General features: G+C 72.7%; 106 protein-coding genes, 3 pseudogenes and 1 riboswitch. Of the genes and pseudogenes, 53 read left to right on the forward strand and 56 right to left on the reverse strand.

All coding sequences use genetic code 11. From position 1 onward, the window contains the following. Positions 1–772 (reverse strand): ATP-grasp domain-containing protein (locus O4J56_RS03285; protein ID WP_270683562.1); only part of this gene is annotated, 772 nt, incomplete at its 3' end. 2,169 nt (positions 773–2,941) lie between these two features. On the opposite strand from O4J56_RS03285, the gene O4J56_RS03290 reads away from it, so the two are divergent. The 6 genes from O4J56_RS03290 to O4J56_RS03315 all read left to right on the forward strand — a co-directional run bounded on the left by O4J56_RS03290 (position 2,942) and on the right by O4J56_RS03315 (position 12,907). Beyond that, positions 2,942–4,363 carry an MFS transporter gene (locus O4J56_RS03290; RefSeq protein ID WP_270683563.1) on the forward strand — a complete coding sequence of 474 codons (1,422 nt, stop codon included), beginning with the start codon at positions 2,942–2,944 and terminating at the stop codon, positions 4,361–4,363. A 279-nt stretch (positions 4,364–4,642) separates the two neighbouring features. Next, positions 4,643–6,331, forward strand: coding sequence for a thiamine pyrophosphate-binding protein (locus O4J56_RS03295; protein WP_270683564.1), 1,689 nt, complete (start codon positions 4,643–4,645; stop codon positions 6,329–6,331). Between the two features lie 25 nt (positions 6,332–6,356). After that, on the forward strand, positions 6,357–7,586 hold the full coding sequence (gene frc / locus O4J56_RS03300) for a formyl-CoA transferase (protein WP_270683565.1): 1,230 nt from the start codon (positions 6,357–6,359) through the stop codon (positions 7,584–7,586). Between the two features lie 3 nt (positions 7,587–7,589). Beyond that, entirely contained in the window at positions 7,590–9,737 is a 2,148-nt protein-coding gene (locus O4J56_RS03305) for an acetate--CoA ligase family protein (RefSeq protein WP_270683566.1), read from the forward strand. Positions 9,738–10,232: 495 nt separating this feature from the next. Continuing rightward, a complete protein-coding gene (locus O4J56_RS03310) occupies positions 10,233–11,729 on the forward strand; it encodes an Nramp family divalent metal transporter (protein ID WP_270683567.1) in 1,497 nt (498 codons plus the stop codon). Positions 11,730–12,031: 302 nt separating this feature from the next. Then, positions 12,032–12,907: a hypothetical protein gene (locus tag O4J56_RS03315; RefSeq protein ID WP_270683568.1), complete on the forward strand. Its 876-nt coding sequence runs from the start codon at positions 12,032–12,034 to the stop codon at positions 12,905–12,907. Between the two features lie 50 nt (positions 12,908–12,957). Here the strand turns inward: O4J56_RS03315 and O4J56_RS03320 are convergent, their stop codons facing one another. After that, positions 12,958–13,545 (reverse strand): HhH-GPD-type base excision DNA repair protein, encoded by a 588-nt coding sequence (locus O4J56_RS03320; protein WP_270683569.1) that lies wholly within the window; start codon positions 13,543–13,545, stop codon positions 12,958–12,960. A gap of 305 nt (positions 13,546–13,850) precedes the next feature. Between O4J56_RS03320 and O4J56_RS03325 the strand changes: the two genes are divergently transcribed. After that, positions 13,851–14,063: a hypothetical protein gene (locus O4J56_RS03325; RefSeq protein WP_017625397.1), complete on the forward strand. Its 213-nt coding sequence runs from the start codon at positions 13,851–13,853 to the stop codon at positions 14,061–14,063. Positions 14,064–14,239: 176 nt separating this feature from the next. Further along, positions 14,240–14,485, forward strand: coding sequence for a hypothetical protein (locus O4J56_RS03330; RefSeq protein WP_270683570.1), 246 nt, complete (start codon positions 14,240–14,242; stop codon positions 14,483–14,485). A gap of 78 nt (positions 14,486–14,563) precedes the next feature. Here O4J56_RS03330 and O4J56_RS03335 read toward each other — a convergent pair whose 3' ends face one another. Continuing rightward, positions 14,564–15,664: a peptidoglycan recognition protein family protein gene (locus O4J56_RS03335; protein ID WP_270683571.1), complete on the reverse strand. Its 1,101-nt coding sequence runs from the start codon at positions 15,662–15,664 to the stop codon at positions 14,564–14,566. 180 nt (positions 15,665–15,844) lie between these two features. On the opposite strand from O4J56_RS03335, the gene O4J56_RS03340 reads away from it, so the two are divergent. After that, complete coding sequence (locus O4J56_RS03340) at positions 15,845–16,618, forward strand: alpha/beta fold hydrolase (RefSeq protein WP_270683572.1); 774 nt, start codon at positions 15,845–15,847, stop codon at positions 16,616–16,618. Next, a complete protein-coding gene (locus O4J56_RS03345) occupies positions 16,615–17,868 on the forward strand; it encodes a cytochrome P450 (protein WP_270683573.1) in 1,254 nt (417 codons plus the stop codon). The genes O4J56_RS03340 and O4J56_RS03345 overlap by 4 nt, the downstream gene beginning before the upstream one ends. Before the next feature lie 984 nt (positions 17,869–18,852). Here O4J56_RS03345 and O4J56_RS03350 read toward each other — a convergent pair. Beyond that, a complete protein-coding gene (locus tag O4J56_RS03350) occupies positions 18,853–19,971 on the reverse strand; it encodes a hypothetical protein (RefSeq protein WP_270683574.1) in 1,119 nt (372 codons plus the stop codon). Positions 19,972–20,083: 112 nt separating this feature from the next. Here O4J56_RS03350 and O4J56_RS03355 point away from each other — a divergent pair, with 112 nt between their 5' ends. Continuing rightward, on the forward strand, positions 20,084–20,815 hold the full coding sequence (locus O4J56_RS03355; RefSeq protein ID WP_270683575.1) for a 3-keto-5-aminohexanoate cleavage protein: 732 nt from the start codon (positions 20,084–20,086) through the stop codon (positions 20,813–20,815). An 83-nt stretch (positions 20,816–20,898) separates the two neighbouring features. On the opposite strand, the gene thpR is transcribed toward O4J56_RS03355, so the two are convergent. The 4 genes from thpR to O4J56_RS03375 all read right to left on the reverse strand — a co-directional run bounded on the left by thpR (position 20,899) and on the right by O4J56_RS03375 (position 25,051). Next, positions 20,899–21,462, reverse strand: a complete 564-nt coding sequence (gene thpR, locus O4J56_RS03360; protein ID WP_270683576.1) for an RNA 2',3'-cyclic phosphodiesterase — start codon at positions 21,460–21,462, stop codon at positions 20,899–20,901. Positions 21,463–21,578: 116 nt separating this feature from the next. Beyond that, on the reverse strand, positions 21,579–22,832 hold the full coding sequence (locus tag O4J56_RS03365; protein ID WP_270683577.1) for an MFS transporter: 1,254 nt from the start codon (positions 22,830–22,832) through the stop codon (positions 21,579–21,581). A 107-nt stretch (positions 22,833–22,939) separates the two neighbouring features. Beyond that, the gene (locus tag O4J56_RS03370) at positions 22,940–23,455 is read right to left on the reverse strand and encodes a MarR family winged helix-turn-helix transcriptional regulator (protein ID WP_270683578.1); all 516 of its coding nucleotides are present in this window, start codon (positions 23,453–23,455) and stop codon (positions 22,940–22,942) included. Between the two features lie 132 nt (positions 23,456–23,587). After that, positions 23,588–25,051 carry an NCS2 family permease gene (locus O4J56_RS03375; protein WP_270683579.1) on the reverse strand — a complete coding sequence of 488 codons (1,464 nt, stop codon included), beginning with the start codon at positions 25,049–25,051 and terminating at the stop codon, positions 23,588–23,590. 283 nt (positions 25,052–25,334) lie between these two features. Here O4J56_RS03375 and O4J56_RS03380 point away from each other — a divergent pair, with 283 nt between their 5' ends. After that, positions 25,335–25,595 (forward strand): DUF2530 domain-containing protein, encoded by a 261-nt coding sequence (locus tag O4J56_RS03380; protein ID WP_333563781.1) that lies wholly within the window; start codon positions 25,335–25,337, stop codon positions 25,593–25,595. Further along, a complete protein-coding gene (locus tag O4J56_RS03385; RefSeq protein ID WP_270683581.1) occupies positions 25,579–27,075 on the forward strand; it encodes a DUF7059 domain-containing protein in 1,497 nt (498 codons plus the stop codon). The genes O4J56_RS03380 and O4J56_RS03385 overlap by 17 nt, the downstream gene beginning before the upstream one ends. Positions 27,076–27,385: 310 nt before the next feature. Here O4J56_RS03385 and O4J56_RS03390 read toward each other — a convergent pair whose 3' ends face one another. From O4J56_RS03390 to O4J56_RS03405, 4 genes are all read right to left on the reverse strand, one after another. Next, positions 27,386–30,571, reverse strand: a complete 3,186-nt coding sequence (locus O4J56_RS03390; RefSeq protein ID WP_270683582.1) for a sacsin N-terminal ATP-binding-like domain-containing protein — start codon at positions 30,569–30,571, stop codon at positions 27,386–27,388. Between the two features lie 445 nt (positions 30,572–31,016). Next, on the reverse strand, positions 31,017–31,835 hold the full coding sequence (locus O4J56_RS03395; RefSeq protein WP_270683583.1) for a DUF3027 domain-containing protein: 819 nt from the start codon (positions 31,833–31,835) through the stop codon (positions 31,017–31,019). A gap of 142 nt (positions 31,836–31,977) precedes the next feature. Further along, complete coding sequence (locus O4J56_RS03400; protein WP_270678520.1) at positions 31,978–32,361, reverse strand: cold-shock protein; 384 nt, start codon at positions 32,359–32,361, stop codon at positions 31,978–31,980. Positions 32,362–32,788: 427 nt separating this feature from the next. Beyond that, a complete protein-coding gene (locus O4J56_RS03405) occupies positions 32,789–33,652 on the reverse strand; it encodes a hypothetical protein (protein ID WP_270683584.1) in 864 nt (287 codons plus the stop codon). A 222-nt stretch (positions 33,653–33,874) separates the two neighbouring features. On the opposite strand from O4J56_RS03405, the gene O4J56_RS03410 reads away from it, so the two are divergent. The 4 genes from O4J56_RS03410 (at position 33,875) to O4J56_RS03425 (ending at position 35,880) form a co-directional block, all read left to right on the forward strand. Beyond that, complete coding sequence (locus O4J56_RS03410) at positions 33,875–34,198, forward strand: hypothetical protein (protein ID WP_270683585.1); 324 nt, start codon at positions 33,875–33,877, stop codon at positions 34,196–34,198. 117 nt (positions 34,199–34,315) lie between these two features. After that, positions 34,316–34,705 (forward strand): CD225/dispanin family protein, encoded by a 390-nt coding sequence (locus O4J56_RS03415; RefSeq protein WP_270683586.1) that lies wholly within the window; start codon positions 34,316–34,318, stop codon positions 34,703–34,705. A gap of 112 nt (positions 34,706–34,817) precedes the next feature. Continuing rightward, positions 34,818–35,306, forward strand: a complete 489-nt coding sequence (locus O4J56_RS03420; protein WP_270683587.1) for a hypothetical protein — start codon at positions 34,818–34,820, stop codon at positions 35,304–35,306. 145 nt (positions 35,307–35,451) lie between these two features. Beyond that, positions 35,452–35,880, forward strand: coding sequence for a DUF4190 domain-containing protein (locus tag O4J56_RS03425; RefSeq protein ID WP_270683588.1), 429 nt, complete (start codon positions 35,452–35,454; stop codon positions 35,878–35,880). A gap of 19 nt (positions 35,881–35,899) precedes the next feature. Here O4J56_RS03425 and O4J56_RS03430 read toward each other — a convergent pair whose 3' ends face one another. Beyond that, positions 35,900–36,136 (reverse strand): hypothetical protein, encoded by a 237-nt coding sequence (locus tag O4J56_RS03430; RefSeq protein WP_270683589.1) that lies wholly within the window; start codon positions 36,134–36,136, stop codon positions 35,900–35,902. Positions 36,137–36,273: 137 nt separating this feature from the next. Here O4J56_RS03430 and O4J56_RS03435 point away from each other — a divergent pair, with 137 nt between their 5' ends. Then, on the forward strand, positions 36,274–37,233 hold the full coding sequence (locus O4J56_RS03435) for a R2-like ligand-binding oxidase (RefSeq protein ID WP_270683590.1): 960 nt from the start codon (positions 36,274–36,276) through the stop codon (positions 37,231–37,233). A 43-nt stretch (positions 37,234–37,276) separates the two neighbouring features. On the opposite strand, the gene O4J56_RS03440 is transcribed toward O4J56_RS03435, so the two are convergent. Together O4J56_RS03440 and O4J56_RS03445 are read right to left on the reverse strand one after the other, a co-directional pair. Further along, entirely contained in the window at positions 37,277–37,867 is a 591-nt protein-coding gene (locus tag O4J56_RS03440) for a phospholipid scramblase-related protein (RefSeq protein WP_270683661.1), read from the reverse strand. A gap of 65 nt (positions 37,868–37,932) precedes the next feature. Beyond that, positions 37,933–38,520 (reverse strand): TetR/AcrR family transcriptional regulator, encoded by a 588-nt coding sequence (locus O4J56_RS03445; RefSeq protein ID WP_270683591.1) that lies wholly within the window; start codon positions 38,518–38,520, stop codon positions 37,933–37,935. Positions 38,521–38,610: 90 nt separating this feature from the next. On the opposite strand from O4J56_RS03445, the gene O4J56_RS03450 reads away from it, so the two are divergent. Continuing rightward, on the forward strand, positions 38,611–39,189 hold the full coding sequence (locus tag O4J56_RS03450; protein WP_270683592.1) for a dihydrofolate reductase family protein: 579 nt from the start codon (positions 38,611–38,613) through the stop codon (positions 39,187–39,189). Positions 39,190–39,281: 92 nt separating this feature from the next. Here O4J56_RS03450 and O4J56_RS03455 read toward each other — a convergent pair whose 3' ends face one another. From O4J56_RS03455 to thrC, 5 genes are all read right to left on the reverse strand, one after another. Then, positions 39,282–39,983, reverse strand: a complete 702-nt coding sequence (locus O4J56_RS03455) for a maleylpyruvate isomerase family mycothiol-dependent enzyme (RefSeq protein ID WP_270683593.1) — start codon at positions 39,981–39,983, stop codon at positions 39,282–39,284. Positions 39,984–39,996: 13 nt separating this feature from the next. Further along, positions 39,997–40,575: a septum formation family protein gene (locus tag O4J56_RS03460; protein ID WP_270683594.1), complete on the reverse strand. Its 579-nt coding sequence runs from the start codon at positions 40,573–40,575 to the stop codon at positions 39,997–39,999. 376 nt (positions 40,576–40,951) lie between these two features. Then, a complete protein-coding gene (gene groL, locus O4J56_RS03465; protein WP_270683595.1) occupies positions 40,952–42,583 on the reverse strand; it encodes a chaperonin GroEL in 1,632 nt (543 codons plus the stop codon). Between the two features lie 295 nt (positions 42,584–42,878). After that, positions 42,879–43,154, reverse strand: coding sequence for a MoaD/ThiS family protein (locus tag O4J56_RS03470; protein WP_270683596.1), 276 nt, complete (start codon positions 43,152–43,154; stop codon positions 42,879–42,881). 82 nt (positions 43,155–43,236) lie between these two features. Further along, entirely contained in the window at positions 43,237–44,514 is a 1,278-nt protein-coding gene (gene thrC / locus O4J56_RS03475; protein WP_270683597.1) for a threonine synthase, read from the reverse strand. Between the two features lie 13 nt (positions 44,515–44,527). Next, positions 44,528–44,670, reverse strand: a riboswitch (SAM riboswitch). A gap of 234 nt (positions 44,671–44,904) precedes the next feature. Between thrC and O4J56_RS03480 the strand changes: the two genes are divergently transcribed. Beyond that, positions 44,905–46,341 carry an alpha,alpha-trehalose-phosphate synthase (UDP-forming) gene (locus O4J56_RS03480; protein WP_270683598.1) on the forward strand — a complete coding sequence of 479 codons (1,437 nt, stop codon included), beginning with the start codon at positions 44,905–44,907 and terminating at the stop codon, positions 46,339–46,341. Here O4J56_RS03480 and O4J56_RS03485 read toward each other — a convergent pair. Beyond that, positions 46,313–46,903 (reverse strand): GrpB family protein, encoded by a 591-nt coding sequence (locus O4J56_RS03485; protein ID WP_270683599.1) that lies wholly within the window; start codon positions 46,901–46,903, stop codon positions 46,313–46,315. The genes O4J56_RS03480 and O4J56_RS03485 overlap by 29 nt on opposite strands. 141 nt (positions 46,904–47,044) lie before the next feature. Next, positions 47,045–48,274: a S8 family serine peptidase gene (locus O4J56_RS03490; protein WP_270683600.1), complete on the reverse strand. Its 1,230-nt coding sequence runs from the start codon at positions 48,272–48,274 to the stop codon at positions 47,045–47,047. A gap of 234 nt (positions 48,275–48,508) precedes the next feature. Here O4J56_RS03490 and O4J56_RS03495 point away from each other — a divergent pair, with 234 nt between their 5' ends. Then, positions 48,509–48,808, forward strand: coding sequence for a DUF3263 domain-containing protein (locus O4J56_RS03495; protein WP_270683601.1), 300 nt, complete (start codon positions 48,509–48,511; stop codon positions 48,806–48,808). Continuing rightward, positions 48,808–49,614, forward strand: a complete 807-nt coding sequence (gene otsB / locus O4J56_RS03500) for a trehalose-phosphatase (protein ID WP_270683602.1) — start codon at positions 48,808–48,810, stop codon at positions 49,612–49,614. The genes O4J56_RS03495 and otsB overlap by 1 nt, the downstream gene beginning before the upstream one ends. A 32-nt stretch (positions 49,615–49,646) precedes the next feature. Here otsB and O4J56_RS03505 read toward each other — a convergent pair whose 3' ends face one another. Together O4J56_RS03505 and O4J56_RS03510 are read right to left on the reverse strand one after the other, a co-directional pair. Beyond that, positions 49,647–50,669 carry a serine hydrolase domain-containing protein gene (locus O4J56_RS03505; RefSeq protein WP_270683603.1) on the reverse strand — a complete coding sequence of 341 codons (1,023 nt, stop codon included), beginning with the start codon at positions 50,667–50,669 and terminating at the stop codon, positions 49,647–49,649. A 146-nt stretch (positions 50,670–50,815) separates the two neighbouring features. Continuing rightward, entirely contained in the window at positions 50,816–51,775 is a 960-nt protein-coding gene (locus tag O4J56_RS03510; RefSeq protein WP_270683604.1) for a hypothetical protein, read from the reverse strand. Between the two features lie 120 nt (positions 51,776–51,895). On the opposite strand from O4J56_RS03510, the gene eccCa reads away from it, so the two are divergent. The 3 genes from eccCa to O4J56_RS03525 are packed head-to-tail and all read left to right on the forward strand — an operon-like array spanning position 51,896 to position 57,353. Beyond that, entirely contained in the window at positions 51,896–55,849 is a 3,954-nt protein-coding gene (gene eccCa / locus O4J56_RS03515) for a type VII secretion protein EccCa (RefSeq protein ID WP_270683605.1), read from the forward strand. A gap of 26 nt (positions 55,850–55,875) precedes the next feature. Then, entirely contained in the window at positions 55,876–56,265 is a 390-nt protein-coding gene (locus tag O4J56_RS03520) for a hypothetical protein (protein ID WP_270683606.1), read from the forward strand. Further along, the gene (locus O4J56_RS03525) at positions 56,262–57,353 is read left to right on the forward strand and encodes a DUF6177 family protein (protein ID WP_270683607.1); all 1,092 of its coding nucleotides are present in this window, start codon (positions 56,262–56,264) and stop codon (positions 57,351–57,353) included. The genes O4J56_RS03520 and O4J56_RS03525 overlap by 4 nt, the downstream gene beginning before the upstream one ends. Before the next feature lie 16 nt (positions 57,354–57,369). Here the strand turns inward: O4J56_RS03525 and O4J56_RS03530 are convergent, their stop codons facing one another. The 3 genes from O4J56_RS03530 to O4J56_RS03540 form a co-directional block, all read right to left on the reverse strand. After that, on the reverse strand, positions 57,370–57,921 hold the full coding sequence (locus O4J56_RS03530) for a hypothetical protein (RefSeq protein WP_270683608.1): 552 nt from the start codon (positions 57,919–57,921) through the stop codon (positions 57,370–57,372). A gap of 103 nt (positions 57,922–58,024) precedes the next feature. Further along, complete coding sequence (locus O4J56_RS03535; protein ID WP_270683609.1) at positions 58,025–60,727, reverse strand: hypothetical protein; 2,703 nt, start codon at positions 60,725–60,727, stop codon at positions 58,025–58,027. 47 nt (positions 60,728–60,774) lie between these two features. Then, complete coding sequence (locus O4J56_RS03540) at positions 60,775–61,113, reverse strand: DUF6507 family protein (RefSeq protein WP_270683610.1); 339 nt, start codon at positions 61,111–61,113, stop codon at positions 60,775–60,777. A 553-nt stretch (positions 61,114–61,666) separates the two neighbouring features. On the opposite strand from O4J56_RS03540, the gene O4J56_RS03545 reads away from it, so the two are divergent. The 6 genes from O4J56_RS03545 to O4J56_RS03570 all read left to right on the forward strand — a co-directional run bounded on the left by O4J56_RS03545 (position 61,667) and on the right by O4J56_RS03570 (position 67,520). Beyond that, on the forward strand, positions 61,667–61,996 hold the full coding sequence (locus tag O4J56_RS03545; RefSeq protein ID WP_270683611.1) for a WXG100 family type VII secretion target: 330 nt from the start codon (positions 61,667–61,669) through the stop codon (positions 61,994–61,996). A gap of 83 nt (positions 61,997–62,079) precedes the next feature. Continuing rightward, entirely contained in the window at positions 62,080–62,385 is a 306-nt protein-coding gene (locus O4J56_RS03550; RefSeq protein WP_270683612.1) for a pore-forming ESAT-6 family protein, read from the forward strand. A gap of 172 nt (positions 62,386–62,557) precedes the next feature. Next, the gene (locus tag O4J56_RS03555; protein WP_270683613.1) at positions 62,558–63,529 is read left to right on the forward strand and encodes a TNT domain-containing protein; all 972 of its coding nucleotides are present in this window, start codon (positions 62,558–62,560) and stop codon (positions 63,527–63,529) included. Between the two features lie 79 nt (positions 63,530–63,608). Next, positions 63,609–64,934 carry a type VII secretion integral membrane protein EccD gene (eccD, locus tag O4J56_RS03560; RefSeq protein WP_270683614.1) on the forward strand — a complete coding sequence of 442 codons (1,326 nt, stop codon included), beginning with the start codon at positions 63,609–63,611 and terminating at the stop codon, positions 64,932–64,934. A gap of 51 nt (positions 64,935–64,985) precedes the next feature. Next, the gene (locus tag O4J56_RS03565) at positions 64,986–65,897 is read left to right on the forward strand and encodes a MinD/ParA family ATP-binding protein (protein ID WP_270683615.1); all 912 of its coding nucleotides are present in this window, start codon (positions 64,986–64,988) and stop codon (positions 65,895–65,897) included. A gap of 1,230 nt (positions 65,898–67,127) precedes the next feature. After that, positions 67,128–67,520, forward strand: a complete 393-nt coding sequence (locus tag O4J56_RS03570; protein WP_270683616.1) for a hypothetical protein — start codon at positions 67,128–67,130, stop codon at positions 67,518–67,520. A gap of 43 nt (positions 67,521–67,563) precedes the next feature. On the opposite strand, the gene O4J56_RS03575 is transcribed toward O4J56_RS03570, so the two are convergent. Further along, entirely contained in the window at positions 67,564–68,082 is a 519-nt protein-coding gene (locus O4J56_RS03575) for a GNAT family N-acetyltransferase (protein WP_270683662.1), read from the reverse strand. Positions 68,083–68,125: 43 nt separating this feature from the next. Then, a complete protein-coding gene (locus O4J56_RS03580) occupies positions 68,126–68,593 on the reverse strand; it encodes a MarR family winged helix-turn-helix transcriptional regulator (RefSeq protein WP_270683617.1) in 468 nt (155 codons plus the stop codon). A 172-nt stretch (positions 68,594–68,765) separates the two neighbouring features. Between O4J56_RS03580 and O4J56_RS03585 the strand changes: the two genes are divergently transcribed. Continuing rightward, positions 68,766–69,968 (forward strand): MFS transporter, encoded by a 1,203-nt coding sequence (locus O4J56_RS03585; protein ID WP_270683618.1) that lies wholly within the window; start codon positions 68,766–68,768, stop codon positions 69,966–69,968. Here O4J56_RS03585 and O4J56_RS03590 read toward each other — a convergent pair. Further along, a complete protein-coding gene (locus tag O4J56_RS03590) occupies positions 69,931–70,998 on the reverse strand; it encodes a glycerophosphodiester phosphodiesterase family protein (protein ID WP_270683619.1) in 1,068 nt (355 codons plus the stop codon). The two genes, O4J56_RS03585 and O4J56_RS03590, sit on opposite strands and share 38 nt — an antisense overlap. 268 nt (positions 70,999–71,266) lie before the next feature. Between O4J56_RS03590 and O4J56_RS03595 the strand changes: the two genes are divergently transcribed. Then, on the forward strand, positions 71,267–71,890 hold the full coding sequence (locus tag O4J56_RS03595) for a hypothetical protein (RefSeq protein ID WP_270683620.1): 624 nt from the start codon (positions 71,267–71,269) through the stop codon (positions 71,888–71,890). Positions 71,891–71,918: 28 nt separating this feature from the next. On the opposite strand, the gene O4J56_RS03600 is transcribed toward O4J56_RS03595, so the two are convergent. Then, positions 71,919–72,899 (reverse strand): phosphatidylinositol-specific phospholipase C, encoded by a 981-nt coding sequence (locus O4J56_RS03600; RefSeq protein WP_270683621.1) that lies wholly within the window; start codon positions 72,897–72,899, stop codon positions 71,919–71,921. A gap of 140 nt (positions 72,900–73,039) precedes the next feature. Between O4J56_RS03600 and O4J56_RS03605 the strand changes: the two genes are divergently transcribed. Then, entirely contained in the window at positions 73,040–73,690 is a 651-nt protein-coding gene (locus tag O4J56_RS03605) for an RDD family protein (protein WP_270683622.1), read from the forward strand. A gap of 105 nt (positions 73,691–73,795) precedes the next feature. Here the strand turns inward: O4J56_RS03605 and O4J56_RS03610 are convergent, their stop codons facing one another. Next, the gene (locus O4J56_RS03610) at positions 73,796–74,848 is read right to left on the reverse strand and encodes an iron-siderophore ABC transporter substrate-binding protein (RefSeq protein WP_270683623.1); all 1,053 of its coding nucleotides are present in this window, start codon (positions 74,846–74,848) and stop codon (positions 73,796–73,798) included. Positions 74,849–75,017: 169 nt separating this feature from the next. Here O4J56_RS03610 and urtA point away from each other — a divergent pair, with 169 nt between their 5' ends. From urtA to O4J56_RS03640, 6 genes are all read left to right on the forward strand, one after another. Further along, positions 75,018–76,226, forward strand: a complete 1,209-nt coding sequence (urtA, locus tag O4J56_RS03615) for an urea ABC transporter substrate-binding protein (protein ID WP_270683624.1) — start codon at positions 75,018–75,020, stop codon at positions 76,224–76,226. Positions 76,227–76,289: 63 nt separating this feature from the next. Beyond that, positions 76,290–77,174: an urea ABC transporter permease subunit UrtB gene (gene urtB, locus O4J56_RS03620; protein WP_270683625.1), complete on the forward strand. Its 885-nt coding sequence runs from the start codon at positions 76,290–76,292 to the stop codon at positions 77,172–77,174. Next, complete coding sequence (gene urtC, locus O4J56_RS03625; RefSeq protein ID WP_270683626.1) at positions 77,171–78,298, forward strand: urea ABC transporter permease subunit UrtC; 1,128 nt, start codon at positions 77,171–77,173, stop codon at positions 78,296–78,298. Before urtB ends, urtC begins: the two co-directional genes overlap by 4 nt. Further along, a complete protein-coding gene (urtD, locus tag O4J56_RS03630) occupies positions 78,295–79,083 on the forward strand; it encodes an urea ABC transporter ATP-binding protein UrtD (protein ID WP_270683627.1) in 789 nt (262 codons plus the stop codon). The genes urtC and urtD overlap by 4 nt, the downstream gene beginning before the upstream one ends. Next, positions 79,076–79,768, forward strand: a complete 693-nt coding sequence (locus O4J56_RS03635) for an ATP-binding cassette domain-containing protein (protein WP_270683628.1) — start codon at positions 79,076–79,078, stop codon at positions 79,766–79,768. The genes urtD and O4J56_RS03635 overlap by 8 nt, the downstream gene beginning before the upstream one ends. A 106-nt stretch (positions 79,769–79,874) precedes the next feature. After that, complete coding sequence (locus tag O4J56_RS03640) at positions 79,875–80,825, forward strand: AraC family transcriptional regulator (protein ID WP_270683629.1); 951 nt, start codon at positions 79,875–79,877, stop codon at positions 80,823–80,825. On the opposite strand, the pseudogene O4J56_RS32015 reads toward O4J56_RS03640, so the two are convergent. The 6 genes and pseudogenes from O4J56_RS32015 to O4J56_RS03670 form a co-directional block, all read right to left on the reverse strand. Further along, positions 80,809–80,913, reverse strand: a pseudogene (locus O4J56_RS32015) (DUF397 domain-containing protein); the annotation flags it as partial. The gene O4J56_RS03640 and the pseudogene O4J56_RS32015 sit on opposite strands and share 17 nt — an antisense overlap. A gap of 124 nt (positions 80,914–81,037) precedes the next feature. Further along, positions 81,038–81,532, reverse strand: a pseudogene (locus tag O4J56_RS03650) (DUF5753 domain-containing protein); the annotation flags it as partial. A gap of 46 nt (positions 81,533–81,578) precedes the next feature. After that, positions 81,579–81,701, reverse strand: a pseudogene (locus O4J56_RS03655) (IS5/IS1182 family transposase); the annotation flags it as partial. A 109-nt stretch (positions 81,702–81,810) separates the two neighbouring features. After that, positions 81,811–82,302 carry a hypothetical protein gene (locus O4J56_RS03660; protein WP_270683630.1) on the reverse strand — a complete coding sequence of 164 codons (492 nt, stop codon included), beginning with the start codon at positions 82,300–82,302 and terminating at the stop codon, positions 81,811–81,813. 369 nt (positions 82,303–82,671) lie between these two features. Continuing rightward, complete coding sequence (locus O4J56_RS03665; protein ID WP_408639077.1) at positions 82,672–82,965, reverse strand: integrase core domain-containing protein; 294 nt, start codon at positions 82,963–82,965, stop codon at positions 82,672–82,674. Between the two features lie 15 nt (positions 82,966–82,980). After that, on the reverse strand, positions 82,981–83,208 hold the full coding sequence (locus O4J56_RS03670; RefSeq protein WP_270683631.1) for a hypothetical protein: 228 nt from the start codon (positions 83,206–83,208) through the stop codon (positions 82,981–82,983). Positions 83,209–83,373: 165 nt separating this feature from the next. Between O4J56_RS03670 and O4J56_RS03675 the strand changes: the two genes are divergently transcribed. Further along, a complete protein-coding gene (locus tag O4J56_RS03675) occupies positions 83,374–83,631 on the forward strand; it encodes a hypothetical protein (RefSeq protein WP_270683632.1) in 258 nt (85 codons plus the stop codon). A gap of 113 nt (positions 83,632–83,744) precedes the next feature. On the opposite strand, the gene O4J56_RS03680 is transcribed toward O4J56_RS03675, so the two are convergent. Further along, positions 83,745–84,593, reverse strand: coding sequence for an NAD(P)H-binding protein (locus O4J56_RS03680; protein ID WP_270683633.1), 849 nt, complete (start codon positions 84,591–84,593; stop codon positions 83,745–83,747). A 163-nt stretch (positions 84,594–84,756) separates the two neighbouring features. On the opposite strand from O4J56_RS03680, the gene O4J56_RS03685 reads away from it, so the two are divergent. After that, on the forward strand, positions 84,757–85,356 hold the full coding sequence (locus O4J56_RS03685) for a class I SAM-dependent methyltransferase (RefSeq protein ID WP_270683634.1): 600 nt from the start codon (positions 84,757–84,759) through the stop codon (positions 85,354–85,356). 88 nt (positions 85,357–85,444) lie between these two features. On the opposite strand, the gene O4J56_RS03690 is transcribed toward O4J56_RS03685, so the two are convergent. From O4J56_RS03690 to dacB, 12 genes are all read right to left on the reverse strand, one after another. Beyond that, on the reverse strand, positions 85,445–86,296 hold the full coding sequence (locus tag O4J56_RS03690; RefSeq protein ID WP_270683635.1) for an NmrA family NAD(P)-binding protein: 852 nt from the start codon (positions 86,294–86,296) through the stop codon (positions 85,445–85,447). Between the two features lie 177 nt (positions 86,297–86,473). Next, complete coding sequence (locus tag O4J56_RS03695; protein ID WP_270683636.1) at positions 86,474–87,031, reverse strand: DUF3180 domain-containing protein; 558 nt, start codon at positions 87,029–87,031, stop codon at positions 86,474–86,476. Positions 87,032–87,034: 3 nt separating this feature from the next. Next, the gene (folK, locus tag O4J56_RS03700) at positions 87,035–87,559 is read right to left on the reverse strand and encodes a 2-amino-4-hydroxy-6-hydroxymethyldihydropteridine diphosphokinase (RefSeq protein ID WP_270683637.1); all 525 of its coding nucleotides are present in this window, start codon (positions 87,557–87,559) and stop codon (positions 87,035–87,037) included. A 2-nt stretch (positions 87,560–87,561) separates the two neighbouring features. Next, entirely contained in the window at positions 87,562–87,951 is a 390-nt protein-coding gene (gene folB, locus O4J56_RS03705; RefSeq protein ID WP_270683638.1) for a dihydroneopterin aldolase, read from the reverse strand. Next, the gene (locus O4J56_RS03710; protein ID WP_270683639.1) at positions 87,948–88,406 is read right to left on the reverse strand and encodes a nuclear transport factor 2 family protein; all 459 of its coding nucleotides are present in this window, start codon (positions 88,404–88,406) and stop codon (positions 87,948–87,950) included. Before O4J56_RS03710 ends, folB begins: the two co-directional genes overlap by 4 nt. Continuing rightward, positions 88,403–89,317 (reverse strand): dihydropteroate synthase, encoded by a 915-nt coding sequence (gene folP / locus O4J56_RS03715; RefSeq protein WP_270683640.1) that lies wholly within the window; start codon positions 89,315–89,317, stop codon positions 88,403–88,405. The genes O4J56_RS03710 and folP overlap by 4 nt, the downstream gene beginning before the upstream one ends. Before the next feature lie 24 nt (positions 89,318–89,341). Then, positions 89,342–89,944 (reverse strand): GTP cyclohydrolase I FolE, encoded by a 603-nt coding sequence (folE, locus tag O4J56_RS03720; RefSeq protein WP_270683641.1) that lies wholly within the window; start codon positions 89,942–89,944, stop codon positions 89,342–89,344. Next, positions 89,941–92,034, reverse strand: a complete 2,094-nt coding sequence (gene ftsH / locus O4J56_RS03725) for an ATP-dependent zinc metalloprotease FtsH (RefSeq protein WP_270683642.1) — start codon at positions 92,032–92,034, stop codon at positions 89,941–89,943. Before ftsH ends, folE begins: the two co-directional genes overlap by 4 nt. A 222-nt stretch (positions 92,035–92,256) precedes the next feature. Next, complete coding sequence (gene hpt / locus O4J56_RS03730; protein ID WP_270683643.1) at positions 92,257–92,811, reverse strand: hypoxanthine phosphoribosyltransferase; 555 nt, start codon at positions 92,809–92,811, stop codon at positions 92,257–92,259. Positions 92,812–92,875: 64 nt separating this feature from the next. Beyond that, positions 92,876–93,844, reverse strand: a complete 969-nt coding sequence (gene tilS, locus O4J56_RS03735; protein ID WP_270683644.1) for a tRNA lysidine(34) synthetase TilS — start codon at positions 93,842–93,844, stop codon at positions 92,876–92,878. Beyond that, the gene (locus O4J56_RS03740; protein ID WP_270683663.1) at positions 93,841–94,926 is read right to left on the reverse strand and encodes a zinc-dependent metalloprotease; all 1,086 of its coding nucleotides are present in this window, start codon (positions 94,924–94,926) and stop codon (positions 93,841–93,843) included. The genes tilS and O4J56_RS03740 overlap by 4 nt, the downstream gene beginning before the upstream one ends. Before the next feature lie 111 nt (positions 94,927–95,037). Further along, complete coding sequence (dacB, locus tag O4J56_RS03745) at positions 95,038–96,405, reverse strand: D-alanyl-D-alanine carboxypeptidase/D-alanyl-D-alanine endopeptidase (RefSeq protein WP_333563780.1); 1,368 nt, start codon at positions 96,403–96,405, stop codon at positions 95,038–95,040. Positions 96,406–96,485: 80 nt separating this feature from the next. Here dacB and O4J56_RS03750 point away from each other — a divergent pair, with 80 nt between their 5' ends. Next, positions 96,486–97,016 (forward strand): inorganic diphosphatase, encoded by a 531-nt coding sequence (locus O4J56_RS03750; protein ID WP_270683645.1) that lies wholly within the window; start codon positions 96,486–96,488, stop codon positions 97,014–97,016. Between the two features lie 178 nt (positions 97,017–97,194). On the opposite strand, the gene O4J56_RS03755 is transcribed toward O4J56_RS03750, so the two are convergent. Both O4J56_RS03755 and O4J56_RS03760 read right to left on the reverse strand, forming a co-directional pair. After that, a complete protein-coding gene (locus O4J56_RS03755; RefSeq protein ID WP_408639078.1) occupies positions 97,195–97,746 on the reverse strand; it encodes an RNA polymerase sigma factor in 552 nt (183 codons plus the stop codon). Positions 97,747–98,072: 326 nt separating this feature from the next. Then, the gene (locus tag O4J56_RS03760; RefSeq protein ID WP_270683647.1) at positions 98,073–98,708 is read right to left on the reverse strand and encodes a hypothetical protein; all 636 of its coding nucleotides are present in this window, start codon (positions 98,706–98,708) and stop codon (positions 98,073–98,075) included. A gap of 473 nt (positions 98,709–99,181) precedes the next feature. Between O4J56_RS03760 and O4J56_RS03765 the strand changes: the two genes are divergently transcribed. After that, positions 99,182–99,727 carry a hypothetical protein gene (locus O4J56_RS03765; protein WP_270683648.1) on the forward strand — a complete coding sequence of 182 codons (546 nt, stop codon included), beginning with the start codon at positions 99,182–99,184 and terminating at the stop codon, positions 99,725–99,727. Here O4J56_RS03765 and O4J56_RS03770 read toward each other — a convergent pair. Together O4J56_RS03770 and O4J56_RS03775 are read right to left on the reverse strand one after the other, a co-directional pair. Beyond that, positions 99,717–100,148 (reverse strand): hypothetical protein, encoded by a 432-nt coding sequence (locus tag O4J56_RS03770; protein WP_270683649.1) that lies wholly within the window; start codon positions 100,146–100,148, stop codon positions 99,717–99,719. The genes O4J56_RS03765 and O4J56_RS03770 overlap by 11 nt on opposite strands. Positions 100,149–100,414: 266 nt before the next feature. Further along, entirely contained in the window at positions 100,415–100,624 is a 210-nt protein-coding gene (locus O4J56_RS03775; protein WP_270683650.1) for a hypothetical protein, read from the reverse strand. 199 nt (positions 100,625–100,823) lie between these two features. Between O4J56_RS03775 and O4J56_RS03780 the strand changes: the two genes are divergently transcribed. Together O4J56_RS03780 and O4J56_RS03785 are read left to right on the forward strand one after the other, a co-directional pair. Further along, positions 100,824–101,666: an exonuclease domain-containing protein gene (locus tag O4J56_RS03780; RefSeq protein WP_270683651.1), complete on the forward strand. Its 843-nt coding sequence runs from the start codon at positions 100,824–100,826 to the stop codon at positions 101,664–101,666. Positions 101,667–101,897: 231 nt separating this feature from the next. Next, a complete protein-coding gene (locus tag O4J56_RS03785; RefSeq protein WP_270683652.1) occupies positions 101,898–103,631 on the forward strand; it encodes a BCCT family transporter in 1,734 nt (577 codons plus the stop codon). Positions 103,632–103,668: 37 nt separating this feature from the next. On the opposite strand, the gene O4J56_RS03790 is transcribed toward O4J56_RS03785, so the two are convergent. After that, on the reverse strand, positions 103,669–104,778 hold the full coding sequence (locus O4J56_RS03790) for a carbohydrate kinase family protein (protein ID WP_270683653.1): 1,110 nt from the start codon (positions 104,776–104,778) through the stop codon (positions 103,669–103,671). 143 nt (positions 104,779–104,921) lie between these two features. Between O4J56_RS03790 and O4J56_RS03795 the strand changes: the two genes are divergently transcribed. The 7 genes from O4J56_RS03795 (at position 104,922) to O4J56_RS03825 (ending at position 112,636) form a co-directional block, all read left to right on the forward strand. Beyond that, positions 104,922–106,277, forward strand: a complete 1,356-nt coding sequence (locus O4J56_RS03795; RefSeq protein WP_270683654.1) for a 6-phospho-beta-glucosidase — start codon at positions 104,922–104,924, stop codon at positions 106,275–106,277. 26 nt (positions 106,278–106,303) lie between these two features. Next, a complete protein-coding gene (gene mshD, locus O4J56_RS03800; RefSeq protein WP_270683655.1) occupies positions 106,304–107,287 on the forward strand; it encodes a mycothiol synthase in 984 nt (327 codons plus the stop codon). 281 nt (positions 107,288–107,568) lie between these two features. After that, positions 107,569–108,699: a phosphate ABC transporter substrate-binding protein PstS gene (gene pstS / locus O4J56_RS03805; protein WP_270683656.1), complete on the forward strand. Its 1,131-nt coding sequence runs from the start codon at positions 107,569–107,571 to the stop codon at positions 108,697–108,699. A 238-nt stretch (positions 108,700–108,937) separates the two neighbouring features. Then, on the forward strand, positions 108,938–109,903 hold the full coding sequence (gene pstC / locus O4J56_RS03810) for a phosphate ABC transporter permease subunit PstC (protein WP_270683657.1): 966 nt from the start codon (positions 108,938–108,940) through the stop codon (positions 109,901–109,903). Next, positions 109,904–110,995: a phosphate ABC transporter permease PstA gene (pstA, locus tag O4J56_RS03815; protein WP_270683658.1), complete on the forward strand. Its 1,092-nt coding sequence runs from the start codon at positions 109,904–109,906 to the stop codon at positions 110,993–110,995. A gap of 49 nt (positions 110,996–111,044) precedes the next feature. Continuing rightward, a complete protein-coding gene (gene pstB / locus O4J56_RS03820; protein ID WP_270683659.1) occupies positions 111,045–111,824 on the forward strand; it encodes a phosphate ABC transporter ATP-binding protein PstB in 780 nt (259 codons plus the stop codon). 479 nt (positions 111,825–112,303) lie between these two features. Beyond that, positions 112,304–112,636 carry a serine protease inhibitor gene (locus tag O4J56_RS03825; protein WP_270683660.1) on the forward strand — a complete coding sequence of 111 codons (333 nt, stop codon included), beginning with the start codon at positions 112,304–112,306 and terminating at the stop codon, positions 112,634–112,636. Positions 112,637–112,964 lie beyond the last annotated feature (328 nt).

Genomic DNA, 112,964 nt, shown 5'->3' on the forward strand with positions numbered 1-112,964 from the left:
CGCCGTTGCCGATGATGCCGACCTGACCGTCGAGCTTGACGTAGTTCAGGCCCTTGGCGCGGGCCTCCGCCTCCCGGTCGGGTGGGCCGTCCTCCTCGTGGAAGGGGGTGCGCTCGGGGTGGCGGAAGAGCGCGTTGTCGTCCAGGGTGACCTTGCCGTCGAGCGCCACGACGCGGCCGTCGGCGACCAGGGCCAGGGGGTTGACCTCGACCAGGGTGGCGTCCTCGTCCCGGGCCACGCGCCACAGGCGGAGCAGGGCCGAGGCGACCCCCTGGTGGGCCTCGACCGGCAGGCCCGCCTTGGCGCACAGGGCGAGGGCGGTTCCGCTGTCGGGGCCGCCCCCGGCGGGGAACGGCTGGCGCACGACGGCGGAGGGGCGCTCGGCGGCGACCTCCTCGATGTCGACGCCGCCCTCGGCCGAGCAGATGGCGGTGAAGGACCGCTCGGCGCGGTCGAGGAGGATCGCCAGGTAGTACTCCTCCGCGATGTCGCTGGCCTCTTCGATGAGGACGCGGTGCACGGTGTGGCCCTTGATGTCCATACCGAGGATCTGCTCGGCCTTCGCCTGGGCGTCCTCGGGGCCGTCGGCCACCTTCACCCCGCCGGCCTTGCCGCGGCCGCCGGTCTTGACCTGCGCCTTGACGACGACGCGCCCACCGAGCCCGGCGGCACTGGCCGCGGCCTGGTCGGGGGTGCGCGCCAGTTGGCGTTCGGCGAGCGGCACCCGGTGCTCGCCGAAGAGCTGCTTGGCTTGGTGTTCGTAGAGGTCCACCGGCCCCTCCTCGGGTGTCGTGCCCCCTGGAACAGTGATATCGAGATTGTATGCAGTATTCAATAGGTCCACGAGGGCCGACTTCCGGGCCCCGACGGCAACGAGGTCGCTCACCTGGTCGAGGCGCCAACAACGGGACCAGCAGGTCCCCCGCTCACGAGTCCCGGCCGGGCGGCGGGTCGGCGGGGTGTGAGGTGGGGGCGGCGACGAGGAGAGGGCGGCGGCCCTCGCCGCAGCGCCGTCGGGCGCGGCGCGTGTGCGTGGTCGCCGTGGTCGGCGGCGAGGGCAAGAGCCGGGCGGTTCCCCGGCCCTGCTTGCCGGGCGGCGGGCCCCTCGCGGTCCGGGCGGCTGGGCGGCTGGGCTGGTACCCCGCTCGTGGGCCCCACCCGAGCGGAAGACCGCCGGAGTGTGGCGTGGAGGGCAGCAACGACGAAGGTCAGCGGCCCTCGCCGCAGCGCCGTCGGCCACCGGGCGTGCGGGTGGTCACCGCGGTCAGCGGCGACGGAGTGAGCCGGGCGGTTCCCCGGCCCTGCCTGCCGTCCGTCCGGTCACTCACGGTCCGGGCGGGTGGGGCGGCTGGGCAGGTCCCCCGCTCACGGGCGCCGGCCGGGCGGCGGGCCGCCGGGGTGTGGCGGGAAGGGCGGCGACGAGGAGAGGTCGGCGGCCCTTGGCGCAGCGTCGTCGGCCGCCGGGCGTGCGGGTGGTCGCCGTGATGGGCGGCGACGGAGCGAGCTGGGCGGTTCCCCGACCCCGCTTGCCGTCCGTAAGGTCACCGGCGGTCCGGGCGGCGGCGCGACTGGGAGGGCGCGTGCCCGCCCGCGCTCGTGGCGCCCGCACCCCCGGTGCCCCCTCCTCGATGATCTCGACAAAGGTGCTGTCAAAACCGCCGGAATGACAGCTCTCTTGTCGAGATCATCGAGAGGGCGGCGGTGCGGGGGCGCGCTGTTGTTGATCTCGGGGAAGTCGGGCTTATCGTGTCCGGTTTAACCCCGAGTTCCCCGAGATCATCGCCGAGGGGGCTATCCGGGTGGTGCATACCGGGCATAACAGGCAGCGAGCGAGGGGCCGCGCATCCTGCGTCGTGGAATCGACGCTTTTTGGCTGATCAGGCGTCGATCTCACCACCCAAGTTGCCCCCGGGCCGTCCGAGGTGCCCGGAAGGCGGGTTCCGGACGAGCCACTACCGTCCCGGCATCCGGTTTGCCTGGTTTCCAGGGAGCCGGACCCCCTCCGGCGCCCTGTTCGACGCCCGGAGCCGACCGGCGGGCGTCACGGGTGCACGGTCATCGCGATACCAGAACGGGATTCGGCGCCAGCAGGCCCCGAAACGGCACATGAGTGCCGCTTGCCGGGCGCGACGTCACGGCGTGTAGCCGATATCGGCCCATCGCACCCGGTGGGTGCGCGGCCGGAGCGCCCGGGCGGCCGCACGGCCACCCTGGGCGGCGAGCCGGGTAGCGCAAACGGACATGAACCGGACATCGTGTTCCCGAATCCCGTTCTGGTGCGGCCGTGTTCGTCACCCGGGGCCCGCACGGGCGTCGCCGAGCGCGTTTCCTGCCCCCTCCTACCCTTAACGCGGAGTGTTCACCCAGGTCACAGACCCGGAGGGGTTCGCCGAGCGGGCCCGGAGGGCGTGCCGGGATACGAAGAACGCGAACCCCGCTCGCCGCGCCCCCTTCCCGGACCGCGAGAGGCCTGGCGGACGGCAAGCTGGGCCGGGGAACCGCCCGGCTGTCGCCGTCGCCGCCCATCACGGCGACCGCGCACACGCGCCGCACTCGACAGCGCTGCCGGAAGGGCCGCTGGCCTTCGTCATTGCCGCCATCCACGCCACACTCCGGCGGTCTTCCGCCCGGGTGGGGTCCGTGAGTGGAGTACCAGCCCAGCCGCCCGCCCACCCGGACCGCGAGGGGACCGCCGCCCGGAAAGCAGGGCCGGGGAACCGCCGGGCTTCTGCCGTCGCCGCCCTCCACGGCGACCACGCACACGCGCCGCACCCGACGGCGCTGCGGCTCGGGCCGCCGACCTTCGTCGTCGCCGCCATCCCCGCCACACCCCGCCGGCCCGCCGCCCGGCCGGGGCGTGACCGGGCTCGAAACCTTATCCGCGGATCTATGCGCCACCACCAAAGAAATGCCTACTGTATGCACTCCAAGGAGGTGACCCATGGACACCGCACCTTCACCGTCCGCCACCTCGGACGGGTACCTGCCCTCCCCCTACGCGCCTCCGCCGGACGGGGTGTACCGGGACTGGTCCGGGCGGCGGTACCGGGTCGGGCCCGCCGCGGTCGAGCTCGCCGGGTGCGAGCGGTCGCGGCTGCTCGGCCTGGCCGCCGCCGCCCTGGCCGCCGTCGGGGTGCTCCAGTACGGCTACGGCGCCGCCCTCCCCGCCGTGGCCGCCGCTCACGCCTGGCCCGCCGGCGCCGCCCTGCTCCCGTTCGCCGTCTGGGCGCTCGTCCAGGCCGGGTCCGCCGCCCCGGCCGCCCGCCTGCGCGAGGTGGGCCTGCTCCCGCCGCGCGCTGCCGTGCCGCTCGGGGCGCTGCTCAGCGCGCTGGCCCTGATCACCCTCGGTTCCGCCCCCGGCCTCGGGTGGGCCGTGCTCGGCTACGGCGTGCTCGGCGGCGTCGGCGCCGGGCTCGTCTACCACTCCTGCGTGCACCTCGCCGCCGCCTGGTATCCCGAGCGCCCCACCTGGCACACCGCCTTCACCGGCGGCGCCTTCGCCCTGGGAACGGTCCCCGTCGCGATCGCGGCGCCGACCGCGCTCTCCCCCGGTTCCCTGCCCACCGCCTGCGCCGTGCTCGCCGCGGTCGTCGCCCTGGTCGGCGTGGTCTGCGGGCGCCGCCTCCACGCCCCGCCCCCGGACTGGTGGCCGCCGAAGACCGACCCCCGCCGGTGGGCCCTGCGGCCCCGGTCCGGACCGGCCGCCTGCCGCGACCACTCCCCCACCGAGGCCTGGCGCAGCGGCGCCCTGCCCGCTCTGCACACCGTGGTCGCGGGCGCCGGAGCAGCGGCGCTCTTCGACCTGGCCGCGCTGCCGTCGCTACTCGCCGGTTCCGGGTTCACACCGGCCGCCGTCGCCGCCGCGATGGGCGCGCTCGTCGCCGCGAGCGGGCTGGGGCGCATCGCCGCGGGCCACTGGGGCGAGTACGGCGACCGGCGCCGCGTCCTCGCGGCCACGCTCGCCTGCGGGGCCGTGGCCCACCTGGGCATGATCGGCGCGGTGGCGGCCGGCTCATCCGGCGCCCTGGTCCTCTTCGCCGTCCCCGCCGGCCTGGGGGCGGGCGCCTGCTACCCGCTCACGCGCGCCCTGGCCGAGGACTTCTTCGGGGTCCGGGGTTCCGCGCGCATCCACGGCCTGGTCTACAGCGCGAAGGGGGTGGGCGGGCTGCTGGGCGTCGGCGGAGCCGCCGCGCTCGTCGCGTGGGGTCCGGGCGCGGGTGATGCGGCGGCGGTCGGGCTCGCGGGCGCCGCAGTTGCCGCCGCCGTGGCCGCGGTGACGGCCGCCCGGCTCCGCCGCCCCGTGCCGACGAGGACGATCCCGCCGACGGGGGCGGCCGCCCGCCCTCTGGGCCCCCTGCCTTGACGGGTGCGTCCCTGTCCGCGCCTCCGCCCCGGGGCCCTACCTCCGTGGGCGGAGGCGAACGATCCCGGTTTCCGGTGTTCCCGCGCGCCCCGCCGTTCCCGTGCACTTCGGCATACACCCCCAGGGCATCCGCCCCGGACGGCCGTCCGCACCTTGATCGAGATCGGTCGGTTCTGGGTCCTGGACAGCGGGCGCGGGCTGATGTAGCAAAGAAGCACATACTGTATGCAGTATTCGGACGCTCCGTCCGGCACCGATGAGTGAGGAGCGCATCCCTCCATGAGCAACGACACCGGCGAGGGGACCTCGATCTCCGGCGGCCACCTGGTGGCCAAGGCCCTCAAATCCGAGGGCGTGGACGTGGTCTTCACCCTCTGCGGCGGACACATCATCGACATCTACGACGGCTGCGCCGACGAGGGCATCGACGTCATCGACGTCCGCCACGAGCAGGTCGCCGCGCACGCCGCCGACGGGTACGCACGGGTCACCGGCCGCCCCGGATGCGCCGTGGTCACCGCCGGCCCCGGCACCACCGACGCCGTCACCGGCATCGCCAACGCCTACCGCGCCGAGAGCCCCATGCTGGTCATCGGCGGACAGGGCGCCCTCAGCCAGCACAAGATGGGCTCCCTGCAGGACCTCCCGCACGTCGACATGATCGCGCCGATCTCCAAGTTCGCCGCGACCGTGCCGCACACCGAACGCGTCGCCGACATGGTCTCCATGGCCTTCCGCGAGGCGCACAACGGCGCCCCCGGCCCGTCCTTCCTGGAGATCCCGCGCGACATCCTGGACGCGAGCGTCCCGGCGGACAGCGCGCGGATCCCCAAGGCGGGCCACTACCGCGCCTCGGGGCGCCAGGCGGGCGACCCCGAGGCCGTCGAGCGCCTCGCCGAGCTGCTGGTGCGCTCCGAGCGCCCCAGTATCCTCCTCGGCGGGCAGGTATGGACCTCCCGCGCCACCGACACCGCCGTCGACCTGGTCCGCACGCTCAACGTCCCCGCGTTCATGAACGGCGCCGGGCGCGGCACCCTCCCGCCGGGCGACCCGCACCACTTCCAGCTCTCGCGCCGGCACGCCTTCCGCGAGTCCGACCTCATCATCATCGTCGGCACCCCGTTCGACTTCCGGATGGGCTACGGCAAGCGCCTGTCGCCCGACGCGACCGTGGTGCAGATCGACCTGTCCTACACGACGGTCGGCAAGAACCGCGACATCGACCTGGGCATCGTCGGCGACCCCGACACCGTCCTGGCGGCGGTGCTGCAGGCCGCCTCGGGCTTCAGCGACACCGGCGCCCAGGGCCGCAAGCCGTGGCTGGAGGAGCTGCGCTCCGTCGAGGCCAAGACCCGCAACGAGCGCGCGTCGCTGTTCACCTCCGACGCCGCCCCCATCCACCCCTACCGGCTGGTGTCGGAGATCAACGACTTCCTCACCGAGGACTCGATCTACATCGGCGACGGCGGCGACATCGTCACCTTCTCCGGCCAGGTGATCCAGCCCAAGTCCCCCGGGCACTGGCTCGACCCGGGACCGCTGGGCACCCTCGGCGTGGGCGTGCCGTTCGCGATGGCCGCCAAGTACGCCCGCCCCGACAAGGAGATCGTCACCCTCTTCGGCGACGGCGCGTTCAGCCTCACCGGCTGGGACTTCGAGACCATGGTCCGCTTCGACCTGCCCTTCGTCGGCATCGTCGGCAACAACTCCTCGATGAACCAGATCCGGTACGGCCAGATCGCCAAGTACGGCGCCGACCGGGGCGAGATCGGCAACACCCTGGGCGACGTGCGCTACTCGGAGTTCGCCAAGATGCTCGGCGGCTACGGCGAGGAGGTCCACGACCCTGCCGAGATCGGCCCGGCGCTGCGCCGCGCGCGCGAGTCCGGCAAGCCCTCGCTGATCAACGTCTGGATCGATCCGGAGGTCTACGCCCCCGGGACGATGAACCAGACCATGTACAAGTGACCCGGCCCCGAAGGGAGACTCGGCCATGAGCAAGGCACTCGACGGGGTCCGCGTACTGGACATGACGCACGTGCAGTCGGGCCCCTCCGCGACGCAGATCCTGGCGTGGCTCGGGGCGGACGTGCTGAAGCTGGAGGCGCCCTCCGGCGACATCACCCGCCGCCAGCTCCGGGACCTGCCCGACGTGGACAGCCTGTACTTCACGATGCTCAACGGCAACAAGCGCAGCATCACCCTGAACACCAAGTCCGAGGAGGGCAAGCGCCTCTTCCTGGACCTGGTCAAGCGCAGCGACGTGCTGGTGGAGAACTTCGCCCCGGGCGCGCTGGACCGCATGGGCTTCACCTGGGAGGTGCTGCAGGAGGCCAACCCGCGCCTGGTCTACGCCTCGATCAAGGGGTTCGGCCCCGGCGCCTACGCCGACTTCAAGGCCTACGAGGTCATCGCCCAGGCGATGGGCGGGTCGATGAGCACGACCGGGTTCGACTCCGGGCCGCCGCTGGCCACCGGCGCGCAGATCGGCGACTCGGGCACCGGCATGCACACGGTGGCCGGCATCCTGGCCGCCCTGTACCAGCGCACCTCCACCGGCCGCGGCCAGCGGGTCGAGGTGGCCATGCAGGACGCGGTGCTCAACCTGTGCCGGGTCAAGCTGCGCGACCAGCAGCGCCTGGCGCACGGGCCGCTCAAGGAGTACCCCAACTCCGAGTTCGGCGACGAGGTCCCGCGCTCGGGCAACGCCTCGGGCGGCGGCCAGCCGGGCTGGGCGGTGCGCACCGCGCCCGGCGGCCCCAACGACTACGTGTACGTCATCATCCAGCCGCAGGGCTGGGCGCACCTGGCCGAGCTGGCCGGGCGCCCGGAGCTGGCCGAGGACCCCGAGTGGGCGACCCCCGAGGCGCGGCTGGACAAGCTGGACAAGGCCTTCGGGATCATCGAGGAGTGGTCCTCGGGCCTGCCCAAGTGGGAGGTGCTGGACAAGCTCACCGAGCGCGGCATCCCCTGCGGGCCGATCCTGTCCACCAAGGAGATCATCGAGGACCCCACGCTGCGGGCCAACGGCATCGTCGCCGATGTCGAGCACCCGGAGCGCGGCGGCTACACCACGGTGGGCCTGCCCATCCGGCTCTCGGACTCGCCGGCCGACGTGGCCCGGTCCCCGCTGCTGGGCGAGCACAACGCCGACGTCTACGGCGGCGAGCTGGGCCTTTCCGAAGAGGAGATCGCCGACCTCGCATCGAACGGAGTGATCTGACCGATGTCCACCCCCTCTTCCTCCGGGCCGGACCGCGACGCCGTGCGCGCGGTGCTGGACCGGGCGCGCGCCGAGGGCCGCACCGCGCTCACCGCCCCCGAGGGCAAGGCGCTGGCCGACGCCTACGGCATACCGGTGCCGGGCGAGGCGCTCGCGACCTCCGCCGACGAGGCGGTCGCCCGGGCCGTCGAGCTGGGCCTGCCCGTGGTCGCCAAGATCGTCTCGCCCGACATCCTGCACAAGACCGACGCCGGCGGCGTCGCGGTGGGCCTGGACTCCCCGCGGGCGGTGCAGGAGGCCTACGAGCGCATCGTCGCCGCGGCGCGCCGCTACGACCCCGCGGCCCGCATCGACGGCGTGCAGATCCAGCGCATGGTGCCCTCGGGGACCGAGGTGCTGATCGGCGCCGCCACCGACCCCACGTTCGGCAAGATCGCGGTGTTCGGACTGGGCGGGATCCTCGTCGAGGTCCTCAAGGACGCCGCGTTCCGGCTGGCGCCGCTGTCCCGTGCCGACGCGCTGGAGCAGATCGGCTCGCTGCGCGCCGCCGAGGTGCTGGACGGGGTGCGCGGCGGCGAGGCGGTGGACCGCGAGGCCCTGGCCGACCTGCTGGTCTCCCTGTCCGAGCTGGTGACCGACTTCCCGGAGATCGCCGAGGCCGACCTGAACCCGGTGTTCGCCTCGGCGTCCGGCGCGATGGCGGCGGACGTGCGCTTCGTGCTCGACTTCGATCCGCCGGAGCCGCCGAAGCGCTTCGGCCGCGAGGAGATCCAGTCGGCGATGGAGCGGATGTTCCGCCCCCGCTCGATCGCGGTGGTGGGCGCCTCCAACGAGGCCGGCAAGATCGGCAACTCGGTGATGCGCAACATCGTCGACGGCGGGTTCGCGGGCGAGGTGTACCCGGTCAACCCCAAGGCCGACGAGGTCTACGGGCGGCGGGCCTACGCCTCGGTGGGCGACATCCCCGGCGGGATCGACGTCGCGGTGTTCGCCATCCCGGCCCAGTTCGTGGCCGGGGCGCTGGAGGAGGTCGGCGCCAAGGGAGCGGCGGGCGCCGTGCTGATCCCCTCCGGCTTCGCCGAGACCGGCCGCCAGGACCTGCAGGACGAGGTCCTGGCGGTCGCGCGGCGGCACGGGGTGCGGCTGCTGGGGCCCAACATCTACGGGTACTACTACACGCCCGAGAAGCTGTCGGCGACCTTCTGCACCCCCTACGACGTCGCCGGGGGCACGGCGCTGACCTCGCAGTCCGGCGGCATCGGCATGGCCATCCTGGGCTTCAGCCGCAGCACCGGCACCGGGGTGTCGGCGATCGTGGGCGTGGGCAACAAGGCCGACATCGACGAGGACGACCTGCTGACGTTCTTCGGGTCCGACGACAACACCCGCGCCGTGGCGATGCACCTGGAGGACCTCAAGGACGGCCGGGCGTTCGTCGAGGCCGCGCGCGAGGTGGTGCCGCGCAAGCCGGTGGTGGTGCTCAAGGCCGGGCGCACGTCGGCCGGCGCGAAGGCGGCCGGGTCGCACACCGGGGCGCTCGCCGGGGACGACAAGGTCTACGACGACATCCTGCGGCAGGCGGGGGTGGTGCGCGCGCCGGGCCTGCGGGAGCTGATGGAGTACGGCAGGGCGCTGCCGGTGCTCCCGGCGCCCAAGGGCGAGAACGTCGTGATCATCACCGGCGCGGGCGGGTCGGGCGTGCTGCTGTCCGACGCGGTCGTGGACAACGGGATGTCGCTGTACGAGATCCCGCCCGACCTGGACGAGGCGTTCCGGGCGTTCATCCCGCCGTTCGGCGCGGCGGGCAACCCGGTCGACATCACCGGCGGGGAGCCGCCGTCCACCTACGAGAAGACGATCCGCCTGGGCCTGGAGGACCCGCGGGTGCACGCGCTGGTGCTGGGCTACTGGCACACCATCGTCACCCCGCCCATGGTCTTCGCCGAGCTGGTGGCCGACGTGGTGCGGGCCGCGCGGGCCGAGGGCATCGACAAGCCGGTCGTGGCCTCGCTGTCCGGCGACACCGAGGTCGAGGCCGCCAGCACCCACCTGTTCGAGCACGGGGTGGCCGCCTACCCCTACACCACCGAGATGCCGGTACAGGTGCTGGGCGCCAAGTACCGGTGGGCCCGGGCCGCCGGGCTGCTCTGACCCCGACCCCGGCCGGGCGGGCGCCGCCCGGCCGGAGGGGGCGGGCGGGGGCGCGGCTTGACCGGGCCGCGCCCCGGGGCGCAAGATCCCTCGCATCCGCCCCGGCCGGCACGGGCCGACACCGACGGCACGTCCGACGCCCCGGCCCCGCCGGCCCGCCCCTGTCCCACCGACACCGACACCGACACGAACCCCAGCCGCCACCGACCACCGGCGACGACCCGCTCCGCCGACGGCGCACCCCGCCGCCGATCCGCGCAGCGGCCGGTCCCGACACGACCGGCACGCCGTACCAGCCGACACGCACCCAGGGCCGCGGCCCGCCATCCGCGCCCCGGGGCACCGGCCGCGTCCGCCCGCGGCCCCGCCCGTTCCGACCACTCCGCGTACAGGAGACCGCCACGTACCAGACCAGCGACCAGAGGCGTTCCAAGGGGGCTGATGGGGGCTGTGCATCCCGCCCGCATCCGCACTGTCGTCCAAGGAGTCGACCCCATGGATCCTGCCGGTAGAGCACCAGGCGGAGTACCCGAGGACGGCGCCGCGAGCGCCGCCGAACAGCCGCACGCGCCGCAGACCGAGGCGCCCCACGTCCCCCCGCCCCGTCCGGCCGCCGAGTCGGACGGCCATGGGGGCTCCCCCGACGCCTCCTCCGCGGAGGCCCCGCCCATCCGCCTGGAGGCCCCCGGCACCGGCCTCCGCGACACCTGGAAGGCGATGGGGCCCGGTATCGCCGCCGCGATGACCGGCATCGGCGCGAGCCACATCATGCACGGACCCACCGCGGGCGCCCAGTTCGGCTACGCCCTGCTGTGGGTGATCCCGTTCGCCTACATCATGAAGTACTGCGCCTTCGAGTTCGCGCACCGCTACACCCTGGTGCGGGGCGAGAGCATCATGGAGGCCTACGAGCGCGTCGGCAAGGGCCGCGGGATGTGGCCGCTGTGGTACCTGGGCGGCCAGTCGGTGGTCAACACCTTCGGCATCGCGGGGCGGGCCCTGGGCTGCGCGGCGATGCTGTGGGCGGCGTTCCCGATCATGCCGCTGCCGTACTGGGCGGTGCTGGTGCTGCTGTCCTGTGTCGCCGTGCTGTGGCTCGGCCGCTACCAGGCCCTGGAAGCGGTGGTGAAGGTGGCGATCATCGTCTTCGCCGCCGCGGTGATCGTGGCCTTCATCCTGCAGTCGCCGCCGCCCGGGGAGTACCTGGTCCGGCTGGCGCCCGCACTGCCGCCCGCGGGGGCGATGCTGCTGTTCAGCGCCATGTGGGGGTACTTCCCCACCACCGTCGAGGTGGCGCCCATGCAGTCCAACTGGGCCGTGGACAAGAAGAGCGGCATGGTGCGCGTACGCGAGCTGCGCGCGCAGGGCCACAGGGTCGAGGTGGCGCCGAACTACCTGCGCAACCACCTCAAGCTGATGCGCCGCGACATGAACATCTCCTACGTCATCTCGGCGCTGACCGGCATGGCGTTCCTGATCGTCGGCGCGGTGGTGCTGAACCCGCTCGGCGTGGTGCCCGAGTCGCAGGAGATGGGCTCGACCATCGCGAGCATCTACACCGACACCTTCGGCGCGTGGATCTTCCCGGTGATCATCGCCGGCGGCGTGGCGGCGCTGTGGTCCACGGTGTTCACCTACTTCGACGGCCAGGCCCGGGTGTTCGAGGAGTGCGTCGTGCGGATCCGCCGCGCGTGGGACTCCCCGCGCATCCGCAAGCTGCTCTACCGGGGCTTCCAGGTGATGTGGGTGATCACGGGGACCGCGATCATCTTCGGCCTGCCCGAGCCGATCCTGGTGGTGCAGATCGCCTCGGTGCTGGCGCTGTTCTTCGCCCCGGTGCTGTACTGGCTGAACATCAGGGCGCTGAAGGACTTCACCGGTGAGGAGCGCGAGCACCTGCCGTCCCGCTTCCTGCTGGCGTGGGCCTGGATCGGGATGATCGGGCTGGGCGTGGTCAGCCTGTTCTTCCTGTACACCGAGTACCTGGCCTAGTCCGCGCTCCCCGTCCGCACCGTGACGGGGCCGTCGGCGGCCGAGGCGCCCGCCCGGAGACCCGGGCGGGCGCCTCGGCCGTTCGCGGTGCCGGGTCAGTCCCCGGCCAGGCAGTCCTATAACACCGAACGCGACACAGATTCCGAGAGTTCAAAGCAGAGGAGAACCAGGCGGGCCGACCGTGGACCGTGCCGCCCCGGGGCCCAGTGACGCATGGGCGACATCGGGCGGCGCCCTACCGAGGCGAGAAATTCTGGGAAATCCCCCTCCTCATCGCGCCCACCCTCCTATTGTCACGGAACGTGCCATCACAACGACACGACGCAGCCAAGGATCTGGCCGCCGACTCCCCCCAGACCATCGCGCGGCTCGTCCGCATGAAAGCCGACGTCGAGATCCGTCCGGACGCGCCGTTCCGGATGGAGAAGAACGAAGTCAACGACCGGCCGTCAACCGACCTCTTCCCGGACATCGTTTTCTCACAGGGGTTTCCCTCGCACCCCTCGGGCATCTTCGTGGTGGAGGTCCAGCACGGGAAGGACGAGGGAAAGCGAAGGCAGATCCCACGCTATGCCGCGGCGCTCTGGCTGTTCCACCGGTGCACGACGATCATCGCGGTGTTCAGCCCCGACCAGGCAGCCGCCGACTACTACTCCGAACCCATCGCGACCGAGCTGCCCGGATACACCTTCCCCCCAGTGGCGATCGGACCGAAGGACATCCCCCTCGTCGAGGACGTCGACACCGCCGCCGCCGACCCGGCCCTGGCGGCGTTGAGCGTCATGGCGCACGGAACCGCCCCCGGGGTCCTCGAGACCTTCATGGAAGGGCTGACGCGGCTCGAAGCCAGCGACTCCTCAAAGTACTATGAATACGCGTACCGCCTCGCGTCACAGCAGGTCAAGAACAACCTGGAGGCCGCAGTGTCATCATCCGCCTGGCCCGTGTACAGCCCCTTCGCCAAGGAGCACTTCTCCAAGGGGCGTGAGGAAGGGCGAGAGGAAGGTGTGATCCACGAGCGCGCCTCCGCGATCCTCGACATCCTGCATGCGCGGGGCAAGGCGGTCGACGACGGCATCCGCGCCCGTATCACCGCCTGCACCGACGGCGAGAAGCTGAGGACGTGGCTCTTCGCGGCCGCGACCGTCGAAAACGCCGAGGACATCTTCGACGCCTGACGCCCCCGTCGGCGGGCACCCTGGGATCGAGAGGGCGCCCGCCGACGCGTTCAGCTCTTCTTCGCCTTGGCCGCGGCCTTCATGGCCTTCTTGGCTTCGCGGACCTCGTTCAAGGTCTGTTCGTCGACCACGTCCGCTATGGACCGGCGCGCCCCCTCCTCGCCGTAGGGGCCCGCGGCCTGGCGCCACCCCTCCGGGCGGACGCCCATCTGCTTGCCCAGCAGCGCCAGGAAGATCCGCGCCTTCTGGTCGCCGTAACCCGGCAGGGCCTTCAGCCGCTTGAGGACCTCCTTGCCGTCCGGGTCGCCCCGGGTCCACACCGCGTCGGCGCGCCCTCCGTACTCCGAGGCGATCACCTCGCACAGCGACTGCACGCGCTTGGCCATCGACCCGGGGAACCGGTGCACCGCCGGGGTCTGCGAGAACAGCCCGGTGAAGGCGTCGGCGTCGTACCGGGCGATCTCGGCGGCGTCGAGGCGGTCGCGGCCCATCCGGTCGGCGATCTTCTTCGGTCCGGCGAAGGCGACCTCCATGGCGACCTGTTGATCCAGGAGGGCTCCGATGATCAGCGCCAGCGGGTCCGACGACAGCAGCGCGTCGGCGCCGGCGTCGCCGGTCAGGTGAAGCTCGTGTTCCATGGGCCCGATCCTCCCACCGCGCGGACCCCGGCGCCCGCCGTGCCGCGCGGGAGGTCCGGCGGGCGCGCCGCGGGCGACCGTTCCGTCCCGGCGTGTCGCCGATGCCGCTATTCGGTCCGCCGAAACCCCGGCCCCGCCCGGGCGGCCCGAGGTCCACAGTGTCCCGATTCGACCACCGCGCAAGGGGAGCGACGACACACCCCCGACCTCACCCCCTTCACAATGCGTAGCTGATTCGCTACTGTTCGTCGTGACCAAAAGGGGGCCGACCGCCCCTGTCCCTGTCTCTCATCTGAGGAGAACCCGTGAAGAAGTTCCTCGCGGTCGCGGCCGTCGCGGCCGGCGCCCTGATGGCCACCGCGCCCGCGGCCTCCGCCGGCGACAGCTACGCGCTGATCAACGGCGACGTGCTGCCCTGCACCGTGGCGCCGTGGAACTGGGAGGGGCCGCTGAACATCCTGTCGCCCAGCGGCGACTACAACGCCTGCCAGAAGATCGGCGTCACCCACGGCGGCTGACCCTCGCACCGAGGCTTCCTCCGCGCGGTGGACGCTGCGAGGTGGGACGAGCGCGGAGCCGGAAGCGGCGCACCCCCTTCCGGCTCCGCACTCCGCACCCCGGCCGGGGCCGCCGCGCCGATGACCCTTGTGACCATCAACGATCCGCACCACCGGACTCGAACGGAGTGACCACCATGAAGAAGGCCTTCGCGGTCGCCGCCCTGACCGCCGCCGCGTTCGGCGTGGCCGCCCCCGCCTACGCGGGCGGCTACGGCGACGACAACGGGAGCGGCAACGGCGGCGACAGCTACGCGCTGATCAACGGCGACGTGGCGCCCTGCGCCATCGCGCCCTGGAACTGGGAGGGGCCGCTGAACATCCTCTCGGTCACCGGCGACTACAACGCCTGCCAGAAGATCGGCGTCACCCACGGCGGCTGAACCGCCCGCGGTGCCGGCGCACGGAGGGCCGGGGAGCAGCGCTCCCCGGCCCTCCTCATGCCCGCCGCCCCGTGGCGGTCAGGCGTAGCCGCCCTCCAGGCGCGGGCGGACCACCTCGTCGAACGCGGCCGCGAAGGTGTCGCCCGGGCACTCGGTCGACATCCAGTCGCGGTGGCGCGACACGCCCATCTGCACCGCCGTCTCGCCGTTGACCGGGTTGGTGTACTCCACCTCGGTGTTGGGCGGCACGCCGGTCAGGTCGCACAGCAGCCGCAGCACCTTCACCAGCGCGTCCACCGCCGCGTCGGTGGGCATGGCGTCGGTGAAGTCGCCCATCATGCAGATGCCGATGTTGCCGCTGTTCATCAGGTAGACGTGCCCCGCGGTCACCGACTCGGCCGACCCCGGCGAGGGCAACTCTGCGAAGACCGGCAGGCCGTCCTCGCCCGAGTAGCGCCCCTCGTAGACCCGGCCGTCGGGGTCGATCAGCAGGTGGTAGCCGATGTCGCCCCAGTCCTGCGTGACCGCGTGGTAGTAGTAGATGCCGCGCACGTCGGCGGCGTAGTCGCCGCTCAGCTCGGTCGCCGTGTGGTGCACGGTGATCGTCTGCACCGGGTAGTACGCGGTGGGCCACGACTCCTGGCCGGACTCGTCGAAGCGCAGCGACTCGTCCGCGCCCCAGCCCGCCCGGGTCAGGTAGGTCAGGTCCCCGGCCCCGGACGCGCCCATGTCGCTGCGGAGCCCGCCGCTGCGGCGGCCCCCGATGCGCACCTGCGGCCCGTCGGTGACGTTCAGTGCCGTGCTGCGGGCGGCACCGCCCTCGCACCGGACCTCGTACCCGGTGCAGCCCCGCGGCGCCGCCGCCAGCGCGGCGGTCGCGGGCCTGTCGTCTCGCCCGCCGTCGATGTGCACCCGGCGCCAGGGGGTCATGCCCTCGCCGGTCGCGAACCGCACCTCGGCGGTGCCGCCCGACTCCGGCTCCACCGCCACGTAGTCGACGCCGATGCCGGGGCGCACCGTTCCCCGTCCCGCCGGGGCGGCCTCCTCCAGCACCCGGGGCACGCCGTCGGCCCCGGTGTCCGCGGGCGCCTGCCGCTCCTGGGCCTGCGCCGTACCGCCGGCCGCCGCGGCCAGGGCCGCGCCGCCGACGCCCGCCTTGACGAACTCACGCCGTCTCACCTGGTTCTCCGTCCGTGTGGGGAATGCGCGGGGATCCCGCGGCGGGGCCGCGGAACGCGCTTACCCTACAAGCGGGGCCCCTGTGGCGGGAGGGGTCGGCGCACACGGCCCCTTGACGGGGAGGTCGCAGCGGGTAAGGCTCCTGGCGTCGGCGCCGCGCGTTCGAGGAGGCACGCGAAGATGACCGCTGGATGGACCGAGGACTGCCGCCGGATCGGCGAGGGCGACCACCCGGTGATCGCCCTGCACGGGTGGTTCGGCTCCGGGGAGGCCTGGGCGCCGCTCTGGCCGCACCTGGACCGGGACGCCTTCACCTACGCCTTCCCCGACTACCGCGGCTACGGCCGCCGCAAGGGCGAGCCCGGGGAGTTCACCCTCGCCGAGGCCGCCGCCGACGTGCTCGCCCTGGCCGACGCCCGGGGCTGGGACCGGTTCTCGCTCGTGGGCCACTCCATGGGCGGCATCGTGATGCAGCGGGTCCTGGCCGACGCCCCCGACCGGGTGCGGGCGATGGTCGGGGTGGCGCCGGTGCCCGCCTCCGGGGTGCCCTTCGACGCCGAGACGCGCGCGGTGTTCGACGGCGCCGCCGACGACCCGGCGCTGCGCCGCGCGATCGTGGACATGACCACCGGGAAGCGGCTGACCGGGGTGTGGCTGGACGCGGTGGTCGCGCACTCCGTGGACAACTCCGACCGCGACGCCTTCGCCGCCTACCTCAGGGCCTGGGCCGACACCGACCTGCACGAGGAGATCGAGGGCAGCCCGGTGCCGGTGCTGGCGGTCGCCGGGGAGCACGACCCCGCCCTGGGCGCCGACGCCCTGCGGCCCACCTTCGGCGCCTGGTACCCCTCGGCCGAGATCGAGGTGCTGGCCAACGCCGGGCACTACCCGGCCGACGAGGTGCCGGTGGCGCTGGCCACCTCCATCGAGCGGCACCTGGCGGGCCGCTCGTGAGCGCTCCGGCGCCCGCCCCCGACGTGTTCGACCCGCGGGTGTTCGCCCGGGGCGTCCCGCACGCCGCGCTGCGGCGGCTGCGCGAGGACGACCCGGTCTCCTGGCAGGCCGAGCACGAGGTGGACGGGTGGCCGGCCGGGCCCGGCTTCTGGGCGGTGACCCGGCACGCGGACGTGAGGCATGTGCTGCGCACCCCGGAGGTGTTCTCCTCGCACGCGGGCGCCACGCAGATCCGCGACCCCGACCCGGACGACCTGCCGTTCATCCGCCGGACGATCCTGAACATGGACCCGCCCGAGCACATGCGGCTGCGGAGGCTGGTGACCTCGGCGTTCACCCGCAGGCGGCTGGAGCGCTTCACCGGCGCCGTCGCCGCGCGCGCCCGCGCCCTCCTGGAGCCGGTCGCCGAGCGGGGCCGCTGCGACCTCCCGGCGGAGGTGACCGACGACTTCCCGCTGAGCAACTTGGCCGACCTGCTCGGGATGCCGCCGGGCGACCGGCACCTGATGCTGGAGTGGACCAACCGGGTGATCGGCTACCAGGACGACGAGCACGCCGAGCCGGTCCTGGGGGCGGACGGGCGCCCGGTGAACCCGCGCTCCCCCGGGCAGCTGCGGGACATGTTCGACTACGCGGCCGGGCTGGCCGAGGCCAAGCGGCGCCGACCGGGCGAGGACCTGATGACGGCGCTGGTGCACGCCGAGGTGGACGGGCGCGGGCTGGACCCCGAAGAGCTGCGGATGTTCTTCTTCCTGCTGGTCATCGCGGGCAACGACACGGTGCGCAGCGCCCTGCCCGGCGGGGTGCTGGCGCTGGCCGACCACCCGGGCGAGCACGCACGCCTGGCGGCCGACCCGGGCCTGGTGCCGTCGGCGGTGGAGGAGATGCTGCGCTGGCACCCGCCGGTGCTGACGTTCCGGCGCACGGCGGTGCGCGACACCGACCTGGGCGGCCGCCGCATCCGGGAGGGCGACAAGGTGGTGGTGTACCACTGCTCGGCACACTTCGACGAGCGCGTGTTCACCGACCCCGACCGCTTCGACGTGGCCCGTTCGCCCAACGACCATCTGGCGTTCGGCGACGGGCCGCACCTGTGTCTGGGCGCGCACTTCGCGCGGCTGCAGATGCGGATCTTCTTCGAGGAGATGGTGCGCATGCTGCCGTGCCCGCGGCGCGACGGTCCGGTGAAACGACTGACGTCGAACTTCATCAACGGCATCACGCACCTCCCGCTCCGCTGGGAGCGGTAGGAGCGGACACGACCCGGAGGCCCGCCGAGGCAGGGTGGTGCTCATACGCCCCGGCGGCCCTCCCCGCAGCGCCGTCGGCCGCCGGGCGTGTGCGTGGTCGGCGTTGACGGCGGCGACGGCGACAGCGGGGCGGTTCCCCGGCCCCGCCTGCCGAGCGGCGGGCCGCTTGGGCTCCCTGCCCCCCATTGTTGATCTCGGGGAAATCGCCCCTACCGGGCCGGTTTTAGCGTCGCTTTTCCCGAGTTCAACGAGAAAGCGGCGATGCCAGGGGCGCTGTCGTTGATCTCGGGGAACTCGGGCTTATCGTGTCCGGTTTAACCCCGACTTCCCCGAGATCAACGCGGAGGGGGCCGCCCGCACGGCGCATTCCGGGCATAACAGGCGGTAAATGAGGGGTCGGCCATCCTGCGTCGCGGAATCGACGCTTTTAGGCTGATCAGGCGTCGATTTCACCACCCAAGATGCCCCTAGGCCGCCCGAGGCGCCTGGAAGGCGGGTTCCGGCTGAGCCCATACCGGCCCGCCACCCGGCTGGGGCTCTGAAGCGGGGTACCTGCTCAGCCGCCCGCCCACCGGGACCGCGAGAGGCCTGCCGCCCGGCAGGCAGGGCCGGGGAACCACCCCGCTCGCTCCGTCGCCGCCTACCACGGCGACCACCCGCACGCCGCACGGCCGACGACGCTGCCAAAAGGGCCGCGAACCTTCGTCGTCGCCGCCCAACACCGCGACCACCCGCACGCCGCACGGCCGACGACGCTGCCAAAAGGGCCGCGAACCTCCGTCGTCGCCGCCCAACACCGCGACCACGCACACGCCCCACGGCCGACGGCACTGCCAAAAGGGCCGCGAACCTTCGTCGTCGCCGCCTACCACGGCGACCACGCACACGCCCCACGGCCGACAACGCTGCGGGTCCATCGCGGACCTGTGTCCTGGTCGCGCGGCCCCGTGGCGGGCCCGGGCGGTCTTGGTCCGTGGGGTGGACCTACGCCTTCCGTACCAGCAGCACGATGCCGGCGATCACCGCGGCGGCCACGCCCGCTCCCGTGAGGATGAACGTCAGGGCGCCTGGGCCCGTCGTCTCGGCGGCGGCGTCCGGCTCCGGTGACGGCTCTCCCGACGGGGAGTGCTCGTCCCCGCCGCCCTCGCCGTCCCCGCCGTCCTCGCCGCGCATGTGGTCCGGGATCGGCACCTCCCATACCGGGCTCTCCACGCCTTCGGTGCCGACCAGCACCGACGTCCCGTCGGGGGTGTAGGTCAGCGACTCGCCCTGCTCGGACTCGGGCAGGCCCACCCGCCCCACGCTCTTTCCCGGCACGCCGTCCGAGGCGTCGTAGAAGGTGACGCCCCAGTACGTGCGGATCGCGTAGTGGGACCCGTCCGGGGAGAAGGCCGCGTCGGTGGCGTACAGCGGCGCCGAGTCCACGCGCTCCAGGGTGTTGGTGCCGTCCGGGTCGAGGGTCTCGGGTGCGGCGTACAGGCTTCCGGCGACCTCCTTGCTCACCACGTACAGGCGGCCGTCGCGCGGGTCGACCATCATCGCCTCGGCGTCCCGGCCGCCGTCAGCGTAGGTGAAGGTGAACACCTCGGGCGTGACCGCCGCGTCCGTCAGGGCCTCGGGCTCGGTGAACCGGTAGACGCGGATGTTCGGCCAGCCGCCCTGGAAGTTGTCGCCGATGTCCCCCACGTACACCGCGGGCTCGCCGTCGCCGACCCGGGCGACCGCCACGGCCTCCCAGTCGCGCAGCTCCACGCCCTCCCCGCCCAGGGTCAGGGTGGCAACCGTGTCCCCGTTCCCGTCGACGGCGAAGAGCTGGGGCGCGTGGTCGCCGCTGTCGTTGTGCGTCCACACCACGCCCTCGTGGCGGGCCGAGGCGGCCATGCCGCTGGACTCGGAGATGCGGGGGTCGCCGATGCTGAACACCTCCCCGGTCCCCTCGGGCACCGAGGACGAGGCGTCGGGCTCGGGGGTCGACCCGTCCGTCGCCTCGGACGGGGCCATGGGGGCGGGCGCCGCCTCCGCGGGCGGTGCGGCCGGGACGGCGGCGGTCGCCGCCGCCGCGGTGAGCAGCGCGCAGGCCGCCGCGGCGGAGCGGTGGTGCATGCCGCCATCCTGCCATCACCGCGGGCGCCCCATCCCGCGGCCACCCCGGGTGAGGACCGGGCCGGTTCGGGGCATGCTCCGGCTACCACCGTCGGCGGAAAGGAAGGCCCCCATGAGGATCGTCGCCTGCCTCAACGGCGACCGCCGCCCGGGCGCGCACCCGGCGCTGCCGGTCTCGGCCGAGCAGGTCGCCCTGGACGCCGCGGCGGCGGCGGCCGCCGGCGCCGACGAGGTGCACGTCCACCCCCGGGACGGCTCCGGCGCCGAGGCGCTGGAGCCGCAGGTGCTCACCCCGCTGCTGGAGCGGCTGCGCGCCGAGCTGCCGGAGGTCCCGGTGAGCGTGACCACCGCGCTCACCGCCGAGCCCGACCCGTGGCGCCGCTACGACCTGGTGCAGCGGTGGGGCGCACTGCCCGACTCGGCGACGGTGAACCTGCACGAGCCGGGGGCGGTGGAGGTGGCCCGGCTGCTGGCGGACCGCCGGGTCCGGGTGGAGGCGGGGCTGGCCACGGCGGAGGCGGCGCGGCTGCTGGCGGCGCTCGGGGCGGCGGTGGAGTTCGACCGGGTGCTGGTGGAGCCCGAGGCGGCCGACCCCCGCCGGGCGCTGGCCGAGGCCGAGCGGATCGGGGCGGTCCTGGACCGGGCGGGCATCGGGCTGCCGCGGCTGCTGCACGGGTCCGAGGGGGCGGCCTGGCCGGTCCTGGACGCGGCGGCCGAAGCCGGGCACGACGTGCGGATCGGGCTGGAGGACACGCTGCTCGGGCCGGACGGCGCGGAGGCGCGGGACAACGCGGAGCTGGTGGCGGCGGCGGTGGAGCGGGTCAGCCCACGAGCGCGCCGATGATCACGATCAGCATGATCGCCGCGAGGACCGTCGGCAGCAGCCAGCGCTGCTTTCTGTTGTTGGTCAGCATGCTCATGGCGCCTTCAGCCTAGCGCCCACGTCGCGGCGGTCCGGTACCGGTGCTCCCCGTCCTGCGGGCGGCTCTCCACCAGGTGCACCTCTCCGGCCTCCCAGAACGGCGTGGCCAGGGCGGTGGTGAGGGCGGTGCGCAGTCCGGCCAGGTCGGCGGGGCGGCGGCTGCGGGCCAGGGTGAGATGCGGCACGAAGGGGCGGCGCTCGACCCGCACGCCGCGTTTGCGTGCGGCCCGGCGCAGCCCGGCGGCGGGCCGGGCCAGGGCGGTGCCCTTCTCGCCCTGCACCCCCGCCCACAGGACGGTGGCGGCGCCGTCGTCACCGGGGAAGGTTCCGGCTCCGCGCAGGGAGATCCGCTCGGGGCGGTGGCGGGCGAGCTCGGCGGTGAAGGCCTTCTCCAGTTCGGGGATCCGGGCGGGGTCGGTCTCGCCGAGGAAGAGCAGGGTGATGTGCCGGTCGTCGCGCCGGGACCAGCGCAGGCCCGGGTCCTCTTGGACTCCGAGGGCGGCGGCGACGGCCGCCTCCACCTCGTCCAGCACGTCCTCGGGAGGGTTCACCGCGATGAACAGGCGCATACCGCAAGCCTGGCAGCCGCAGGCCCACGGGAAAAGAGCCGATGATCTCGACGAAGGTGCCGTCAGAACCGCCGGAACGGCGGCACTTCCGTCGAGATCATCGCCGGGGCGGCGGGTCAGGGGCCCACCGGCTCCCGGGCGATGGTGACGAACGGGCGCCTCCGGGCCACCCGTATCCGGGCGTTCAGGCGGCGGGCCAGCAGAACGCCCACCACCGCCGTCACCACCACGGTGACGGCGCCGCCCAGCGCCAGGCTCACCCTCGGGCCGAAGGCGTCGGCCAGGACCCCGACGATGGGCGCGCCGATCGGGGCCATGCCCAGGAACACCAGCATGTACATGCTCATGACCCGGCCCCGCAGCTGCGGGTCGACGCTGAGCTGGAAGAAGGCGTTCTGGGTGGCGGTGAAGGTGAGGAAGGCGATGCCCATCGGCAGCAGCGCCAGGGTGAAGGACGTGTAGCCGGGCGCGAGCGCCGCGGCCACCTCGGTGGCACCGAAGGCGAACGCGCCGATGAGCACGGTGCGCAGCCGCGGCCGCTCCCGCCGGGCCGACAGCAGGGCTCCGGCGAGCGCGCCCACTGCCAGCGCCGCCGCCGAGACCCCGAAGGCGGCCGCCCCGGCGGTGAAGACGTTGTTGGTCATCAGCGCGATCTGGTTCTGCACGTTCGACCCGAACATCTGCAGGAACGCGGTCATCACCAGCAGCAGCACCAGGTCGGGGCGCCCCGCCACGTAGCGCAGGCCCTCCCGGGTCTGGCCCTTGGCGCGCGGCGCCGGTTCGGTCGTGTGCAGCTCGGAGGGGCGCATCAGCCACAGCCCGGTGAGCACCGCGGCGAACGAGGCGGCGTTGATGAGGAACACCGGGCCGCTGCCGACGGCGGCGATGAGCAGCCCCGCCACGGCCGGGCCGACCACCCGGCCGAGCTGGAAGCTGGCGCTGTTGAGGGCGATGGCGTTGGGCAGGTCGCGCTTGCCGACCATCTCCACCACGAACGTCTGCCGCGCCGGGTTGTCGAGCACGGTGATCAGGCCCAGGCCGACGGCGAACACGTACACGTGCCACACCTGCGCGGCGCCCGCGGTGGCGAGGACGCCCAGGCCGAGGGCGAGGACGCCCATGGAGGCCTGGGTGGCGATGAGCAGGCGCCGCTTCCCGGCCCGGTCGACGATGGTGCCGCCCCATAGGCCCAGCACCAGCATGGGGAGGAACTGCAGCGCGGTGGTGATGCCCAAGGCGATGCCGCTGCCGCCGCTGAGCTGCAGCACCAGCCAGTCCTGAGCGATGCGCTGCATCCAGGTGCCGGTGTTGGAGACGACCTGCCCGGCGGCGAAGAGGCGGTAGTTGCGGATCGCGAGGGAGCGGAACATGGCCGGACCCCGGCGGCGCGGTCCGGCCTCGGGGCCGTCGGACGGCCCACCGGTATCCGTGGGACCGCCGGGGCCGGGGCAGGAACCGCCCCCGGCCCCGCGACCGGCTAACTCCGGCTCAGCCGGTCCAGGATCTCCGCCGCCTCCCGGAGCGTCTCCCTCTCCTCCGGTTCCAGCTCGGCCAGCCTCCGGGCCAGCCACTCCTCCCGCCGCCTCGTGTCCTGCCGCACCAGGGTCCGCCCCTGCTCCGTCAGGTCCACCAGGTGCTGCCGCCGGTCCTGCGGGTGCGGCTCCCGCCGAACCAGCGCGCGCTCCTCCAGCGCGCTGATGATCCGCGTCATCGACGGCGGCTGCACCTTCTCGTGGTCGGCCAGCGCCCGCGGGGTCATCTGGCCGTGCCGGGCGAGCGTGAACAGGACGGCCCCCTGCCCGAGGGACAGCGAGGTGTCCGGGCGCTGCGCCCGCAGCCGCCGGGCCAGGCGCCCCACGGCCACGCGCAGGTCGGCCTCCAGCCCGGGGCTGTTCGGCGCCGGGTCGGGCGGGGCGGGACGGTCCGCGTGCCCCAGGGGATCCGGGGCGGGTGTCTGCTCGTCCATCTTCTCGAACGGGTCGGGGTTCCTCATTAGCGGGGCTCATTACTCTTGCTAACGAATTCGCGCGCCCGCCTCTTCCCCCCAGGTCGGAACCCCCGGGGACGCGCACTGTCCACACCCCTCGCGGGGACGGCGGGCACGGCAGCCTACCCCGGCCGCGCGCTAGAGGCCGAGCAGGGTCTCGATCGGCTCCAGGCAGAAGAAGACGAGGAAGGCCGCGGAGACGACCCACAGCAGCGGGTGCACGTCCTTGGGCCGCCCCTGCACCGTGCGGATGAAGGTGTAGGTGATGAACCCGATCCCGATCCCGTTGGTGATCGAGTAGGTGAACGGCATCGCGGCGATGGTCAGGAACGCCGGGATGCCCAGGCCCAGGTCGGAGAAGTCGATCTTGGTCACCTGGGTCATCATCATGAACCCGACGATGATGAGCACCGGGGTGGCCGCCTCGAACGGCACCAGCTCCACCAGCGGCGCGAACAGGGTCGCCGCCACGAAGAGCAGGCCGGTGACCACGGGGGCGATGCCGGTCCGGGCCCCCTCGCCCACACCCGCCGAGGACTCGGCGAACACCGTGTTGACCGAGGCCGAGGCGCCGCCGCCGGCCAGCGTGCCCATGGCGTCGACCACCAGCACCTCGCGGGCGCGCGGCAGGTTGCCCTCCTCGTCGAGCATCCCGGCCTGGCCGCCGACGCCGACCATGGTGCCCATCGTGTCGAAGAAGTCGGCCAGCAGCAGGGTGAACACCAGCAGGATCACCATCACCGCGCTGATGTTGGCGAAGCTGCCGAACAGGTTGAACTCCCCGACCAGGCTGAAGTCGGGCACCGACAGCACGTCGCCCAGCGCCGTGGGCACCGCGGGGGCCGTCAACGACCACCCCTCGGGCGCGGCCGTCGCCTCCACGATGATCGCCACCACGGTGGCCACGCCGATCCCGATGAGCATGGCGCCCTTGACCTTGCGCACCATCAGGGCGATGGTCAGCGCCAGCCCGAGCACGAACACGGCGATGGGCCACCCGTTCAGCGCCCCGTCGCCGAGCTGGACCGGCACGGTGCTGTTCGCGGCGTCGGGCACGCGGGTGATGAAGCCGGCGTTCACGAAGCCGACGAAGGCCAGGAACATGCCCACGCCGACGGCGATGGCGGTCTTGAGCCCGGCGGGGATGGCGCGGAAGACGGCGGTGCGGAAGCCGGTGAGCACCAGGACCAGCAGCACCAGGCCTTCGAGCACCACCAGCCCCATGGCGTCGGCCCAGGTCATCTGGGGGGCCAGGGAGTAGGCCACGATGACGTTGAGGCCCATCCCGGCCGCCACCGCGAAGGGGTAGCGGCTGACGATGCCCATGAGGATCGAGATCACGCCGCCGACCAGCGCCGTGGTGGCGGCGACCCGGGCGATGCCCAGCTCGTCCCCGGCGGCGTCGGGGGCGGTCCCGATGATCAGCGGGTTCAGCACGATGATGTAGGCCATCGCGAAGAAGGTGGCCAGGCCGCCGCGGATCTCCCGGGCGAAGGTGGACCCGCGGGCGGTGACCTGGAAGTACCGGTCGATGCGCCCGCGCATGCCGGGGGCGGAGGACTCGTCTGCGGCGGAGGGCGCCGGGGGTGGTGATGCGTTCACTCGCTCGACCTTGGCATCTCGGTGATGGCGGCGGGGTTGCCGGACGGAACCAGATTAGTTGCATATTCACACGAAAGCGGACATCTCCGGCGCATCTGCGTTCGTAGATTCCTCCAAGCCCCCCGCAGCGGCAGGGGTCGGCGCGGCGCACGTGTGACCCGCCTCTCCCCCGCCTCTCCCCCGCCCCGCACCCGGATCCGGGCCCCCGCGCCGGGCGCACCCGCCGGACACCGTGTTCTAGCCTGGGGACGTGCGCACACCACGACGCCCCGACCCCGAGGTCATGGAGAGCGACTACCGCATCCCGACCGCCCTCGGGACGCTGGCGTGGGCGATCGCGCTCGTCGTGCTGCTGGTGCGCGGCGACGGCCTCGCCGTGGGCGAGCGGTGGTGGATCTGGGTATGCGCGGTCGGCATCGCCCTGGGCGTGTTCGGCTACTTCTACGTCCCCCACCTGCTGGGCAAGCGCGCGGCCGCCGAGGAGCGCCGCGAACGGGAACGTGCGGACGCCTCCGAGGCACCCGATAATGGGCCCCGTGCCTGAATCGCTCCGCCCGTTCCCGCGCCGACTCGCCGACCGGCTCCGGCGCATCCTGATCGACGCCGACTACACCGTCTCCGGCGTGCGCGACCGGCTCGGCGGCACCGCCGCCCGGGCCCTGGCGCGCGAGCAGCTCATCCCCGCGCTGCGCGCCACCGGCGGTGAAGAGGGGCTGGGGCTGCTGCTGCGCCTGTGGTGGCTGCAGGAGCCCATCTCCGAGAAGTCCGCACGCGCCCTGCTTCCGGTCGACGAGCTCGCCGAGCACGGCCTGCTGGCGGCCGCCGACGGCGACGTGCGCGCGCTGGTCCACCTCGGACCGTGGGAACTGGAGGAGGGCCGTCCCGGCTACGTCGTCAGCGACCCGACGGTGCGCCCCGGGCAGGGCGTGCCGCGCCCCGACCACGTCGTCGGGGCGGGCGGCGCCTCGGCCACCCTCTCCAAGCTGATCGTGGACGGCCCCTTCGAGCGCGCGCTCGACCTGGGGACCGGCTGCGGCGTCCAGGCGCTCCACCTGGCCTCCCGCGCCGCCGAGGTCGTGGGCACCGACCTCAACCCGCGCGCGCTGCGCATGGCCGAGATCAGCTGCGCCCTCTCCGGTGTGGAGGGCGCGGCCATGCGGGAGGGCTCCCTGTTCGACCCCGTCGAGGGGGAGCGCTTCGGGCTGATCGTGTCCAACCCGCCGTTCGTGATCACGCCCGACCCGGCCCGGTACACCTACCGGGAGTCCGACATGGGCGGCGACGCCCTCTGCGCCGAACTGGTGCGCCGCGCCCCGGACCACCTGACCGACGGCGGCTGGTGCCAGCTGCTGGGCAACTGGCTGCACGTGGACGGGGAGGACTGGCGCGACCGGGTCGGCGGCTGGGTGGCCGGGACCGGCTGCTCGGGCTGGGTGGTCCAGCGCGACGTGCAGGACCCGGCCGAGTACGTGGAGCTGTGGCTGCGCGACTCCTGCGAGCACGGAAGCCCCGAGTACACCCGCCGCTACGACGCCTGGCTGGACTACTTCGAGCGCGAGGGCGTGGAGGGGGTCGGCTTCGGCTGGATCTGCCTGCGCAACGACGGCGCCCAGGACGCGGCGGTGCGGGTGGAGGAGCTGCGCCACGAGATCGAGCAGCCGGTCGGCCCGTACCTGCCCGGCGTGGTCGACGGCGCGATGACCGCCCACCGGCTCACCGACGCCGCGCTGCTGTCCACGCACGTGGCCCTGGCCCCGGGCGTGGTGGAGGAGCGCATCGGGGTGCCGGGGGCGCCCGACCCGCAGCGCATCGTGCTGCGCCAGGAGAACGGCCTGCACCGCGCCGCACAGGTCGGCACCGTGGAGGCGGCCCTGGCCGGGGTGTGCGACGGCACCATGCCGGTGGGACCTCTGCTGGACGCCATCGCCCAGCTGATCGAACAGGACCCCGCCAAGGTCCGCGAGGACGCCCCGGACGTCCTGCGCTCCCTGATCGCCGAGGGCTTCTTCCGCGTCGCGAGATAGAAGGGCGAAGCCCCTCCCGCGTCGATCTCGGGGACAACGCCCCTACCGGGCCGGCTCAAGTCTTGGGTTTTCGGTGTGTGGGGGCACGGGCCGCTCGCCCGGGGCGGGTCGGTGCTCCCCGCCACGGCCCCGGGACTACCAGGGGCACCGGCGGTGACCCGCCTGGCGGGTCACCGCCGGTGCCGCCACCTGTGCGCCCGCGACCACGGAGCTCTGCGGCCAACGCCCTGGCCGTGGTGGACGCCGACACCCCGAAATCCCAGAACTTGAGGGGCCGGTTCCGGCGTCTTTTTCCTCAACAAGGGGTCGACTACTCCAGGTCGGCCTCGGCCAGCAGGAACGGAGCCCTATCCGGCTCGCGCAGGACCGCCGCCACCAGGTGGCGCCGCGCCCATGCCCCCGTCGACCAGCACAGCGCCCGCGCCAGGCCCTCCGGGGTGGAGGCGTGCAGCGCCCCCTCGGCCTCCCGCCACTCCACCTCCGTGCCGTCCACGACCAGCGCGTCGTGGTGCACGTAGGTCAGCGCCCCCTCCGGGACGAACAGGCGCACCTCGTCCGGGACCGGGCGCACCCGGCCCGAGGACTCCACCCGGCCCTCGACCGTCTCCGACAGCAGCGACAGGTCGAGCACGTCGGCCAGCGCCTCGGCGGACGCGGCCGGCGCGGGCAGCAGCGGGCGCCCTTCCGCCAGCGGCAGCAGGTCGGGGGCGTCCACCACGGCCGCGTCCTCGGCGTCGGCCACCACGATGGCCCCTCCGCCGACCGCCCGCACCCGCTCCGGCGGCACCACCCGCTCGGCCGGGACCCGGGCCAGCGCCGCCCAGATGCGCCGCAGCGCCGCGTGCTCCACGTGCCGCTCGGGGTCGGCCAGCCGCTCCAGCAGGTCGTCCGGGCCGTCCGGGTCGGCCAGCAGCTCCTCCAGCGAGGAGCGCACGCCCACCGCCCGCGCGAGCTCCGGGTCGAGCCCCTCCGGCGCGGGCTCGTACAGCCCCTCCAGCACCGGGTCGGCGCCGGGCAGGCGCAGATCCCCCGGGCGGTGCCCGCCGATGCTCGCCCCGGTCCGCAGCCACCAGGCCGTGTAGGAGGGCACGTCGGCGGCGCGCCCGCCCTCCAGCAGCAGCCGCGCGGGCTCGGTGACGGCGCGGCGCGCCGGGGTGCCCGCGAGCAGCTCCAGCGCGCGCTCCCACCGGTCGGGGCGGACGAACTCCAGGTCCGCCACGGCCGTCAGCTCGGGCACGGTCGGCGGCAGGTCCTCCTCGCCCGCGCGGCGGACGGCGTCCTCGGCCCACTCCTCCAGGCCGTCGACGGGAAGCTCGTCGAGGGACTCCTCCAGCGCCTCGCCCAGGGTGACGTCCTCGGCGCTCAGCACCGCGAAGCCGTCCAGGCAGCCCACCGCGGACAGCACCGCGCGGCCGTACCGCTCCACCAGGTCCGGGGCGACGACGCCGAAGGGGGCGTCGTCGGCGAGGATCCCGCGCAGCGGGCTGTCCGGGAGCAGCAGCTCCCCGGCGACCGTGTAGCCGCCCTCGTCGTCGCGGAGGGCCAGCTCCGCGAGCCAGGGGCGCTCGGCGTCCGGGCCGGTCCCCGCCCCGGCGGCCGTGACCAGCTCCAGCACCGGACCGCTCACCGCCTCGGGGTCGTCGGCGTCCAGGGACGCGCCGACCGCGGCGCGCACGGCCGGGTCGTCCAGGACCGCCTGCTCCCCGGCCTCGACGGCGCCGAGCCGCAGCAGCAGCGGGTCGGCCGCCTCGGCGTGCACGATGCGCACGCCGAGCGGGGCGAGCGCGGCGGGGTCCAGGGCCCCCGTGCCGAAGGCCTCACCGGCGGGCAGCAGCAGCCCGCGCGGGCCGCGCACGAGGCGCCCGTCGGCCAGCGGCACCGGCAGCGCGCCCAGCTCGTCCACGTCGGTGCCGCGTGCGGCGGAGGTGCGCAGCGCCCGGTACAGCCCCGCCCACCAGGAGGGCTCGGCGTCCCGGTCGGCCAGCAGGTCGGCGAGTTCGGCCGGGCCCAGACGGCGCACCCGGAGCTGGGCGAGGGCGGGGTGGCCCGCGTCGGCGCCGGGGCCCAGCGCGGTCGGCAGCGCCTCCGCCAGCACCTCGGCGACGGCCGGTCCGGGTTCGACCAGCACCGCGTCCAGGGGCCGCACGGGGCGGCCGTGCACGGTGCGCAGGAAGGGCGCCTCCTGCAGCGGCTTGGCGGCCGCTGCCCGGAAGTGCCCGTCGAAGGGGCCGTGGCCCAGGGAGGGCAGCGGCACCAGGTCGAGGGCGGCGCGCGGCTCCAGCCCGCAGAGCAGTTCGGCGTAGGCCTCGGCGGCCTCGGCCACCAGCGCCTCGGCCGCGGGGCCCTCGGCGATCCGGCGGCGGTCGGGGGTGAGCGGGAAGGTGCCGATGAGCAGGGCGGGGAGGGCCAGTTCGGCGTCGCTGGGGGTGGGGGCGTGCACCACCCGGGGCACGCCGTCGGGCAGCCCGGCCGACCCGTCGTCGGCGACGGCGGTGGCCCAGGTGAGCGTCCACTCCAGGCGCGAGCGCTCCTCGGTGGGGCGGTCGGCCAGCAGGGAGGGTTCGAGGGCGCCGGTGCGGGTGACGGTGCGCCACCGGGTGGTGCGCTCGGTGCCGCCCTCCTGGAGGGTGGTGACGACGTCGGCGGAGCGGGCCGCTCCCTCGCCGTCCCCGGTGTCCGGCGCGGCGTACGCGGCCTCTGCGGAGTCTGCGGCGTCTGCTGAGCCGGCCGCCTCGACGGCCGTCCTGCGCAGCACTCGGACGGGGCCGCCGTCGGCCTCGACGCGGACCTCCGCCAGGGCGGGCAGGGCCAGCAGGAGGGCCTCCCCCGTCCCATCCAGGAGCTCGGCGACGCGCCGACGGGTGTCGTCGTCGCGCAGGCGCAGCGTGACGGCCGTGGTGTAGCCCTCCGGGACGGCGGCCCCGGATTCCTCGACGTCCTCGGGGGCGGCGGCGAAGGGCAGGCGCAGCAGCGGCAGGTCGCCTCCGCGCCGCTCCAGCTCCTCCGCCAGGCCGGGGTCGGCGCGCCCCGGTGCGATGAGCTCGGCGTGGACCGCGTCCCGGGCGAGCGCGCGCGACCAGCGCACAGCGCCGTCCGCAGAGACGGCGGTGACGTCGTCGGACAGGGCGGCGACCGCGGAGAATCCGACGCCGAAGCGTCCCACGGCCCCCTGCCCCTCGGAGTCGCGCTTGGCCGAGGCGCGCAGCGTCGACATCGACTCCACGCCGTCGGCGGTCAACGGCGCCCCGGTGTTGGCGGCGGTCAGTACGTCACCGTCCAGGCGCAGCAGCAGGCGGCCCGCACCGCCGGCGCGCGCGGCGGCATCGGCGGCGTTCTGGGCGAGCTCGACGACGGCCCGGTCCCTGTAGCCGCCGAGCGCGTGGTCCTCCTCGGCGTTGGCGTCCTCCCGGAACCGCGCGGGCGCGGCCGCCCAGCCGTCGAGCACGCGGCTCCGCAGCTCCGCGGTACCGAACGGATCGGTGTGCCTGGCCGGCATGGGGACTCCTCCCGAGTGGGTGCGGCACTACGGTACGCGACCGTGGGAGCGCCGTCGGAAGGGTTTTCCGGGCGTGCCCGATGGACCCGTCGGCCCCCGACCAGGGCACGACTCCCTGATGTCGTTGATCTCGGGGGAAACGACGCTACCGGGCCGCTTTTAGGGGCGCTTTTCCCGAGATCAACGACGCAGGGGCGAATACCGTCCGACCGGGTCGGCACCCATGGCCGCCGCCCCTGCCCGCCCACGAGCCGACCACCACGACCGATAAAGGTCCTGTCCGGCCCCCGTCCCCGCAGACGTCGACACGCGGGAACACCGCCCGGCGCACAATGTTGGCCGGGGCGCCCCGGAGGACCGGGACCCGGCGCGTGGTGTGCGGTGCCGACCCGACCGAGCGGAGAGGCGCCCGCCCTGCCCCGGCGGCCCTCCGTCACACCTCGACTCAGCCCTCCGAGGAGACCAGTTCCAGTTCGGTGGTGTCGTCGAAGACGATGTGGTCGTACCCGAGCTCGTCGATGACGGGCGCGGGGGCGGGGTCGGTGCGGACCGCCTCGCGGACGGCCTCGGAGTGGGCGCCGCAGCCGTGGTCGTAGGAGACGACCCGGCCGTCGTCGGGGGCGAACTCGTTGGCGCACACGCCGAACATCCGGCGCAGGCCCCCCGCCAGCGGCGTCATGAAGCCGCAGGTGGCGCAGGTGGCCGGGGCGGCCGACGCGATCGGGCTGCGCGGCCCGGCGTCGCCGTTGTACCAGCGGTCGGCGGCGGCGTCGCGGCCCTCCCGGGACAGCACCCGGGGGCGGCCCAGCCCCGGCTCCCACGGGGCGGTGCGGTCGTCGGCCTCCTCCTCGAGGGCGTCCGCGGGGGCGTACGCGAAGCCGGGCTCCAGCCGCTCGTCGTCGGCGGAGGTGGGCAGCAGGTCGCCCACCCCCAGGTCGCCCGGGCGCAGCCGCTCCTTCCACGGCACCCACTCCGGCGCCAGCAGCGCCTCGGGCCCCGGGAGCTGCACGGCCTCGTTGACCGTGACGGCCTTGGCGCGCGCCGCGCGGACCACGGTGACGGCGTAGTGCCATCCCGGGTAGGCGGGGTCGCGGCTCTCGAACAGGTGGGTGACCAGGCGGTCGCCCTCCACGTGCGCGGACAGGTGATCGCCGACCCACTCCGGACGGGAGATCTCCACGGCGGCGGCCCGCGCGAGGTCGACCGCCTCGATGCATGCCTTGTCTGGTGCGGGGTTACGACGGCTAGGGCTCACACTCCCCATCTTCGCCGATGAGAACCACCGCCGAGGCCACGACACCGACTCGATAGACGACCGTTACGTCGGATTGGGGAGGTACGGGGGATTTCCTCCCCCCTCCCGCGGCGATCTGTGGCGGGCGCCACAGAACGGCGCGCGGAACGGCTCAGGCCTCCAGGTCGTCGGCGACCACCCGCAGCACCTGCGCGATCTTGGCGGCCTCCTTGCGGTCGGGGTGCTTTCCGCGCCGGTAGGTCGCCGAAACGCCGTCCAAGAGCTTGATCAGGTCCTCGGTGATGACCACCATCTCGTCCGGCTTCTTGCGCATCGCCTTGGCCACCGAGCGCGGCGCGTCCAGCAGCTTGACCTGCAGCGCCTGGGCGCCCTTGCGCCCCTCGACGACGCCGAACTCCACCCGCTGGCCGGCGCGCAGGGACGTGGTCCCCGCGGGCAGCGCCGAAGAGTGCACGAAGACCTCACCGCCGTCGTCGCGGGTGAGAAAGCCGAATCCCTTGTCGCCGTCGTACCACTTGACCTTGCCGGTGGGCACGTGTGACCTCACGCTCTCGCCGTAGGACCCTAAGGGGCGAGGCCGGGGAATCCGCCCGTCACCGGGGCAAGTCCGCTCGGCCTCTCGGGCCCATCCTTCCATAGGGGGCTTTCCAGGCTAGTGCTCGACGAAGCGGTCGAGGCAGGGACGTAAGGCCGCACATTCCTCGAAAAGGCGATAAACCCGGTGGGCCATATCCGGCCAGCCCGGCGCATGCGAGAGGCCCGGACGCGGATCTCCGGGCCTCCCTTTGACGACCGCCCCCGCCACCGCTGGTTGCGGAGTTCAGGACGGGACCCGGCGGGACCGGGGCGGTGTCAATCCCTCAGCGCCCCCGGCCGGTGACCGGCGCCGAACCCGGGCGCGCACCGTCATGATTACCCTCGGCCCGAACCCGCCACGCTCACGAAACCCCTGGTCAAGGAGGTTATTCCGGAGGATTTAACCGCCGATGACCCGAAGGGTGCGCAGCGGGGCCGATCCGCACCACCGCGTACACCGCACAGGCCGCCGCGGCCGCCCGCAGCCCGACCACCCCGGTCGAGGTGAGCGACTCCAGCACGATCTGGTCGATGTAGGGCGCGTCGCCGCGCCAGAAGGCCATGGCGACCAGGGTCGCCGCCGGGGGCACCCCCACCAGCACCCACTTGTCGCGGCGCGGCCAGACCCGGCTCAGCACCACCATCGCCGCGCCGACGGCCCACAGGAACGCGGACTGGTCCGCCAGGGCGCTCCCTCCGTACAGCGCGAGCACCAGGAGCTCGGAGGGGTGTTCGCGGAAGGCCGCGACCGTGTCGGACCAGCGGCGCCCCCGCCCCCGGCCGGCCCCCTCCCAGTCGCGGAGGGCGGTGATCGGGGTGCCGTGCTCGGGCCGGACGGACACCGTGCGGACGGTCCCGGCCCGCGCGCCCAGCCAGCCCGCGTGGGGGCCGCCCCGCCACGGCGGCGGCGTGCGCTCCCGGATGACCGACGAGGCCGCGCCGCCGTCCTCCTCCCCGCCGCCGGGCTCCCGCCCCTCCTCCGCGTCCGCGCCGTCACCGTCGGCGCCGTCACCGTCCGCACCGCCGGAGGCGATCTCGGCGCGCACCAGATCGACGGGGTCGCCGATGCCCTTGAGCACCCGGCGCACGTCGTCGGTGGTGTGGGCCCCCTCCCTCCGGCAGGCCTCGTCCACCCGCCGGCGCACCTCCCCCAGGAACGCGGCACGCCGCCGCGAGGGGACCGCGCCGTAGGCGGCGTCCCCCACCCGTGACAGGTAGTCCAGCACCACGCGCTCGGGCCGCTCGATCATGGACTCATGGTGCACCGCCCGGGCCCCCGGCGCGCCCCGTCTCCGGGGAACGAATTCAGGACAGCGCACTTCGGTGGAGACTCGGTGACCGAAAGTGGCCACATCATCGCCCTCCGGAAGGTATAGATGGGACCGCGCCCCGCCCGCCCCGTCCGGGGGCGCGGGGGGACCCCCGGTGCCGCCCGACCCGCCGGCACCACCAGCGACAGCGAGAGGCAGAGCATGCGCGCACGCCGAACGGCGGTCCTGGCCGCCGCCCTGACCGGGCTGCTGGCGACCGCGGCCCCCGCGGCCGCGGACGCCGGCCCCGGCGTCCTGGAGCTCTACTCGGCCCCGGGACTGGGCCACACCGTGTTCGAGGGCGGGGGCTGCCACACCCTGCCCGACAAGCGGATGGTGTCCTTCGCCGACGCCGAGCCCGCCGGGGACTACGTCTTCTACCCCGGCCCCGACTGCACCGGGGTCCCGCTGGACTCCGGCCGCGACGACAGCCAGTGGATCCCGCCGCTCTACGGGGTGCGCTCGGTCGACGTGCGTTTCGGCTGACCGGCCCGCCGGCGCGGCACCGGGGACGGGGCGCCCGCATGGCCCGCCGGGACCGGCGGCGGCTAGGCTGCAGACGCCCCCGACGCCAGAGAGGCCAGAGAGGATCGCCCGGCCGCCATGAGCGAACCCCAGCTGCCGCCCGGTGCCGCGTCCCCCCGAGACGAGCGGGCCCCGTCCGCCGAGCGGACCGCCGAGAGCCCCGCGGACGCCGCCCCCGCGGCCGGGGGCGGCTCCAGTTCCACCATGGCGCTCATCCTGCACGCGCTGACCTTCCTGTGCTGCGGCAACTGGATCTTCGGGATCGTCGGCATCGTGTTCGCCGTGCGCGCCGCGCACGCGCGCGACCGCGGCCACGGCGAGCAGGCCGAGGTCCTCACCCGGTACTCCTGGTACTGCCTGGGCGCGGCGGCGGTGATGTTCACCGTCATGGCCGTGCTGACGCTGTGGATGTTCACCCAGGCCGGGTCGTGGGTGCAGGACGCCGTCCCGGTGCCGGTCGGGTACTGACGGGCGGGCGCCGCGCCCCGGGGAGGGAACCCCGCGGCGCTCCCCGCCGTCGTGGTTATCGTGGGGGGAACCGCAGCCCGCCACGACGGCGCACCGGGGAGGGGGAGCGACCGTGCACGGTCACCGCTCGGCGATCGAGCGCTTCTGGGAGGACACCGGGCCGAACCCGGTGGCCGGGAGCGCCCCGCCGCCCGCCCCGGGCCCGCCTTCACCGCCCCCCGGCCCGGCGCCCGCGGTGACGGCGCCGCCGCCTCCGCCCATCGCGGCCCCGGCCGCACAGGCCGCCCCGATCGCCCCTCCGGCCCCGGCACCGCCCCTGGGCCCTCCCCCGCGCACCGGGGCCGCCGTGGCCGCCCTCCTGTGCGCCATGCTCACCCTGGTCTTCCCGGGCCTCGGGCTCCTCCTCGGGTTCCCCGTGCTGGCCGTGCTGACCAACGTCCCCGGGCTGGTCTTCGGCCTGCTCGCCCTGGCCAACCGCCGCGACCCCGAGGCCGTCGAACGCAACATCGCCCGGACCTGGGCCTGCAACCTGGGCTATCTCCTGCTGCTCGCGCTCATCGCGCTCGCCGTCGGAGCCCTGTTGGCAGCGCTGACCGCCTGACCGCCTCTTCCCGGGGCCTCCCCGCCGGACGGTGCGAACCGTCCGCCCCCGCCCCGCCGTCCCACCGACGACGGGCCCGCACCGCCGAGCACCGCCGAGCACGACCGAGTACCGCCGAGTACGACCGATCCGAGAGGGGCACCCGATGAGCTCACCCTGGCCGGGCCAGGAGAACGACCCGCAGCAGCACCCCGGCGGGTACGGACCGCCCCCGGGCTACGCGACCGGCGGCCAGCCGGGGTACTCCTACGGGCAGCAGCCCATAGGGCCACCGCCCGCGCCCTACGGTGCCCCGATGGTCGACCCGGAGCTCGAGGCCACCCGGGGCGGGGCCACCGCCGCATTGGTCACGGGCGCGGTGACGCTGATGTTCTGCGTCTCGCCCATCAGCATCGTCGGCATCGTCTTCGGCATCCTGTCCCTGGTGGAGAAGCAGGACGCGGAGAAGGCGCGGCGCTTCACCAAGTACGCCTGGATATCGATCATCGGCGGCATCGTGGCCTGGGTGCTGTTCTGGGTCCTCATGTTCACCCTGCCGTTCATCATCATCGCGATGGGGGCGGCGGCCGGGTAGGCGCCGGGCCGCCGGCGCCTCACAGCGAGGGCAGCGCCCCCATGAGCAGGGTGCCGCCCGCGATGGCCCAGGCCATCACGGCGTAGGTCAGGGTGCGCGTGCGCAGCGCCGGGTCCACGCGCATGGCCGGGGTGGCGAATGCGGCCACCATCAGCACCATCGCGAGCATCGCCGGGATGGTGGAGGCGATGGCGAAGATGGTCATCTGGTGCGCGCACGCCGCGTAGCCCGGCGCCCCGGGGTCGCCACAGAACACGTCGTCGTCTCCTGGTCCGAAGGTCGGGTGCCCCAGAACCGTACCGCTCCCGGCGGGGAATTTCCGCCGCGCACGGTTTACACGGGGCCGCGCCGCGTCCAATCATGAGGGTGACCCCGACCACAGGAGGTACCCCCATGGCCGACCCCTCCGGCCGCACCGGCTTCCGATCCATCGGCGGCGGCGGTCTGAACTGGGACTCCTTCCCACTCCGGCTGTTCGCCAAGGGGAACGCGAAGTTCTGGGACCCCGCCGCGATCGACCTCGGCCGGGACGCCGAGGACTGGAAGTCCCTCAGCGGCGAGGCCCAGGAGCGCATCCTGCGGCTGTGCGCCCAGTTCGCCGCCGGGGAGGAGGCGGTGACCGAGGACATCCAGCCGTTCGTGCGCGCCATGGCCGCCGAGGGGCGGCTGGGCGACGAGATGTACCTGACCCAGTTCGCCTTCGAGGAGGCCAAGCACGTGCAGGCGTTCCGGCTCTGGCTGGACGCCCTGGGCGTCACCCACGACCTGCACGCCCACATCGACCGCAACGACGGCTACCGGGCCCTGTTCTACGAGGAGCTCCCGGCCTCGCTCAACACGCTGCTGGAGGACCCGAGCCCGCGCAACCAGGTGCGCGCCTCGGTCACCTACAACCACGTCATCGAGGGCGCCCTGGCCCTGACCGGCTACTACGCCTGGAACCACATCTGCACGGCCCGCGGCATCTTCCCGGGGATGCGCGAGATCATCCGCCGCATCGGCGACGACGAGCGCCGCCACATGGCCTGGGGGACGTTCACCTGCCGCCGCCACGTCGCCGCCGACGACTCCCTGTGGCCGGTGGTCACCGAGCGCCTCGACGAGCTGATGCCGCACCTCAAGGCCACCGTGGAGCGCGACGACCAGCCCATGGCCGACGACGAGGACCAGCAGTACCAGCTCCCGCAGGGCGAGCTGCTGGAGTACGCCACCGACCGGGCACTGCGGCGGCTCGGGGCGATCGAGACCGCGCGCGGGGTGCCGGTGGCCCGCATCGACCTGGACGCCTCCCCCGAGGAGCTGGAGGAGCGGTTCGGGGAGGAGGACCGCCGGACCATGTCCCGGCTGGAGTAGGCGGCGCGGCCCGTCGGGCGGTGCCGCACCGGGCGGGCGCCGCTCAGCGCTTGCCCTCCAGCAGCACCAGGTCGATCGCGATCCCCGAGGCGACCGCCAGCGTCTTCAGCGGGTCGGGCAGGTTCGGGTACCGCTGCCAGATCTGGTAGCTGTCGGCGGCGGTGAACATCTCGCCGAGGCTGGGGAAGTTGCGGTCCACCCGCCCGACCTCGTGCTCGTTGTTGTCGAGGATCTGGAACTCGCGCGCGGTGAAGTTGCCCCGGACCGTGCCCACCGGCTGCTTCCAGGCGTCGAGCAGCCGGAAGCTGGCCTTGAACAGCTTGAAGTCCTGGTCGATGTAGCCGATCGGACGGCCGTCGGGGTAGGCGATGGTCGTCGTGGCCGTGAACATCGCCCAGGACTTCTCGATGTACAGGCGCGGCTGCCCCCAGGCGTCGTTCACCATGAGCTTGCGGGCGAACCCGGCGGTGTTCTCCGCGACGAACCTGAGCGCCTTCATGCCGCCGCTGAGGCCCACCTCGTAGATGTGGGCGGCGAGGCGCCCGTGCGCGTCGTAGCAGTAGTACTCCGACTCGTCGACGAGGAACCGCTTCGGCTGCTTGACGACGAGCGGGACGGTGTTGAAGAGGTCCACGACCGGCTTGGACGCGCACGGGCGCGGGCGGGTTCCGGCGAATCCGAGGATTCCGCCGTGATCGCTCACCCCTCCCCGTCGGCGGGCAGGATGCGGTGGACCAGGGCGCCGATGAGCGCGTCCGCGTCCCCTTCGCCGTCGAGCACTCCGGGCAGCGTGAGCGACTCGATGACCAGGCCGGTCATCGCCAGGTAGAGCATGACGACCTCGGCCCGGCCGCCGGGCAGGCCCGCCTCCAGGTGCCCGCGCACGTTGTCCTCCAGGTCCTGGCGGATGCGGCGGGTCAGCGTCCCGCGCAGGGCGGGACGGCGCGTGGCCTCCAGCCGCAGCTCCAGCAGGGCCAGGTACACCGTCCGGTTGTCGCGCATGCGCGCCATGACCCACCGCATCAGCCCGGCGACGTCCTCGGCGGTGGAGGCGCCCGCCATGGCGCGTTCCGCCTCCTGCGGATCGGGGGCGAAGCGGATGTAGACGTGCGCCCCGGCCTGGGTGAGCAGGTCGTCCCGGTCGGCGAAGTAGTTGGAGGCGGTGCCCGCCGGGACCCCGGCGGCGGTGTCGACGGCGCGGAACGTCAGGCCGCGCGCGCCCTGCTCGGCGAGGACGGTGAGCGCGCCGTCCAGGAGCGCGGCGCGGCGTTCGGGGTTGCGGACCATGGGGCCCCTTCCAGGAAACGACTTGCAACCACTACACGTGGAGTACTATACATGGAGTGGTTACCCGGTCCGACCCCCCGAGGAGCGCCCATGCGTGAACTGACCTACTTCGTCGCCGTCACCGCCGACGGCTTCGCCTGCGGCCCCGACGGGTCCTACGACTTCTTCCCCACCGCCGAGGACACCGGGGCGTTCCACGCCCGTGAGTACCCCGAGCTGATCCCCACCCACATCCGCGGCGCATTGGGCATCGAAGGGGCGGACAACCGGCACTTCGACACCCTGCTCCAGGGGCGCGGCTCCTACGACCTCGCGCTGAAGGAGGGAGTCACCAGCCCCTTCGCCCACATGCGCCAGTACGTCGCCTCGACCACGATCACCGAGAGCCCCGACCCGGACGTGCACATCATCTCCGCAGACCCGGTGGAGGCCGTGCGCGCCCTCAAGCGGGAGGACGGGGACCTGGGCATCTGTGTGGTCGGGGGTCCGACGCTGGCCGGGGCGCTCTACCCGGAGATCGACGCGGTGTTCCTCAAGCGCTACCCGGTGATGGCGGGTGCGGGCAAGCCGGTCTTCGCCGGCGCGGAGTTCTCGCCCGCCGAATTCGCCCCGGTCGAACACCACCGCTTCGACAGCGGCGCCGACTACACGCTGTTCCGCCGCCGCTGACACCGCGGACACCGCGGACGCCCTGAACACGCGGACGGCGCCCACCGGACTCCGGTGGGCGCCGTCGTGCGCTCCGGTCGGGAGCGGACCGCTCAGGCCAGCGGCGGCGGCTCGGGAAGGGTCTCCGACCCCACGCGCTCACCGTCGCGGGTGACGGTCAGACCGTCCGGGCCGGACCGGCCCACCAGCCAGGCCAGCAGGGCCGCGCGCGGCCCGTCGGCGCGCAGCCCCGCCGGGCCGCGGCCGATGGTGCCCACGTCGGCGATCTCCACCGTCGGCAGCTCGGCCCCGGCCAGGTGCTCGACCATCGACCGCAGCTCGCGGTCGACGAAGGCCTCCTGCCAGTGGCCGGGCGTGTACCCGGCGTCCAGGTCGACGTGGTGGTACTCCAGCTCCAGGATGCGCATCCCGGCCAGTTCGGCGGCGCTGAACACCCGGCCCGTGCGGTGCCGGACCTCGAAGCCCCACCGCTCCTGCGGCATGGCCGCCACCGCGGCGGCGAACCGGTCGGACGAGGTGCGCAGGTCGGCCGCCTGCTCGGGGCCGGGGCGCCCCGCGCCCGCGTCGATGTCGGCCTCCCGGGCCTCCTCGCTGGGGTACATGGACGCCTCGCGCCCCTCGCGTGCCGCCTCGAGCACGCCGGAGACCGCGTCGGCGCTCCGGGACACGTGGGCCAGCACGTGGCCCCGGGTCCACCTGGGCAGCAGCGACGGAGCGGCGATCTCCTCGGGGGTGAGCCGCTCGGCCGTGCGCACCAGGCGCTCGGTGGCCTGTTCGATCTCCTTCATCTCCATACCGGAGGCCTCCTCAGGAAGCGGCGCCGCTCAGGGTGCCGGTGGTCTGCTCGCCGGGGCTGTAGACCACACAGTAGATGTCGCGGTCGAACTGCTCGAATGCCGTCTGGGTGGGCGTGTAGTAGCTGAAGTCGTAGGCCGACTGCTCGTAGGGCACGCCGATGAAGGACTCGAACTCCTCGAGGCAGAACTGGTCGGCCTCGTCCGTCATGGCCTGCTCGCCGGGCCACTCCGACTCCATGGAGATGGTGGAGGCGTACACCTCGGAGTCGTGCGGACCCGAGCAGTCGGTGGTGGGGACCTCGGAGACCTCGCCCTGGATGGACTCGTCGTTCAGGCAGTCGCCCACGGCGATGTCGAAGGCGGCCACGTCCTCCTCCGTCGGCTCGGGCGGGGTGGACTCCTCCACCGGCTCTTCGGCGGGGGTGGTGGGCTCCGACGGGACCGAGTCGCTCCCCTGGTCTTCGGCCCGCTGCGAGGCCTCCTGCAGGTTGGACAGGATCGCGCCGCATCCGGAAGCCATGACGGCCGCACCGGCGATCGCCAGCCCGGCGACGGCCCTCTTGGCGGTCGGAGCGAAACGGATGGACATGGGGGTACTCCAAATCGGGTGATCGATGGGGGATGCCCCCGAAGGGGCGCGGCGGGGGGCAGGGCCTTCGCCTGCGGGGCACCGCCCGCTCCGACGCCGCGATGGGCCCCGGGGTTCCCAGGTTCCTCCAAGAAATTCCCTTCGTGTCCGCAATGGCACCGAGAGCGACGAAACTCGGCCACAGCCCGCGTTGATCTCGACAAAGGTGCTGTCATACCTGCGGTTTTGACAGCACTTCTGTCGAGATCAACGTGGGCTCTGCGCGGTGGTGGAGGGCGACGGGTGGGCATGCGAAAGGGCGGCCCCCCGGTGGCCGGGAGACCGCCCTTCTCGTCGCAGGCTGTTCGCCGCGTACCCGGAAGGCCGGGACGGGGACTTAGAAGTCCATGCCGCCCATGCCGCCCGTCGGGTCGCCGCCGCCGGCGGCCGGCTTCTCCGGCTTGTCGGCGATGACGGCCTCGGTGGTCAGGAACAGGCCGGCGATGGAGGCCGCGTTCTGCAGGGCGGAGCGGGTGACCTTGGTCGGGTCGATGACGCCGTCCTTGAACAGGTCGGTGTACTCCCCGGTGGCGGCGTTCAGGCCGACGCCGGCGTCCAGGTTCTTCACCTTCTCCGCGACGACCCCGCCCTCGAGGCCGGAGTTGACCGCGATCTGCTTGAGCGGGGCCTCGATGGCGCGGCGGACGATGTCGGCGCCGATCGCCTCGTCGCCGGACAGGTCCAGCTTCTCGAAGGCCGGGACGCCCGCCTGCAGCAGGGCGACACCGCCGCCGGGCAGGATGCCCTCCTCGACGGCCGCCTTGGCGTTGCGGACGGCGTCCTCGATACGGTGCTTGCGCTCCTTGAGCTCCACCTCGGTGGCGGCGCCGGCCTTGATGACCGCGACACCGCCGGCCAGGCGGGCCAGGCGCTCCTGCAGCTTCTCGCGGTCGTAGTCGGAGTCCGTGCGCTCGATCTCGCTGCGGATCTCGTTGACCCGGCCCTGGATCGCGGTGGCGTCGCCGGCGCCGTCCACGATGGTGGTCTCGTCCTTGGTGACGACGACCTTGCGGGCGCGGCCGAGCATCTCCAGCTCGGTGTTCTCCAGCTTGAGGCCGACCTCTTCGGTGATGACCTGGCCGCCGGTCAGCACGGCGATGTCGCTGAGCTGGGCCTTGCGGCGGTCGCCGAAGCCGGGGGCCTTGACGGCGACCGACTTGAAGGTGCCGCGGATCTTGTTGACGATGAGCGTCTGCAGCGCGGCGCTCTCGACGTCCTCGGCGATCACCATCAGCGGCTTGCCCGCCTGGAGGACCTTCTCGACGACCGGAAGGAACTCGTTGTTGTTGGAGATCTTGGAGTTGACGATGAGGATGTAGGGGTCCTCCAGGACCGTCTCCATCCGCTCAAGGTCGGTGGCGAAGTAGGGCGAGATGTAGCCCTTGTCGAAGCGCATGCCCTCGGCGAGCTCGAGCTCCAGACCGAAGGTCTGGCCCTCCTCGACCGTGATGACGCCTTCCTTGCCGACCTTGTCCATCGCCTCGGCGATGACCTCGCCGATCTGGGTGTCGCCGGCGGAGATGGAGGCGGTGGAGGCGATCTGCTCCTTGGTCTCCACGTCCTTGGAGAGCTTGGCCAGCTCCTCGCTGATGCGGGAGACGGCGGCCTCGATGCCGCGCTTCAGGCCGATCGGGTTGGCGCCGGCCGCGACGTTGCGCAGGCCCTCGCTGACCATGGCCTGGGCCAGGACGGTGGCGGTGGTGGTGCCGTCACCCGCGACGTCGTCGGTCTTCTTGGCGACCTCCTTGACGAGCTCGGCGCCGATCTTCTCGTACGACTCCTCGAGCTCGATCTCCTTGGCGATGGAGACACCGTCGTTGGTGATGGTGGGGGCGCCCCACTTCTTCTCCAGGACGACGTTGCGGCCCTTGGGGCCGAGCGTCACCTTCACCGCGTCGGCGAGCGTGTTCATGCCGCGCTCGAGGCCGCGACGGGCTTCCTCGTCGAACGCGATCAGTTTGGCTGCCATAGACTTCCTGTCCTCCCGGGACGGGCTGATACGCGAAGGAACGAGCACGACGCCCGCGACGGACGACCGCGGTCCGCCGGCTGTCCGGCCGCCGGCGTCCGCGGCCTCATCGTCTCGATCCTGGTTAGCACTCCGATCATCGGAGTGCTAACGATCCCCTTTTTAGCACTCCCCCATGGCGAGTGCAAACGGCCCCGGGCAGGGATCCTCTCCCGATTACCCGCAGGTCAAACCGCACATGAACGGGCCGCGTCCGGCAGTGCCGGACGCGGCCCGTCCACGGTCGCCGGGCGGGTCAGCCGCCGGCGACCGCAGGGATGATCGAGACCTCGACACCGTCCCTGGTCTCGGTGTCCAGGCCGTCGGCGAAGCGCACGTCCTCGTCCCCGACGTAGACGTTGACGAACCGGCGGATCTTGCCGGAGTCGTCCAGGATGCGGGCGCGGATGCCCGGGTGGTTGGCGTCCAGATCGGCCAGGACGTCCTTCAGGGTCGCGCCCTCGGCGGACACCTGGGCGGCGTCCTTGGTGTAGGTGCGCAGGATGGTGGGGACGCGAACGCTCACGCTCATGGTCGCGGGTACTCCTCGGTGGTGTCGCTCAGTGGTGTCGGTGGGTGGCCGGTCTCGCGGCGCCGTGCGCGGCGCCGCGCGCTCAGCCCAGTCCGGCCTCGCGGAAGGCGTCCAGGGAGGGCCGGATGGTCGCGGTGACGCCGGCGTCCACCGCGTTCAGGGTCTTCAGGCCGTCGCCGGTGTTCAGCACGACCGTCTCCTTGGCCGGGTCGATCGCGCCCTCGGCCAGCAGCTTGCGCAGCACGCCGGTGGTCACGCCCCCGGCGGTCTCGGCGAAGACCCCCTCGGTGCGGGCGAGCAGCGCGATGGAGTCGACCACCTCGTCGTCGCTCACGCGGCCGACCGCGCCGCCGGTGCGGCGGCACACGTCCAGCACGTACGGGCCGTCGGCCGGGTTGCCGATCGCCAGCGACTTGGCGATGGTGTCCGGCTTGACCGGCTGGATGACGTCGTGGCCCTCCTCGTACGCGCGGGCGACCGGGGAGCAGCCCGAGGCCTGGGCGCCGAAGACCTTGTAGGGGCGGTCCTCCACCAGGCCCAGCGCGATGAGCTCGCGGAACCCTTTGTCGATCTTGGTGAGCTGGGAGCCGGAGGCGATCGGGATGACGATCTGCTCGGGCAGCCGCCAGCCGAGCTGCTCGGCGATCTCGTAGGCCAGCGTCTTGGAGCCCTCGGCGTAGTAGGGCCGCAGGTTGACGTTGACGAAGCCCCAGCCCTCGCCCGCCGGGTCGCCGATGAGCTCGGAGCAGAACCGGTTCACGTCGTCGTATGTGCCGTCGATGGCGACCAGGCGGCCGCCGTAGACGGCGGCCATGACGACCTTGGCCTCCTCAAGCCCCGCGGGGATGAACACGCAGGACTGGAACCCCGCGCGCGCCGAGGCCGCGCCGACCGCGCCCGCGAGGTTGCCCGTGGAGGAGCAGGACAGGGTGGTGAACCCGAAGTTGCGGGCGGCCTCGACGGCCATCGCCACCACGCGGTCCTTGAAGGAGTGGGTGGGGTTGCCGGAGTCGTCCTTGACGTGCAGCGCGTCCATGCCGAGCTCGGCGGCGAGGCGGTCGGCGCGCACCAGCGGCGTCAGGCCGGGGTTCATGTTGGGCAGCTCGGCCACGTTCGCGGGGACCGGCAGCAGCGGCGCGTAGCGCCAGACGTTGTTCGGACCCTGCGCGATCCGCTCGCGGGTGACGGTGCCGAACTCGTAGGCCACTTCAAGAGGGCCGAAACAGAACTCGCAGGCGAAGCGGGGGCCGAGCTCGTAGCGCTCGCCGCACTCGCGGCAGGACAGGGCGGCCGCGGGTCCGAAGGGGCGGGCGGTGGCGGGGGGCTCGGCGGTCGTGGCTTCCGGGGCGCTGATCGCCATTGCGAGGCGTCTCCTCTCATCTTTCCTGGCGACCGATCTGGCCCCAGGCCGGAGTTGGCACCTGCCCCGGCCGCCTCGCGGATTTCACGAGCGCATCGAGCCGGGATGGTTGCCGGGGCTTCGCAGGGCCGGTCCCTCCACCCCTCTGGATGAGCGATATTCGGTTGTGGTCACACGGTTGTCGACGGATTCGGTCGAGAATCCGCTCTCGACTGTAACGGACGGTCCGACCGGTTTTCCATCCATGGTGACCCGGATAACACCGATGGCACACGCCACACCCCGCCGACGCGTCCCGGAACCTCCTGAGGGTTTGCGGCCCGCCGCACACGGCGACACCTACATCACCCCATCGCCCCGAACCGGCTTTCCCGAGAGGTGAACGATCAGGTGGACAAGGCACAGATCCTCGTCGCTTCCAACAGAGGACCGGTGTCCTACTCGGTCGACGACGCCGGAGCGCTGACGCACCGGCGCGGGGGCGGTGGGCTGGTCTCCGGCCTCAGCGCCGCCGCCGAGCACGGCGACACCCTGTGGGTGTGCGCGGCGCTGTCCGACGCCGACCGGACCGCCGCCGCCCAGGCCCCCGAGGGGCGCATCGACCGCACCACCGACCTCGGCGGCCTGCGGGTGACGATGATCGACATCCCCGAGGACGTCTTCGACAACGCCTATACGGGCATCGCCAACTCCACCTTGTGGTTCGTCCAGCACATGCTCTACGAGACGCCGTCGAAGCCCGTCTTCGACGCGGCGTTCCAGCGGCGCTGGGAGGACTACCGGGCCTACAACGCGGCCTTCGCCGAGGCGCTGCTGACCGGGTCGGCGGAGAACGCGCGCGTGGCGGTGCAGGACTACCACCTGGCGCTGCTGCCGCGGATGCTCCGCGGGCGCCGCCCCGACCTGCGCATCGCGCACTTCTCGCACACCCCGTGGGCGCCGCCGGAGTACTTCCGCATGCTGCCCGCCGGGGTCCGCCGCGAGCTGCTGGAGGGCATGCTCGGTGCCGACCGCCTCGGGTTCCTGAGCCCGCGCTGGGCCGACGCGTTCCTGCGCTGCTGCGCCGAGTTCCTACGGGCCGACGTCGACCTGGAGCGGCGCACCGTCGAATACGGCGGCCGGGTCATCGGGGTGGGCGTTCACCCCCTGGGCGCCGACGCCGAGGGGCTGCTTCAGCGCGCGGCGGAGCCGGACGTGGCCGAGCGCGCGGCGGCGCTGCGCGAGCGGGTCGGCGACCGGCGGCTCATCGTGCGGGTGGACCGCACCGAGCTGTCCAAGAACATCGTGCGCGGCCTGGAGGCCTACCGGGAGCTGCTGCGCACCCGGCCGGAGTGGCGGGGGCGGGTCGCGCACCTGGCGTTCGCCTACCCCAGCCGGACCGACGTGCCGGAGTACCGGGAGTACACCGAGGAGGTCCGCAGGCTGGCCAAGGAGATCGGCGACGAGTTCGGCACCGCCGACTGGACGCCGCTCGTCCTGGAGGTGCAGGACGACTTCCCGCGCTCGCTGGCCGCGTTCGGCATGGCCGACGTGCTGCTGGTCAACCCCATCAGGGACGGGATGAACCTGGTGGCCAAGGAGGGGCCGGTGGTGTCCCGGGACGGGTGCGCGCTGGTGCTGTCCACCGAGGCGGGCGCCGCCGATGAGCTGGCGGACGACGCCCTGATGGTCAACCCCTACGACGTCACCGAGACGGCCGAGGCCCTGCACACCGCCCTGAGCATGCCGGACGCGGAGCGCTCGGCGCGCTGTGCCCGCCTGGCGGAGCGGGCCGCGGCGCTCCCGCCCGAGCGGTGGTTCACCGACCAGCTCCGGGCGCTCGGCTGAGGATCTCCTCGATCACCCCGGTCTTGGCCTCGGCGTAGTCCTGGACGCTGTCCCCGTGGCGCCCGGCGAGGTCGCGCTTGGCGCGCTCGTAGCGGTCGCGGTCCCCGGCGTCGGCGCGGAGACGGTCGCGCAGGGCCAGGATGCGCCGGGGCTCGGGGCCGTCGGCGAACACGTGCAGGCTGGTGCTGACGTCCGGCCCCTTGAAGACGTGGTGGTCGTGGAAGTCGGGCTCGGCGTAGTGCAGGACGTACCCGGCCTTCTCCAGGGCCGGGCGGTAGGCGGACTCGTCCGCGGCGTCGCCGACCAGGAGCAGCAGGTCGACGCAGGGCCGGGCGGCGAGGCCGGGCACGGCCGTGGAGCCGATGTGCTCGACCTCCAGGGCGGCGGGCCCGAGGGCGTCGCGGACCCGCTCGGCCTCGCGCTGGAAGAGGTAGGGCCACTTGGGGTCGTAGTCGGTCAGGACGACGCGCTCGCCGCCGCGGCCGAACGAGCGGTCGAAGTGGCTTCCGCGCGCCTCACCGCGCACGGGGAGCCGTTCGGGGGAATCGTGGGTGGGGGACATGCCGGAAGTCTCATGACCTGCCCCGCGATCGTCAACCCGGGCTCGCGCAGGGCACGCACCGTGGTCGTACGGGGACGGGATCCGTGGTAGCGCTCCCGCGCCCCCGGCGCCGGCTGACCGCACCGGGGGCGGCGGCCGGGGCTACCTCCTCCGGCGGCCGGCGCCCTTGCGGCGGCGGCCCGCGGAGCGCCCGGCCGCCGCGGGCTCCCCCTCCGCGCCGTCACCGGCGCCCTCGGCACCGGCCGCCTGCCCGCGCCGGGGCAGGTCGTAGGGGTTCTTCGCGGTGCGGCGCAGGACCAGCGTCAGCACCACGAGCAGGACCAGCACGAGCACGCCGCCGACGGTCCACAGCGCCCATGCCGGAACCGGCAGGCCCTCGTCCTCCTGCACCAGGTCCTCGTTGTACAGCGGGATGTCCTCCGCGGCGCCGCCCGCCTCCTGCACGGCGGCGGGGGCGTTCACCACCCCGTCGCTCGCCGACGCGGTCAGCGCCTGGGCCACCTGGTCGGGCAGGAGCTGCGGGTACTCCGCACGCACCAGCGCGGCCGCACCTGCGGCGAACCCGGCCGCCACGCCCGCGCCGCCGAACCGCTCGTACCCGCCGCCGGGCGCCGGGGCCTCCACGTCGTCGCCCGGGGCGGACACGTCCGGCCCACCGCCCTGCGGCGACTCCTGCCCCTGCGCCGCCTGCTCCGTCCCGGCCTGCACCGGGGCGAGGTCGCGGTCGACCGCGCCGACCGCCAGCGCCCCCTCGGACGCCGACGCCGCCTGGGCCGCCGGGTCGCCCGCGGGGAGCAGCACCATCGTCCCCTCGCCCACGGCGTAGGACACGGCGTCGGCGACGCCGTCGAGGTCCTGCCCCTCGGCGACGCCGTCGGCCACCGCGATGACCTGCGCACCCTCGTCGGCGGCGTAGCGGATGCCGCGCTCCAGGGCGTCGCCCTCCCCGGCGCTTCCGCCCTCGGGGGCCACCCGCACCGACAGCACGTCCGCGTCGGGGGCCACGCCCATGAACCGCGCGTGGGTCTCCACGCCGTACCCGGTGGCGGCGGCCACCGCGGCGACCGCGGTGGAGGACCCGTCAGCGCCGTCGCCCCCGGCGCCGGAGAAGTCGGTGCCCACGGTCACCTCGCCGCCCAGGTTCGGGTTCTCGGCGTCGACGCCGGTGCCGACCACGGCGACGGTGGCGCCGCGGCCGCGGCCCTCGTCCTGCTCCTCGGCCGCGTCCCAGGCGTCGCGGGCGCCGACGGCCTCCAGCCCCCACTGGTCGATGAGCGCGTCGCCCCACGCTGGCGGTGCGGTCGGCGCGGCCACCGCGCCGGCGGCCAGCAGCAGCGCGCACAGGCCGGAGCCGGCGTGGCTGGTGCGCATGGAGTAACCCCCGTGACGTGTCCGGTTGCGAGGCCGGCGCGGCGCTCCGCCGCCGAAGCGCTGGTCAGGGCCGCGCACACGGGCAATTCTGCCAGCTTCGCACGTGTATGCGAACGGGATGGGCGGTCGGTGAGAGGCTGCTTACCCCTGAGGCCGAACCTGCGCGGTCCCCTGCGTCGGGCCCGGGACGAGTCGCTACGATGTTTCGCGCCGATCCCGAAGAGGAGGCGTGCAATGCCAGAAATCCGGGAACAACCCTCCGACCCCTCAACCGACGGCGCGCCGGGCCTCGCCGAGCGCGACCGGCGCATCCTCGCCTTCGAGAGCCAGTGGTGGAAGCTCGAAGGCTCCAAGGAGCAGGCGATCCGTGACGAGTTCGGCTTCTCCCCCACCCGCTACTACCAGCTGCTCAACGGCCTGGTGGACCGCCCCGAGGCGCTCGCGTTCGACCCCATGACCGTCAAGCGGGTGCGCCGCCTGCGCGCCGACCGGCGCCGCCAGCGCACCGCCCGCCGCCTGGGCATCCGCCTGTAATGGTGCTTCCCCGCCCGCGTACCTCCGACGGCGCGGCCGCGCTCGGCGCGATCGCCGCCCGGCCGTCCGCGGCGCTGCTCGCCTTCGACTTCGACGGGACCCTGGCACCGATCGTGCCCGACCCGCGCGACGCGCGTCCCCACCCCCGCGCGCTGGCGGCGCTGCGCGCCCTCGCCCCCCGGGTCGCCGGTGTGGCGGTGGTCACCGGCCGACCCGCGGAGACCGCGGTGGAGTACGGCCTGGACACCGTGCCCGGAATCGTGGTGCTCGGCCACTACGGCCTGGAGCGGTGGGAGGACGGGAGCCTCACCTCCCCCGGGGCCGTACCGGGCCTGGAGGACGCGCGCGCCGCGATCCCGGGGCTGCTGGAGGACCTCGGCCCCCTGCGCGAAGGGGTGCACGTGGAGGACAAGGGCAAGGCCGTCGCCGTGCACACCCGCCGCGCGGCCCGGCCCGCCGAGGCGCTCGACGCCCTGCGCGAGCCGCTGGGCCTGCTCGCGGAGCGCGCGGGGCTCGCGGTGGAGCCGGGGCGCATGGTGATCGAGCTCCGGCCCCCGGGGATGGACAAGGGGGCGGCGCTGACCGACCTGGTCGGCCGGGTCCGGCCCGGAGCGCTGCTGTACGCCGGCGACGACCTGGGCGACCTGCCCGCGTTCACGGCCGTACGGGAGCTGCGCGGCCGGGGCGTGCCCGGGGTGACGGTGTGCAGCGGCTCATCGGAGGTGCCCATGCTGGCCGGGCAGGCGGACCTCGTGGTCGAGGGCCCCGAGGGCGTCGCCGTCCTGCTCGAGGGCCTCCTGCCCTGACCCGGGGCCGTCCTCCCCTCCCCTTCCTCTCCTCAGTCCCCGAAGCAGGCGCGGACCGCCGCGCGCAGGTCGTCGAGGCCGGTGCGGCTCCGGCCGAAGTGCACCGCGTTGGTCAGCAGGCCCACGTACCTGCCGGTCTCGGGCTGGAGGACCAGGCTGGTCCCCGTGTACCCGTGGTGGTAGACCACCCCGTCGTCGCCCACGAGCCAGCCGAGGCCCCGGGAGACGCCGTCGGCGACCCGCACCGCCGGACGCCAGCTCTGGCGCACGTAGCGCGGCGGCAGCAGGCAGCCCTCCTCCCCGGAGGCGCTGCGCAGCAGCTCGCGCGCGTAGGCGCCGAGGTCTATGGCGGTGCTGAAGACCCCGGCGTGCCCGGCGACGCCGCCCATGAGCCCGGCGGCCTCGTCGTGCACCACCCCCCACACGGGGGCGGCGCCGGGGATGCGGCACTCGGTGGGGGCGACGGCGGGCGACCGCGGCAGGGGGCCGTACGTCGTGGCGGTCATGCCGGTGGCGTTCCACAGGGTGGAGACGGCCAGGTCCAGCGGGGTGTCCAGGAGCCGTTCGAGGATGAGCCCCAGAAGGATGAAGCCGCGGTCGATATAGCGGTACCCCTCCTCCTCCAGGGGCTCGGACAGGATCGACTCGGCGAGGTCCCTGTCGGTGCCGACGTAGCACTCCAGCCAGGCGACCGGGTTGAGACGGGAGGTGTGCGTGAGGATCTGCCGCGCGGTGACCTCCCCGCCCGCGTACGGCCCCCCGGCCACGTACCTGCCCAGCGGGGTGTCCAGCGAGAGGATCCCCTCGGCGGCGGCGCTGCCCGCCAGCGGCCAGGTGGCCATGACCTTCGTGAGGCTGGCGACGTCGTACAGCACGTCGGGCGCGGCCTGGACGTCGTCGCCGCCCTCGGTCACACCGCCGACGGCGACGAACTCCCACATGCTCCCGGTGCCGACCACGGCCGCGCCGCCGGGCAGCCACCCGGCGTCGACCATCACCTTGAGCACCCCCCGGATGTCGGCTCCGGTCTCGGCCACCCAATCGCCGTCGCGCATAGGACCCCCCTCGTACCCACTCCCCAGGTCAGGCGATACCCCCTGGTGGGACGCCCCTCACCCCGCGAGGGCACCGAATCCCCTCCCGACCTGGACCGAAACCACGAAGGACACCGTTCCCGGCGCTTCCGGCGGCGGGAGGGGGCTCACTCCCCCCGCACGCCGTCGACCCGGTCCAGCTCGTCCGGGTCGACGGCGACCACCGGCTCATGGGAGTGGTGGTCGAGGAGCGTGCCGCGGCGGACGGCGGGACCGCCCAGGTCGATCATTCCGGTCGGATCCAGGGTGAACCCGCCGCCGCGCTCATAGAGCGCCGTCAGGGGCGCGAACATGTGCGGCAGCCCGGGCGCCGGCGCGCCGGAGGCGAGCACGGCCTCGAACTTGACCGACCACAGGGCGGTCTTCACCACCTGGGGCGGCAGTTCGCGCCCGATGAGCTCGCTCTCCACGCGCAGGAGCACGTCCTCGTCCACGGCCACCGCGGGGGCGACGATCTCCGCGACGTCGAAGAACGGCCACTTCCCCGCCTGGAGCAGCCGCCGCCACAGCGCGGCGCGGCGCAGGTATTCGCGCATGAGGCCGATCCTGGACGCGGCCGAATCCGGCCGTACGTCGTTCCAGTCGATCACCAGCAGGCGGTCGGCCTGCTCCTGCGCGGCGCGGCGGACCGCGGCGCCCTCCTCCGCCCCGCCGCCCAGCCACCCGGGAACCTGGCCGGGGTCGCGCGGGAAGCGCCGCAGCTCCTCAGGGGCGAGGTCCTCCACTCTGCGGGGGTCGAAGTGGGCGGGTGCGGAGTCGTAGTCGTAGGCGGCGTCGTAGGTGCGCGGAGGGGCGATTCGGAGCCGCAGGGTGAACCACGTTCCACGCCCCTCCCGGTACATCCCGCGCCGGAGCTTCTGCAGATCGAGCTGGGCGAGCATGGACACCTCCACCCGGACACGCTCCCCCGCGACGACGGCGGAGGCGCGGACCTCCTCCGCGTACCCCAGCCCACCGCAGTCCAGCCTGAGGGCCTCCCACCCGTCGGGCGCCGATGACACGAGCTCCAATGCGATCTCACTGAGCAGCTCGTGCTGCTGGTCCGGCCTCAGCGCCCAAGCGGTCATGGCTTCCTCTTTCTCGTGATGGGGGGACCCGTCCCGTAGGATCCGCTGCGTCAAGGGATGTTCACAACGCGCCAGTACGGCACGCCACGCCCCGTTGAGCCCGCTTCGAGAGGAGTGCCGGTGACGACCCGCATCGTGCACCGCCCGGCCAGGACCGTGCACCCGCCCGCTCCCGAGGAGCCGCGCGAGGTCGAGGCACCACCGACGCTTCCCGACGGCAACGCCCAGCAGAGCCCGCTCATGACCGTCCTGCCCATGGTCGGGATGATGGCGTCGCTCACCATCATGATGGTGATGCGGAACCCCGCGTTCATCGTCTTCGGCGCCGTCATCCTCGTCGTCGCCGTCATCGCCGCGCTGGGCATGTTCTTCTCCCGGCGCGGCCAGGCCGGGCGCCAGCGGCGCAACCAGCGCGAGCTGTACCTCGAATACCTGGAGGAGCTCCGGGACGACCTGAGCGCGGCCGAGCGCGCCGCCCGCGCCAAGGCCCGTCTGCTGGCACCGCCCCCGGAGGCGCTGTACGACATCGCCCGCGACCCGGCGCGCCTGTGGGAGCGGCGGCGCAGGGACCGCGACTTCCTCCGGGTGCGGCTCGGGACGGGCGAGGTGCCAGCGCGGCCGCTGCGGCTCGCCGACCGGGGCACCGCCCTCACCCCCACCGACCCGTTCATGGCGTCCGAGGCGTCGGCGGTCATCCGGCGCTTCGAGAGCGCGCCGGACATGCCGCTGACCGTCCCGCTGGACCGGGCCGGCAACGTCAGCATCATCGGGGAGCGCGGCGACGTGCTGCGGGCCGTGCGCGCGCTGGCGGCACAAGCGGCCGTCTTCCACGCCCCCGAGGACCTGGTCATCGCGGCCGCCTACCCCTCCGACGCCGCGGACGACTGGGAGTGGCTCAAGTGGCTGCCGCACGCCGCCGACGGGAGCACCCGGCTCATCGCGCAGGACCCCTCCGAGCTCGGGGCGCTGCTCGCCGACGAGCTCCGCGCGCGCACCGACCTCGCGGGGGAGATCCGCCGGGGCATGGGGCGCAAGGAGGCCTACGCCTCGATGCGGCGGCTGCTGGTCGTGCACGACACCTACGGCTCGGGGGCCCGCGAGCTCGCCCGGCCCGACGACGCGATCGTCCCGTCGGCCCTCGGGGCGACCGTGCTGCACCTGGTCGAGCGGCAGGTGGACGAGCCGGGGGACGTCTCGCTGCGCATCACCGTCGACGGGGACACGGCCACCGTCGCGGACCTGCGGCCGGAGGACCCGGTGGCCGCGTCCGGCACCGTCGACGCGCTGCCTGCGGCCCAGCTCGAAGGGCTGGTGCGGATGGGGGCGCCGCTGCGGCTGTCGGCGGAGGCCGCCGAGGAGGCCGAGGCCGACGCCGGGTCCGTAGACTTCACCGGGGCACTCGGCATCGGCGACCCGGGGGCGATGGACGTCCCCAGGCTGTGGGCGTCCCGGAGCGAGCGCGCCTTCCTCCGCGTGCCGATCGGGTTCGACGGCATGGGGCAGCCGCTGGTGCTCGACCTCAAGGAGGCGGCGCAGCTCGGCATGGGGCCGCACGGGCTGTGCGTCGGGGCGACCGGGTCGGGCAAGAGCGAGCTGCTGCGCACGCTCGTGCTGGCGCTGGCGTCCACGCACGCCCCGGACGACCTGTCCATGGTGCTGGTGGACTACAAGGGCGGCGCGACGTTCGCGCCCTTCGAGGACCTGCCGCACGTCGCCGGGATCATGACCAACCTGGAGGACGACACCGCGCTGATCGAGCGCGCGTACGCGAGCCTGGCGGGCGAGGTGCAGCGGCGCCAGCAGGTGCTCAAGGACGCGGGCAACGTGGCGGGCATCGGCGACTACGCGTTCCTGCGGTCGAAGAACCCGGACCTGCCGCCGCTGCCGCACCTGTTCGTGATCATCGACGAGTTCGGCGAGCTGCTGACCGCGCGGCCGGACTTCATCGAGCTGTTCCTGTCCATCGGGCGGATCGGCCGGAGCATCGGCGTGCACCTGCTCCTGTCGAGCCAGCGCATCGAGGGAGGGAAGCTGCGGGGGCTGGACACCTACCTGTCCTACCGCCTGGGGCTGCGGACGTTCTCCGAGGAGGAGAGCCGCACGGTCCTCGACTCCCCCGACGCCTTCCACCTCCCGGCGCTGCCCGGGTTCGGGTACCTGAAGGTGGACACGACCGTGTACCAGCGGTTCAAGGCGGGGTACGTGTCCGGGCCCTTCAAGGGGACGCTCGCGTCCGCCGCCGAGGAGGACGACAGGGCGCCGACGGTCATGCCCTTCGAGGCGTACAACACCGCCTCCGCCGACGAGCCCGGCCCGGAGGCGCCGTCGCCGGCCATGCCCGAGCGTTCGACCGGGCCGTCGCTGCTCGACGTGATGGTCGGGCAGCTCTCCCGGCACGGCACACAGGTGCGCGGGGTGTGGCTGCCTCCGCTCCCCGCCGCGACGCCGTTGGACGCGCTCTCAGGGGCGCCCGCGCCCGGTCCTGAGGGACTGCGCCTGCCGGGTTCTCCCGAGCAGATGCACCCGCCCATCGGCCTCCTGGACGACCCGTCGAAGCAGTGGCAGGGGGTGTGGAGCCTGGACCTGACGGCGGCGGGCGGCCACGTGGCCGTCATCGGCGGGCCGCAGACCGGCAAGACGACCCTGCTGCGGACGCTGGTCACCTCCCTGGGGCTGACCCACACGCCGCGGCAGGCCGCGGTGTACTGCCTCGACCTGGTGGGGGGCGGGCTCCAGGCGCTCGCCGAGCTACCCCACGTGGGCGGGGTGGCCGGCCGCCTCGACCGGGAGCGCGTGCGGCGGACGGTCGAAGAGGTGCGGGGGATGCTGGAGCACCGGGCCGAGGTGTTCCGGGAGCGCGGGATCGACTCGGTGGAGCGGTTCCGCCGCATGCACGCGCGCGGCGAGGTGCCGGAGCTGTCGGCGGCGGACGTCGTGCTCGTCATCGACGGGTTCGGCACGATCCGCAAGGACTTCGAAGAGCTGGACGAGCTGGTGAACGAGCTCCTGCAGCGCGGGGGCGGGTACGGCGTGCACGTCGTGGCGGCGATGCTGCGGTGGAACGACGTGCGGATGGCGGTGCAGTCGACGTTCGGGCAGCGGATCGAGATGCGGTTGAACGACCCGTCGGACTCCACGGTCGACCGGAAGCTGGCGGAGACGTTCCCTGCGGACACTCCGGGGCGCGCGCTGACCGACGGCAAGCTGTTCGGACAGGTGGCGCTGCCGCGCATCGACGGGAAGACGGACGCCTCCGACCTCGGCGAGGCCGTGGAGAAGACGGCGCGCGAGGTGGCGGGGGCGTGGGGCGGCACGGTGGCGCCGGAGGTGCGCGTCCTGCCGAGGCTGCTGCGCGCGCGGGAGCTTCCGTCGGTCTCCCAGTTCCCCCGCACGGTCCCCATCGGTGTGGACGAGAGGCACCTGTCCCCCGTCGGGCTGGACCTGTTCAACGAGGACCAGAACCTTCTGGTGCTGGGCGACGGCGAGTGCGGGAAGACGAACCTGCTGCGGCACATCGCCGAGGGGCTCGTGGAGCGGTACTCCTCCGAGGAGCTGGTCTTCGCGGTGATGGACCCGAGGCGGACGCTGAAGAACGTGGTGCCGGAGCCGTACATGGGCGGCTACGCGAGCAACGCGCGTGTGTGTGCGGGGCTGGCCGGGGGCGTCGCCAAGGAACTCGAAGAACGCCTGCCCGACGACGCCGACCTGGACTCCGAGTCCGGCCACAAGGGGCCGCGGATCGTGGTCCTCGTGGACGACTACGACCTGCTGACGACGGCGGGGCAGAAGCCGCTGGCGGCGTTCGTGCCGTTCGTGTCCAACGGCAGGGACATCGGTCTGCACTTCGTGGTGGCCCGCAGGGTGGCCGGCGCGGCCAGGGGGATGTACGACCCGCTCGTGCAGTCGATGCGGGAGATCGGCACGAGCGCCCTGCTGATGTCGGGCGACAGGGGCGAGGGCCAGATCTTCCCGAGGATCTACGCGGAGGCGCAGCCGCCGGGCCGGGGCAAGTGGATCCGGCGGGGGAAGTCCCCGCAGCTGATGCAGACGGCGTTGCGCGCCGACGACCAGTGACAGCGGTACCCGACTAGGAAACCTCCATGAGCTACGACGTGGTCATTCTCGTGCCCGAGTTCCCGAAGAACCGCGACATCCTCGGGGCGATCAGCGACATCGACCCGCAGTTGCGGCTGCGGACGCGGCGCGGGGGCACAATCGTCGAGATCGCGGACCAGCAGGGGCGGTCCCTTGTGGCGTTCGAGCCGACACAGCAGGTGGACGTGCCCGGTGAGGCCGACCGCCTATTGGCCCCGGGGATCGCGGACGGGCTCCCGTCCCCCTTCTGGTGGATCGAGACGCGGACGAGGGCGCCGGAGGCGAGGTGGCTGTCGGACGCGTTCGCCGAGGGGCTCGTGAGGAGGCTGGGCGGAGTGGTCTGGCGGTCGAGCACCGATGACAGTACGGCCGACGCGAAGGGAACCCACCAGTGAGCCTCAACCCCGCCGACCTGATCGCCATGGTCGAGAACGACGCGCCGGAGCACCACCCGTCGGTGGACCGGAGGGCGGAGGAGGCCGTGGTGATCGAGATGGAGCGCCCGGTGGTGCCGCTGACGTCGTGGATCGCGGACGCGATCGCGGTGTTCGGGGCGGAGCGGAAGGCGATCCAGGTGATGACGCCGCCGACGTCCCGGCTGACGCACCCGCTGTGGGCGCTGCTGAGCGGGCCGGGGGCGCGGTGGGTGGTCGAGGATGCTGAGCGGGGCTACTTCGACGGGGTGAACGGGCTGCCGTTGGAGTGGGACGAGAAGAAGGGGTTCAGGCCCGTCCCTCAGGTGGCCGGCTCCGTCGCCCCGGTAGCGGGCTTCCAGGCGTCTCCCCAATCGCTCGCCGCCAGCGCAACACATGTCCTGGTCGACCTGACGGTCGAACACCCGGCGAGCGAGGACCTGGTGCTCGGTGGAGCGGCCGAGACGCTTGCATCCGCTCTGACGGGAGACCGCCCCGTCGGATGGAGCACCAATGAGCCGGCGGTGAAGGCCTGGGACCGCCGGACGGTGACCGACCTGTGCAGGAAGCGCGCGCCGAAGCCGTCCCGGTTGTTCGTGGTGGGCCCCCACGGGGCAGAGCGCCCGTTCATCGGCCCACTGACGGTGAAGCGCACTGGCGCAGGGCTCCTCGAAACCCTGTCCCTGGCCGTCGCAATCCCGCCGGGGCACGCTGTCCCTCACGACGACCTGATGCACGCGGTGGAACTGCTCGCGGCAGAGCGCTTGATCAGGACGATGGTGGTGAACACCCTCCCGGGCCGGGCGGACCTGACCTACGAGCCCCGCTGGCTGGGTGCGCCGGTGCCGTTCGGGATGGCCATCGGGCACTCACCGGTGGAGGAGATGGGGCTGGAGCACGCGATGTCGGCCCCGGTCCCAGGCATCAAGCTGGGCCCGGAAGATCGCACAGCCGTCTGGTACCCCCTGAACGAGACCGATCCGAAGAGGGCGTTCAGTTCATTGCAAGATCTCACCTTCCACCTCATGCAATCCACTAACAGGAATATTCAGAACACCCCACACACATAATACAGGTACAGGAAATTTAGAGTCGCGCCGTTACGTCAAACCCTTTTCCGTTGGCGTTGGGCTCGTAATATGCAACACCATATTTTTCAGGAGTTGCGAAGAACGTGCCTTCACCTTCTTCCAACTCTACATCGAGCACTTCCTCTACCCCTTTAATTGCAGATGCGAGTCGCGGAGCATTGCGGTGATACACATCGGGATGTGGCTCTCCAAAGAAATCATACCACCCCCAGATGTCATGCCTAATTTGCAGGCTTCCAAAGACTCCGAAATCAGTCGGGGAACAGTGGCACCAAATCAACTGGGGCTCTCGATAGATTTCTCCATCATGATCAGCCCAGCTCCCAGGGCCGAGAATTTCAATCCGCCCAACAACAGAGTCTTGGTGACCAGCAGGTCGACTATCATATACTTTATCGACAACCTCATTGGAGGGTGTAGAGGCGCCGTGAATCCATACCACTGATTGGATACCGATACTGCCAACCCCCTCACGGCTCCATGTCAACTTCATCTCTGTGAGATCCATAAGTTCACGCTTTTCGAGCACCTGCGCGACAGCAAGCATGCAGTGAACGGAATACTCCAAGTAGTCATCCCCCTCTCTGTCAATCCGCCAATCCCAAGATGCATACTCTCCAGGCGAGCTAAGAAGTCGAGTCATCTGAATATCACCTCGGAAAAATCTGAGCGCCAGGCGGAACAGTCATCACACCATCGGTAAAGTATACCCTAAAGCTCATGTTTTTCCGTTTAGCCCACTTCGCCATTTCTTCAACCCTGGCTTCCGAACAATCATGAATTGATTGCCGAACCTCAAATATACCCACCTTGTTTGTCCCCTCAGCAGTTGGCCCTGAGAGTTGGCCTGCAACCTTGGGCAACCACCTCTTAATCCCCTTCTCGCTGTTCACTGCTTTAATCTGGTAAGAATATACATCAGCCCTCTCCTCGGCCTTAATTGCGACATCAACATCGTCCATGCCAGTCTGTGAATTTACAGGAAATTTGATCTGCTTCCCCGGGTAGCCGGATTTGACCAAATCATCTGCAAATCTGAACTCTGCAGCGTAGTCACCAAATGGCTGCTCTGCTACGGTTTCAAATTTAGTTAGAAACTTACCATAACCATCAGCCTCCGACAGTCTACCCGACTCGATGATCTCAGCGACTTGACGGCCTTGATTGGATGGGTTTACCTGAAGCCCCTTGAATATCTCGCCCCTCTGGCGCTCATTCAAGCCTGCCTGCTGAAGCTGATTATCAATTTCCTGAAAGTCTCGGGTTGTGTCATTCTTATCCAGACTCGCGCCACCGTCAGCTCGAGTATTGAATACAGAAGCTTCATTTCTTTCAGTAATAGACACGAGGCCTGGGTCATGCAGTGGCGATTCGGAATCACCCGATCCGCGAATTCCGCCTCCATCGCCTACCGCACCAGGATGCCCTGCATGGAAACCCCCAGGTCCACCCCCACTAGGGGAAACATGTTCCCCGGCCGGAGTTCCTACCACACGCCCGCTCGGCGTGTCGCCGACACTCGCATCCCCTGAACCAGAAGTGCCCGTCTGCTGATTCTCAGGTATTTCGTCTCCATTAGCAGATACCGCGACCTTATCTCTCTGCTCTAGTTCGATAATCTCCTGGTGCTTCTTTTCAATATCGTATTGATCGAACACCGCGCGCAAATTACCATCATACGATTCACTCAGCCGATCGAAGCGTTCAGCCTCCGCGACTGAAACCGTGTCGCGGTGGTCGGCGTCCTGCTGCTCGGGAGCGTCAGCCTGCTGGTCAGTGTCCGTCTCGGCCCGTTCCCTGTGCTGCTGATCAGTCGTCGCACCTTCACTCTTCGGAACACCGGCCTGTGTGTCCTGATCGGTGTCCGACGCCTTCCCGTGCGTCGTGTCCCGCTCGGCGGCGGAGTCAGGCGTGCCGTCAGTCGCGCCCGCACTGGCCCCCTCGTGCTTCGGTACTTCGGCCCCCTGCCCCTGGGGTTGGGTGTCCTGCAGCTGGGGCCCCTTCGGCTGCGAGTCGCCGATCTTGTTATCGAGGTCGTTGACCGTCGTGTTCAGATTCTCGGCACTGAACTGTTGATCGCTCCCGGGGCCGCTGTTGGACGACGAAGTCGAACCGTTCTCCCACCGCAGCTGCACATCCGGCGTGTGCGGCGCGGTGCCATCTCGCAGCTGGGGCACCAAGGACTTCAAGCGCCCCTGAAGCCGAGGCCCCAGAATATGCGCGCCCTGCGCCGCCAGCGTCCTGTCGCCGACGCCCGTAGCGACGGAGGCCACCTTTCCGGCCGACAGTGCCCTCCCCGCAACGGCACCGACCACAGCCATGCCCGTGTTACCTACGCCAACGCCGATCGCATGACCAGCATCGTCATCCATCTCCGTCCACGGAAAGAACTCGTGGGCCTGACGTGCGTAATGCATGCCAATGACGTCCACGCCCCAGCGCGATGGGATCAGTGTTCCCTCCTGGAACCCGATCCCTATGCTGTTACCCGCCATGGTCCCGACCTCAACGGCGAGGTTCTTGGCGAATTCAACCCTGTTGCCCTGAGCCTCCCAAAAATCGGTTGTCCACCCGCTCTCCGGGTGGTAATAGCCGGTGGAAGCGAGGAGCGTCATGCCGAGGTTCATTGCGAGGTGCGGGCCTGCGGTCTCCGACAAACCACGTGTAAGGCCACCGAGGAACTGCCACGTGTCGGACACGGCAAAGGCGCCGTATGTAGGAACCTGATTCACTTCGGCGTCCATGGTGACGCCGTACTCGATGACGCCTTCCTCTCCCTGCTCATTTTCGCCGACGGGGACGAACGTCGTCCCTCCGAACAGGCCCGTTATCGCGTTGGCGCATTCACGCTCCGCCTCTTGGAAAGAGGTCACGAGGCGGTTCGCCTGTACTTTCAGGTTGACGTTCTTGTCGACGGCGTCGGTGTCGTTATTCCAGTCGTCGTCGAGGCCGTCGACGAACTCCTGAGCCGTCCCGCGGAGTTCGAGCATCTCCCTCTTGAGCCGGTCCGCCTCCTCCGAGAATTTCTGGAGCGCCCCCGCCGCGGCGGCCATCATCCCGCCGATCTCGCCCCCCAGGTCCGCGATCGGATTCGCCGCCCTGAGGAGCTGGTCCGACTCCGGCGCGGTGTACACACTTGCCAGGGCCTGCCAGACGCTCCTGATGTCCTGCCCGGCGGACTCGATCCCCGCCCCGCTCGAACGCGTACCGGAAGCCGCGTCGGCCAGGACCTCCGGCGCCGTTCCCGGAATCGGGATCGCCTCCGGGACGATCAGCGTCGCAGGGTCCAGGCTCATGTGCTGCATCGTCGTGGTGCCGGAGCCGCTGGTACCAGAGGTGGGGGGTGCTTCCATGGCCTTCCCTTAAAGCGTTCGATGTTCGGGGGTCTGAGGAGGGGCGGTCAGAGGTCGATGCCGGTCGTACCGCCGATGCGGCTCTGGGCGCGCTCAGCCATCTCCGTGTCCCCGTCGATGTAGGCCTGGGTGGCTTGGCTGCATCCGACGGTGGCCCTGACCGTCTTCGAGGTCATCTGCTGGCTCAAATTGCTGATGTGGTCGAAGAATTCGCTGACCGCCGTGCTGACGACCCCGCTCCCGGACGCGCTCATCGCCTCGGACAACGAGGTGAGGCCGCTGTTCGTCGAGCCGGAGAGCCCCTCCCCGCTCCCGTCTCCGACCACTTCTCCGACCTTGTTGAGCACCGTGCTGACCCCGGCCGGGTCGATATCCCAACCGCTCATCGGTCTGCCTCCGCATCACTGGTGGCATCGTCCCCGTCCCGCTTCAACCTCAGCGGGCCGAACCGGTGTGCATGGAAGTCGGCCGGCAGTGGCGCGGGCTCCCCCCGACCGCTTTCGGCCATCTCCGCTTGGTGCCGCACCACCCGAGCATCGAGCTGTGCGAGGGAGGACCTCATCTCGCCTATGGCGGCATTTATGCTGCTCATGGCCTGTGTTGGAGAGCGAGTGAACGACTGCGGCTCCGGGACGACGGGCAGGGCTTCCTCCCATGGCCCCCCGCCGTGCGCACCAGGGCCGGACGATGCCGCTTCGGTCCGCGCTTCTTCCTCCCCGACCAGCTCAAACTTCATCCCATTGCTCCCCGCTGCTCCCCTGGTGCCGCCTGTGCTCCCGGCTGTCACGCCGCACGCATTATGCCTATGCTTGACCACGAAAGGTGAGGGCTCCCCTACGGGATGCGGGATGCCCGAAACGTGCGCGACTCGGGGCCGTGGATTCCCTTCGGTGCGGATCGACCCGATGAGCTGCGATGACGTGAGGAGCGACCGAACACATGTCACGTTGGGACGTCGGCGACCAGACCCTGACGACCTTGGCCAGCCGGACCTCGACCTCGACCGACGAGCTCAGCGGGCTCATCCAGCAGCTCATCTCGTCCGCCGAGCCGCTCGCCGGGAAGTTCAACGGTGCGGGCAAGGCCGCCTTCGACTCCTTCAAGGCGCGCTCCGAACAGATCACCGCCGACCTCAACGCCGGCCTCGGCTCCATCAACGAAGGCCAGCGCGGCATGGACAGTGCCTTCCGCACGGGGTCCCAGACCATGGCCGACGACGCCAGCAAGAACATGTCCAGCGCCAACTTCGACGCGGCGAAGTTCAAGTAGGCCCTCAACCGGCAAGCCCCACGGCACACTCCGCCGGACGCCCCCTCCACCGCCATCCCGACCTCGCCTAGGAGCACCACGCCATGAGCGGCAACGGACGCAACAGCTACGACATGGGCGCCTCCCAGGAGGCGCAGGGCAACATCCACACCGTGATGGCCCGCCTGGAGCAGATCATCGGCGACCGCGACACCGACGTCTCCAACGCCATGGCCGACTTCGAGGCCACCGGCGTCTCCGACGAGTACAGCTCCAAAGAGCTCAAGTGGCACAACGCCGCCAACGAGGTCCGCGAGATCATCCGGCTCGTCCGCACGACTCTGGAGGAGAACGACGGCACCGCCCAGACCGCCCTCGGCCGCGCCTCCTCTGCCGTGCAGTCCATCTGAGTCGTCGCGCCCCGCCCCCCTGGCGGCCGTGAGCCACCGAGCCCCGAGGGCGGATCAATCCCTGTCACGGCCTTCCGCTACGGTGCGGGAGGCCGCCGCAGCTCCACACCCCCCGTGAGCGCCGCGTGCGCCCCCGCCCCGCCCGACGCGACGAACAGAAGGACCCCTCCCCGTGGCGCGCGATTACGACAGCCAACTCCTGGAGTCCATCGCGGTCCGCCGCAAGCGGCTCCGGGAGGCCGTCGTCTTCGGCCCCCAGCGCAGCAGGCGCCGCCTCGACGAGCACATCACCAAGCTCATCGCCGGCCTCGTCCTCACCGCCGTCGGTTGCGCCGGGTCGGTCGGCTGGTCCTACCTGCAGAGCCACCTGCAGTCCCAGGAGGAGGAACAGGCCCAGGAGGCCGCCGGTCCCCCCGCGGTCGGCTCCGCCCCCTTCCCCGCCGACTGGGTCGGCAGCGAGGTCACCTTCGACATGCTCCGCGACGAGCTGGACGCCGCCGACATCCCGCCCACGATGTACGTCCTCCCCGGCGATTCCCGCCCCGACCCCGGGCAGGTGGACTCCTACTTCCTCCTCACCGCCGAGGAGGAGGGCTACATCTCCGCCGGGATCGTCGAGTACGAGCAGGGCCGCACCGGCGTGGAGTTCCAGTCCGAGGACGAGGCCGCGCGCTGGCTGTTCCAAGAGCTCGTGATCCAGGACTCCGCGCCGCGCGCGCTCTCGGCGCAGGAGCGGCAGGAGGCCGACGAGCTCGGCTCCGCCCTGGTCTCCACCGCGGAGGAGGGCCTCTCCGGGGGAGGCGAGTCGACCAAGGTCTCCCTGGAACGGGGCCAGCTCGTCGACGCGTTCGGCCACGAGAGCGGGTCGCTCCTGTTCCCCGACGGCCTTCCCTTCGAAGAGCGCGGGCTCCCCGACTTCGTCCGGGCCGAGGACGGCGCCGACTCCTATCACCGCTACCGTGTCACCTACCCGTTCCAGGTATCGGCGTCGCACTCGCCCCGCTCCGAAGACGGCCCCGGCGGCGGGCTGCGGTTCCGGATCGACCCCGGCGGATTCACCGAACCCCCCGAGCTGCCGAGCATCCGCTGGCTCCTCCGCAACGGCTACCTCGAGCGCGTCGAGGCCGAGGCCGTCCCCGACTGACGCCGCGGCCGGCGAGCCGACCGACGACCTGACCGACCCCTGTGACCACCGACGACGAGAACTGTGGAGAAGGACCGCGATGACCACGTGGAGCCGCGTGACGCTCGTGGGCGAGCGCCGCAGGGTCGACGCCGTCCTGCCGGCCGACGAGCCCATCGGCGCGCTCATGCCCGACGTCCTGCGCATGCTCGGCGACGCGCCCGACGGCCCGGCCCTGCCGCGGCACCTCAGCACGGTCGGCGGCGACCTCCTCGACAGCGGCACGTCCCTGGCCGAGCGCGACATCTCCGACGGCGCGGTCCTGCGCCTCATCCGCGCCGACGACCCGGTGCCCGCGCCCATCGTCCACGAGGTCCCCGAGGCCGTGGGCCGCGCCCTGGAAGCCCACCCCTCCTACTGGTCCCCCGCCGCCGCCCGCTGGACGGCGACGGCCGCGGTCGTGGCGCTGACCGCCGGCGCGGGCCTGATCATGCGCGGCACGCTGCCGCCGGTCGCCGGCACCGCCGCGCTCGCGGTCCTGGCCGGCCTGCTCATCGGCGCCGGGGCCCTTCTGGGGTCCGCCTGGAAGGAGCCGCTCGGCACCGCCCTGACGCTCAGCGGCGGCGTCTTCGGCATCCTGGCGGCTTGGACCGCCGTCCCCCACTACGGCCTGCCCGAGTGGACGTGGTGGGCGCTCCCAGGGGTCATCGCCTCGCTGGTCCTGCTGCTGCTGGGGCTGACCTCGCGCCTGGGGCGCGGCGGGATCGTCGGCGGCTCCGTCTCCCTCGTCCTGTCCCTGCTGTGGATCGGCTGCCTCGCCTTCGGGCTGGACTTCGCCGAGGCGTCGGCCATCGCCGCCGTCGCGTGCGTGGTGGCCGTGAGCGTGCTGCTCCGCGCCGCCCTCGCCTTCTCCGGTCTGACCGTGCTCGACGACCGCCGCAGCGGCGGCGAGGAGGTCGCCCGCGAGGACGTGCGCACGGCCCTGGTCGACACGCACCGCAGCATGGTGGTGGCCGTCGCCGCCGTCGGTGTCGCCGCGGCGGTCGCCGGCTACGGGCTGGCGGACGACCCGTCCCCGTGGACGCTGGTGCTCTCCGCCCTGCTGGCGATCGTGCTGGCCAGCCGCTCGCGCATGTTCCCCCTGGTGACGGAGAAGGCCCCGCTGCTGGCGGCGAGCACGGCCGCCGCGATCGCGCTCGCCGCGGCCCTGACCGAGGCGGTGCCCTGGGCTCCGCTGCCGGGCCTGGCGCTGATCGCCGTCGCGCTCATCGTCCCGGTGGTGGTGCTGGCCGCCGACCCCGCCGAGCACACCCGCGCCATGCTCCGCCGCAACGCCGGCCGCCTGGAGGCGGTGGCGGTGGTCGTGTGCATCCCGGTCGCGATCGGCGCGCTCGGCACCTATGAACGCCTGCTGTCGACCTTCTAGCCCCGACCCCTGACCGGCCGCCGCCGGGCCGGAACCGTTTGGAGGAGCGCCGTGAACGCCCGCACCGAGACGCCGACCGGGACCGGGGCCCGACCGGGCCGCCACGGTGATCCGGTGCTGCGCCGGATCGGCCGCGGACTCGCGCTGCCCTTCCTGCCGTCCGACCACGCGGCGGCCCACCTCGCCAGGGGCGAGGCCCTGCAGCGCGCGATCACCACCGGGCGCCGGATCGTCGTCACCCGGCCGCGCGCCGGTGCCGACGAGGCCACGGTGACGGCACTGCTCGCGTCGGTCTTCGCGCACTACCGCCACGACCGGGTGCTCACCCTGGACATCACCCCCGGCTCGAACTCGCTGGCGCGGCGGCTGGGCGTCACCCCGTCGTCGTCCCTGGGCGAGGTCGCCCGCAGGCGCGTCTCCGCCTCGTCGTTCGAGGAGCTGACGCCGCACCTGGCGCGCGTGCGCGACCGTTTGTGGATGCTTCCTGCGGTGCATAGCGGCCCCGACGCGACCGCCCTGGACGCCGAGGCCTTCCAGGAGACGCTGCTGCCCATCACGCGCTACTTCGGGGTGACGCTGATCGACCGGGGAGCCGACGTGTTCGACGGCTTCAACCGCGCCGCGCAGGCGAGCGCCCACGCCCATGTGCTCGTCGCCCCCGCGACGGCGGAGGGCGCCGCCGACATCGGCCGCGGGTTCGACTGGATGACCACTCAGGGGGATGCGTCCCTGCCGGAGAGGATCGTCGTGGTGCTGGTGGAGCAGTCCCCTGACGAGGATCCCCGATTCGACCATGAGGGCGCGGCCGAGGTGCTGCGCAAGAGCGGCGCGGAGGTCGTGCGCATCGGCTACGACAGGCACCTGGCGTACACGGACGGCCTGCAGCCGCGCCGTCTCGCCGCCTCCACCCATGCGGCGGCGACCACGATCGCGCTCGAAGCGCTGAAGAGGGCCGTGCGATGACGGACACTCCCCCGCCCCGGAACCCGGGCCCGCCCCGGAACCCGGGCCAAGGATGGAACCGGTCCCAGCCCCAGAACCCCCAGGCCCGTCCCCCTCAGGCGGCGCCTCGGCCGGAGCCGGAGCCGCTCTGGAAGGGGAGGGCGAAGCCTCCTGAGGCGCAACCGGCGCCTCGGGAGGGGGCGCCCCCGCCCCGGGGGCGGGGCCGGGCCCAAGGGCCCCCGGAGAACGGCCCCGCTCCTGCTCCCCGGCAGGGGCCCACCCCGGCGGGGCGCCCCGTCCCGCCGCCCGCCCCTCAGGCCGGACCGCCCAGGCCGGCAGGGCCGCCGGGCCCGCCGCCCGCGCGTCCCAAGGTCGTCGCGGGCTCGGACGCCGCGCGCTCGTTCCTGGAGGGGCCGAGCGCGCCCCCGGCACCGGCCGAGAGCGAGAAGGCGGACCGCAAGAAGGAGAAGCGCAAGAAGAGGGCCCCGAAGGGCGCGAAGCAGGATTCCACGGTCCCGAAGCCCGACAAGGCGAAAGCGCAGCGGGAGCGCGGGGCGAAGAAAAAGGCCAGGAGGGACGCGAAACGGGAGGCCGGGCAGCACGAGCCCGCCCCGGCCGCTTCTGAGGCCGCAGTCCCTTCTCCGGCCCGCGGCCCCGCCGGAGTGGCGGGCGGATATGAGGAGCAATTGCTGGCCCTCGACGAACTCCCCGCGTCACGCATGGCCCGCGGAGTCGTCAAAATGCTCCGCGCAATCAAGAAGAGGCCGACTCGCGCCGGTTGAGGCAATGACCGTGCACCGTTCGCCGATCCCATACGTGCGCCTCGGCGGACAGCGCAATTGCCGGTTGTGGCCATCGCTGCCGCCCCAAGCCCTGACCTGGTAAGTGTGACCCTCGGTGATAATGACTCTGCGCGTGTGAGGCGCAACGCCTGTAGGTTCGTTCGTCGGCCGAATGCACGCTAATGACCGAGGAACCATCATGAATCCCCATCCCCCTGGCCCGCCTTCTCCTGGTGGAGGTGCCGACAGCGGAGGTGCTCAGTGGCAGCACGGGCCCCGGCAACCGCCGCCGCAGATGACCCCGCCGCCTATGGCGCCTCCGCAGGGTGTCCCGCAGGAGCAGTCCGGTGCCGCGTATGAGCAGCCTCATCCCGGGCAGCCCTACCCCGCACCGCCGCCCAACGGCGCCTATCCGCCCCCATACGAGGCGCCGTACGGCGCCTCCCCTCAGTCACCCGTCCCTGGGCGATTGAAGGCGGTACGGGTCGTCATCTTCATCCTCGCCAGTCTCACGTCGATCGGCGTCCTGGCACTTTTCGTGATCTCTCTCGCCGAATCCAGCAGCCCGAGTTCACCACAGGGGGACCTCTGGTCCGGGATCTTCCTCTTGGTCGCCGTGGTGCTCGCCGCCTGGGCCGCGTGGCAATTCGTCCTCGGCGCCAAGGCCACCACGCGTCGGCCGTGGGTCATGTGGGCGATCGTCGTGACGTACGGCCTTTCCGCCGCCGCGGGCGTGCTGAACTTCTTCTCGAGCGCCGGGATGGGGGAGGCGACCGGCGGACAGTTGGTCGGGGTCGCCCTGGCCGTCTCGATCGCCATCGCGACGTGGTCCCACCGCGACTACTACACGGGGCGGTCCTGACGCACTGGACCCGGCGTCCCCGGATGCCGGTGCGCCGACCGCCCTACACCGCCTCCGGGTTGAGGACCTGGAACAGGACGTGGTCCTGCCATTCGCCTGCGATCTTCAGGTATTGCGGGGCCACTCCGTAAGGCGTGAACCCGTTGCGCTTCAGCACGCGCTGGGACGCCGTGTTGTGCAGCAGGGTCTCCGCCTGGAGGCGGTGCAGGTCCAGCGCCCCGAAGGCGAACTCCTTGATCTCGGCCACCGCTCTGGTCGCCAGTCCCCTGCCGTTGTGGCTCTTCGCCACCCAGTAGCCGATCGACGCCGACTGGAACGCCCCGCGGGTGATCCCGTTGATGTTGATCCTGCCGACCGCCGAGCCGTCGTCGCCCAGGATCGCGAACGGGGCCATCGTCCCCATCGCATACGCCCGCAACGCCTCCTCGATATGTGTGCGCTGCCCCTCGGCGGTGAAGTAGCGGTCATCGCGGAGCGCGTCCCACGGCGCCAGGAACGCGCGGCTCTCCGTGAGGTGCTCGGCCAGCGCGGACGCGTCCTCCGGGGCGAGGAGCCGCGTCACGCGTCTTGAAGAGGTCTCTGGGCCCATGGGGACCGATCCTCTCTCAGAGGCCGGTCCGGTGTGCACGCAGGGCCTTGACGAGCGGGGCCAGCTCGGGGTTCTGCTCGGCCTCGGCCAGGACCTCCTCCAGGGCCGCCTCGTTGGTGGGCCGCGCCTGCGCCAGGAGCGCCCGGCCCCCGTCGGTGATGGCCGTGTAGATGCCGCGCCGGTCGTCCGGGCAGATGACCCGCCGCAGCAGCCCCCGGTCCTCGAGGCGGTTGACCAGGCGGGTGGTCGCGCTCTGGCTCAGCACGACCGCGTTCGACACCTCGTTCATCCGCATCTTCGCGCCGCCGCGCTCGCTGATCGCCGCGAGGACGGAGAACTCGCGCACGCTCAGGCCGTGCCCCGCCTGGAGCGCCTTCTCGACGTGCGCCTCGATGGTGCCGTGCAGCAGCGACAGCGCGCACCACCCCTGGGCCAGCGCCGTGCCGCCGACGTTCGGGGGCTCCTCGGCGGCTCCGATCCCCATCGCCTGCCTCCTGCGCGCTCGGTGACCGCTCCCAGGATAGCCCCGGTGGCAACTGACGGCTCAGGCCAATAGTGCGCGCGCTCACTTAGTCCGCGCTTGCAAGTAATCCGCGTGTGCATCTAATGTCGGCGGGGTGTCCCCGCCCGACCTCCGCACCGGAAGGACCCCGACCATGCCGCTCGCCCTCTGGGCGCTCGCCATCGGCGCCTTCGGAATCGGCACCACCGAGTTCATCGTCACCGGGCTCCTCCCCGGGGTCGCCGACGACTTCGGGGTGCCCGTCTCCACCGCCGGCCATATGGCCACCGTCTACGCCACCGGGGTCTTCCTCGGCGCGCCGCTCACCACCGCCCTGGGCACCCGCATCGGCCGCAAGCCGATGCTCGCCGCCCTGATGGCCCTGTTCGTGGCGGGCAACCTGGTCACCGCGCTCGCCCCCGCCTTCGGCGTGCTGCTGGCCGGCCGCGTGGTCGCCTCGCTGACCCACGGCGCCTTCTTCGGCATCGGCGCCGTCGTCGCCGCCGACCTGGTGGCCCCGCACCGCCGGGCCGCCGCGATCGCGTTCATGTTCACCGGCCTGACCGTGGCCAACGTGGTGGGCGTGCCCGCGGGCACCCTGCTGGGCACCTCCGTCGGCTGGCGCGCCGCCTTCGGCGCCATCGCCCTGCTGGGCGTGGCCGGCCTCGCCGGGGTGCTGGCGCTGGTCCCCCGCACGCCCAAGCCTGTGGGCCCGCGCCTGATGCCCGAGGTCGCGGCTCTGCGCAGCCCCCAGGTGCTGCTCGCCATGGCGATGACAGTGCTCGGCTTCGGCGGCGTCTTCGTGTCGATCACCTACATCGCGCCCATGCTGACCGAGGTCGCCGGGTTCGCCCCCGCCGCCGTCACCTGGGTGCTGGTCGCGTTCGGCGTCGGGATGGTGGTCGGCAACGCGGTCGGCGGCCGCCTCGCCGACAGGGCCATGATGCCGCTGCTCTACGCCTCCCTGACGGCGCTCAGCCTCACCCTCTTCGCGTTCACGTGGGGAGCGCACAGCATGGCGGCCTCGGTCGTCTTCGTCTTCCTCATCGGCGCCTTCGGCTTCGCGACCGTACCGCCCCTGCAGAAGCGCGTGATGGACAAGGCCTCGGGCGCGCCGACCCTGGCCTCCGCCGTCAACATCGGCTTCTTCAACCTCGGCAACGCCATCGGCGCCCTGCTCGGCGGCTTCGTGATCGACCTGGGCCTCGGCTACACCTCGCCGAACTGGGCGGGCGCCCTGCTCCCCGCCGGAGCGCTGGTGCTGGCGGCCCTCTCGGCCCGGATGGACCGCAAGGAGGCGCGGGGGCAGGGCGGCGAGGTCAGGGACGCGGTCCCGGGTACCGCTTCGGCAGCTTGAGGCCCCGCTCGGCCATGACCGACCGCAGCCGGTCCGGGTAGTCGGTGATCAGCCCGTCCACGCCGTCGTCCATCAGCTTGTGCATGGTCGCCTCGTCGTCCACGGTCCACGGGATCACCGCGATCCCGCGCTCATGGGCCCGGTCGACCATCTCCCCGGTCACATAGGGCTCGTAGTCCGGGTCGTCCACCGTCCCGTCCTGCGGGAACCCGTGCACCGGGGAGAAGGCGTCCGCGCCGAAGGAGTCGACGGCGGCGATCGGGTCGCCCCCGAAGTCGTCGATGTCGATCCCGCCCAGCCAGGGCGAGGCGCCCGGCTCCCCGGTCTCCAGGAAGTCGCGGTTGGTGAGCGCGACCAGCGGCAGGCGCGGCTCCACCTCGTGCATCCGCATCAGCGCGCCCCAGTCGAAGCTCTGGACCGTCACCTGCCGGAGCATCCGGGCCGACCGCACCTCGGAGGCGACCACCTGGACGAACTCCTCCCGGGGAGCGGTCTCCTCCGGGGCGCCGGCCTCGACCTTGGTCTCGATGTTGAGCCCCACCTTGTAGGCCCTGTACCGGTGCACGAGGTCGAACACCTCGCTCAGCAGCGGCATCGGCTCGCCGGGGGCGGCCTTCTGCTCGGGGAACTGCGGCAGCGTCTGCGATCCGCAGTCCAGCGTGCGCACCTGTTCCAGGGTCAGGTCCTTGATGTAGCGCCCGACGTAGGGGTACTGCGGGTCGCCGGGCCGCACGGGCCCGGTGTCCTGGCACTTGTCCCCGCTGATCCGCCGGTCGTGCGTGACGACGGCCTCGCCGTCCTTCGTGATCTGCACGTCCAACTCCAGCGTGCTGACCCCGATCCGCAGGGCGTTCTCGAAGGCGGGCAGGGTGCTCTCCACGACGAGCCCCAGCCCGCCGCGGTGCGCCTGCAGGTCGAAGTGGCGGTGGGAGGCGGAGGGTTCGGGCGCCGCCTGGGCGGTGCCGGGGGCGGCGATGACCGCCGCCGTCGCGATGGCCGTGGCGGCCGTGACAAGGAGGCGTGCGTACATGGGGCACATGCTCGGCGTGATGCGCGACCGGCGCATGGGCCTCCGGTGAAGCGGGACTGAAGTCCCGGCGACCGGCCGCGGAGGTCGGGGCGGGGGCGGAGGCGGAGGCGGGGGCGGCTCCGCACGGCGGGAGCTGACCGGTTGCGGTCGTACCGCCCCTGGGGAGGCCGGGAGGTCGGCGGTCACCGATAGATTCGGTCCGGTCACGCACGCGTGATGGTCCGGACCGTTCCATTCCCCGCATCCGCACATCCAGAAGGGACGACAGGTGCAGCCCCCATCCTCACCTCCGCCCGGCGGCGGCTACGAGCCGCTCCGCCCCAACGGGGCCCATGGGCCTCCGCCCGCGCCCGGATACGCGCCACAGCAGCAGCCGGGGTTCGCCCCGCCTCCGCCGCCCGGCTACGGGCACCCGCCCGGCGCACAGTACGCCCCCGTGTACGCACCGCAGGGCGCCCCCTACAACCCCTACGGCGTCCCTCCGAAGAAGCGACCCGGTGCGGTCGTGGCGATCCGAATCATCATGTTCGTCCTGGCCTCCGTCCCGCTGCTGTTCGGGCTCATCCTGACCGGCCTCGGGCTCGGGGTGTTCTTCTCGTACGAATTCGCCGTGGACATGGACATGGAGAGCGACCGCACGGTGATGCTGATCATCGGCGCGGTGATCCTGGCGATCGGGCTCTTCCACCTCTGGCTGGGGTTCAGGGCCGGAAAGCCCGGCAAGGCCTTCATGTGGACTCTCGTCGTCGTGTCCTGCATCCCGATCCCGTTCAACCTGCTCCTCACGAACCCGATCGGTCTCGGGGCGTCGGTCGCCATCATCGTGCTCGCCGTCAGCGGCAACGGCAGGGTGTTCTACGAGGGCCGCTGGGCCCCCTATTACCAGTCGTAGGGGGTCCGCGCCGACCGGGAACGGGGGCTCACGCCCCCTGCGCCGCGTCCGGCCCGTTGTGCGCCACGACCGCGTCGATCAGCGCCTGGTCGGGGAAGTCCATCATCACCACGCCCGTCCGCGGCAGCGTCCCGCCGGCCGCGCTGTCCTGCAGGTACGGACGTGCGTAGTCGTTGACGCCCCTGAATCCCGGGCCGCCCGTGGCCACCTCCCTCGGGTTCGCCCACGGGGCGCCGGAACCGCTCAGGTGGTTGATGTACAGCGTCTCAGGCGGCCCGGCCGCGGTCCTCTCGAAGTGGTCGCGCGCCTTCTCCCACTTCTCGGGGATGTCGAAGAGCGTGGGCACCCGGTAGTCGTCCTGGATGTCGGTGCCGGACCCGCCCCAGCGGATCCCGTACTCCTTGGACGCGTCGAAGTCCTGCAGGATGACGATCTTGCCGCGCACCTCCCCCAGGTCGGGAACGCGCTCACCCCCTGACGGGCGCCACAGGTGCTCGGCGAGGAGCGGGGCGGTGTCCGGGTCGGACGCGATGTAGTGGTCGAGCGTCGCCTCGTAGCTGCGGGTGTTCTCCTCCTCGGTGTGCTCCTTCTTCAGCCGCATGAACACCGTCTCGGTGGGGTGCTCGCGCAGGAAGGCCGCCGTGTCGGTCACCACGTCGGTGAAGTTGAGGTCCAGGTACTCGGCGCCGTGGTGGATGGGGAACGCGTCGCGGTAGTGCCGGGTGCGGACGTCGAGCGCGCGCACGCCCGACTCCAGCTGCGTGCTCAGGTCCATGTCCTGGGTGCGGCTCCACACCGAGCCGGTCCACGCGCCCGTGTCGTGGGTGCCGGGCACCGACAGGGAGGCGAGGGACGCGTCGTCGGGCAGGCCGCCCATCCACGCCGACGCGGCGGCGCCGCTCGGCCGCGCATCCGCCTGGTCCGCGGAGGCGGTCGCAGGCGGGGCGAAGAGGGCGGAGACGACGGCGGCGGACAGTAGGGTCGTCAGACCCGTGCGCGTGAACGGCATTGGGGGATGCCTCCGGGGCCCTGTGTCGGGAATTGAGCACGGTGAGCGTGCCACGGAAGCGTGTGGACCGTAAGGCCCAAATGCGACAATGGCGAAGCACTCCCCCATCCCCGTGACGCCGAGAGAGAGCGACCCCGCTCATGGATCCTTCTTCGCAGCCCCCCTACGGCCAGCAGCCCGGATACGGGCAGCAGGGGTACGGTCAGCAGGGCTATGGCCAGCAGTACCAGCAGGGCTACGGACAGCAGCAGTACCAGCAGGGCTACGCGCAGCAGGGCGGCTACTACCAGCAGCAGGGCAACCCGTACGGGCAGCAGGAGATGCTGCCGCCCGGGACCGTGGCCGCCGACAAGGGCCGCCGCTTCGTTGCGGCGCTCCTCGACGGCCTGTTCATGACCCTCATCGGCTTCGGGATCGCGCTGGTCCTGATGATCGGTCCCACCATCCTGATGGCCGCCTCCGCGGAGTCGTCCCTGGACGGCGAGCCCGCCGGGTGGGCGGTCGTGGTGATGGCCGTCGGCATGATCTCCGGCTACGCCCTGATGTTCATCCTGCCGTTCCTCTACAAGGGCCGGGCCGAGGCCAAGCGCGGCGCCACCCCGGGCAAGCGCATCATGAAGATGCGCGTCATCGACCTGAACACGCTCGGCAACCCCCGCATGGGCGCGAGCATGCTGCGCACCCTCATCTACTACCTGCTGGGGTGGATCAGCTGCCTGTGGATCCTCTTCGACCCGCGCCAGCAGGCGCTGCACGACAAGGCCGCGACCACGGCCGTCGTCGACGCCTGACGCCCGGCGCATCCGCCGCACAGGCCGCCGGACGGCCGAGACGGGCCCACACACCCCTGGTGTGTGGGCCCGTCTCCGTCTCCCGCCCGCTCCGGGGCGGCCCGTTCACAGCGTGTCGCCGTCGCCCTCCAGCGCCTCGGCCAGCATCGGCGCGACCTTCTCGACCGCGTACGTCAGGCTCAGCACGGTGCTCCAGGTCAGCGCGCCGGAGACCTCCTCGTCATCGATGATGACCGCGCGCCCGTCCCTGTTGACGTCCAGGCCGGTGTACACGCTCATGTCCGCGAGCTCATCGCGCATCTCCGGGTTCCATCCGGCGTTCCACACCAGCAGGTCCCGGTCCAGCAGGTCGAACTCCTCCGCCGAGACGTCCACGACGTCCTCGTCCCCGGCCATGTCCGCCAGGTCCTCGGGCATGGTGAACCCCAGCGACTCCAGGAAGCGCATGCGCGGGTCGGTGCGCGAGCGCACGACGCACCCGTCTTCGAGGAACTCGGCGAGCACGACCTCCGTGCCCTCGAACGCCGGGTGCTCCTTGCGCGCGTCCGCCAGCGAGCGGCCGACGTCCTCGATCAGCGCGGCGGCCTCGTCCTCCATCCCCAGCGCCCGGCCGATGGACAGGGTCATCTCCTCCCAGGGCGCGCCCCAGTCGACGTAGTCGGGGTGCTGGGCCACGGTCGGGGCGATGGCCGACAGCGCCTCGTAGTCCTCCTCGGTGATGCCGGAGTACAGGCCGATGATGAGGTCCGGTTCGAGGGACGCGACCCGTTCGATGTCGGGCCGGTCGCTCTCGGGGCGCGGCATCGCCTCGGGCTCGGCGCCGCCGAGCGCGTCCTGCGCCCACGGCCAGACGCCGTGGTCGTAGTCCCCGTACCAGTCGGTGACGCCGACGAGGGCGTCCGCCTTCCCGAGGGCGAGCACCGCGTCGTGGTCGCTGAGGCCGACGGTGACGATCCTGGTGGGCGGGGCGGGGACCTCGGTCGACCCGTACTTGTGCTCGACCGTGACCGGGAAGCCGCTTCCGGCCGGGGCCTGCGCGGTGTCCGGGCGTCCCGCACCCGAGCCGCAGCCGGCGGCGGCCGCCGCCCCGAGGGCGCCTCCGGCCAGCAGGAGGGTTCGGCGGCCCGGGCCCGTGCGGGCGGGTCGGGATACGGGCATGGGGGACCTCCGAGGTTCAAGTTTGGCAAGGCTTGCCTAAATTAGCAAGCGAAGGACGGGCGAACCAGACCGCATCCATGGAAATCGGCGCGTAACGGAGGCGCCCTCCCCGGGAAACAGCCGCCGTTCACACTCCCCGGAGCAGGACGCGACATCGGGGAGGAAATCGGTGCGAAGACGAACGTTCCTGGCGGCCGCGCTGGCGGGGGCCGGGGCGGCGCTCGCGGGCGGCTGCGCCCCCTCGGGTCCGGGCGTCACCGCGGACACGGTGCGGGTGGGCATGCTCCACTCGCTGTCCGGGACGATGGCCATCAGCGAGGTCACCGTGCGCGACGCGGTCCTGCTGGCCGTGGAGCGCGTCAACGCCGCCGGCGGCGTGCTCGGGCGCAGGATCGAGCCGGTCGTCGAGGACGGCGCCTCCGACGAGGTCACCTTCGCCGACAAGGCCCGCAAGCTGCTGATGAGCGACCGCGTCGCCGCGGTGTTCGGCGGATGGACGTCCGCCTCCCGGAAGGCGATGCTGCCGGTGTTCGAGGCCGAGGACGGCCTGCTGTTCTACCCGGTGCAGTACGAGGGCATGGAGTCCTCCCCGAACATCGTCTACACCGGCGCGACGACCAACCAGCAGATCGTGCCCGCCCTCGACCACCTGCGCGACCAGGGGCACACGCGCATCCACCTGGTCGGCAGCGACTACGTCTTCCCGCGCACCGCCAACCGCGTCATCGCCGCCTACGCGAAGGCGCACGGCATCGAGATCACCGGGACGGACTACACCCCGCTCGGGCACACCGAGTACACGACCGTCACCGCCAAGATCGCCCGCGCGCGCCCCGACGCGGTGTTCAACACCCTCAACGGCGACTCCAACGTCGCGTTCTTCAAGCAGCTGCGCTCCAGCGGCATCACCGCCGACGACATGCCGGTGCTCAGCGTCAGCGTCGCCGAGGAGGAGGTCGGCGGCATCGGCCCCGAGATCCTCGACGGCCACCTGGTGGCCTGGAACTACTTCCAGACCACCGACACCCCCGAGAACCGGGACTTCGTCGCCGCCTTCCAGGACGAGTACGGGGCGCGGCGCGTCACCTCCGACCCCATGCAGTCCGCCTACAACGCCGTCCACCTGTGGGCGGCCGCGGCGGAGGCCGCCGGGGACTTCGACACCGGCGCGGTGCGCGAGGCGGCGGCGGGGCTGACCATCGACGCGCCCGAGGGGCCCATCACCTTCGACGCCGAGTCCCAGCACCTGGCCAAGACCGCGCGCATCGGCCGGATCGGCGGCGACGGCTCCATCACCGAGGTGGCGGACTCGGGCGGCCCCATCACCCCCGACCCCTACCTGTCCGGCTACGACTGGGCGGCCCCGATCCGCCCCTGACGGGCGGCCCACACCGTTCGCGCCCCCCGCAACCCGTTCCCTGACCCCTGGAAGAAGGGACGCATGGACGCCCTCCTCACACAGGTGCCGATCGCCGCGGCCGTCGGCGCGGTCCTGCTCCTGGCGGCCCTCGGCCTGAACTTCACGTTCGGGCAGATGGGCGTCATCAACATGGCCCACGGCGAGTTCCTGATGGTCGGCGCCTACACCGCGTTCGCCCTGCAGGCCTGGGCGGGGCTCGGCGGCGCCGCCGTGCTCGTGGCGCTGCCCGTCGCCTTCGCGGTCACCGCGCTCATGGGCCTGGCCCTGGAACGCGGGCTGATCCGGCACTTCTACGGACGCCCGCTGGACACCCTGCTGCTGACCTTCGGGGTGAGCCTGCTGCTCCAGCAGCTCGCCCGGGACGTGTTCGGCGCGCCCAACGTGGACGTGGCCGCCCCCTCCTGGCTGGCCGGGGGCACCAGCGTGCTCGGCGTGTGGCTGCACCACTCGCGGCTGTTCATCATCCTGCTGGCCGCGGTCGCGGTCGCCGCGATCGCGCTGTCCATCGCCCGGTCCCGCTCCGGGCGGTACATGCGCGCCGTGCTGCACGACCGCGACCTGGCGGCGGTGTCGGGCATCCCGGTGGGCCGGGTCGACGCGGCCACGTTCGCGGTCGGGTCGGGCCTGGCCGGGGTGGCCGGGGTGGCGCTGGCGCTCATCGGCCCGATCGGCCCGTCCATCGGCTCCTCCTACATCGTGGACGCGTTCCTGGTGGTCGTGGTCGGCGGCCTGGGGCAGCTGCGCGGCGCGGTCATCGCCGCCTTCGCGCTGGGGGCGCTCAACGCCTACAGCGAGCTGTGGACCGGCGCCAGCCTGGCCAAGGTGGTCGTCTTCGCCGTCATCATCGCGTTCCTGCAGGCCCGGCCGCAGGGACTGTTCTCCGTCAAGACGAGGGCCCTGGCATGACCACAGCGAATCCGACCGAAGCCTCCGCGGGGCCCACCTCCGAGGACGCGTCCTCCGGCCCCGCCGCGCGCGCCCGGCTCCTGCCGGGCGTCCCTCCCGCGCTGCTGATCGGGGTGGCCGCCGCCGTCGTGCTGGCGGTGATGCCCCTGCTGCTCGACGAGTTCCGCCTCGGGCTGCTCACCCGCTACCTCTGCTACGCGATCGTCGCCGTCGGCATCGCCGTGGCCTGGGGGCGCGGCGGCATGCTCACCCTGGGGCACGGGGTGTTCTTCGGCCTGGGCGCCTACGCCATGGCCGCGCACATGACCCTGGCCGCGACCCCGGACGGCGCCCTCCCCGAGTTCATGGTGTGGAACGGGATCGAGTCGCTGCCCCTGCTGTGGCGGCCGTTCCAGAGCCTGGCGTTCACACTGGCCGCCGTGGTCGTCCTGCCCGGCGCGATCGCCGCGCTGCTGGGGTGGGCGGTGTTCCGCCGCCGGGTCCGGGGGGCGTACTTCGCGATCCTCAACCAGGCGCTCGCCGCCGCCTTCGCGATCCTGCTCATCGGGCAGCAGCACCTCACCGGCGGCTCCTCGGGGCTGACGAACCTGCCCGTGCTCGCCGGGGTCGACCTGTCGACCGGCGCGGCGCGCACCGGCCTGTACTTCACGGTGGCGGGGTTCCTGCTGGCCGTGTGGGCGGCCTACACCCGGCTGATGGACTCCCGCTACGGGGCGCTGCTGGTGGCGGTGCGCGACTCCGAGGAGCGGGTCCGCTTCCTGGGCTACGACCCGACGTGGGTCAAGGCGTCGGCCTACACGCTCTCAGCGGTCGCGGCGGGTATCGCCGGGGCCCTGTTCGTCCCCGCGACCGGGATCATCACCCCGGCGCTGGTCGGGGTGATCCCCTCCATCCAGCTGGTGCTCATGGCGGCGCTCGGCGGCCGCCACTCGCTGACCGGCGCGGCGATCGGCGCGGTGGCGCTCGGCACCGCCGAGACCGCGTTCTCCGAGAGCTTCGCCGGGGGCTGGCTCTACCTCCAGGGGGCGCTGTTCGTCGTCGTGATCGCCCTGGCCCCGCGCGGGCTCGCCGGGTTCGCCGAATCCCTCGCGTCCCGCGTCTCCCCCGTAAGGAGAAGCCGATGACCGCCCTGCTCACCGTTTCCGGACTCACCGTCGCCTTCGGCTCCTTCACCGCCCTGGACGGGGTGGACCTGGCCGTCGAGGAGCGCGAGCTGCGCTTCCTCATCGGCCCGAACGGGGCCGGGAAGACCACCCTGATCGACGTCGTCACCGGCCGGACCCGCCCCACGTCGGGCACGGTGCGCTTCGCCGGTGCGGACACCACCGGCCTGGCCGAGCACCGCGCGGTGCGGGCGGGCATCGGGCGCACCTTCCAGACCGCCGCCGTGTTCGACGCGCTGACCGTCGCCGACAACGTCGACCTCGCCGCCTCGTTCCGGCTGGCCCCGCACCGGCTGCTGCGGCGCCGCGACCGGGCGCACGTGCCCGAGGCGCTGGAGCGGGTCGGCATGGCCGGCCTGGCCGAGCGGAAGGCGGGCGGGCTGTCCCACGGGCAGCGGCAGTGGTTGGAGATCGCGATGCTGCTGGCCCAGCGGCCCCGGCTGCTGCTCCTGGACGAGCCGGTCGCCGGGATGAGCGCCGCCGAGCGCGAGCGCACCGGCGAGCTGCTCGAAGAGATCGCGCGGGACACCACGGTGCTGGTGGTCGAGCACGACATGGAGTTCCTGCGCCGGCACGCCCGGACGGTGACCGTGCTGCACGAGGGGCGCGTGCTGACCGAGGGGACGCTGGAGGAGGTGCGGGCCGACGAGCGGGTGGCCGAGGTGTACCTGGGCCGGTCCGCGGTCGAGGAAGGAGCCGGGGCCGAGGACGGGCCCACTGCCGAGAAGGAGACCGCCGATGCTTGAGGTGGAGGGGGTCTGCGCCGGGTACGGGCGCGCCCAGGTGCTGTTCGACGTCTCCGTGCGCGCCGAGAGCGGTGCGGTGACGTGCGTGATGGGCCGTAACGGGGTCGGCAAGACGACGCTGCTCAATACGGTCGCGGGGCTGCTCCCGGCGACGGCGGGGCGCGTCGTCCTCGACGGTACGGACATCACACGGGCGCGCCCGCACCGCAGGGTCCGGGACGGGATCGGGTACGCGCCCCAGGGGCACGGCACGTTCGCGCCCATGACGGTGGCGGAGAACATCTCCGTCGCGCGCGAGGCGGCCGGGCGGGCGGGCCCCGAGGCGGTGGAGGAGGCGCTGGAACTGTTCCCGCGCCTGCGCCCCCTGCTGGACCGGCGGGCCGGGTTCCTGTCCGGCGGGCAGGCCCAGCAGCTCGCCATCGCCCGCGCGCTGGTGACCGCGCCGAAGCTGCTGGTGCTGGACGAGCCGACGGAGGGCATCCAGCCGTCGATCGTCGCCGAGATCGAAGAGGTGATCCGCACGGTGGCCGAACGCGGCGTGGCGGTGCTCCTCGTTGAGCAGTACATGGACGTGGCACTGCGCCTGGCGGACGAGGTGGCGGTCATCGACGCCGGCCGGGTGGTGCACTCGGGTCCGCGCACGTCCCTGGAGGACGGCGAGGCCCAGAAGCTCATCGCGATCTGATGGGCCCCGCCCCGTCTTGTTGATCTCGGGGAAGTCGGGCTTAAGAGGGCCGCCATAAGCCCGACTTCCCCGAGATCAACGAGAGGGCGCCCCATAGGGTGCCTCCATGGACGTGTTCGATGAACTCCTCCGCGGCGTGCGCGGGCAGGGCGCGGTGTTCGGGCGGTCGGCGCTGCGTCCGCCGTGGTCGCTGCACTTCACCGATGAGGCCTACCTGACGCTGGTCATCCCCATGCGCGGATCGGTGTGGATCCTTACGGAGGACGGGGCGCGGCGCAGGGTCGTGGAGGCCGAGGCGGCGATCGTGCGCGGGCCCGCCCCGTTCACGCTCACCGACGACCCGGACGCGGACCGGTCGGCGGTGCGGCGGGAGGTGCGGTGCCTGTCCGACGAGGGGACCGCCCCCGGCGGGGAGGAGGGTCCGGACGACCTCCAGGCCGAGACCGTGGTCCTCGCCGCCGCGTACGACGTCCGCGCGCAGGTGCCGCAGCGGCTGCTCCAGGTGCTCCCGTCCGTGCTCGTCGTCCCGGACGAGAACGAGGAGTGCAAGACCATGCGGGCCTACCTGGAGATGCAGCTCGTGTGCGGGCGGCCGGGGCGGCAGATCGTGTTGGACCGGCTGTTGGACTGGCTGCTGGTGTGCACCCTGCGGGGGTGGTTCGAGCTGTCGGAGGCCGAGTCGCCGAACTACTACCGGGCGCTGAGCGACGACGTGGCGGGGCCCGCGCTGCAGGCGATGCACGAGGACCCGGCGCACGCGTGGACGACGGCGTCGCTGGCGGCGCGCGCGGGGGTGTCGCGGTCGACCTTCGCCAAGCGCTTCGCCGAACAGGTGGGCGAGGGCCCCATGGCGTACCTGACCGGCTGGCGGATGACGCTGGCGGCGGACCTGCTGCACCGACCGGACATGACGGTCGCGGCGGTGGCCCGGAGGGTGGGGTACGCGGACGCGTTCGGCTTCAGCGCGGCGTTCAAGCGCGTCCAGGGGGTGAGCCCCACCGCCTATCGGCAGGCGGCGGAGGCATCACCGGAGGAGGCGGTCATCCCCGTCGGATGACGTGGAGGAGGGCCGCCCACTCAGAGGCGGGGAAGGAGAGGTGCCCGAGGTCGCGATTGCGGGTGTCACGGACGGCCGTCGTGGGGCCTTCGGCGACCTCGACGCAGTCCTGGTGCGCACCGCCGCTGTGGGTGGACTTGTGCCAGTGATGCCCGACCTCGACGCACTCCTAATGCCCCCCTTTGCTGTGGGAGGACTTGCGCCATCTGAAGTCAATCATTCAGGGCCTTCCGTTCTTCCCTAATCAACTCCATGGTCCGATCCGGATCCAGGGCCAGTGCTTGGAGGCGCCCGAACCGCAGCTTGTACTCTGTCACGCTGTCGCCGTCGTCGATGATTTGCCCCCTAGAGGCGCTCTCCTCGTAGACGACCTCAGGGCCGACGGAGGGCGCGACGACCATGAAGGGGCCGATCAGGCCCGGGTGCTCTGACCGCGTTATGACCTGCATGCTGACTCTACCGATCTCAGCCAAGGCCAATAGATGGTCGAGCTGGTCGCGCATGACGTCAGGCGAACTGAGAGGGCGTCCTCCTTCCAAGAAGCGCCGCGCCCGCGCCATCCTGGCTTCGACGGCCCCCTCGATCACTGATTCCGACTCCCAGTACAAAATCGCCCGTATCAACCCTCTCGCGTAGTCTTCGGTGTGAAGCAGGCCGGGGATGGTCAGCAGCTGAGCCTGCAGGATCGATTCCGCATCCGCCTGGAGATCCGAGACGGCACTGAGCCTTTGCCAACCTGTTCACGGGGTGGCGAGCATGAGGGAAGGCATCGATGATGCCGTGCTCGCGGGCGACCCCCATGTCATGGCGCGCCCCGGGCAGCACTGGTGAGATCCACACCGGTCGACCGAACGGATCAGCCACGACCTGCACGTTCCCCCGTGGCAGGCGATCGCCCGTCTATCAGGAGCTTCACTTGCTTGTGGCCACGCCGTGCCGGGCACCCTGCGAGCAGCCCGAACACCAGGTTGGCAAAGGCTCAGTGTCAGGCTGGTCCGTCCGCGCTGCGGGCGCGGCGTAGCTCGGCCAGCGCCTCGGCGAGTTCGCACTCGGCCTCCTCGCGCAACATGCGGAGCCCGGTCGGATCGGCATCGCGTGCGGCGCGGGCGCCCAGCAGCGCCTGGGCGGCCAGGAGCACCCGCATGAGCGGGTCCGTCACGTCACCGTTGCCGGGGAGCTGGCTCCAGTCGTACAGAGTGCGCCGGGTGCGGTGGACGAGCACGGTCTCGGCCAGGTACTGCCGCCCGATCCGGTCGCGCCAGGCCCCCATGAAGCGGCTCAGGTCCACCGGCGGGTCCTCGCCCGTGTCCACCCGGGCAGCCGTCTCCCTTTCCACCACCGCCAGCAGATCGCCCAGCAGCATCGGGACGTCGCCTTCCTCGTGATGCTCCGGGTCGAGCACCGTTTCCGCGCCCAGCGTGCGCAGCGCGGACAGCAATTGTTCGGCGGTGAGGGGGCTGACATTCTCGCTGACCATACCCCCAAGTGTCCCACTTCTCCGGGGTGGAGGGGCCCGAGGAGCCTGAGCCTGCACGATCCCACATCCCCCGCCTGGTCTCGTGCTGTGGCCGCTCCCGGTCCTTCGACGCCCGCGCGCCGCGCCCCACCACCCGGCGGAGGACGCCGCCGCGTCCGGTAACTCCCGGAGCCTGCGCTTGCGCGGAACGGGGGACGCGAACGATGCCTCAACCGAGTTGCTACCTGCTGGAATACTCCGTCGATCCAGGGGGGCACGCCACGCGCACCTCTACGCGCACTCCACACTCGACGGCCTACGCGAACTGATGGGCGATGAGGTCGACCCCTACCTGTTGCGCCCTGAGTTTGTTGCAGGCGTCGTTGACTGTCAGCCGGCCCGTACGGGCTCGGCGGACTGATCGTCGCCGCTCATGCGGTGAGCGGCCTCGACCCCGGCGGGAGCACGCCGGCCCAGCTCGCCGTGGAGGCGCCGGTGGTTGTACCAGCCGACGTACTCGGCGAGAGCGAGTTCGACGTCGTTGACCGATGCCCAGCCGCGGCCGCGTTTCACGGGGTTGTGGATCAACTCGCCCTTGAACAACGAATTGAATGCCTCAGCCATCGCGTTATCGTAGGAATCCCCGCGGGAGCCGACCAGGGCTGATTCAAAGTCGGTGACCATTCCGGTTCTCGCCGGTCAGGCGAGCCCGATGAGATCGAGCGGGCGGGTGAAGCACCCATAGGAGGCCCACCGGATCGCGTCGGGAGCGGTCGGGCGCTTGAGCTCGGTGAGTCGTAGTGCGGCCAGGCTGCGCAGCACGGCGAGGTTGGCGGGCCCATGGCCGGAGCGGACCTTGCAGGCGTCCTCGGCGAAGGTGGTACCGCGAACATGGTGCAGCGCCTCAATCGCCCAATGGCCGCGCACCAGAGCGCCCGAGCGCCCGGCACCCGCTCGTTCGGCCGGAAGACTGGTTGAGCGGCGGCCGAGCCGCGCAGAGTCTTCCCGTCGATCGCCAGGGTGTCGGCCGGCTCGGGGCGGGCCAGGGCCGCCACTCCCACCGGTGCCACGGTCAGAAGGACCCGCCGGACGGTGGCGGTGCACACCCGCTCCCCGAACCCCGACGTCCCGCCCGACTACGACGCCTTCCTGCTCGTCCACCACGCCCACCGCGCCGACTGGAGCCTCAGCTACCGGTCGGCCGTCACCACCCCCTACCTCGCCACCAACCGCATCGACCCCGAGATCACCGTCGCCGCCACCACGCTCGACGCCCTCGACTCCGCCCTCACCTCCTTCCAGCGCCCCTTCCACGTCCGCCCGTACATCGACTGCGTCCGCTCCTGGTGAGGCGATCACCCATCCACGAGCCCCATGAAGCCGCGTAGCACCGCATGAACGCGCCGCGCGCCCGGGTCCACGGGGGACCGGGCGCGCGGTGTGGCTTCACGGAGCGGTCAGGGTCACCCCTCCCAGGCGCCGGACTTCGCCGCGTCGTCGGCGAAGTCCGTGAAGTCGCGGGGCGGGCGGCCCAGCGCGCGCTCGACTCCGTCGGCGATGACCGCGTCCCCGCTGGTGCGGATCGGGGTCAGCGCGTTCGCCCAGACTGCCGCATCCTCGGCGGGCACCCCCGCCCCGGCGAGCATCTCCGTGAAGCCCCCCACGGTCACGTCCGCGAACCGGGCCGGTCGGCCGGTCGCACGGGAGATCTCGGCCAGCGCGTCGGCGACGCTGAGCGCCCGCGGCCCGGACAGCTCGTACTCCTGCCCGTCGTGCCCGTCCTCCGTCAGCGCCGCCACGGCGACCGCCGCGATGTCGTCGGCGTCCACGAACGCCGCGCGGCCGTCCCCGACCGGCAGGGCCAGCTCCCCCGCCACGACCCCGTCGCGGAACAGGCCCTCACTGAAGTTCTGCGCGAACCAGGCCGGCTTCAGCACCGTCCAGGCGGCGCCCGACGCGCGGACGGCGCGCTCGCCCTCCAGGTGGCATTCGGTGATCACCGACTCCGGACCGAAGTAGCCGGGCACCTCCACGCCCCGCGCCGACAGCAGGACCAGGCGCTCGACCCCGGCCGCCACCGCCTTCTCCACCAGGGCGGGCGTGCGCGGGGGCGGGGCGTCGAGCGGGGTGATGAAGGCGGCCCGGACGCCGTCGAGCGCCGCCGCCCAGGTGCCGGGGTCGTCCCAGTCGAAGTGAACCTCGGACCGGCGCGACGCCGCCCGAACGGGGACGCCCCTGTCGCGCAGGGCGGCGGCGACGCGCCCGCCGATCGTTCCGGTACCGCCGATGACGAGAACAGGTCGAGTATCCATGCGCCCATCGTCGTGGTGTGGGCCCCCGGATCCCATGCGTGCGCGTATCGGCCCCATGTGCGTTCGTCCGCCCCTGTTGCCGGTCCGGCAACGGTTATTGCCTTCTCCACGGACACGGGGCACATTGGCGGCCGACGGCGCACAGGGAGAACGGACGGCGATCATGGACGCGCAGACCTGGGACGAGCGGTACAGCAGCCAGGAGAGGCTGTTCAGCGGGAACCCCAACGGGGTGCTCGTCGACGAGGTGGAGGCCCTGCCGCCCGGCCGCGCGCTCGACCTCGGAGCCGGCGAGGGGGCCGACGCCCTCTGGCTGGCCGACCGGGGCTGGCGGGTCACCGCCGTGGACATCTCCCAGGTGGCGCTGGACCGCGCCGCGGCCGCCGCGGGCGCACTCGCCGACAAGGTGTCCTGGGTCCGGGCGGACCTGACCGCCGACCCGCCGCCCCCGGGCCCGTTCGACCTGGTGTCGGCGCACTTCTTCCCGCTGCCGGTCCAGGAGGGGCACACCGCCCTCAAGGCGCTGCTGGAGACCGTGGCCCCCGGCGGCACGCTGCTGTACGTCGGCCACTGCGCCGACGACTTCGGCCCCCAGCAGTGGCGGGAGATCGACGCGACCGCCTACTACTGGCCCGCCGATGTCGCCGAGGTCCTCGGCGACGAATGGACCATCGAGGTGAACGAGGTCCGCCCTCGCCCCACCGTGCCCGAGGGGGCGCACCACACCCGCGACACCGTCCTCAGAGCGCGCCGCACGAGTTAGCCCCCCGCGTCGTTGATCTCGGGAAATGCGCCCCTAACAGCGGCCCGGTAGCGTCGTTTCTCCCGAGATCAACGCGGGGTGCGGGGGATCAGGCCCACACGCCCGTTTCGGCGGTGCGGAGGACCCACTCGTGGAAGTCCGTCGCCGGGCGCCCCAGCGCGCGCTGGACTCCGTCCACGACGTCGGCCGAGTGCCCGTCCCGGTGCAGGGCGAACATCGCGTTGAGCGCCGTGGCCAACTCCTCCGGGAACCCCTGGCCGACGAGCTCGTCGTGGTACTGCTCCGGGGTCAGCTCCTCGAAGCGGACCTCGCGCCCCGCCGCCTCCCCGATCGCCCGCGCCGCCTCCGCGAAGGTGATCGCCCGCGGCCCGGACAGCTCGTACACCTGCCCGTCGTGCCCGTCCTCCGTCAGCGCCGCCACGGCCACCGCCGCCACGTCTTCGGCGTCCACGAACGGCTCGGGGACGGCGCCGATGGGCAGCGCCAGCCGCCCGGACCGGACCGGCTCCAACCACAGGTCCTCGGTGAAGTTCTGGAAGAAGTTGTTCGGCCGGATGATCGTCCAGGCGGCCCCCGACGCCTGGGCCGCCTCCTCGGCCGCGACCATGCCCTGCCCGAAGTCGGGGCCGGTGTGCTCGATGCCGTGCCCGGACAGGACGGCGAACCGCCCGACCCCCGCCTTGACCGCCTGGGCGACGAAGTCGCCGATGGGGGCGGGGTCCTCGGGAGCGACCAGGTAGACGGCGCGCACGCCGTCCAGGGCGGCGCCCCAGGTCCCGGGGTCGGTCCAGTCGAAGGCGACCTCGCTGGAGCGCGACGCCGCGCGGACCGGGGCGCCCGCTTCGCGGAGCCGCCGGACCACCCGGCGGCCGGTCTTGCCGGTGGCGGCCAGAACGAGGATGTCGCCGCCGGTGCTGAGAGTGCTCTCGTCGTTCGTCATGCTTCGATCCAAGCGCGCGGCGGCCGCCCGGGACATGGGCGAGTGTGCGGCCCGCATACGCGTCCGTCCGGACCCCCCAAGGCCTGCCCGCGATGATCTCGACGGAAGTGCTGTCATTCGGGCGGTTTTGACAGCACTTCCGTCGAGATCATCGGCAGGGGGCGGGGGACTGCGCCGCTACGCCGGGCCCGGTTCGCCCTCGGAGTCGTCGTCGGGGACCCGGCAGGCCCACTCCAGGAACACCGCCGCCCCGAACAGGACGGCCCCCGCGGCCATCGTGCCCAGCGACGTGAAGAAGTCCTCCCTGGGCAGCGGGGTCTGCAACCGGCCCCCCAGGTACACGGCCATGCCCGCGAACACCCCGACGGCCAGGGACGCGAACAGCGCGCTCGCCTTGGCCAGGGCCACCAGGCGCGCCGCGCTCAGGGGCTCGATGGGCTCGGTCCCCGGCGCGCGGCGGATGCGGCGGCGGGTGTGGTGGCCGGTGATCGCCTCTCCGACGGCCAGCAGGAGCAGGGTCGGCACCGCCGTCCAGGGCAGCGGCGGCAGCGCGCTGTAGAAGGCGGCCACCAGGGGGTAGGCCGCCAGGGCCGAGGCGACCGCCACCGCGATCGGCACCTTCCACCCGATGGGGTGCATGCGCCGCTCGTCGTCGGGGCCGCCGGGGCGGCCCCGCCCCCGGCCGGTGCCGCCGTCCGGCTCATCGCGGCCCCACTCCTGATCGTCGTGGGACACGGTCTAGGCCCCCCGCCCGGGCAGGACCAGCTCCAGGTCGTCCCGGCGGTCCGCCTCCTGGTCGGCCACGGCCGCCAGTAGGTCCGCCACCGGGCCGCGCCCCGGCAGCACGGCGCCGGGATCGGCGTCGGCCCAGGGCCGCAGCACGAACGCGCGCTCGTGCGCCCGCGGGTGCGGCAGCGTCAGGTCGGGGTCGCCGCTGAGCTCGTCGCCCAGCGCGATGATGTCCACGTCCAGGGTGCGCGGCCCCCACCGCACCTCCCGCACCCGGTGGAAGCGCTTCTCCACCTCCTGGGTGCGGGCCAGCAGCCCGTGCGGGGCCAGCGCGCAGTCGGCGACCAGCACCGCGTTGAGGTAGGGGCCCTGCTCGGGGCCGCCCACCGGCGCGGTCTCGTACACCGGGGACACCGCGGCGGCGGTCAGCCCGGGAGCGGCCCCGGGGCCGACGAGCGCGTCCACCGCCCCCTGCAGCGTGGCCATCCGGTCGCCCATGTTGGACCCCAGGGCCAGCACGGCCGTGCGCGCCATGCTCACTCCACCCCCCTGACCACGGTCACCGACACGTCCTCGAAGGCGTGCGGGATGGGCGCCGACGGCTTGTGCACGGTGACCTCCGCGCGCCGCACCGGCTTCTCCTCCAGGCACACCCGGGCCAGCCGCTCGGCCAGCGTCTCCAGCAGGTTCACCGGCTCCCCGGTGACGACCTCCACCAGGCGCGAGGCCAGCTCCCCGTAGTGCACCGTGTCGGCGACGTCGTCGCTGGCCGCGGCGGGGCGGGTGTCCACGTCCAGCACCGCGTCCACCACGAAGTCCTGGCCGTCGCGGCGCTCGTGCCCGTAGACCCCGTGGTAGCCGTAGGCCCGCAGGCCGCGCAGGGCGATCCGGTCGCCCTGCGCGGCGGTGTCCGTCTCCCTGCTCATTCGGCGGGTGCGCCCCCCTGCTCGCCTTCCTCGTCCTCGTCCGGCATCACCGGCGAGGCGTGGTGCGACCACAGCCGCCACCCCTGCGGGGTGTGCACGAACATGTTGGTGGTCACCACCTGGCCGCCCGCGACGAAGCCGGGGCTGCCGTCCTCGGCGGTGAGCACGTTCTCCTCGCACGTCACCATGGCGACGTCGCCGCTGACCCCGATGTGGGTGTCGGTGAGCACGTACTGGATGTAGGGCACGTTCGCCATGATCAGCGCCCAGGCGCGCAGGATCTCGGCGCGGCCGCGCAGCAGCGGCCAGCCCGGGTTGACGCACACCAGGTCGGGGGCCTCGTCCTCCTCGGCCCAGATCCGGTGCATGGCGTCGATGTCGCCGTTCTCGATGGCGCCGTAGAACTGCGCGTTGGCCTCGGCCACGCGCTCCATGACCTCCTGGCGGGACCTCACCGGCCGCTCCCGCCGCGGCCGACCGCGTCCGCGCGGCCCTCGTCGAGCAGCGCGCCGCCGGTGCGCCAGGCGGCGGCCACCCGCACCGCGTCGGCGCTGGGGCGCACGTCGTGCACCCGCACGCACCAGGCGCCGGCGGCGGCCGACAGCGCGGTCAGTGCCAGGGTGGCGTCGTCGGATTCGGAGAACGGGCGGTCGTGGCCGTCGGCGTCGGCCAGCAGCCTGCCGAGGAACCGTTTGCGTGAACCGGCGATCAGCAATGGGCGTCCCAGATCGTCGAAGCGGTCGAGGTGCGCGAGGAGCTGCCAGTTGTGGGCCTCCTCGGGCCTCTTGGCGAAGCCCAGCCCGGGGTCGAGCACGATCTGCGCGGGGTCCACGCCCTGGTCGACCATGGCCGCCATGCGGTCCCGCAGCTCGGCGTGGACCTCGGCGACCACGTCGGTGTAGACCGCGCGCCGCTGCATGTCGTGGCTGTGGCCGCGCCAGTGCATCAGCACGTAGGCCACCCCGGCCTTGGCCACCAGCGGCGCCATGGACGGGTCGGCCAGGCCTCCGCTGACGTCGTTGACCAGGACCGCCCCCGCCTGCACGGCGTGCTCGGCGACCTGCGCGCGCATCGTGTCGATGCTGACGGCGACCCCGTCCCGGGTCAGTTCCCGTACCACGGGGACGACCCGGCGCAGCTCCTCGTCCAGCGAGACCCGCTGGGCCCCGGGGCGGGTGGACTCGCCGCCGACGTCGACGATGTCGGCCCCCTGCGCGGCCAGCTCCAGCCCGTGCTCGACGGCGCGGCCGTGGTCGAACCACCGGCCGCCGTCGGAGAAGGAGTCGGGGGTCACGTTGACGACCCCCATCACCAGGCAGCGCTCCCGCCGGGGGAGCCCCGGGAGCCCGTATGTCGTCGACGCCATGCCCTCACCCTACGAGAAGCGGGCTCAGCGGTGGCCCAGGATGAGGCTCATCGCCTCGGCCCGTGTGCGATCCCGGTTGCGGAAGTCGCCGCGGACCGCCGAGGTGACGGTCTTCGCACCGGGTTTGCGCACACCGCGCATGGTCATGCACAGGTGCTCGGCCTCGATCACCACGATGACCCCGCGCGGGTCCAGGTGCTCCATCACCGCGTCGGCCACCTGGGTGGTGAGCCGCTCCTGCACCTGGGGGCGGCGGGCGTACACGTCGACCAGCCGGGCCAGCTTGGACAGCCCGGTGATCTGCCCCTTGGCGTTGGGGATGTAGCCCACGTGGGCGCTGCCGTAGAACGGCACCAGGTGGTGCTCGCAGGTGGAGTACAGCTCGATGTCCTTGACCAGCACCATCTCCTCGTGCTGGGCCTCGAACACCGTGGTGAGCACGTCCCCGGGCCGCTGGTGCAGCCCGGAGAACTGCTCGGCGTAGGCGCGGGCCACCCGGGACGGGGTGTCCTGCAGCCCGTCCCGGTCCGGGTCCTCCCCGACGGCCAGGAGGATCTCCCGGACGGCCTTCTCGATGCGCGCCTGGTCGATGCCCTCCTCGGGCGCGCGCTCGGGCAGCGCGCTCACTCCGCGTCCCCTCTCCGCTCGTCACCGCCGGCGGCCGGGTCCTGCCCGTTGCGGGTGTCCCGGCCGTCGTGGGCCCCGTGGCCGGAGCGCTCGGCGGCGCCGTCGGCCTCGCCCGCGCCGGAGTAGTCGACCTGCCCGTTGCCGGAGACCAGGTCCTCCACGTCCTGCGGGCCGAGCAGGGCCAGCTCCTTGGGCGTCTTGACCGGCGGGCGGCCCGACGGCTGGCGCTTGCCGTAGCCGGTGAAGGAGCCGCGCGAGGGGCGCTTGCGCACCGGCGCGAAGATCTCCAGGACCTCCTCCTTGGAGACCGTCTCCTTGTCCAGCAGGTGCAGCACCAGGTCGTCCAGGACGTCCCGGTACTCCACCAGCACCTCGAAGGCCTCGTCGTGCGCGGACTCGATGAGGCGGCGCACCTCCTCGTCGATGAGGGAGGCGATCTCCTCGGAGTACTCGCGCGCGTGCGACATCTCGCGGCCCAGGAACGGCTCGGTGTTGCCGGTGCCGAACTTGCGGGCGCCCAGGCGCTCGCTCATGCCGTACTCGGTGACCATGTTGCGGGCCAGCGAGGTCGCCTTGTCGATGTCGTTGGCGGCGCCGGTGGTGGGCTCGTGGAAGACGAGCTCCTCGGCGGCGCGCCCGCCGAGCATCATGGCGAGCTGGTCCATCATCTCCGAGCGCGAGGTGAGGAACTTGTCCTCGGTCGGCAGGGACATGGTGTAGCCCAGCGCGCGGCCGCGCGGCAGGATGGTGACCTTGTGCACCGGGTCGGCGTTGGGCAGCGCGTGGCCCACCAGGGCGTGGCCGCCCTCGTGGTAGGCGATGACCTTCTTCTCCGCGTCGCTCATGACCCGGGTCTTGCGCTCGGGCCCGGCCATGACGCGGTCGATGGCCTCCTCCAGGGTGGCCATGTCGATGAGGTCCTTGCCGGCGCGGGCCGACAGCAGGGCGCCCTCGTTGACCACGTTCTGCAGGTCGGCGCCGGTCATCCCGGGGGTGCGGCGGGCGACCACGTCCAGGTCGACGTCGTCGGCCATGGGCTTGCCCTTGGCGTGCACCCGGAGGATGCCCTTGCGGCCCTCCATGTCCGGGCGGTCGACGACGATCTGGCGGTCGAAGCGGCCCGGGCGCAGCAGCGCGGGGTCCAGGATGTCGGGGCGGTTGGTGGCGGCGATGAGGATGACGCCGGTCTTGACGTCGAAGCCGTCCATCTCCACCAGCATCTGGTTGAGGGTCTGCTCCCGCTCGTCGTGGCCGCCGCCCATGCCGGCGCCGCGGTGGCGGCCCACGGCGTCGATCTCGTCGATGAAGATGATCGCCGGGGCGTTCGCCTTGGCCTGCTCGAACAGGTCGCGCACGCGGGAGGCGCCGACGCCGACGAACATCTCGACGAAGTCGGAGCCGGAGATGGAGTAGAACGGCACCCCGGCCTCGCCGGCCACCGCGCGGGCCAGCAGGGTCTTGCCGGTGCCGGGCGGGCCGAACAGCAGCACGCCCTTGGGGATCTTGGCCCCCATGGACTGGAACTTGGCGGGGGTCTGCAGGAACTCCTTGATCTCCTGCAGCTCCTCGATCGCCTCGTCGGCCCCGGCCACGTCGGCGAAGGTGCTCTTGGGCGTGTCCTTGCTGATCAGCTTGGCCTTGGACTTGCCGAAGTTCATCACCCGGGAGCCGCCGCCCTGCATCTGGTTCATGATGAACAGGAAGATGGCGATGATGATGACCAGCGGCAGGAAGCTGAAGAGCAGCCCCGTCCAGATGCTCTCCTGGGGCACCTCGACGTCGTAGGAGTCCAGCTGGCCGTCCTGCTCCAGCTCGGCGAGCCGGTCGGCGATCTGCTGTCCCTGGTCGCCGACCCAGTAGGCCTCGTAGACCTTGCCGTCATCGGTGGTGACCTCGACCCGCTGCTCCTTGTCGACGAGCTTGGCGTTGTCGATGTCGCCGCTGTCGACCAGCTGCAGGACCGTCGAGGTGTCCTTCTTCTCCGGGCCGGAGCCGCCCCCCAGGCCGGTGAAGTTGAAGACGGCGAAGAGGATGACGCCGATGGCCAGAATGTACAGCCACGGCCCGCGGTACAAACGCTTGAGATTCATCTATACGGAACCCCGCTGGGTCCGTCCCTCCTGACCAGGCGGCCTCTGCCCCGACACGGCGTTAGGGCACCGGGTCGGAAACGGGACCTATCGGACACGTAATTCCAGTAATCTATGCCGGGGTGACCGACGCTACACCCCGCCCGTGATCGGTCGCACCGCTGCGACGCGCCGTCATGACGGCAACGCGCGCACCGCCCGAGATGTTCCCGGCGGACCCGGTCACCGCTCGTAGACGTGCGGCGCGAGGGTGCCGATGAAGGGCAGGTTGCGGTACTTCTCGGCGTAGTCGAGCCCGTAGCCGACGATGAACTCGTTGGGCAGGTCGAACCCGATGTACTTGACGTCCAGGTCGACGTCGAAGGCCAGCGGCTTGCGCACCATCGTGCACACCTCCACCGAGGCCGGGCCCCGCGAGCGCAGGTTGCCGACCAGCCAGGACAGCGTCAGCCCGGAGTCGATGACGTCCTCCACGATCAGGACGTTGCGGCCGGAGATGTCGGCCTCCAGGTCCTTGAGGATGCGCACCACCCCCGAGGACGTGGTCCCCGCCCCGTAGGAGGAGACCGCCATCCAGTCCATCTCCGCGGCGTGGGACAGCTCGCGGGCCAGGTCGGCCATGACCATGACGGCGCCCTTGAGCACCCCCACGAGCAGCAGGTCCTTGCCGGCGTAGTCGGCGTCGATCTCGGCCGCGAGCTCCCTCAGCCGCGCCTCGATCTGCTCTTCGGTGACCAGCACCTTCTCCAGGGCGTCACCCATGTCCTTGGCGTCCACGCTCGTACGTCCTCGCTGCTCGGATCGCGGTCCTTCGGAACGCAACCAGGATAAGCGGGCGAAGTCATCCGAACTCCAAGGCTCCGTCCGAGCGTCGCGCGCCGCGGCCCCCGGGCAGGTCGACGCGGGTCTGGCCGCGCCACTCCGAGACCAGGCGGTCGACCTCGGCCACGTGCCGCGCGCTCAGCGCGCCCGCCGGGCACCCCGCCGCCACGGCGGCGCGCCGCAGCACCCGCGTGCGCACGGCACGCGGCAGTTCCTCCAGGACGCGCACGTCCAGGCGGCCGTGGCCGAGGTCGGCCGCGCGCGCGGCGTCGGCGGCCCAGCCGTCCAGCGCGTCGGCGTCGTCGCGGAGCAGGTCGGCCGTACGGGCGAGCGCGGGGGCGATGCCGGGGCCGATCTCCTTCTCCAGTGCGGGCAGGGCGGCGTGGCGCACGCGCGCCCGGGCGAAGGCGGGGTCGGCGTTGTGCGGGTCCTCCCAGTGGTGCAGCCCCATGGCGGCGCAGGCCTCGCGCACCCGCGCGCGCTCCATCCCCAGGAAGGGGCGCACATAGCGGCCGGAGCGCGGGGCCATACCGGACAGCGACCGCGCGCCGGACCCGCGCGCCAGCCCCAGCAGCACGGTCTCCGCCTGGTCATCGGCGGTGTGGCCGAGCAGGACGGCCGCCGCCCCGGTGCGGTCGGCGGCCTCGTCCAGGGCGTCGTAGCGCGCGCGGCGGGCGGCGCCCTCGGGGCCGCCGTCGCGGCCCACCCGGACTGCGGCGCGCTCCACGGGGTCCAGGCCCAGGCCGCGCAGGGCGTCGGCGACCCGGTCGGCACGCTCGGCGGAGCCCGCCTGCAGCCCGTGGTCGACGGTCACGCCGCCGGCGCGCAGGCCCATGCGGGGCACGGCGAACGCCGCCGCCCCGGCCAGCGCCAGCGAGTCCGCCCCGCCGCTGCACGCCACCAGCACCAGGGCGCCCTTCTCCAGCCCGGCCAGCGCGCGGCGCACCGCGCGCCGGGCCTCGGCGACCGCGGGGGGCGGCCCGCTCACGCCTCCTGGGCCGGGGCCCCCGGCCCGACGACGCGCGCGATCCAGGACTCCGGGTCGCGGATCTCGGCCATGGTGGGAAGCGTCTCGGGGGACTCCCAGACCTTGTTGAAGTCCTCCATGCCGACCTGGGCGACGACCTTGCGGACGAAGACCGCGCCCTCCTCGTACTGCTTCATCTTCAGGTCGAGGCCGAGGAGCTGGCGGATGATGCGGTCGATGCGGTTGGCGCCCTCGCGGCGGCGCTGGAAGCGGCGGCGGATCGTCGCCACCGACGGCACGACCTCGGGCCCGACCGCGTCCATGACGTAGTCGCCGTGGCCCTCGGCCAGCGTCATCACCGCGGTGATGCGGTCCATGACCTCGCCCTGGGCCTCGTTCTGGAAGGCCTGGATGAGGCTGCCCTCGCCGCCGCGCACCACCTCGGCCACGGCCTCCCCCGCGGCGCGCAGCCGGTCGAGGAAGGCGGCGGCGTCCATCTCCGAGGAGAGCAGGAGGTCCTGCATCTGCTCCTGCACGTATCCGCGCAGCCACGGGGTGGAGCTGAACTGCATGCGGTGGGTCTCCTCGTGCAGGCAGACCCAGAGCCGGAAGTCGCGCGGGTCCACGTCGAGCTCGCGCTCGGCCTGCACGATGTTGGGCGCCACCAGGGTCAGGCGGCCCGCGGGCGCGTTGCCGTCCGGGTCGGGCGGCAGGAAGAGCTCGTACTGGCCGAGCACCCGCCCGGCCAGGTAGGACAGCACCGCGCCGAGCTGGGCGCCGGTGACGCGCGAGCCGACCGCGGTGGTGAGCGCGCCGGCGGTGCCGGCGGCGGCGCGCTCGGCGCCGAGCCGGTCGAGGATGGGCTCCAGCACGGTGCGGAACCCGTCGACGTTGGCCCGGATCCATCCCGGGCGGTCGACGATGACCGCCGGCCCGGCCGGTTCCAGGGGGTCCATTCCGGTGAACTCGCGCACGTGCCCGCGGGCCTGCTCGGACAGCTCCCGGAGCTGGGAGACGGCCTGCCGCGCGTCGGCGAGGTCCACCTGGGGGCCGGGGCGGACGAGGCGGATCCCGGTGTTGACGGCTACGTCCCAGTCGATCACAGTCACGCCCTCACCGTACCCGCGGGGACCCGCCCCAAGGCGGTGCGCGCGGATTTTCCGGGTTTCCTCAGGGACGGCCCCTCATGCGCCGCTCAGGGGCGCGCCCGGCGCTCAGGAGCACCCGCAGGAGGCCACCGCCGCCGCCAGTTCGTCCAGGCTCGACGCCGAGGCATCGTCGCCGCTGGACATGAAGGCGAACACGAGCAGCCGCCCGTCGGCGTCGTAGACCGTCCCGGCCAGGGTGCTCACCCCGCTGAGCGTGCCGGTCTTGGCGCGCACCACGCCCGCGCCCGCCCCGGCCCCGCTGGAGTCGTCGTAGCGCGAGGCGAGCGTGCCGCTGAAGTTGCCGGTGGGCAGGCCGCTCAGGACGTAGCTCAGGTCGGGGCGCTCGGGGTCGGAGGCGGCCAGCAGCATGTCGGCCAGGGCGTGCGGGGAGATGCGGTTGTCCACCGACAGCCCGCTGGCGTCGGACAGCTCCACCCCGCCGATGCCGAGCCGGTCCAGCACGTCGGTCATGGCCCGGGACCCGCCCTGGAAGGAGGGCTCCTCCCCCTCGGCGATGGCGGTCTGGCGGGCCAGCGCCTCGGCGACGTTGTTCTCGCTCGCCAGCAGCATCTGCTCGGTGAGCGCCGAGATCGGCGGGGAGGAGACCGAGGCCACGGGCTCGGCGCCGTCGGGGGCGGTGACCGGTTCCGGCCCACCGCGCACCTCGACGCCCTCGTCGCGCAGGGCGTCGGCGAACGCGTCCGCGGCGGCGCGCGGCGGGTCGTCCACCCGGTCGCCGTACTTCTCGTCCCGGTTCTCCCGCCCGCCGTCGATCATCAGCGCGTGCACGGGGGCGACGGAGCCCTCCCAGACGTAGTTGTCCTTCCAGCCGGGGCCGGTGGCGGGGCCGGGGTAGAGGGTGTCGTCGTAGCCCAGGTCGACGGCGCCGACGCCCTGCTCCTCCAGCGCGCGGGCGGTGCTCTCGGCCAGCCGGTCGAGGGTGGCGGGCTCCGGGTAGGCGCCGGGGTCGGCGTCGCGGGTGAGCGTGGGGTCCCCGCCGCCGACGAGGATGAGGCGCTCGCCGTCGAGGACCGCGTCGGTGGCGATGCGGCGGTCGGGCCCCGCGGCCTCCAGGACGGTCAGCGCGGTGGCGATCTTGGTGGTGGAGGCGGGGACGGCGCCCCGGCCGGCGTCCCGGTCGAAGAGCCCTTCGCCGGTGGCGGCGTCGGCGACATAAGCGGAGAGTCCCTCACCCGACCCCGAGTCGGACATGGGATCATCGAGGTGGTCCGCCAGGCGGCCGGGGTCGACCGGGTCGGCTCCGGGCAGGTGGGCGGCCGTCCCCTGCTGTGCGTGCGCGACAGGGTAGGGCACCGCGGGCAGGGGTCTCGACGCGACCAGGTCCGCCGCGACAAAGCCCGTCACCAGCACGAATATGGTGAGCATGGCCAAGGCCAGGAGCACACCGGACCGTTTCGTCCCCAACTCCGCCACCTGCCTTCCTCCTGGCTCCGCCGCCGCGTGACCGCTGGTACAGACAAGCGACACTAGTCGTAAGGGAAGCCGAGAACAGCATGAAATTCGACGTCACCATCGAGATCCCCAAGGGCGAGCGGAACAAGTATGAGATGGATCACGAGACGGGCCGCATCCGCCTCGACCGCATGCTGTTCACGTCCACGAGCTACCCCGCGGACTACGGGTTCATCGAGGGGACGCTGGGCGACGACGGCGACCCGCTGGACGCCCTCGTCCTGCTGAAGCAGCCCACCTTCCCGGGCTGCCTGATCCGCTGCCGCGTCGTGGGCATGTTCCGCATGCGCGACGAGGCCGGTGGCGACGACAAGCTGCTCTGCGTGCCGGCGACGGACCCGCGCATGGAGCACATCCGTGACATTCACCACGTCAACGAGTACGAGCGGCTGGAGATCGAGCACTTCTTCACGGTCTACAAGGACCTGGAGCCGGGCAAGTCGGTCGAGGGCGCCACGTGGGTCGGCCGCCACGAGGCCGAGCAGGAGGTCATCGCCTCGGTGACGCGCGCCGAGGAGAAGGGCGTCCACGGGGACCGGTCGCACATCGACCTCGAGGACGACGAGTCCTGAGCGGAACGCCCGAGGACTCCGGGGAACCCGCCGAGGGGCCCATGCGCCGCGCGCACGGGCCCCTGCCTGTTTCCCGGGGGGCGTCGGTCTTTCGGGGATCGGTCTTTCCAGGGTCGGACTTTCGGGGGTCGTCCCGCCGTTCGGGCGTGTCGCCGCGGAGGGCGCGCGGCGGACGGCCTCAGCGCGAGGCCATCGGGGGAACGCCCATCCAGGTGGGGACGCGCCCGGGCTCGGCACGGGTGTAGACGTAGACCGCCAGCACCAGGAGCAGGACGGCGCAGGCGGCCACGGCCAGGCGGGGCAGCAGCGCGCCCATCCGCCCGCGGGCGCGGCGGGAGGGCGGCACGGGGAACCCGTCCTCGTCGAAGGCGTCGGCCCGCTCGGCCACGTGCGCCCGGTGCCCGTCCAGTCCGGGGCCCAGAGCGCCGCTGAGCACCCGCAGCCGCAGGCCGGGAGGCGGGTCGGCGCACGGATCGGTGCACGGGTCGGCCGGCGCCGGGTGGGCGGCGGCCTCGTGCGGCCGGTGGTGCTCGCAGTCGGCGCGGGCGACCGCCAGCAGCCATTCGCGCAGCCGCCCGGCGTCGCCGAGGCGGTGGATGTGGGCCCCGGCGACGATGAAGGTGTCGCGCAGGGCGGCCTGGGCGGAATCGTGGTCCCGCAGGAAGGCCCGGCAGGTCCGGTACAGCTCGTCGCCGTAGGCATCGAAGAGCCGAGCGTAGGCACAGGCCATGGAGGGTCGACTGGATCTCAGGGCGAGGGCAAGGTCCCGGTCCATCATGTGACAGGAATCTACGGCCCATGCGCCCCATTGAGGAGACTTTCGACGAAAAACGCCACGAAGGCCTGATTTCCGCTACTTTCCCGCACCCTCCGGCCCCGCCCGCCTCCATAGCGCGCGCGAACGCGGGGTCGGCGCCCCACACGTCGTCGGCGGAGAGCGGCCGATCGCCGCCCCTGTGTCGTTGATCTCGGGGAAGTCGGGGTAAAAACGGACGGCATAAGCCCGACTTCCCCGAGATCAACAACGGGCACGACGGGGCCGGTCCGGTCGGACGGCTAATCGCTCGCGTCCCCCTCCTCGCGCGGGTCGGGCTCGCCGGGGTCCGGGCTCCACAGGCGGCGGGCCTCGGCCGCCACCGCCGCCGCCCTCTCCGCGCCGTCCTGGATCCCGGGGCGGTCCAGGATGAAGCGCAGCGCCGCCTTCGGGCGCGCGAGGACCGCTCCGCCCGCGCGCATCACCGGTTCCGGCAGCCGGCCCGACACCAGCAGCACGGGGACCGCCTCTTCGGCCCCCACCTCGCGGGCGGCCCGGGCGGCGGCAGCGGCGTGGCGCTCCACCACCCGCTCAGCCGGGCGCCCGCCGATCGTCCAGCTCCCGTCGCCGCGCGCGACCGCGTTGCGCCGGTGCCGGGCGTCCAGCAGGTACACGCCGGTCGGCCCCGCCGCCAGCACCCGCCCCGACGGGGCGGCGACCAGGCGGTAGCCGCGGCGGCGCAGGCCGCGCAGCACCCGCCCGCGGGCCCAGGCCGGTCCGAGCAGCGGGGCGGCGACGGCCGTGATGACGTAGGCCAGCGCGGTGAGGGCGGCCACGAGCAGCCCGGCCCGCCAGCCCAGGAACCCGGCGCCCATCACCCCGGCCGCGGCCGTGATCGCCGTCCGGACCAGCAGGCGCGCCAACGAGCCGTCCGCCAACGGACACCGCACCCTTCGGTCGTCTCCCCTACGCGGGCCCCGCCCTGCGGGGCCTCTCATGCCACCACCGGAACCCCCCGCGCCGCAATGGATTCGACCGAAATCCCCGGGACGCGCGCGACGATTCCCGTGACGCACCCGACACTCCGTTTCCGCCGTTCCGCTTGACAGCGTTCCCGCAGGTTGGTCTCCTTGTGCGCATGCATCCGCGTACCCAGGCGACCCGACCGGTCATGGCCCGCCAGGCCCATGAGGCCTCCCGCCGTGCGGCCGCCGTCGTGTGTCCGTCGCCGTGTACGCGCCTCTCGTGTCGCTGAGAGCGCCCTTCCCTTCCTGTAGAGCACCGCGCCTCCGGGCCTTGAGCCGCTGACCGCCGCTCGGCCGAGTGCCGCCTCCCGCTGCTCAGCGCAGCCCGCGCCGCCCACCCGCAGCGCCTCTCCGCACGCCTTCGCACGACCGAGGATCCGACTCCGGTGTCGAACACTGCCGCTTCCGCACTCGCCGTACCCGCGCCGACACACTCCGCCGTCATCGATGAGCGCCCCGCCGCCGTCCCGGACGGCATCGGCGACATCGTCGACGCGGGGCGCCGCTCCGCCTATCCGCACCTGGCACCGCCCCGCACCGCTCCCACCCCGGGCCGGCTCGCCGCGGCGGCCGCGGCGGCCGCCGCCGCCCTGGCCCGGCCGTCGCTGTGGCCCCGCAGGCGCGGGCACTGGCAGCCCGCGCCGCGCCCGGCCCGCCGCCACGCCACCGGGCGGATGAAGGTGAGCACCCTGGCCCTGGAGCCGAACGGCTTCGCCGCGCTCCCCGCCCCCGCCGGGGGCGCCCCGGGCCCGGGCTCGGTGCTGCGCCTGGTGGCCGGGAGCGCCCACCTGGTCTCCACCTCGCCGGACGGCCGGATGCGCGCCCTGCGCGAGGTCCCCGCCGGGCGCACGCTCGCGCTGGGCTCCGGCGGCGGCCGCTGGCTGGTCAACACCGGCCCCGAGGCGGCCGTCGTGGTGCGGGTCAGCGGCTGACCTCCGCTCCGCCGTCCCCTCCGGACACGCCTTCGGCCGTACCCTCACCGCCCTCACCGCCCTCGGCGGCCTGCGCGCGCAGCGCGGCGTCGACCGCCTCGACCTGGCGCAGCAGCGCGGCGGTGCGCTTGCCCTCGTCCAGGTAGGCGTTCATCACCTGGTCCAGAGCGTGCGGGGGCAGGTGGTCGCGCAGTTCGACGCGGGCGGTGCGGTACCCCCGCCGGGCGCCCTCCAGGCAGGACGCGACGTGGATGCGCGCCAGCCGGGACAGCGCCACCGGGTGGCGCCGCAGCACCCCGTGCAGCCGGTAGTCGGCGGGAACCTGGTCGAACAGCCACACCACGGCGGTCTGCCCGAACGACTCGGCGCCGGGCGGGTGCACACTCGCCGGCCACTCCGCGGGAAGCTGCTGGTCGGACATATCTCCAGCATACCCGCTTGATGCGAACAGGTGTTCGACGCCCCTGGCCGCAGCCGGCCGCCCCGGAGAGGCAGGGGTTCAGGGGGCGGGGGCCGCGGCACCCTCCGGATCCGCACGGCACCCGGTGACGGACACGGCCGCCGCGCCGACGGGCGGGGCCCACCCCAGGAGCCCACCGCCCACTCCACGGGGCACGACCCCAGGTCGGCCGGGGCCGACGGAGGTCATCACCGCTCCGGCCGCCGTCCGTGTCCGGCGGCCCCGCTTCACCCCTGTTCCTGTTCCTGGTCCTCCTTGGCGGAGGCGCGGCTCTCGAGTTCGACCCTGATGGCGTATTCGGCGGCGTCGACGGCGGCCCGCGAGGTGATCGCGTTGGTGTGCGCCCGCTCCAGGTCGTCGAGGGCGATGCAGTCGAACGCGACGCGCGCGTCGTGGATGGCGGCTTCGAGCTGGCGCTGGGCCTCTTCCATGCTCATCTCGTCCTCCTTGACCCTTCGGCCGACCCGTCGGTCCCTCCGGCTCCCTTGGGCGTACCCGGCCCCGGCGGGCGCCATGTCCCCCAGGGGCCCCGAGGGTCCCGCCCCCCTGCCCTCCAGTGCCCTCCAGGCGTTCCGGCACGAACCGTCGCACCCCGGCGATACGCTTCCGACGACCACGGGGAAAGCGAGGCCCACCATGCGCAACAACTACGCGGGGACCTGCACGGCCTGCGGGGCCTCCGTCGCCGCCCGGGAGGGCGAGGCGCTCAAGGAGGACGGGCGCTGGCGCGTCTACTGCGCCGACCACGCACCGCGCCCGGCAGCGCCCCCGCGCGGCGACCACCCGGGCTGGCACTCCGGCCCCCTCGCCGGGTACGACTGCGAGACCTCCTCCCCCGACCCGCGCACCGCCTTCCTGGTGTCGGCGGCCCTGGTCGCCCCGGACGGCACGGCCCGCACCTGGCTGGTCGACCCCGGGCCGCGCGAGATCCCGCCGGAGGCGGTCGAGGTGCACGGCATCACCACCGAGCGCGCCCGCGCCGAGGGCCTGCCCGCGGAGAAGGTGCTGCCCGAGATCGCCGACGCCCTCACCGGCCACCTGGCCGCCGGGCACGGCCTGGCCGTCTTCAACGCCCCCTTCGACCTGGGGGTGCTCTCCGCCGAGCTGCGCCGCCTGGGGCTGCCCACGCCGGCCGAGCGGCTGGCCGGGCGGGTGGGCCCGATCATCGACCCGCTGGTGATCGACCGCGGGGCCGACCCCTACCGCAAGGGCCGCCGCACCCTCGGCGACCTGTGCGCCTTCTACCGGGTGGAGCTGAACGGCGCGCACACCGCCGAGGGCGACGCGGCCGCCTGCCTGGCCCTGGCCCGCGAGATCGGCGCCCGCCGCCCGGAGATCGCCGCGCTCCCGCTCGCCGAGCTGCACGAGCGGCAGGTCGGCTGGGCGCTGGAGCACGCGCGCGGGCTGCAGGACTGGCTGGACCGCACCCGCCCCGGGCACGGCCGGACCATCGACGGCTCCTGGCCGCAGAGCGGCTGACCGGCGCGTTCGGGCGACTGTTCGAAATGTAACAAACGCCGCCCCCGGGACTTTATTTACCGTTCACCTCCTAGCCTGGTACGGGTGTGCCCGGCCGCCCGGACCCGTGTCCGCCGGCCGCACCCGGCGTCAGCACCGCCCCCTTCCCCCGAGGGCGGTGCCGGTCCGCCTGCCCTGAAACCGTCGGAGCGAGGAGGAGGCGCGCCTGATACGGGGGCGTCGGATGGAACTGTGGCGATAGAAAACGGCAACGGCAACGGCCCCACCACGGGCGAGATCAGTACCGAGGACCTGCTCTGGGAGCCGCCGGAGCGCTCCCGGGCCGACCTCAAGCCCAAGACCGACCGGATCGTGTTCGGCGTGGCGGCCGTGCTCTCCATCGCGTTCCTCGTCTGGGGCGTGGTGAACAAGGACTCGCTGAAGGGCATTTCGGCGGGGGCGCTCCAGGCGCTCATGCACAACGGCGGCTGGGTCTTCGTCCTCTCCGCCTCGGTGTTCGTGGTGTTCGCCCTGTGGCTGGCGTTCAGCAGGTACGGCTCCATCCGGCTGGGCCGCGACGACGAGGAGCCCGAGTTCCGGACGGTCTCCTGGATCTCCATGATGTTCGGCGCCGGCATGGGCATCGGCATGGTGTTCTACGGCGTGGGCGAGCCCTTGGGGCACTTCCTCACCCCTCCGCCGGGGACCGAGGGCGCCGGGACCGGCGCGGCGGTGGGGCACGCGATGTCCACCACCCTGTTCCACTGGACCCTGCACCCCTGGGCGATCTACGCCGTGGTGGGCCTGGCGATCGCCTACGGCACCTTCCGCCGCGGCCGGGGCCAGCTCATCAGCGCCGCGTTCACCCCGCTCATCGGCGAGCGGCACGCCAGCGGCGCCCTGGGCCGCCTGATCGACGTCTTCGCCCTGTTCGCGACCCTCTTCGGCACCGCCGCCTCGCTGGGCCTGGGCACCCTGCAGATCGCCGAGGGCCTGCGCCAGATCGGCTGGATCGGCGAGCCGACCGAGCCCGTCCTGCTCACCATCATCGGCGTGCTGCTGCTGTGCTTCCTCGCCTCGGCCGTGTCCGGCGTGGCCAAGGGCATCCAGTGGCTGTCCAACACCAACCTGGTGCTGGCGCTGGCCGTGCTGGTCTTCCTGCTGGCCACCGGGGCGACGGTGTTCGTGTTCAACCTGGTCCCGACCTCCCTGGGCGCCTACTTCCAGGACTTCTTCGCCAACGCCGGGCGCACCGCCGACACCGCGAAGGGCGCCGAGGAGTGGCTGTCCGGGTGGACGATCTTCTACTGGGCCTGGTGGATCTCCTGGTCGCCGTTCGTGGGCATGTTCATCGCCCGGATCAGCCGCGGGCGCACCGTCCGCGAGTTCGTCGGCGGCGTCATCCTGGTGCCCAGCGCGCTGAGCCTGGTCTGGTTCGCCGTGATGGGCGGCAACGCGCTGTACATGCAGATGAACGGCACCGACCTGTCGGCGGCGGGCGACACCGAGGCGCAGCTGTTCGGGCTGCTCAAGGAGTTCCCGGCGTTCACCTTCGTGGCCCTGGTGGTGATGGTGCTGATCGGCATCTTCTTCATCACCGGCGCCGACTCGGCCTCGATCATCATGGGCACCATGTCCCAGCGCGGCGCGATCGAGCCCAAGCGGCCGATCACCGTCTTCTGGGGCCTGATGATGGGCGGCGTGGCCGCGACCATGATGCTGGCCGGGGGCAGCGACGCGCTCAGCGGCCTGCAGACGCTCACGATCATCGTCGCCGCGCCGTTCACGCTGATCCTGCTGCTGCTGTGCGTGGCGCTCGTGCGCGACCTGCGGCGCGACCCGACGGTGCTGCGCTCGGCCAAGGCCGAGGAGGTGGTCACCGCCGCCGTGGTGGCCGGCGCCCAGGACCACGACGGCGACTTCCAGCTGGAGATCTCCGCGGCCGAGGACACCTCCACCGAGGACACCTCCGCGGAGCGCGCCTGACCCGGGAGGGCGCCTGACCGGGGCGCGTCCGCCCCGGTCAGGCGCGCAGGCCGATCGTCGCGCTGGCGCGGCGGCGGTCCGTGGGCATCCACTCCATGGGGACGAGCTCGGACAGGAAGCCGTACCCCTCGCCCGCGGTGCCGCCGCGCACCCCGCCCCACCAGGCGGCCACGTCGGCCCAGCCCGGTGCGGACAGGGACCCGCCGGTGTGCTGGACCGACAGCGCGGCGCACAGGTTGGCGAAGCGCAGCCGCCGCTCCAGCGGCCAGCCGGCCAGGGTGCCGACGATGAACGCGGCGCCGAACACGTCGCCCGCGCCGGTGGTGTCCACGCCCTCCAGCACCACGCCCTCGGCCTCCGCGGTCTCCCCGGTGGTCTGGTCCACCGCCAGCGCACCGCGGGGCCCATCGGTGACCACCGCCACCGGCACCCGGTCGGCCAGCGCCGACAGCGCCGAGGCGGGGCTGCCGGTGCGGGTGTAGGACATCGCCTCGATGGCGTTGGGCATGAACGCGTAGCACTGGTCGAGCTGGTCCAGTACCGACGAGCACCAGGTCTGGCTGTCGTCCCACCCGACGTCGGCGAAGATCCGGGCGCCGCCCTCGGCCTGGCGCGCCGCCCACTCCGGCACCGGCCCGCCGGGGCTCAGCCCCACGAAGGCGGCCCGCGCCTGCGGCAGCGCCTTCGCCAGCCGCTCGACCGGCTCGGGCGGCGGGTGCTCGTGGGTGACCATGCCCCGGTCGCCCTTCCAGGCCAGCGACACCGTGAACGGCGAGTGCCAGTCGGGGAAGCGCCGGGACGCGCTCAGGTCCACCTTCTCCTGGCGCTCCAGGGTCTCCCAGGAGAAGTCGCCGTAGACGTCCTCCCCGAAGGCGGCGGCCACGGCCGTGCGCAGCCCCAGCCGCGAGGCGGCCACGGCCAGGTTGGCCACGCCGCCGGGACACGAGCCCATCCCGTGGGCCCCGACCTCGGTCCCGGGGGCGGGCGGCGCGTTCAATCCGGTCAGGACGATGTCGAAGAACACCGTCCCGCTCAGCGCGAGGTCGATCGCTGGGCCCTCTCCTTCGGGCCCCCGCTCCCCGGCCAGGACGTCCCTCCGCTCGCCGACGAGCGGAAGGGATTCGAGCGCGCGGCTCTGCTCCTCCATGTGCTCCTCCAATCGGCCATGGAGTGTGTGCCAGCAGGTTATGCACTCGGGGCCCACGTGTCGCGCCGGAATCCGCCACGCCGTTCCCGTACTTCCCGCCCGGCCCCCCTGTCACCGCCGTGCGCCGCCGATACGCTGGCGGCGTGCGTCTGACGATCCTCGGCGGGGGAGGATTCCGCGTCCCCCTCGTCTACCGTGCCCTGTCGGCGGACGCCCTGCGGGGCGATCCGGTCGTCACCGAGGTGGCGCTGCACGACACCGACCGGGACCGCCTCGACGCGGTCACGGCCGTTCTCGCCGCCCAGCGCGAGCGCTCCGGCGCGGACGTCCCGGTGCACGCGACCACCGACCGCGCCGCCGCGCTGGACGGGGCGGGGATGGTGTTCTCGGCCATGCGGGTCGGCGGCATGCGGGGCCGCGTCCTGGACGAGCGCATCGCCCTCGACTCCGGTGTGCTGGGGCAGGAGACGGTCGGCGCGGGCGGGATCTCCTACGGGCTGCGCACGCTTCCCGAAGCGCTCGCCGCCGCGCGCGACGTGGCCGAGTACGCGCCCGAGGCCTGGCTGGTGAACTTCACCAACCCGGCCGGGCTGGTGACCGAGGCGATGGCGGGCGTCCTGGGCGATCGCGTGGTGGGCATCTGCGACTCCCCCGTGGGGCTGGGGCGCCGTGCCGCCCGCGCGCTGGGGCTGGACCCGGCGGACGTGCACATCGACTACGCCGGGCTGAACCACCTGGGGTGGGTGCGGGGCCTGCGCTCGGGAGGGCGCGACCTGCTGCCCGACCTGCTCGCCGACGCCCGCGCGCTGGAGTCCTTCGAGGAGGGGCGGCTCTTCGGCGCCGAATGGATCCGCGCCGTCGGCGCCCTGCCCAACGAATACCTGCACTACTACTACCTCGCCCGCGAGGCCCTCCGGGCGGCGCAGGCGGCCCCACGCACGCGCGGGGAGCAGATCGTCGAACAGCAGCGGCGCTTCTACGAGGAGGCCCGGAACCGCCCCGGCGACGCCTACGAGCTGTGGGACCGCACCCGCCTGGAGCGGGAGCGCACCTACATGGCCGACAACCGCCGTGCCGCGGGCGGCTTCGAGCGCGAGGCGGAGGACCTCGACGGCGGCGGCTACGAGGAGGTCGCCCTGGCCGTCATGCGCGCCGTCGCCCGGGACGAGCCCACGCGCCTGATCGTCAACACGCGCGGGCGCGGCGCCCTGCCGGGGGTCGACCCCGACGCGGTGGTGGAGCTCCCCTGCATGGTCGACGGCTCGGGCGCCCACCCCCTCGCCGCCGCCCCGCTCACCGGCCACCAGGAGGGGCTGGTGCGGTCGGTCAAGGCCGTCGAGCGCGACGTGATCGAGGCGGTCCGCACGGGGTCCCGCACGGCCGCCCTGCGGGCTTTCGCCACCCACCCCCTGGTCGACTCGGTGGAGGCGGCCCACACGCTCCTGGAGGAATACACCCGGGCCTTCCCGGAGCTGCAGCGAGTGCTGAGGCACGACTAGAGCCGCATACCTGGAAAGGCAGGCCGATGGACGAGGTCCGCATCGTTCGCTCGCTCGACGCGGAGGACGCCGAGCGCGTCCTGGCGCTGGCCGAGGAGGCCCACGCGCTGGACGACGCCGAGGCGCTCTCCGAGCAGACGGTCCTGCGGGTGCGCCACGGGTCCCCCGAGGGCACGGCCCGCTTCCACCTGCTCGTCGAGGAGGGCGACCTGGCGGGCTTCGCCTTCGCCGAGAAGTCCGCCGGCGAGCCCGACTCCGCCGAGCTGCTGGTGGCGCCGGGGCGCCGCCGCCGCGGGCACGGGACCGCGCTGGCCCGCTCGCTGCGCGCCGACGCCGGGGACGCCGGGGTACGGGTGTGGGCGCACGGCCGCCTGCCCTCCGCTCAGGGGCTGGCCGAGGCCCTGGGCTGGCGGCGGGCGCGCAGCCTGCTCAAGATGCGGCTGCGGCTGCGCGGCGGGGACGGCTCCCCGGTGGACCTGCCCGAGCCGAAGCCGTCCGGCGCCGTCGCCGACGGGGTGCGGGTGCGCGCCTTCCGCCCCGGCGAGGACGAGGCGGCCTGGCTCCGCACCAACGCCGCGGCCTTCGCCGACCACCCCGAGCAGGGCGGGGTGACGCTGGAGGACCTGCGCCAGCGCCAGGCCGAGCCGTGGTTCGACGCCGAGGGCTTCTTCGTCGCCGAGGAGGCCGGAGAGCGGAGCGGCCGGGCCGGACAGGACGGCGAGGGGGCCCGGATCGCCGGGTTCCACTGGACCAAGGTGCACGCCGACGGCGCGGGGCTGACCGACGGCGAACCGGTGGGCGAGGTGTACGTGGTCGGGGTCGACCCGTCCTGGCAGGGCACCGGCCTGGGCCGGCTGCTCACCCTCACCGGGGTGCGGGACCTGCGCGACCGCGGCCTGCCCTGGGTGCTGCTCTACGTCGACGAGGACAACCGGGCCGCCGTGCGCCTCTACGAGTCCCTCGGATTCGAGGTCTGGGACGGCGACGTCATGTACGCCCCGGGCGACTGAGAGCAGCGCACTACTGGTCACCGCGGCGCGCTCAAGGGGGGCGCGCCGTGGTTCACCTCACGTCCATGATTTCTCCCACCCGCCTTCCGCCAGTCTCGTCCCCGCGTTCACCCTCTGTTCACCCTCGCTGGGAGCGCTGGTCACCTGGCCTCCCTAACGTCGCATTTGGCGAGGTCAGCGGAGCATTGAGCGTCGATCCGGACAAATCACCGCGACGGGCCACCGCAGGGCTCGCCCACGTCAATGACGGTTCGGACGTCCAGAGGAAGGACACCGGGGCTGTGAAGCTCTTCAAGTACCGCCGGTTCGCGGGCTACACCGGCATCGCGCTGGCCGGCACGATGGCCCTGGCCGCCTGCGGAAGCGACCAGGCCGTCGACCCCGAGAACGGCGGGGGCGCGGCCTCGGCCGGCTCCGCCGAGTGCGTCGACGGCGGCGGCACCCTCTCCGGGGCCGGTGCGAGCTCCCAGGAGAACGCGATGGCCACCTGGAAGGCGGCCTACGAGGGCGCCTGCGAGGGCACCACCGTCCAGTACGACTCGGTCGGCTCGGGCGCGGGCCGCTCGCAGTTCATCGACGGGGCGGTCTCCTTCGCCGGGTCCGACGCGGCCCTGGACGAGCAGGAGACCGAGCAGGCCGTCGAGCGCTGCGACGGCGCCGAGGTGGTCAACCTCCCCGCCTACATCTCCCCCATCGCCGTGGTGTTCAACCTCGAGGGGGTGGACAGCCTCAACCTGTCGCCCGAGACGATCGCCGGGATCTTCGACCAGAAGATCACCAAGTGGAACGACGACGCGATCGCCGAGGACAACCCCGACGTCGAGCTCCCCGACACCGACATCGTCCCGGTGAACCGCTCGGACGAGTCCGGCACCACCGAGAACTTCGTCGCCTACCTGTCCGAGGCCGCCGGCGACGCCTGGCCGCACGAGGTCAGCGGCGACTGGCCGATCGACCCGGTCGAGGCCGCCCAGGGCTCCTCCGGCGTGGTCTCCGCCGTCGAGGGCGGCCAGGGCACCATCGGCTACGTCGACGCCTCGCACGTCGGCGAGCTGGGCACCGCCGCGGTCGGCGTCGGCGACGACTTCGTCGAGTACAGCCCCGAGGCGGCCGCCGCCATCGTGGACGCCTCGCCCAAGCGCGAGGAGAACTCCGACAACGACCACGCGATCGAGCTGGACTACACCTCCGACGACACCAGCGCCTACCCGATCGTCCTGGTCTCCTACGAGGTCGCCTGCATGGTCTACGGCGACCAGAACGAGGCCGACCTGGTCAAGAGCTACCTGTCCTACGTCGTCAGCGAGGAGGGCCAGCAGGCCGTCGCCGAGGAGGCCGGCTCGGCCCCGCTCAGCGACCAGACCCGCGAGTCCCTCCAGGGCACCATCGACCAGATCTCCGCGGAGTCCTGATTCCGCGAGGCAGGGCCGCCTCAGGGTGGGGAGGGCGCCGCACCGGCGCCGTCCCCGCCCTTGGCGTGCGCGGGCACACCGGTCCGGTCCGCACGGGTGTGCGGCGCGCCGCTTCGGGATGTGGTCGAAGCGCCCCCGGCGGCACCCCAGAATGTAGACGGCCCTGCCACGGCATGTTCCGAGGACAACCCCTGTCCGCCCGGGGGCGGACCGTGACCCATCTCGACCGGAGTCTCACATGACCACCACGGACCCGTCAGCGACGGCGCCCCCTCAGATCCGGGGCAAGCGCCGCGTCGGCGACGTCGTCTTCGCCAACACCGCCCGCGGGTCGGGGATCCTGATCCTGGCGATCCTGGCGGGGGTGGCGGCCTTCCTGATCATCCAGTCGTCCGACGCCCTGTCGGCCAACACCGCCAACTTCTTCACCACCGAGTCCTGGGAGGCCAACACCCGGGAGAACCCGGCCTTCGGTGTGGCGGCCCTGGCCTTCGGCACGGTGCTGGCCGCGGCCATCGCGCTGGTGATCGCCACCCCGATCGCGATCGGCATCGCGCTGTTCATCGTCTACTACGCGCCGCGCCGCATCGCCGCCGTCCTGGGGTACCTGGTCGACCTGCTGGCGGCCATCCCCAGCGTGGTCTACGGCCTCTGGGGCATCGGCTACCTCGTCTTCGAGCTACAGGGCTTCTACGACGGGCTCACCACCTACCTGGGCTGGATCCCGCTGTTCGCCGGGCCGGTCTCCACCACCGGCCGCACGATGCTCAGCGCCGGCATCGTGCTCGCGGTGATGATCCTGCCGATCATCACCGCCATGTCGCGCGACGTGTTCAAGCAGGTCCCCCAGGGCCACCGGGAGGCCGCCCTGGCGATGGGCGCCACCCGCTGGGAGATGATCCGGATGGCGGTGCTGCCCTTCGGCCGCCCCGGCGTCATCGGCGGCGCCATGCTGGGCCTGGGCCGCGCCCTGGGCGAGACCATGGCGGTGGCCATGATCCTGTCCCCCTCGCTGGTGATCTCGCCGTTCCTGCTGCAGAGCGGCAACCAGACCATCGCGGCGCACATCGCGCTGCAGTACCCCGAGGCCACCGGGTACGGCGTCTCCGCCCTGATCGCCGCCGGCCTGGTGCTGTTCGCCATCACCCTGGTCGTCAACATGGGCGCCCGGTTCGTCGTCGCGCGGCGCAAGGAGTTCTCCTAAATGACCACCACGACCCGACCGCAGTCCACCGGCTCGGCCGGTGACGGTCCCCAGGCCCAGCGCTCCATGCGCGGACGCTCCCTGCCGCGCGCGGCCGCCCCGGCGGTGCTGGCGGGCTCGGCGATCGCCGCCTCCGGCGCCCTGCTCGCCGTCGGCTCCTTCCACCTGGTGAGCGCCGGGCTGATCACCGCCGTGCTGTACGCCCTGGTGATCGGCATCGCCTCGGCGGCCGTGGAGAACCCGCGCAAGGCGAAGGACCGCCTGGTCACCGCGGTGGTCTACATCTGCTTCGGCGCGGCCATGCTGCCGCTGCTGTCCCTGCTCACCACCGTGGTGCTGGAGGGGCTCAAGCGGCTGGACGGCTACTTCCTCACCGTGTCCATGAACGGCGTGACGCCGAGCATGGACGCCGGGGGCGTCTACCACGCCATCGTCGGCACCATCGCCATCACCGGGCTGGCGGCGCTGATCTCCATCCCGATCGGCATCTTCACCGCGATCTACCTGGTGGAGTACGGGCGGGGACGGCTCGCCAAGGCCATCACCTTCTTCGTGGACGTGATGACCGGCATCCCCTCCATCGTGGCCGGCCTGTTCGTGGTCGCCCTGTGGATGATGCTCTTCGGCCCCGGGCAGACCAACGGCGCCGCCGGCGCCATCTCGCTGTCCGTGCTGATGATCCCGGTCGTGGTGCGCTCCAGCGAGGAGATGCTGCGGCTGGTGCCCCAGGAGCTGCGCGAGGCCTCCTACGCGCTGGGCGTGCCCAAGTGGCTGACCATCGTGAAGGTCGTCCTGCCCACCGCCGTGGCCGGTCTGACCACGGGAATCATGCTGGCCCTGGCCCGTGTTATCGGAGAGACGGCACCCCTGGTGCTCACCGCCGGGTCCTCGGCGGTGGCGATCAACTGGAACCTGTTCAACGGGCAGATGATGAGCCTGCCGGTGTTCATCTACTCGCAGGTGCGCATGGGAGGGGCGGTCAACATGGAGCGCGCCTGGGCCGCGGCGCTGACGCTGATCGCCATCGTCATGCTGCTGTTCCTGGCCGCGCGCCTGATCTCCCGGCTGTTCGCACCCAAACTCGGCCGCTGACCGGCACGACGACCCACCGACACACGCTAGAGACACCTGAGGACTACCAGTGGCCAAACGAATCGACGTCTCCGGTCTGCACGTGTACTACGGGGACTTCCTCGCCGTCGAGGACGTCTCCATGACCATCGAGCCCCGGTCGGTGACGGCCTTCATCGGGTCGTCGGGCTGCGGCAAGTCGACGTTCCTGCGCACCCTCAACCGCATGCACGAGGTCACCCCCGGCGCGCGCGTCGACGGCAAGGTGATGCTCGACGACATGGACATCTACGGCGCCGACGTGGACCCGGTCGAGGTCCGGCGCGAGGTGGGCATGGTCTTCCAGAAGGCCAACCCATTCCCCACCATGTCCATCTACGACAACGTCATCGCCGGGGCCAAGCTCAACAACAAGCGCATGAGCAAGTCCACCGCCGACGACCTGGTGGAGCGCTCGCTGCGCGGGGCCAACCTCTGGGAGGAGGTCAAGGACCGGCTCAACAAGCCCGGGGCGGGCCTGTCCGGCGGCCAGCAGCAGCGGCTGTGCATCGCCCGGGCCACCGCGGTGGAGCCCAGCGTGCTGCTCATGGACGAGCCCTGCTCGGCCCTGGACCCCATCTCCACGCTGGCGATCGAGGACCTCATCCACAAGCTCAAGGAGGAGTACACGATCGTCATCGTCACCCACAACATGCAGCAGGCCGCGCGGGTGAGCGACCGGACGGCGTTCTTCAACCTGGCCGGCACCGGCAAGCCCGGCAAGCTGATCGAGATGGGCGAGACCAACAAGATCTTCACCAAGCCGGACGAGCAGGAGACCGAGAACTACATCACCGGCCGCTTCGGCTGAGCACCGGGCGCCCGGAGAGGGCGGCGGGGTCCTCCCCGCCGCCCTTTTCTCATTCCGGAACCGGCGGGATCCCGGAGCCGTGAATGCGCCATCCAGCGGAAATGACCGCCCCCGCGCCGGCCTGCGAAAAAACCTCCGCAGTTAGGGGAACTCCGGATCGGAACACGGCGGACACGCGATGTGAAGAAGGACACACTCACCGCGACGCCGGGCACCGCGGGCGCGCTCCCACCCAGCACAGCGCCATGACCAGCCTGTTCACGGTCCGCGATCGACCGATAATTTAGTGCGACATTCAACGATCCGGCCGCCATACGGTAGACAATGACCGCGCGCACGTCCGCCACCAGCCATTTTCACGGCATTCAAACGCGCACCCTCCGCGCAACCCTCGCGTGATCGGCCCGTAATGCGCGTCCGGCCATTCGTTGCTACATTCTGCGGTGTCCCTCGCAATCACAAGTTGGAAGGGAACACCAATGCACCGCGTTACCCTCGCGGGTTCCGTCCTCGCCTGCGCGACCGCCCTCACGGCGCTCCTCCCGGCCACCGCCGGGGCCGCCGAGGCCGGCGCCGGCGACACCTCCGGCGCCGCCCTGTGCACGGGCAAGCAGTCCTGGCCCGAGCTGGCGGGCGCCGACGCCCACACGGCAGAGCGCGTGATCGAGCGGGAGAACCCCCGCGTCGACGCCGTCCTCGTGCCGAAGGGCTCGTTCGTGACCATGGACTTCCGGTGCGACCGGGTCCACGTCTTCCACGAAGGCGAGGACCCCGCACCACTGATCGTCTCGCGCGCTCCGCAGGTCGGATAGCGCGCCAGGCCGGACCGCCGGCGCCGCCACCGGACGACCCGCGCCCCTCTCCCCAGGGGCCGCGGGGACGGCGCGCAAGGCGGTCCCCGTCCCGCCGCACGGGGTGCGGGCCGTACGGCGGGACACGCGGCCCGCGCCGCGCGTGGACCTGTGGGAGCGTCCGCGCGGCGCGGGCCGCACCCCGTCGTTGATCTCGGGGGAAACGCCCCTACCGGCGTGGGCGGTGTCAAGTGGTGAGTGCAACTACGGGCCGGGCGCCGGGTCGGGGGTGATCAGCTCGGCCAGGCGCTGGGCCGGGGTGTCCCACCCCAGCGTCTGCCGGGGCCGG

The sequence above is a fragment of the Nocardiopsis endophytica genome, assembly GCF_027706725.1.
In the GTDB taxonomy this organism is placed as follows: Bacteria; Actinomycetota; Actinomycetes; order Streptosporangiales; family Streptosporangiaceae; genus Nocardiopsis_A; species Nocardiopsis_A endophytica.

Bases quoted from the DNA above. Each gene is read 5' to 3' on its own strand.
- O4J56_RS03545 (WP_270683611.1), top strand. From the start codon at position 61,667: ATGTCACGTTGGGACGTCGGCGACCAGACCCTGACGACCTTGGCCAGC.
- O4J56_RS03755 (WP_408639078.1), bottom strand. From the start codon at position 97,746: ATGGCCTGTGCCTACGCTCGGCTCTTCGATGCCTACGGCGACGAGCTG.
- O4J56_RS03540 (WP_270683610.1), bottom strand. From the start codon at position 61,113: ATGAGCGGTTGGGATATCGACCCGGCCGGGGTCAGCACGGTGCTCAAC.
- O4J56_RS03425 (WP_270683588.1), top strand. From the start codon at position 35,452: ATGAGCTCACCCTGGCCGGGCCAGGAGAACGACCCGCAGCAGCACCCC.
- folP (WP_270683640.1), bottom strand. From the start codon at position 89,317: ATGGCGTCGACGACATACGGGCTCCCGGGGCTCCCCCGGCGGGAGCGC.
- O4J56_RS03330 (WP_270683570.1), top strand. From the start codon at position 14,240: ATGAAGAAGGCCTTCGCGGTCGCCGCCCTGACCGCCGCCGCGTTCGGC.
- O4J56_RS03505 (WP_270683603.1), bottom strand. From the start codon at position 50,669: ATGCGCGACGGCGATTGGGTGGCCGAGACCGGAGCCGACATCCGGGGG.
- O4J56_RS03680 (WP_270683633.1), bottom strand. From the start codon at position 84,593: ATGGATACTCGACCTGTTCTCGTCATCGGCGGTACCGGAACGATCGGC.
- O4J56_RS03685 (WP_270683634.1), top strand. From the start codon at position 84,757: ATGGACGCGCAGACCTGGGACGAGCGGTACAGCAGCCAGGAGAGGCTG.
- O4J56_RS03385 (WP_270683581.1), top strand. From the start codon at position 25,579: ATGGGCCCCGTGCCTGAATCGCTCCGCCCGTTCCCGCGCCGACTCGCC.
- O4J56_RS03435 (WP_270683590.1), top strand. From the start codon at position 36,274: ATGGCCGACCCCTCCGGCCGCACCGGCTTCCGATCCATCGGCGGCGGC.
- O4J56_RS03825 (WP_270683660.1), top strand. From the start codon at position 112,304: ATGCACCGCGTTACCCTCGCGGGTTCCGTCCTCGCCTGCGCGACCGCC.
- eccD (WP_270683614.1), top strand. From the start codon at position 63,609: ATGACCACGTGGAGCCGCGTGACGCTCGTGGGCGAGCGCCGCAGGGTC.
- groL (WP_270683595.1), bottom strand. From the start codon at position 42,583: ATGGCAGCCAAACTGATCGCGTTCGACGAGGAAGCCCGTCGCGGCCTC.
- O4J56_RS03585 (WP_270683618.1), top strand. From the start codon at position 68,766: ATGCCGCTCGCCCTCTGGGCGCTCGCCATCGGCGCCTTCGGAATCGGC.
- thrC (WP_270683597.1), bottom strand. From the start codon at position 44,514: ATGGCGATCAGCGCCCCGGAAGCCACGACCGCCGAGCCCCCCGCCACC.
- urtD (WP_270683627.1), top strand. From the start codon at position 78,295: ATGACCGCCCTGCTCACCGTTTCCGGACTCACCGTCGCCTTCGGCTCC.
- O4J56_RS03305 (WP_270683566.1), top strand. From the start codon at position 7,590: ATGTCCACCCCCTCTTCCTCCGGGCCGGACCGCGACGCCGTGCGCGCG.
- O4J56_RS03390 (WP_270683582.1), bottom strand. From the start codon at position 30,571: ATGCCGGCCAGGCACACCGATCCGTTCGGTACCGCGGAGCTGCGGAGC.
- O4J56_RS03750 (WP_270683645.1), top strand. From the start codon at position 96,486: ATGAAATTCGACGTCACCATCGAGATCCCCAAGGGCGAGCGGAACAAG.
- O4J56_RS03405 (WP_270683584.1), bottom strand. From the start codon at position 33,652: ATGATCGAGCGGCCCGAGCGCGTGGTGCTGGACTACCTGTCACGGGTG.
- O4J56_RS03455 (WP_270683593.1), bottom strand. From the start codon at position 39,983: ATGGAGATGAAGGAGATCGAACAGGCCACCGAGCGCCTGGTGCGCACG.
- O4J56_RS03485 (WP_270683599.1), bottom strand. From the start codon at position 46,903: ATGTCCCCCACCCACGATTCCCCCGAACGGCTCCCCGTGCGCGGTGAG.
- O4J56_RS03640 (WP_270683629.1), top strand. From the start codon at position 79,875: ATGGACGTGTTCGATGAACTCCTCCGCGGCGTGCGCGGGCAGGGCGCG.
- O4J56_RS03510 (WP_270683604.1), bottom strand. From the start codon at position 51,775: ATGACCGCTTGGGCGCTGAGGCCGGACCAGCAGCACGAGCTGCTCAGT.
- O4J56_RS03450 (WP_270683592.1), top strand. From the start codon at position 38,611: ATGCGTGAACTGACCTACTTCGTCGCCGTCACCGCCGACGGCTTCGCC.
- O4J56_RS03460 (WP_270683594.1), bottom strand. From the start codon at position 40,575: ATGTCCATCCGTTTCGCTCCGACCGCCAAGAGGGCCGTCGCCGGGCTG.
- pstA (WP_270683658.1), top strand. From the start codon at position 109,904: ATGACCACCACGACCCGACCGCAGTCCACCGGCTCGGCCGGTGACGGT.
- mshD (WP_270683655.1), top strand. From the start codon at position 106,304: ATGGACGAGGTCCGCATCGTTCGCTCGCTCGACGCGGAGGACGCCGAG.
- O4J56_RS03310 (WP_270683567.1), top strand. From the start codon at position 10,233: ATGGATCCTGCCGGTAGAGCACCAGGCGGAGTACCCGAGGACGGCGCC.
- O4J56_RS03550 (WP_270683612.1), top strand. From the start codon at position 62,080: ATGAGCGGCAACGGACGCAACAGCTACGACATGGGCGCCTCCCAGGAG.
- O4J56_RS03415 (WP_270683586.1), top strand. From the start codon at position 34,316: ATGAGCGAACCCCAGCTGCCGCCCGGTGCCGCGTCCCCCCGAGACGAG.
- folB (WP_270683638.1), bottom strand. From the start codon at position 87,951: ATGAGCAGGGAGACGGACACCGCCGCGCAGGGCGACCGGATCGCCCTG.
- O4J56_RS03775 (WP_270683650.1), bottom strand. From the start codon at position 100,624: ATGAGCATGGAAGAGGCCCAGCGCCAGCTCGAAGCCGCCATCCACGAC.
- O4J56_RS03490 (WP_270683600.1), bottom strand. From the start codon at position 48,274: ATGCGCACCAGCCACGCCGGCTCCGGCCTGTGCGCGCTGCTGCTGGCC.
- O4J56_RS03790 (WP_270683653.1), bottom strand. From the start codon at position 104,778: ATGGAGGAGCAGAGCCGCGCGCTCGAATCCCTTCCGCTCGTCGGCGAG.
- O4J56_RS03445 (WP_270683591.1), bottom strand. From the start codon at position 38,520: ATGGTCCGCAACCCCGAACGCCGCGCCGCGCTCCTGGACGGCGCGCTC.
- O4J56_RS03770 (WP_270683649.1), bottom strand. From the start codon at position 100,148: ATGTCCGACCAGCAGCTTCCCGCGGAGTGGCCGGCGAGTGTGCACCCG.
- O4J56_RS03780 (WP_270683651.1), top strand. From the start codon at position 100,824: ATGCGCAACAACTACGCGGGGACCTGCACGGCCTGCGGGGCCTCCGTC.
- O4J56_RS03690 (WP_270683635.1), bottom strand. From the start codon at position 86,296: ATGACGAACGACGAGAGCACTCTCAGCACCGGCGGCGACATCCTCGTT.
- O4J56_RS03605 (WP_270683622.1), top strand. From the start codon at position 73,040: ATGGATCCTTCTTCGCAGCCCCCCTACGGCCAGCAGCCCGGATACGGG.
- O4J56_RS03610 (WP_270683623.1), bottom strand. From the start codon at position 74,848: ATGCCCGTATCCCGACCCGCCCGCACGGGCCCGGGCCGCCGAACCCTC.
- urtB (WP_270683625.1), top strand. From the start codon at position 76,290: ATGGACGCCCTCCTCACACAGGTGCCGATCGCCGCGGCCGTCGGCGCG.
- O4J56_RS03520 (WP_270683606.1), top strand. From the start codon at position 55,876: ATGAGCTACGACGTGGTCATTCTCGTGCCCGAGTTCCCGAAGAACCGC.
- O4J56_RS03410 (WP_270683585.1), top strand. From the start codon at position 33,875: ATGCGCGCACGCCGAACGGCGGTCCTGGCCGCCGCCCTGACCGGGCTG.
- O4J56_RS03470 (WP_270683596.1), bottom strand. From the start codon at position 43,154: ATGAGCGTGAGCGTTCGCGTCCCCACCATCCTGCGCACCTACACCAAG.
- O4J56_RS03580 (WP_270683617.1), bottom strand. From the start codon at position 68,593: ATGGGGATCGGAGCCGCCGAGGAGCCCCCGAACGTCGGCGGCACGGCG.
- O4J56_RS03535 (WP_270683609.1), bottom strand. From the start codon at position 60,727: ATGGAAGCACCCCCCACCTCTGGTACCAGCGGCTCCGGCACCACGACG.
- folK (WP_270683637.1), bottom strand. From the start codon at position 87,559: ATGGCGCGCACGGCCGTGCTGGCCCTGGGGTCCAACATGGGCGACCGG.
- O4J56_RS03320 (WP_270683569.1), bottom strand. From the start codon at position 13,545: ATGGAACACGAGCTTCACCTGACCGGCGACGCCGGCGCCGACGCGCTG.
- thpR (WP_270683576.1), bottom strand. From the start codon at position 21,462: ATGCGCCTGTTCATCGCGGTGAACCCTCCCGAGGACGTGCTGGACGAG.
- O4J56_RS03380 (WP_333563781.1), top strand. From the start codon at position 25,335: ATGGAGAGCGACTACCGCATCCCGACCGCCCTCGGGACGCTGGCGTGG.
- O4J56_RS03600 (WP_270683621.1), bottom strand. From the start codon at position 72,899: ATGCCGTTCACGCGCACGGGTCTGACGACCCTACTGTCCGCCGCCGTC.
- otsB (WP_270683602.1), top strand. From the start codon at position 48,808: ATGGTGCTTCCCCGCCCGCGTACCTCCGACGGCGCGGCCGCGCTCGGC.
- O4J56_RS03530 (WP_270683608.1), bottom strand. From the start codon at position 57,921: ATGCTTGCTGTCGCGCAGGTGCTCGAAAAGCGTGAACTTATGGATCTC.
- O4J56_RS03295 (WP_270683564.1), top strand. From the start codon at position 4,643: ATGAGCAACGACACCGGCGAGGGGACCTCGATCTCCGGCGGCCACCTG.
- O4J56_RS03290 (WP_270683563.1), top strand. From the start codon at position 2,942: ATGGACACCGCACCTTCACCGTCCGCCACCTCGGACGGGTACCTGCCC.
- O4J56_RS03350 (WP_270683574.1), bottom strand. From the start codon at position 19,971: ATGCACCACCGCTCCGCCGCGGCGGCCTGCGCGCTGCTCACCGCGGCG.
- O4J56_RS03635 (WP_270683628.1), top strand. From the start codon at position 79,076: ATGCTTGAGGTGGAGGGGGTCTGCGCCGGGTACGGGCGCGCCCAGGTG.
- O4J56_RS03660 (WP_270683630.1), bottom strand. From the start codon at position 82,302: ATGGTCAGCGAGAATGTCAGCCCCCTCACCGCCGAACAATTGCTGTCC.
- O4J56_RS03355 (WP_270683575.1), top strand. From the start codon at position 20,084: ATGAGGATCGTCGCCTGCCTCAACGGCGACCGCCGCCCGGGCGCGCAC.
- ftsH (WP_270683642.1), bottom strand. From the start codon at position 92,034: ATGAATCTCAAGCGTTTGTACCGCGGGCCGTGGCTGTACATTCTGGCC.
- O4J56_RS03395 (WP_270683583.1), bottom strand. From the start codon at position 31,835: ATGGGGAGTGTGAGCCCTAGCCGTCGTAACCCCGCACCAGACAAGGCA.
- urtC (WP_270683626.1), top strand. From the start codon at position 77,171: ATGACCACAGCGAATCCGACCGAAGCCTCCGCGGGGCCCACCTCCGAG.
- O4J56_RS03495 (WP_270683601.1), top strand. From the start codon at position 48,509: ATGCCAGAAATCCGGGAACAACCCTCCGACCCCTCAACCGACGGCGCG.
- O4J56_RS03590 (WP_270683619.1), bottom strand. From the start codon at position 70,998: ATGTACGCACGCCTCCTTGTCACGGCCGCCACGGCCATCGCGACGGCG.
- O4J56_RS03665 (WP_408639077.1), bottom strand. From the start codon at position 82,965: ATGGTCACCGACTTTGAATCAGCCCTGGTCGGCTCCCGCGGGGATTCC.
- frc (WP_270683565.1), top strand. From the start codon at position 6,357: ATGAGCAAGGCACTCGACGGGGTCCGCGTACTGGACATGACGCACGTG.
- pstC (WP_270683657.1), top strand. From the start codon at position 108,938: ATGACCACCACGGACCCGTCAGCGACGGCGCCCCCTCAGATCCGGGGC.
- O4J56_RS03340 (WP_270683572.1), top strand. From the start codon at position 15,845: ATGACCGCTGGATGGACCGAGGACTGCCGCCGGATCGGCGAGGGCGAC.
- O4J56_RS03370 (WP_270683578.1), bottom strand. From the start codon at position 23,455: ATGAGGAACCCCGACCCGTTCGAGAAGATGGACGAGCAGACACCCGCC.
- O4J56_RS03365 (WP_270683577.1), bottom strand. From the start codon at position 22,832: ATGTTCCGCTCCCTCGCGATCCGCAACTACCGCCTCTTCGCCGCCGGG.